Below are 103,980 nucleotides of genomic sequence, written 5' to 3'. Positions count from 1 at the left end.
CCTGCACATCTTGGGCCGCCGCTGATCGGACCAGCTCTCTCTGACCCGTCTGACCGCAACCGGACCATCTACCGCGTGTGGGGAAACGTGACCGGTCGGCGATCCGGTTGTGGCACTCCCGCGTGCCGATCTCCAACCGGCGCAGCCAGACCGTGCAGCTCCAACAGTGTGCACTTCAGCTGCTGGTGCGCCTGTGGAGGAGGCTGGGACTGAACAGGGCGCTCTTCTAGATCCGGAGCTTCACTAGCGGGATGCACTGCGCACGCACTACCCATCTGGATGCTGGTTTAATTGGCTATGGTCTTCAGCGGGTCTGGCAGCATCGACTTTTGGGGTTATCGAACAATGTCGATTAGAGGAAATTGGTTCTTACACTTTCTCCTACTTCGGGTCGACGATGAAGGGCTCTCAATAAAGATTGCCTCGCCTTTCAAATTCCTGTTCGCTATGTGGGGAATCGATCAGGCAAGCATTGAATGGCGCGAGCCCTGGAGCTCAGTGCTCTGCGTCTATATTGGCCGCAATGGCATTGCAGTCGAGAACAAGGACGGGAGGGCCGCCTCATTCCGTCCAGCAACAAGGAGGAGAAACCTCCGCATCATTGCGTCTGAAATTCTGCAGCACGATGTTCCCATCGTGCATGTTCGGCGTGTCACGCGTTGGAGGTTTCGCCCCGCTATCCGACGACATCTGAAACTTGTTGCAGTCGATGGTGTGGAGGGCTAGTTATCCGGTGGCGCGAGAGCTGTCGCGCCGTGCTCAAGCACAATTCACTTGGCCTGAGCAGGCGGTGGCGCAGAAGCCGCGGATGAGGTGGTCGGCGGCAACTCGGTTCAGCGTTGCGAAGCGCTCAGGTTGGGTCTAACTAGCGTCATGGGTGGCCCGAAGACGATCTAGTAGGCGCCGTGTGCCACGACGGGATCGGCCTACGGACTGTCTGTGCCTCGGGACTGATCGAACCAGGTGCTGGGCGGCGGAGCTGGGGGCGTAGGACGTTCGGTGAGATCCGGGGACTGCAACGGCCACAGCTGAGCAATCTGATCAGCGTCTTCAGCCCAGCCACTTGTTGAGATCGTCACGCTTGATTGCGCAATTCCCAGCTCTGGCCACACCACGTAGAACGTCATCGAACCCTCGGCTGGGACCGGTGACAGGAAGTAGTCCTGATCCAGGTGAGTGCTGTCACCGCCGCCTCCGCGGGTGATCAGTGTGACGTCATCCGCGGCGCGGTGATGATCGCGATCTGTCCAGTGCTCGGCGACCGTGCTCGCACGCCGGCCGTCGGACAACTCGACGCCGAAGAACAGGCCACCACCCGTGCTTTCACGTGGCCTCCAGTGACTGTGCAACGCATCTGAGGGTGTGCGCGTCTGGGTCGTCAACTGAAACGACACGCCCGTGCTAAAGATCCGGCCGGCGCTGATGAAGACCACCACATCGTCGGTTCGAGCGAGTACGAGAACAGGTCGCTGTACTCAGCACGGCAACGTACGCACCAACAGCCCTGCTGGCGTTACCTGCCGGGGTATGGCTCGATCGACGACGCCGGCGACCGGTCGTGCTGGCCTGCGACGGTGCGCGCGGACTGGCGTTGGCGTCGATCCCCCTGGCAGCCGCGTTCGGCGCCCTGACCATCGTCCAACTGGTATTCGTCGCTTTAATCGTCGGCGGGTTCAGCGTGTTCTTCGACATCGCCTACCAAAGCTGGTTACCCAGCATCGTGGCCCACGATGACCTTGTCCGGGCCAACGGGCGCCTCGCTGCTACCGACGCCACCGGCCGATTAGCCGGCCCGGGAATCGCCGGCGCCCTGGTCGGTCTCATCGGCGGCGCACGAACCCTGTGGGTGGACGCGCTCAGCTTCGCGGTCGCCGCTGCATCCACGGCCCTGGTGCGCTCCACGGAGCCACCACCCGATACGTCCACACCGCACGAACCGCTACGTCGCGAGCTGACCACTGGTCTGCGGTGGCTGGTGCGCGCACGACCGCTGCGCTACCTAGTTGCGGCCAACAGCTGGATGAACTTCTTCGTTGCCGTCTGGATCCCCGTGGAAACCTTGTTCCTGATCCGCACGCTGCACGCCAGCACCTGGACGGCAGGACTAGTCATCGCCCTCGGCAGCAGCGGCGGCATCATCGGCGGCCTCAGCAGTAACCGGGTCACCATCGCACTGGGAAACGCCCGAACCCTCGTCCTATGCGGAGCAATTGCCGGACCGTTCGCGCTTTTCGCGCCCCTGGCCACCGGTCTCCTGGGCCCCTGGGCGGTTTCACTCGGACTCTTCGGGGTCACCGCCACTAGTGCGATCTCAAGCTCATGCAACGTTGCCTATCGGCAACAGACCACCCCCCCAGCCCTGCTCGCACGGGTCGGTTCCGCTGCCCGACTCATCAGCTTCTCCATGGTCCCGGTCGGCACCTTGACCGGCGGGCTCCTCCTGGGCATCGCCACGCCCCGAGCCGTGCTGACCATCGCCGCCACCGGCTACGGCGCCGCCGTGCTGGTCCTCCGACCTATCTGGACCCACCGCACCCTCACCGAACCCAACCCCCCAGCGCCTCGCCACACCCCAGCTATACCGACAGATCTGCCCGAATAGCCCCCACCAGACCCCAAAACAACACCTTCAGACCGCATAGAGCCTTTCGCACCTGCTTGAAAGGATCGTCGCTGAGCAGGACGGGCCGGGTTGAAGTCGGTCACCTTGTTACGGATCAGGTGCCCACCCACTTCGTCCGCTGCCATGGTGGAGGACTACATCCGGTTTCAGAGCGCGACGCCGAACCGCCACGGGCGGTTTCCTGGGGTCTTCGCGATGGCCAACGGACTAGCTAAGGAACACCTCCTGCGCGCCCACGACGCGCAGTGGCTTCAGTCGGCAAACACGCGAGCCAACGCCGCGTACCCCGACCCTGCACTGACCGGCAGCGAGTGTTACAACCTCGACCGCTTCCCCGGAGCGCGCGCCTGGTTCAAGGCGACGGCCACCCACCTGCTGGAGATGACCGGCGAATACCTCGAGCTACTCGACCGGTACGACGTGCCGTGGATGGAGCTGCGTACCGCCCGCCCTGGCCGCGTCGTGTACGAGGACAACGTTCAGGTCGTCACCACGCCGTTCGGCTACCCAGCGGACTGGCCCTTCAGCCGCTAGCTCGCCGCGCTTCGATCGATGACCGGGACGGGATCGCTCTACAAAGAGCCGTCGGGCTGGGGCCGTGTGGTTGAGCAGGGTCGTTTCGTCTCGTGGGTTCGATCGGGCCGCGAGAGGAGGAGCGCGACGGCACACTGGTCATTCATGGAACCCGACGATCTGCTGTCGCTGATGGGTGCTCGGCGTGGTCATTTCGTTTTCGAGTCTGGCTATCACGGCGGCCTTTGGCTCGATCTGGACGGGATGTTCGCTGCGCCGTCTCAGCTCGCCAGCATGTTCGATGATCTCTCTCGCCGGGTCGCTGCGGTCGGCCCGGATGTGGTGTGCGGGCCGATGACCGGTGGGGCGCTGGTGGCATTCGCTGTTGCCGCCAAACTCAAGGTCGGTTTCCGGTGGACCTATCGCGAGCAGACGCCGAGCGGTCAAGGCCTGTTCCCCTACAGGTATTACCTCGACGCGGCCGGCGCGGAACTGGCCGACCAACGCGTCGTGGTCGTCGATGACGTCATCAACGCTGGATCGGCCACTCGGGAAACGCTACGGGTGTTGCGTGAGAAGAACGCGATCCCGGTCGCTGTCGCGGCGCTGCTGACACTCGGTCAGGCACCGGACGAGCTCGCCCGCGACGAGGGCCTCGAGCTCCTGACCCTCGCTAACGCAGAAAGCCCGCTGTGGGCGCCCGATCACTGCCCCCTTTGTGCAACCGACGAGCCCATCGCTTCTGGCTGACCTGATCGACTTGAGGGCGAATCGGTTCGCGGCGACTCGACCGCACGAGGATCTGCACGCGGGAGTGTCACAACATGATCCGGCTACGGGTAGCACTGCGACGGACCCGCGATGATGGCGGTGCGTGGCAGCTGCAGGATCGATGGGCGCTTCTGTTGGTGTGCATTCGACGATCGTTGGGAGACACCCTGACTGGTGTAGTTGCATCCGTCGTGCTCAGACCGTGGATGCTCTCGGACGCGCCCGCGTTGCGGGCTGCGTGGGCTTCCAACCCTGATTTGAGTACTCAGTTCGGCGAGGCAGTCCTGGACACGGACCTGCAGGCCGAGGAGTACCTACAGTCTTCGCTCGGCTTCGCCGAGTCGGCACGTAACTGGGCGATCGTCGAAGACGGCGTGGCGGTCGGCAACGTGGGTCTGGCCGCGATCGAGTGGCGCCACGCGACAGCGTGGGCCTACTACTGGGTTGCTGCGTCAGCTCGTGGTCGCGGGTACGCCACAGGAGCTCTGTCAGCGGTCGCGGACCATGCCTTCAGCGACGGGCTTGAACGTCTGGAGCTTGGGCACCGCGTCAACAACCCTGCGTCGTGTCGCGTTGCCGTGGGTGCAGGATTTCTCGCCGAGGGCGTCGAACGCCAGAAGCTGCGGTACGGCACGGAACGGTTCGACGTGGAACTCCACGCACGACTGTGCACGGACCCCGCACCACAACATGCACGGCTCAGGCTCCCGATGTTGACCTGACCGTTCGCCGATCGGTCAGTGGGCACCCACCGTTACGGTGAGTCCCGTGGGCCAGTCGTGTTCCCCGGATGTGGTCGTCTGGTTGGCTCCTATCCATCAGAGTGACTCTCGGTGGCGAGCTGTCTTGATGTCGCATCAGCTGCCGGAAGACCAGCAACGGTTCGCGGCGCCCGCAGCGGATTCCCTGCCGTTGAGTGACGGCGACCCGGACCGCACGTCCGTGGCAATCCTCGCCGGGGATGAACCTGTCGGGATGTTCGCGCTGGACCGCGGAGGCTACTTCCGCAAGTTTCAGGACAGTCCTAGCGCAGTGTTGTTACGGGCGTTTTACGTGGCATCGGATCATCAGGGCCACGGGTATGCCCGCGCTGCGGTCGCTGCCGTCCCCGCGTTCGTACGAGAGCACCTACCCGGCGTGGACCGGGTCGTACTGACCGTCAACACGCGCAATCCGACGGCGATCCATACCTACACATCCGGTGGGTTCACTGACACCGGGAAGACCTACCTGGGCGGCACGTCAGGCCCGCAGCACATCCTCGAGCTAACCCTCTGAACCCGGTCCGCATGCCGATCGGTGAACGGCTGCCACCCGGCGAGACGGATCACGTGCTGATGTCACACAGCTGGTGGTAGTAGCCGCGCATCGTGGGATCGACCAGTCGTGCGTCTGCCGGGTGCGCGACGCCCTGTGCCGCAGCGTCCAGGAGGTTGTTGTCTGCTGCCAGTCGGCCGGCGGCGTCGGTCCCGGTGCTGCCGTGGCCAGGGATGACAAATCGTGCTGCTGCCGCGGCCTCGGCGAGGCGCTCCAGGCCATGGCGGTAGGCAGGCAGGTCATCGGGCCAGAACGGCAGCGGCACCTCGGTGTCGCTGAGCATGTCGCCTGCGATGAGCACTCGCTGGCGTGGCAACCACAACGCCGTGTGACCCGGAGCGTGGCCGTCATGGATCAACAGCTCGATGGCGAATCCGTCGGGGACGCCAGACGCCGGCAGGTGCTCGACAGGCTCAACACGGCCCATCAAATCGCTCAACGATGCCGGGAACGTCGCACCCAGAGCCTGCAGCAGACCTGCACGTTCATCCCGTGCGACCGCCGCCGCGCGTGGTGAGGCCCACCGGGGCGCCGTACCGAAGCCCGGGTGCCACAACAGGTGATCGTGGTGGGCATGCGTAGCGAAGCCGCCGATGACCCGCAGTTCGCGGTCGCGCAATTGGGTTGCCAGCGAATCCAGTTCGTCAGCGGACCAATTCGGATCGACGAGCAGGGCGGAGCCGCCGTCCGTCAGCACTGTCGTGTTGGTCGCCATGATGGTGCTGGTGGCGACCAACACACCGGCCGTGACCTCACGCAGTTGCGCGGGAACGACGGGGGTCACTTTCGCCACACTAGACGTGTGCGACCGGCGGGACCGGCGCCAACCTGATGCCGGTCTTGCACCGACGACCGATCACCGACCGCTGACCGGTGAGCGCAGCGAGAAGGATCACATCGCACGCGCGCGGGGTGAATGTGCCGCCAATCAGTGCTGACGTTCGACGGCGAGGCCCAGTTCGTCGGACCGTCAAATTTGTTGAGGTCGGGGGAGGCGGCGGCGGCTTTCAGCAAGTCGAGGTCGGCTCGATGATCGCCAGAGGAACTCCACCTTGTGTGACCTCAACGGATATGTGGCCAGCGCCCTGTCCTACCCCCTACACCCTTCAATGCGATGAGCCACCCAGCCCAGGGCGCGCTCATGCGGGGAGATCTCCAAAGAACTTGGCCACGTCGTAGTTGCCGATTCGTCGCGCAAGCCCGACCGGAGTTCGACCACTAGCGTTGACGGCGAGCGGATCCGCACCCAGGCCCCGCAACAAGAGAATCAGATCGCCCCGCCCCTTCGAGTTGAACTCCGCATCGAAGAGCGGCGTGTTCCCGAAGGTGTCCACTCGATCGACCTCGGCGCCGCCGTCAGTCAATGTGCGCGCGGCGTCTACTGCACCATGTTTCGCAGCGGAGTGCAGGGGGGGTGAGGCCCTTCCGATGCTCGCATCGCAGCGATCAAAGGAAGAGCTAAGAAGAGCATCGACGATCGCCAACTGTTCAGTGCCGCTCGCTGACAGATTTGTTTGGGAATCCCTGGACGCCGCACGTAGCACCGTGACCGTCACTGAAGGGCGCGTAGGTCCCGTTGGTGATGTAGGTCGCGGGCCAGATGGGCTACTGCTGCTCGACCCCGCGGGGATAGGTGTAGCGGCTGTCGGCCACGAAACCGGTGTCCTTGGCCTTGGTCGCCGCGCACCCGACTGCGCCGTTATAAGACACGTGGCAGGGCAGTCCCCCGGAGGTGAACGTCCAATAGTTCGGGATGATCGCCGCGTGGTATCTGCTGTCGATCTTCAGGTGATGTGGAACGGCCCACGCATTGGATTGCTTGGTCGGCAGGACCTGCACGTCGGTGGCGCAGTCCCAGGTCCACGATTTCGTGGACAGCACGATCCCTTCCAGTGCGGCGTTGCCGCAGATGCGCTTGGCTTCCGCGTTCGATACCCCGTAGGGGCCGGAGGTACCGAACATGCAGACCAGCACACCGGTCTGGCGCACCTGACACAACACCCCCTGCTGCCCGGTGATGAAGGTGTCCCCGGCCTTCAAGGCGAGAATCTTCGACCCGGTGGTGGACGTCGTGGTGGCGTGCGCCGGGACCGCCGCGGTGATGACCCCTGCTGTTGCGGCAAGCACGACACCTGCCAGGACCGGCATCTTGTGAACGTTCATGGAACATTTACCTCCCAACAGGTCGCCGTCGACTACCCCCACGGCGTCTTGGTGCGGCGTACCCAAGGTCGACGTTAGAAGCACCCGCACTGGTGCCGCTAGGCAACGCGGAACCTGACGCATTGGAGCCCGGCCCGAACCGGGAAGGCACGCCTATGGTCATCATCTGATGATCTCAAGTGTGTCTGGAGGTGGGTATGAGGACCACCCTTGCCTTGGATGACGCGACAGCGGTTCCGCGTCGACGGGCGTCGCCTGCGTGCTCCTCGTCGACACCTCGATATGGATCGACCACCTCGAGGCAGTGACGCGCAGCTCGCGTCGCTGTTCCAGGTCGGGCAGGTTCTCGCTCATGCCTGGGTGACCGGTGAAGTCGCGCTCAGCGATCTTTCGCGGCGCAGCGAGGTTGTTCATTTGCTCCGCAACCTCCCGAAGGCGGGGTCTGCGACAGACTTCGAGGTGCTCACCCTGATCGAGAGTCGTCAGCTGTTCGGTCTGGGTATCGGGTACGCCGACGTACATCCGCTGGCCGCAACGATGCTCACGGCTGACGCCCGGCTGTGGACGCGCGATAGGCGGCTCGCGGCAGTCGCTACGGAGCATGGGCTCGCGAGCGACAACGGATAGACCGTCCTGACTCGGACCTGTCATCCGGCGCCGGATCGATGTCCGGCCCGAGGCGTGCAGGCGAGCCGCCTGTCAAAGAAATCGGCTGCTGTTGGTGTCCGTCCTGGCCGTGATGGGTCCGACCCGGTCGAGGATGTGTCGGGTGGTGCTGGCGAGGTCGCGGGAGTGGTCGAGGACCACTTCGTCCGGTACGCCGAGCAGGTCGTGGTCGATGTACCAGTTGCGCAGCTTGTCCGGTCCGACCTCGACCCGCATGGGTCGGCCTTCGTGACGACGCAGGGTCTCCGCGAGAGGCACGTCGAGGTAGAAGACGTGAGCAGGTCCGGTATGGGTGTCAATCAATCCGCGCAGCATGTCGCCGTAGTGCCCCGAGAAGAAGATGCCCTCGACGATCACGTGGTAGCCCAACTGAAGGCAGTACCTGACGGTGGTGGCAATCAGCTGGATGTTGTCCCCACCGGGCACGTCGTGCTCGCGAAGGATGACCCGGCGCAGGTGGTCCTGGCCGATGTTCGCGGTACCGCGCCCCATCGCAAGCTGCAACTGCTGCGCCAGCGTCGTCTTGCCGGCGCCCGAGTTGCCTCGCAGGACGATCAAGTGCTGGTCGGTCATGACTCAACTATCTGGCAGGCGCGGACGCGCCAGATGCACGCCCACGCCGGCTGCTGGTCATCACGGGGAACGTCGCCAGTATCGAACGGCGCTGCCCGGTCGATCGCTTGGCGTAGCGGGGTAGCAAGCCCGGGCAGAGCGGCGCACGAGGAAGGGGGCACTCGAACGCCGTAGGCGAAGCAAGGGCAGGTCAGGGCACGACGGTGACCGGCCACTTGGCGTCCCGCACCAAATGGACCGCGAGTGAGCCCACCAGGCGGTGGCCGGCATGCGAGGAGGCCCCGACGACGACCGCATCTGCGCGGCGCTCGGTCGCCACGGCGACGATCTCCTTGTAGGGATTGCCGTGCCGTTCGACCATCTCGAAGTCGAGGTCGTCGACGATGCCGGACTCGGCGACCTGGCGGCGCATGTCGGCCACCACGCCGGCCTGGGTCTCGCGTAGGAGCGGGATGGCAGCGGGTGCTGCGGCGGCGTACACGCCGAGGGTGTGCACGTAGACCGCCACCAGGGTGGCGTCCATCCGGCGGGCCATTCCCACGGCGTACGCGCCCGCGTGGATCGAGGAATCCGAGCCGTCGACCCCGACCACGATCACGACCCTGGGTGGTGCGCCGTCCGCTGTCATCTTCGGACGGTATCGGACCTTCGACCGGCACCGCCGGGCGCGTCGGCCAGATCGGTCACGGCCCGCCGCGCCAGTGGTCGATCCGTCGGTGATCGGGCGAGAAGCCGTTGTCGACGCCCCAGAGCACGGCCTGCGTGCGGCTCTCCACATCGATCTTGCGGTAGATCGTGCGGATGTAGGACTTGACCGTGTTGGGGCTGAGGAAGGTGCGCGAGGACACCTCCGCGTTGCTGTGGCCCTGGGTGATCAGCGCCAGGATCTCCGACTCGCGCTCGGTGAGCCCCTCGCCCCGGCCGGGCCAGTCCAGCCCGGTCACCGGACGGGCACGGCCCGGCGGATCGCTGATGACGATTTCACCCGCGTGCACCGCCTCGATGGCCGCGATGAATTCCCGTGCGGGCAGCGCCTTGGACAGGTAGCCGTGCACACCCTGCCGCCGCGCGCTCTCGACGAGCTCGGGGTGGAAGTTCCAGGTGTAGACGATGACCTTGCGTGCGCAGGGGCTGCGGATGAGCACCCCGATCTCTTCGCGGTCGGACTCCGGCTGGGCGAACGCGTCGTAGAGCACGACGTCGACGGTGTCCTTCAGCGGTTGGTTGGTGTCGATCTCGGCGATGATCACCCGTTCGCGGTATTGATCGATGATCTTGGCGACGCCGAGCAGGACGACGTCGTAGTCGTCCACGAGGGCGACGGTGATGGGGGAGTTGGGCACCCCTCCACGTTAAACCTCCCTAGGGGTGTGTTGCAGCAGCCCTAGGGGTGAAAATCTGCAGGAGTACAGATCCTCGAAGGGAAGGCACAATCATGTTGGGTCTCATCATCTCCATCGTCATCATCGGCCTGATTGCCGGTGCCTTGGCGCGCCTGATCGTCCCGGGCAAGCAGCACATGTCGATCCTCGCGACCATCGTGCTCGGCATCGTCGGCTCGTTCATCGGCGGATTCCTCGGCTACCTCATCTTCCACAAGGACGCTGCGGGCGGATTCCTGCAGCCGTCCGGCATCATCGGGTCGGTCATCGGCGCGATCATCGCGCTGCTGATCTGGACTCGCATGGGTGCCCGTCGCTCGGTGCGTGCCTGACCCACGGCACGTGCCTGCCATCCGGGGGAGGCACGAAAGGCCCCTCACCGTCACTGGTGGGGGGCCTTTTGCAGCTCTACGGGTCCGGCATTCGGACCTCAGCCGGACGGTTGCTCCACCCCGTCCCACCAGCGCAGGACGCGGCTGGCATGGAGGGTGAGCCACTTGGAGGGCTCACCCACCGGCGCGTCGACCTCGATCCAGACCCGCCCCTTGTACCGGGTGCCCTGGAGCCAGGTGCCGTCCTCGCGCCGGGCGTCGCGTACGACGTCGACGGCGTCGGCGAGACGCGGATCGGGTGCGGTGCGGTCGTGCTCGGCCGCCGAGCGGAAGTAGTCGAGCGCGTTCAACGCCGTGTAGACCCAGCGGAACGGGTAGGCGAACTGTGTCGCCCAGGGGCCGACCTGCTCGCCGGAGGTGAGCGTGTACAGCAGACGACGCGAGAGCAGGTACTCCTCGCCGAGGTGCCTGCTCGGGCGCGCGCTCGCGTCGCCGGTGAGCTGCTCGTAGGCCAGCAGTCCTTTGAGCGAGTTGAGCGTGGAGTGGAACGAGGACCGTGTCGATCCCTGCACCCAGTCGCAGTTCCAGCCGCCGTCTGCCAACTGGTGCTCGGGGAACCACGCGTGCAGTTGCGCCACGTCCGCGCCGAGCCAGGCGCCGTTGGCGAGGGTGACCGCGTTGATGCAACAGTCCACCTCGCCACCCCAGTACGGCAGGTCGTCGTACTCCCACCGGCTGCCCGCCGCGAGCCGTTCGGCGGTCCCGTCCAGCGCCCGCCCATCCAGCCCCCACTCGCGCAGCGTGGTGAGGGTCGGCGTGGTCGCGGTCCAGGGCTGACCGCCCTCGTCCTCCGGCGCCGGAGTGAAGTCCCGCCCGGGGAAGAACGCGCCACCTGCCCACTGTCCGTCGTCGTCCTGGCGATCCAGCAGCTGTCTGCCGAACCCGCGGGTGGCGATCTGCGCCCGGGTAGCGGTCCAGACGTGCTCGGGCTGTCCTGCCAGGTCACGCTCGACCTGCCAGCGCAGCGCCGGATCCGAGTCGAGCAGCCACTCCTGCGGCTCTTGGACGGTGCGATCCCTGGGCACCCGGCGAGGCTAGCAACGTCGGACCGGGCCGACATGCACCTTCGCGCCGGACGGCGAAGGGCCCCTCACCGCACTGGTGAGAGGCCCTTCGTACGTTGCGGTGGGGGTCAGCCCTTGGCGGCGGCCTTCAGCTTGCTGCCGGCCGTGACCTTCGCGGCGTGCGACGCGGGGATCTGGATCTCGGCGCCGGTCTGGGGGTTGCGGCCGGTGCGCGCGGCGCGCTCGACACGCTCGACGGTCAGCAGACCGGGCAGCTGCACCTTCTCGCCGCGGCCGATGGCCTCGAGGATGACGTCGTTCAGGCCGGTGATCACCGAGGTGGCGTCCTTGACGCTGACGCCGGTGCGCTGCGCGATGGTGCTCGCAAGGTCAGTGCGGTTCATGGAAGTCCTGTTCTGTGTTCGTTCACTCAAGAGGAATCGGAGCCGACGCTGTCGGATCCGTCCGCCGGCGCGTGACCGGCGGAGCTGACGGTACTGACGGTGCGCGGCATACCCACAATTCGCCGGTATTCCGCGGCACGCGGTCGTTTATCACCGTAGACGCCTGGGGCGCGGTGTCAAAAGGCCGCACCGTCCGGCGCGTCGCGAGATTACGGGCTCAGTCCAGCTTGGACTCGCCGCTGTCGGTGTCGGCATCGACCGGATGTGCCTCTGCGGACTCGGCCGCGGCGCGTCGTGCGCCCGGCTGCGACGCCACCGGCGGCGCGTCCACGGTGTCCGCGTCGACGGCGACGGCTCCGGGTGCGTCGGCCGACGCACCCTCGGCGATCGTCCCCTGCACGACCGGACCCTGCTTCTTGCCGGTGGCCGCGTGCAGAGCGGCGGAGGCGGCGTTCTTGACGGCCTGACCCGCGCCCTGAGCGGCGGCCTGACCGGCTGCGGCGGCGACCTCCGGACCGCGTTCGCGGATCTGATCGCCCGCCTTGGTCACCTGCTCTTGCACCGCCGGGTGCTCCCATGCCTTGGACGCCTGCAGCTTGATCTGCTCGTAACGGCGTTCTCCCGCTTTGGCGCCGAAGACGTACCCGGCGCCGAACCCGGCGAGAAACGACAGCTTGCCCATGTCTGGTCTCCTAGCGTGTGGTGTCGCGCTCGACCCTACCGGCGGCTCGCCGGTGAGCTCCCCCTCGCTCGTGACAGCGCATGAAAGCGCGCTGACACCACCATGAAACCGGGCAGTCGCACGGTGTCCTCATGACCACTCAGATCACCCACCCGTCCCACCCGCCAGCAGAACGCCTCGCCGTCGAGGCGACCGGCCTGGTCAAGCAGTTCGGCGCGGCACGCGCGGTCGACGGCATCGACCTGCAGGTGCGGCCGGGCGAGATCTACGGCGTGCTCGGACCCAACGGCGCCGGCAAGACCACCATGCTCAAGATGCTCGCCACGCTGCTGCCCATCGATGCCGGTACGGCGCGCATCCTCGGGCACGACGTGCAGGGGTCGCCGCACATCATCCGGCAGCTGATCGGCGTCACCGGGCAGTACGCCTCGGTGGACGAGAACCTCACGGCCGCAGAGAATCTGCGCCTGTTCGGCCGGCTGCAGGGACTCTCGCTGCGGGACGCCCGGGCACGGGCCGCCCGGCTCCTCGAGCAGTTCGCGCTGACGGACGCGGCCGACCGGCAGATCGCGCAGTTCTCCGGCGGCATGCGCCGTCGGCTGGACCTCGCGGCAAGCCTGATCACCAGCCCGCCGGTCATCTTCCTCGATGAACCGACCACCGGTCTGGACCCGCGTACCCGCGGCCAGATGTGGGAGACGATCCGCGGTCTGGTCGCCGACGGTTGCACCGTGCTGCTCACCACCCAGTACCTCGACGAGGCCGATCAGCTGGCCGACCGCATCGCCGTGATCGACCACGGCCGGATGGTCGCGGAGGGCACCCCGGACCAGCTCAAGGCCAAGGTGGGCGGATCCAGCCTGCAGCTCGGCGTCCGCGATGCCGGCCAGGTCGAGGAGGCGGCCCGGATCGCCGGTCGCCTCATCGGCGACACCGCCGTCCGCACGCCGGACCGCGCGAGCTTCACGGTCCCGCTGGCCGACGCCGACCGGGCGGGTGAGGTGCTGATCGCGCTGCGCGAAGTCGGTATCGCCGTCGAATCGCTCTCGGTGCAGAAGCCGACCCTCGACGAGGTGTTCCTCGCCCTCACCGGCGAGGACACCCACCAGAACTCACCGGACTCATCCCGCACCACCGGCCAGGAAGTCGCCTGATGACCACTGCACAGATCGAATCCTCAACGACGACAACTCTTCCCGCGGCGTACGACGTGCAGCCACGGCCGCACGTCGGCACCCGCGCCGCAGTCGAGCAGACCTTCAGCATGGCGTGGCGCGCGTTGATGAAGATGCGCCGCAACCCCGAGCAGATGGTCGACGTGATGGTGCTGCCCATCGTCTTCACGGTGATGTTCACGTATGTGTTCGGCGGCGCGGTCTCCGGCAGCGTCGGGCACTATCTGCCGCTGATCATCCCCGGCATCCTGGCGCAGACGGTGCTCACCGCATGCGTGGCGACCGGCACGCAGTTGCGCGAGGACATGGACAAGGGTGTCTTCGACCGCTTCCGGTCGTTGCCGATCGCGCGGATCGCACCCCTCGCCGGTCCGATGGTCGCGGACCTGGTGCGGTACGCGATCGCCACGACCCTCACCGTGCTCGTCGGCCTGGTGATGGGCTACCGCCCCGGCGGCGGCGTGCTCGGGGTCCTCGGCGCGGTCCTGCTGCTCATCGTCACCGGGTGGTCGATGGCGTGGGTCTTCACCTGGGTCGGCACCGTGATGAAGTCCGCGCAGAGCGTGCAGGGCATCTCGATGATGATCATGTTCCCGCTGACGTTCCTGTCCAACGCGTTCGTGCCGGCCGGGTCGATGCCCGGGTGGCTGCGTGCGTTCGTCGACGTCAACCCGGTGTCCCACGTCGTCACCGCCGCGCGCGACCTGATGAACGACGGTGCCGTGACCGGTGAGGTCGGCTGGGCCCTGCTCGGCTGCGCCGCGGTGATCGCCCTCTTCGCGCCGCTGTCGGTGCGGTCCTACCGCCGCAAGCTCTGAGCCGCGCGCAGGTCGTCGACCGACTGCCGCAGCTGCTCGAATCGCGCGGCGGCGTCGGCGCCGATCCCAGGTCGCGCCCGGTCGATGAGGCCGGGCGCGACCTGCTGCACCTCGGCAACCGCCCGCTCCCAGTCCATCGACGGGTAGACCTGGTTGTAGCCGGACGCGTGCGCGAGCACCATCAACCGGGCGCCGGCGTCCGCGCCGTCCGGGTCGTGGGCGACGGCCCAGCGGCCCACGGCGAACGCCAGGGCGCCGGCGGACGGGTGATCCAGGTCGGCCAGCGGAGCCGAGAGCGTCTCGTACAGGGCCGCGAGCCCCTCGGCGTACGCCGTGCGGGTGGCGGCGGACGCACCAGGGGCGTCGCGCAGGACCGTGCTGTGCAGGTACGCCGCGCGGCCGAAGAGCAGCCAAGGCGCGGCCCGGTCGAACGATGCGGCGAGTGGCATCGTCACCCGCTGCATGAGGCACCACCCGTCGTAGTGCAGGCTCGCGGCCAGTACCGAATCACCTTGTGCCGCAGCGAGTTCGGCGCGCAACGGCTCGAGCGATCCCCACCCGGGCAGGGTGCTGGAGCCGCCCTCGTCCTCCAGATGCCGCAACTGGTCCTGTGCTGCGGCGAGGTCGCCCGCGTCGATGGCACCGAAGGCGATGATCATCCGCTGTTGCGCGGCGTCCTCCCCGGCGTGCAGTCGCTCGAGGACGTCGATCGCCCGCTCCGCCTCGCGCGCGGCCTCGATCCGGCGGCCGCCCTGCACCAGCAGACCGGCGCGCTCGGCGCGCAACGCGTGGGACTGCCACGGGCCGTCGGCGTCCCTGCTGTTGGCCAGGGCGAGGTCCACGGCGTGCAATGCGGCGTCCAGGTCGCCGGCGTTCTCCGCGATGTGCATCCACCACCGTGCGGCGAGCCCGGCCAGGTGCCTGTCCGGCGCACCGGACAGGGCGATGAGACGCTCCAAAGCGCCGGCCGAGTCGCGGTCGGCGACCTGCGCGAGGACTGCCGAGATCTGCACCAGGGCGGCGGTGCGGGGGTCGCCGCCGGGGCCCAGCCTGTCGAGGGCGTCGAGGAGGGCCTCGTCGGTGGTGCCTCGGAACAGTCCCTGGAACATCGCGGCCCACGCCAGGAGCACACGGGCCGCATCGGCGTCCTGGGGGTCGGTCGGGTGACGCATGATGACCCGGGCCGCGCTGTCGCTGGCGTCGACAGCGCGCAGGAAGTTGCCGCTGACCTGCCAGAGGGTGATCAGGGTCGCGCCGATCACGGCGGTCGCCGCGGCGTCGTCGGCCGCGATCGCCCGGTCCAGCTCGACACTCAGGTTGCCTTCGTCCCGACTGAGGGCATCGATTGCCTCGATCTGGTCGGGACCGAAGAAGCGGGTCGCGGCCGCGCGACCGACCTGCAGCGCCCACCCGCGTACGGCGGCCCGCACCTGCGCGCCCCGGTCGGTCCGCGCCAGCGCGTCGCGGCCGAACTCCCGCACCGTCTCCAGCATCCGGTAGCGCACCGTGACGTCCTCGACCACCGTGAGCAGCGACTGGGAGACCAGGCTCTCGACGTGCGTGAGGGCTGCGGGCCCGATCACCCATTCGGCGCCCTCGAGGTCGAACCCGTCGTGGAACGCCGACAGCGCGGTGAGCGCGTCGCGGTCCTCGGGGTCGAGCAGGTTCCAGGACCAGTCGATGACGGCCTGCAGGGTCTGGTGGCGCTCCGGCACGCCGCGGGTGCTGCCGCGCAGCAGGCTGAAGCGCTGGTCCAGGCGCTGTGCGATCGCGGCCACCGACATCGCGCGCACCCGCGCGGCGGCGAGCTCGATCGCGAGCGGCAGACCGTCGAGGCGGTCGACGAGCGGCCCGACGATGTCGTCACGCAGCTCGACACCCGGTCGGGCCGCCAGCGCCCGATCGCGGAAGAGCGTCACGGCGTCGTCGTGGCCGAGCTGGGGGAGCGAGTAGACCCGCTCGGCGCGGATACCCAGCGCGGTCCGGGAGGTGGTGAGCACGGTGAGTTCCTGCACCTGGGTGATGAGGGTGGCCACGAGGTCGGCGACCGCGTCGACGACCTGCTCGCAGTTGTCCAGGATGAGCAGCGTCGGCACCGACCCCAGGCGGTCCACCAACCGGGTGCGCAGGTCGGTGGGACGGGCCCGGGCCGGACGGTTCGTCGTACTCTCGCGGACGCCGACGGCGCTCGCGAGGGTGGGCAGCACGCCGTCGCCGGAGACGACCCCGGCGAGTTCCACGAAGTGCACCGCGGGCTGCACCGCGCCGCGACCGACGACGTGCGCCAGCCTGGTCTTGCCCAGACCGCCCGGTCCGAGAATCGTGACCACCCTTGTGGTGCGGGTGAGTTCGCGCAGAGCGGTGATATCGGCGCCGCGTCCGATCAGGTCGGTGTCGTCGTAGCGGACACCACTGCGCCGGGGATCCTCCAGGGCCAGGAACTCCGCGTGCAGCGCTCGCAGGCGCTCACCCGGAGTGGTGCCGAGCTGGTCGGCGAGCGTGCGTCGGTAGGCGTCGTACCGGGCCAGGGCCTCGGCGGTGCCGGCGGTCTCGGACACGCTGCGGAGGTAGGCCTCCAGCAGCGGCTCGGCCGGGGTCGGACTGTCGACGAGCGGCTGCAGGATGGGGATGGCGCGCGCGTGGTCGCCGAGCCTGCTTGCCGCCTCGCCCAGCACCGCGCGGCAGGAGTCGATGTCGTCGCGTGCGCTGGCGCGCAGATCCCCCAGCGCCCCGGGTTCGGCTCCGCCGACCGGGGTGGCGAGCACCTGCTCGGCGAGGTCGCGCGCCTTGGTCCAGTCCTGCGCGGCAGCGGCGCGGCGAGCGGAGCGCACCAGCTGCTGCAGCCGCCAGGCGTCGACAACGGCGGGCGCGAGGCCGCACCGGTAGCGCGCTCCGAGCCGTTCGACCACCTCGGGCGCAGTCTGCTTGCGCGTGCGGGACACGATGACCTGCAACGCTTTTCGTGGATCGCCGGGCGGATCTTCCGGCCAGAGCAACTCCTCGAGGCGGTGCGTGCCGACACCCTCGCTCCCGGCCGCGACGAGGGCGGCCAGCAAGGTCCGCACGCGGTCGCCGGCGATCTCCTGCTCACCCCAGGCCGCTTCGTCGAGCAGCCGCAGCGTGAGGGTCACCCCGTCAGCATAGGAGCGGGCGCGGGCTCGTCACTGGGCGTCGCTGGGGGTGACGGAGGCGGCGTCCGGCCGCCGGCGTGGGGGTTCTGCGTCCGTGGCCAGGGCTGCAGCACTGGCCGCAGACACAAACCGGCCACCTCACCCCTGGAAAGATGATCGGCCGCGACCCCGCGGGCGGCCACTACGATGGCGGCGGCTCGGCGTACGCCGGCCTGGAGGGCTCGCATAGTGGCCTAGTGCGGCGGTCTTGAAAACCGCTATGTCGGCAACGGCATCGTGGGTTCGAATCCCACGCCCTCCGCTCTTGTGCACGCCTCGTCGGGTCGCTTATTCCTCGACGCCGATCATCACCTCGGTGGACTTCACCAGGGCGATCGCCGTGCTCCCGACCGTCAGTCCGAGCTCCTCCACGGCCTCCCTGGTGATGCTGGCGGTGACCTGCTGGCCACCGCCGTCGAGCCGCAGTTTGACGGTCGCCATCACGGCCCCGACGGTGACCTCGGTGACCGTGCCGGCGAGCTGGTTGCGGGTGGACAGGCGCATGGTTGATCTCCTTGAGTTGACGCGGGTGATCGCGCTTCAGGATCCCATCGCAGAGGGGTGGGACAGGCACCCCGATCCGTGCTAGCGTCAGTCGTGGTTGCAGTTGGAGTTTCTCGCAGGACGATGGAGTGCCCGCAGCAGGTAGGCGGGCATTTTGCATGTGGGCCACGGTTCATGACTTGTGGGTTCGGCCGAGGCAGCCGGAGCTTTGCATCCGCGAAGCTCCACGCCGGAAATAGATAGAGAGTTACCCCGAATGGCACAGGGCACCGTCAAGTGGTTCAACGCTGAAAAGGGCTTCGGCTTCATTGCGCAGGACGGTGGGGGCCCGGACGTTTTCGTCCACTACTCCGCCATCCAGACCAATGGATACAAGAGCCTCGACGAAGCGCAGCGCGTGGAGTTCGAGATCACCCAGGGCGACAAGGGCCCGCAGGCGACCAACGTCGTCGCGGTCTGATCTTTCGACAGACTTAAGGAGCTTGCGGCTCGCCGCAGCTGCTCCTGCTAAGCACCCCGCCACCGTTCGGTGGCGGGGTGCTTTGTCGTTCCAGCCGGCCATGGCGAGGTCAGGACGGATGACACCAAGCGTGGTGGCCCGCTGGGGCCGAAAGGTGCGGGTGGTCGGAGCCGGACCGCGCGTTGTGGCCCGCTCGGGCCGAAAGGTGCGCGTGGACGAAGCGGGACCGCGCGTTGTGGCCCGCTCGGCCCGAAACGTGTGAGTGGGGGAAGCGGGACCGCGCGTTGTGGCCCACTCGGCCCGAAACGTGTGAGTGGGGGAAGCGGGACCGCGCGTTGTGGCCCACTCGGCCCGCAACGAATGCGGGCCGAGCCGGACGTCGTCAGCAGGAGCTGGCGGTGTCCGAGATGGGGTTCGCCGGCTTGGTCGTGGTCGACGACGGTGTCGACGTGCTGGGCGTGGACGAGGGCTTGGCCGCCTTCGGCTTCGCCGCAGTGTGCGGACGGTCGATCGCGGCCTTGACCAGTTGCCGGATCTTGGCGAAGTCCGGGTTGCCGCTCGCGATGGTCGGGTAGCTCAGGTTGACGCTGCGCATGTTGCCCTTCTTCATGCGGTTGACCAGCGTCGCGAACGCGTCCAGGTGATCCTGGGGGACGTCCATCGTGATGCTCTGTCGCGCGACGCTCATCACGTCGGTGAACTTGGTGATCATGGTGAACGGGTTCGCCTGGTTGATTAGGCTGTTGACCATGCAGCGCTGGCGACGGGTGCGGTCGTCGTCGCTGTTCTCGACACGGCTGCGGGAGTACCACAGTGCCTGGTAGCCGTTGAGCTTGTGGTACCCGGCGGGGACTCGGCCGGTGATGCTGCCGGGCACGATCTGGCCGTTCGCGATGCGGCCTCCGATGGCGATCCCGCCGGCCGGCACGTTGACGTAGACGCCGCCCATCGCGTCCACCAACTTCTGGAAGCCCGCGAGGTCGATGACCACGGTGTAGTCGATCGGCATACCCACGATGTCGCTGACGACCTCACGGGTCGTGTCCAGGCCGGGGTTCTTCTCGTCCTTGGGGAAGAGCGTCGGGTAGTTCGTCCCGGCCTCGGTCCACAGCGCGTCCATCAGGCAGTCGTGGCCCTGGCCGCGGTTCGGGCAGTAGAACCCGTTGGGGTAGATCTTGTGCAACGGGTTGGTCGCCGGGATCGGCACGTGCTCCAGGTTGCGCGGGATGCTCACCAACGTCGTGTCACCGGTGTGGGTGTCGATGCTCGCCACCATGATCGAGTCGGTACGCACGCCGGTACGGTCCGCGCCCGCGTCCGATCCCAGGAAGAGCATGTTGATGCGGGGGACCGACTTCCACGGGTCCGAGCCGGCGGCCGGAGTGTGCTGTACGGGGTCGCGGCCCTTGTACCGGACCGTGAAGACATGGTCGAGCGTGCCCTTGGTGACCCACACGTAGTTGGTGGCCACGGCGGCGGGAACACCGACGACCATGCAGAGCAGGGCCGTGAAAAGACGGTGCATCCACTTGGTCCGGTTCGGCCAACGACTGCCCGAGGTCTCGGCGTACGTCGCGAGGATCCCGCCCAGCCAGACCAACCCGCCGACGATGCACACGAACAACAGGAAGACCAGGCCGCGCGTGGACAGCAGCCGCGCCGCGCCGTGCATGATGCCGCCGCGAGTGAGGATCCAGAACAGCAGGACGAACAGCACGACGGACAGGCCGAGCAGCACGGCACCCAGGCGCCGCCTGCGGGTGAGGGTCAGGCCCAGACCCGGCAGGATCGCGCTCATCGTGGTGAGCAGCAGCGCGCGACGTACGTCGTGGGACCGCGACTCGCGGGCAGCGGAGCGTGATCGGAGCTGAGAACCAGCACCTGCGACGCTGGCTCCGGATGGGCGGACGCGCCGCGAGCCGGTGTCGTCGCCGGAGGCGGACGACTCCTCTACCTCATCGGTCGTCGACGGACGCGACGCGCGAGGAAGCTGCGCCCGGCGGTCGGGTGCACCGGGTTCGCCGCGTTCAGTCATGTCTGCTCTCGTAGGTTGTGTCGAAATTCAATGAAGCCCACCACATCATCCACCACCGGTACACACTTCAGGTCCAACAGCGGCAGATCAGGATCGGTTTGGCCCTCCGCTGCCGCGCCGGTAACCTTGCCGTCGCTTGCATTGGAGGCGTCGCCTAGTCAGGTCTATGGCGCCCGCCTGCTAAGCGGGTTTGGGGCTACAACCCCATCGAGGGTTCAAATCCCTCCGCCTCCGCCGAACGAGTAAGACCGAACCCCCACCGAGCCGCGGCTCGGTGGGGGTTCGTGCGTCCCACGTCCCGCGCCGGCGTGCGAGTTCGCCAGTCAGCATCTGCACCTTCGCACTCTGCCCCCTCATTACTGTGGGCTGGCTGTGTGAAATGTGAGCACACCCAGCACGTGCGGTGACGCCGACGAACATCCGGCGAACCCCGATGCGCATCATCACTCGCCGCCGGCCGTCAGCGCCCGATGGTAAGCATTGACAGTTGCTTTGGTCTCTTCCTGGGATGTGCCAGGCACCCCCACTACATTCTTCGCTGCGGTTCAGCGTGGATCTGTTGACAGGCTGGTGTGACCCAGATTACTTTAAAGATCACCCGAAAGCAGCACAAGATCACACAATTCTCACACGAACGTGGCTGCGTAGCCCGATCGGCGTGAGGGCGGGCCTCGAACCGGACGTTGATGCAAGGAGCCAGGCATGCGCGCAGTTGTTTTCGCCAGCGAGGGCACGTTGGTGCTCGAAGACCGCCCCGAGCCCACGCCGGGCTTCAAGGAGGTGCTCATCGAGACCGCCGCCGTGGGCATCTGCGGTACCGATGCCCATGTGTTCGACGGTGAGTTCGAGGGCACCGTGTTCCCCCTCGTCCCGGGCCACGAGGCGACGGGGACGGTCGTCGCACTGGGCGAGGGATGTGACACCAGCAGCAACAAGCTCGCCGTCGGCGACCATGTCGCGATCAACCCCAGCACCGTCTGTGGCGAGTGCGAGTTCTGCCTCAACGGCAAGAACAACCTGTGTCGTTCCTGGAACGGGCTGGGCGTCGTGGCCTCGGACGGCGCCTCCCAGGAGCGTTTCGTCGCACCGCTCGCGAACGTCTTCAAGCTCAAGCCCGACACCGACCTGCACCTCGCGGCACTGATCGAGCCGCTGGCCTGCTCGATCCGCGGGTGGGACCAGTTGCCGCGGCGGATGGGTGACCACGTGCTCGTGTACGGCGCCGGCACCATGGGCCTGCTGATGGCGCAGCTCGCGCCGTACGCCGGGGCCGCGTCGGTCACCGTCATCGACGTCAACGAGGGGCGCCTGCAGGTCGCCGCGGATGTGGGTGTCCAGCACCGCTACACCAACGCCGACGACGCGGACCGCGAGCTGTGGGACGTCGTGATCGACTGCACCGGCAACGTTAAGGCGATCGAGGACGGCCTCAAGCGGCTGAAGCCCGGCGCGTCGTTCCAGCACTTCGGCGTGGCCGCGACCGACGCCGTCGCCCAGTACGCGCCGTTCCGGGTCTACCGCGACGAACTGTCGATCGGCGGATCGATGGCGGTGCTGAACTCGTTCGGCCGCGCGGTGGAGATGTTCGAGGCCGGCGCCATCAAGGCGGCGCCGATGGTCAGCCACTCCTTCAGCCTCGACGACTACGCCGACGCGCTGACGATGTTCCGCGCCGGCACCGGTCGCAAGCTGCAGATCCGTCCGAACGACGCCGAGTCCAAGGTGCTCCTCTGATGAGTACCGCCAGCGACACGGCGCCCGCGGGCGGCAGCGGTCGCCGGCTCGGTCGCGGGACCGACTCCGCGGCGATCAAGCGGTTCGCGCCGCTGGCCGTCCTCGTCGTCGTCGTGGTGCTGATGTTCACCGTCGGCACCTCCTACGTCGGCGGCGGCAGCAATGCCGCGGTGGCAGCCAACGGCGGGACGCCGGTCTTCGACCCGACGACGTTCGCGACGAAGAACTTCCCGGTCGTGCAGAGCTACATCAGCAGTAAGGCCGTCCCCGCGACCACGCTGGCGGCCGGTCTGAAGACCGACCCGACCGGTGCGAAGTTCGGGAAGACCCCCGACGGGGCAGCCGGCCCGGAGATCCCCGTCAAGTTCACCGGGGTGGTCGGCAAGAACCAGGGCAACGGCACCTACGCGGTCACCATCTCGGGCCTGCCCAAGACGCACGCGGTCAACCTCGTCGTCGGCCCGGCGATCACCTCCACCGACCTGCGCGACGTCAGCGGCGCCTACACCCAGAACACCCCGGGCATCGCCAACCAGACCGACTTCCTCAACGCCTCGCTCGCGCTCAACAACCAGTTGAAGTCGCAGGTCCTCGCCAAACTCGGCACGAGCTCCCTCACCGGTAAGACGGTGGAGGTCGAGGGCGCCTTCCTGCTGATCAACCCGAACCTGTGGACCGTGACCCCGTCGAAGGTGGCCGTGAAGTGAGCCTGGAAACGGCCGAGGCACTCGCGCCCGCTGCCCGCGACGACGTCGTCGTACGCGCTCGCGACGTGGTCAAGACCTACGGCGGCACCCGCGCGCTCAAGGGCGTCAACTTCGACATCCACCGCGGCACCGTGACGACGTTGTTCGGCGAGAACGGTGCGGGCAAGTCCACGCTGATGAAGATCCTGTCGGGTGTCGAGCAACCCACGTCGGGGTCGATCGAGTTGTACGGCGAGCAGGTCACCTTCGCCTCGACCGTCGACGCCCGCGATCGCGGGATCTCGATCATCCACCAGGAGCTGAGCCTCGCGCCCAATCTCAGCGTCCGCGACAACATCTTCATGGGCCGGGAGATCCACAACGCGACCGGCATCGACTTCGCCGAGGAGACCCGTCAGACCCGTGCCCTCATGGCGGAGCTGGAGGAGCAGATCGACCCCGCCACGCTCGTCGCGGAGCTGCGCCTCGGGCAGCAGCAGATCGTGGAGATCGCCCGCGCCCTCTCGGTCAACGCCCGGATCCTGATCATGGACGAGCCCACCTCGGCGCTCAGCGCGACCGAGGTCGAGGTGCTGTTCAAGGTGATCCACGACCTGACCAGTCGCGGTGTGTCGATCGTCTACATCTCCCACCACCTGGAGGAGGCGCTGCAGATCACCGACTACGCCGTCGTCCTCCGCGACGGTGCGATGACCGCCAGTGCCGAGGTCGAGGACATCGACCTGGAGTGGATCGTGCGCAACATGGTCGGAGAGAACTTCGACCTGGGCAGTCCGCCGAGCGACTACACGTTCGGCGACGTCGCCCTCTCCATCCAGGACGTCAGCGTCGCCGATCCGGACAACGCCGACCGCTTCCTGGTCGATCATCTGAGCCTGGACGTGCGGGCGGGGGAGATCGTCTGCATCTACGGGCTGATGGGCGCCGGGCGCACCGAGCTGCTCGAGGCCGTGGCCGGTCGTGTGCCCCTCTCCGGCGGCCGCGTGCTGCTGAAGGACAAAGATGTCGCGAAGCTGACGATCGCGGGGCGGATAGCCGCCGGAATGGGCCTCGTTCCCGAGGATCGCCAGCGGGACGGCCTCGTGCAGACGATGACGGTCGGACGCAACATGTCGCTGGCCAGCCTCGGGTCGTTCGTCAAGACACTGCTGATGTCGCCCGCCATGGAACGCAAGCTCGTCGACGGCGCGATCCGCGACGTGCACGTCAAGACCTCCGGCGGCGGCGCGATGATCGGCTCGCTGTCGGGGGGCAACCAGCAGAAGGTCGTCATCGGCAAGATGCTGTCGACCGACCCCCAGGTGATCCTGCTCGACGAACCGAGCCGCGGGATCGACGTCGGCGCGAAGGCCGAGGTCTTCGGGCTGCTCGCCGCCCGCGCCCGCGAAGGTCTCGGCGTCCTCTACTCGACATCCGAGGTGGGTGAGTGCCTCAGCATCGCCCACCGCGTCGTGGTGATGCGGCGCGGCCGCATCTCCGCCGAGTTCGGCTCGAACGTGGCCAAGGAACAGATCATGGCCGCCTCCGGTGAATCCCTCGTCTCATGACCCTGGCAGAAACGGACATAACGTCATGACCGCATCGACCGCGAATCGCGCACCCGAGGACTCGGGGCCGAAGCCGCGCACCTCCCGGATTCCCACGAACCTCAGCATCGGGAAGGTCCTGCTGGAGGGGCGCGCGTTCCTCGCGCTGATCGTCATCATCGTGGTGTTCTCGAGCCTCTCGGGCAACTACTTCACGGTCGACAACATCATCTCGATGGCCTCCCACGTCGCGATCTACGCCCTCCTCGCGATGGGCATGCTGCTGGTCATCCTCAACGGCGGCATCGATCTGTCGGTCGGGTCCACTCTGGCGATCTCGGGGATGGTCGCGGGCTTCCTCATGAAGGGGGTGAACCTGCCCCTCAGCGATCACACGGCGTTCCCCGCGGTGTGGGTGGTGGTCGTCATCTGCTGTGCGGTGGGCGGATTCGTGGGCCTGGTCAACGGCATCCTGGTCGGCCGGCTGAAGGTCGCGCCGTTCGTCGCGACGCTGGGCACCCTGTACGTCGTCCGCGGCCTCGCGGAGCTGATGACCAACGGCCAGCCCTACAACAACCTGGCCGGCGACCCCAAGCTGGGCAACACCGGCTTCAACTGGCTCGGTTTCAACAAGCTGCTGGGCATCCCGGTCGGCGTGATCGTCATGGTCGTCGTCGCGATCATCATCGCCGTCACGCTGAACCGCGCGGTCTTCGGCCGGTGGCTCTACGCGTCCGGCGGCAACGAGCGCGCCGCCGAACTGTCCGGAGTGCCCGTCCGCAAGGTGAAGGTCCGCGTCTACGTGGCCTCCGGGGTCTGCGCCGCGATCGCCGGTCTGATCCTGTCCTCGGAACTGACCGCCGCCAGCCCGGTCAACGGCCAGTCGTATGAGCTGACCGCGATAGCCGCGGTCGTCATCGGCGGCGCCGCGCTGACCGGTGGCCGGGGCAACGTCCGCGGCACCCTGCTCGGTGCGTTCGTGATCGGGTTCCTGTCCGACGGCCTGACCATCGTCGGGGTCTCGTCGTACTGGCAGACCGTCTTCACCGGTGCCGTGATCATCCTGGCGGTCCTGCTGAACGCCGTGCAGTACAAGGGCACCCGGCGCAGGAAGACCGGTTCGAGCGCCCCGGGGGCTGACGGTGCGACGGCGGACGCCGCAGGCCCCAGGGCCACCAAGAACTCCGACGTGCCGCAATCGGCTCCGGACATCGGCAAGACCGCCAGCTGATCCTCCCGGTCGGCACCCACCCTCGAAAGGAACGAACGTATGTCTCGAAAGACAGGTCTCGCGCTCGCTACGAGCGCGGCACTCGCCCTCACCATCGCCGCTTGCGGCTCCAGCAGCGGCTCGGGCGGCTCCGGCAGCTCCAGCAAGGCCAGCGGGGGGTCGGGGAGCTCGACGCAGAAGGCCAGCGGCAAGAAGGGCGGGCTCATCTCGATCATCGTCAACGATCCGTCCAACCCGTACTGGAAGACCGAGGGCGATGTGGCCGACGCCGAGGCGATCAAGCTCGGCTACAAGGCGAACGTCTCGGCGTCCAAGGGTGACCTCAACAAGGAGAGCACCCTGATCGACACCGCGATCACGAACAAGTCTGCGGCGATCATCCTCGACCCGGCGAACGCCACCGGATCCGTCGGTGCGGTCCGCAAGGCGACCAGCGCCGGCATCCCGGTCTTCCTGGTCAATGCCGAGATCAACACCCTGGGGATCGCCAAGGCCCAGCTGATCTCCAACAACGCGCAGGGTGCCTCGATCGGCGCTCAGCAGTGGGTCAAGGACATCGGACAGAAGGGCAATTACGTCGAGCTCTTCGGTGCGCCGACCGACAACAACGCCGCCATCCGCTCCAACGGGTACGCGACCGTGCTCGGTCAGTACCCCGGGCTGAAGAAGGTCGGGAAGGAGGTCGCCAACTGGGACCGCACCCAGGGCCACGACAAGATGCAGTCGCTGCTGCAGGCGCACCCCAACATCATCGGCGTCCTGTCCGGGAACGACGAGATGGCGCTCGGAGCGGTCGCCGCGCTGAAGGAGGCCGGCAAGCTCTCCACGATCAAGGTCGGGGGCTTCGACGGGTCGCCGGACGCGGTCAAGGCGGTTCTCAACGGGACACTGCAGTACACGGTGCTGCAGCCGGTGGCCACGTTCGCCGCCAAGGCGGTCGACGAGGCGAACACCTTCATCACCACGGGCAAGACCGGCGTCTCGACCGAGAAGCAGTCCTTCGACTGCATTCTGATCACCAAGGCGAACGCGTCGAAGGTCACCAAGCCCTTCACCATCACCAACTGATCGTCGGGCCGGGGGCGTGCGGCACGCGTCGCGCCCCCGGCCCGATCCCAAGGACGGAAGGCCCATCCGGTGAGTTATCTCCTCAACGACCCCACCTCGTTCGCCGATGAGATGGTCGACGGCTTCGTGCTCGCCAACCATGAGCTGGTGCGCCGCGTCGAGGGTGGCGTGGCCCGGGCGACGGCGACGCCTAACGGCGAGGTCGCGGTCGTCATCGGCGGCGGGTCCGGTCACTACCCGGCGTTCGCGGGTCTGGTCGGCCAGGGTCTGGCGCACGCGGCGGCGCTCGGCAACGTGTTCGCCTCACCGTCGGCGCAGCAGGCGTACTCCGTCGCGAAGTCCGTCGCCACCCCGGCGGGGGTGCTGTTCACCTACGGCAACTACGCGGGTGACGTCCTCAACTTCGACCAGGCGCAGGAGCGGTTGATCGCCGAGGGCATCCCGTGTCGCACCGTCGTCGTCACCGACGACATCTCGAGCGCGTCGGACGCCGAGCGGGGCAAGCGGCGCGGGGTCGCGGGCGACCTCGTGGTCTTCCGCGCCGCGGCGTGGGCCGCCGAGCAGGGTCGCTCACTGGACGAGGTCCACGACCTCGCGCAGGAGACCAACGAGCGCACCCGCACCCTCGGCGTCGCCTTCTCCGGCTGCACCCTGCCCGGGGCGGATGCGCCGCTCTTCTCCGTCCCGGAGGGCCGGATGGCCGTCGGCATGGGCATCCATGGCGAGCCGGGGATCGAGGAGGCAGCGCTGCCCACGGCGGACGAGTTGGGCCGGCTGCTCGTGAGCCGGGTGCTGGAGGCCGCAGGCGAGCACGACGAGAGCCGTGTCGCGGTCATCCTCAACGGCCTGGGCTCGGTCAAGACCGAGGAGCTGTTCGTCACCTACCGGACCGTCGCTGCCCGGCTCGAGACGGCCGGCTTGACGATCGTCGCCCCCGAGGTGGGCGAGATGGTGACCAGCTTCGAGATGGCGGGCGTCTCCCTCACGGTCACCTGGCTCGACGCCGACATCGAGGCGGCATGGACCTCACCCGCGGCAGCCCCGGCGTACCGGCGCGGCAGCGTGCGCGCCGACGGGGATGCCGCTCGCCTGCCGGACGAGGCGGCGGCGAGCGAACGCGGGTATCCGGCGGCCAGCGAGGAGTCCCGCCGCGTCGCGCGCCGGGCCGCGGCCGCGCTGCATGCCGTGCGGGCCACCATCGATGAACACGTCGACGAGCTCGGCAGGCTCGATGCCGTCGCCGGCGACGGCGATCACGGCATCGGCATGCAACGTGGTGCGCGCGCCGCCGTGGACGCGATGGACGCCACCCTCGGATTCGGCGCCGGTGCGCAGTCGGCCCTGGAGGCGGCCGGCGACGCGTGGGCCGACAAGGCCGGCGGCACCTCCGGCGCGTTGTGGGGCGTCGCGCTGCGCACTCTCGCCGCACGCCTCGGCAACGACGCGCGACCGGATGCCGACGCGATCGCCTCCGGTGTGCAGGACGCCGCCGACGCGCTGGGCCGGTTCGGCAAGGCCGAACGAGGTGACAAGACGATGCTCGACTCCCTCTACCCGTTCGCCGAGGCGTTGCGCAGCAACGCCGACGCCGGCCGGTCGCTGGCCGAGAGCTGGTCGGCGGCGGCGGACGTCTGCACCGACGCGGCTGCCGCGACCGCCGATCTGCTGCCGAAGATCGGCCGGGCCCGCCCGCACGCCGAGAAGAGCGTGGGCACTCCCGACCCGGGCGCGTTCTCCCTCGCCCTCGCTGTGACAGCGATCGCTGGCACGCTCACCTCCACGAAAGCCGAGACACCATGAGTTCCAAACTGCGGATCGTCGTCGGCTCCGACGACGCGGGGTTCCAGTACAAGGAGGCCCTCAAAGCCGACTTCGAGGCCAGCGCGGACGTCGAGTCGGTGCAGGACGTGGGCGTCGACGCCGAGAGCCACACGCCGTACCCGACCGTCGCGATCGCCGCCGCCGAACTGATCCGCTCGGGGCAGGCGGACCGCGCCCTGCTGGTGTGCGGCACCGGTCTCGGGGTCGCCATCTCGGCGAACAAGGTGCCCGGTGTCCGCGCCGTCACCGCGCACGACAGCCTGTCGGTCGAGCGCTCGGTGCTCAGCAACAACGCGCAGGTGCTGACCTTCGGCCAGCGCGTGGTGGGACTCGAACTCGCCCGGCGGCTCGCGCGCGAGTGGCTGACCTACGAATTCGACGACGCCTCCTCCTCGGCCGAGAAGGTCGCGGTGCTCGATCGCTACGAGAGCAAGACGGCCCAGCCCCAGGAACCGGCATGAGCCGGTCCGCTGCTCGTGCGCTGCCGATCGCACGCCTCCCGTGACGGGTGGCGCACGTCCGCCGCTCATCGGTATCAGCCTGAAGATGTACTTCGAGCCCTCCAGGGCCGTCGAATGGGCGCAGGACGTGATGCAGCTCGCGGCCGAACATGACAGCACGAGCTCCGGCACGGTGGACCTGTTCGTCCTGCCCTCGATGCCGGTCGTGCCGGCCGTGATCGACATCGCGACCGGCACCCGCGTGCAGGTCGGTGCCCAGGACCTGTTCTGGGAGGACCGAGGCGCGTTCACCGGGGGCATCAGCGGCGCGGACCTGCGCGACATCGGGTGCACGATGGTCGAGATCGGCCACGTCGAACGGCGCCGCGTCTTCGGTGAGGACGACGCGACGGTCGCCCGCAAGTTCGCGGCCGCCGTACGCAACGGGCTGACGCCGGTGCTGTGCCTGGGGGAACGTGCTCCTGGTGAGACCGCCGCCGCGGTGGCGGACTGCGTCGAGCAGCTGACCAGCGCGCTCGCGGACCTGCCGGATGGTCAGCGGGCGGACATCGTCCTGGCCTACGAGCCGGAGTGGGCGATCGGCCGGGCGGAACCAGCCGATGCCCAGCACATCGGCGCGGTGGCCCTCGCCCTGCGTGAGTACGTGCGCGGGCATCCGGTCGTCGGGGGGTCGCGCGTCATCTACGGCGGTAGTGCGGCGCCGGGGTTGTGGACCCTCATCCACGCCACGGTCGACGGCTTGTTCCTCGGCCGCTTCGCCCACGACGTGACCGCGCTGAGGGCCATCCTCGACGAGGTCACCGCGATAGAGTCCAGTGTTCTGTCCTGACCGAACAGGTGAGCAGGTTTGCCACGGATGTCTATCGAACCCGTCGCCGCCGACAGCCGGCAGAGCCGGCAGATGGCGCGCCAGAGGGCGATCACCGAAGCGGTGATGGCGCAGGGCGCGGTGCGGATCGAGGAGCTCGCGGAGCGCTTCGACATCAGTGTGATGACCGTGCATCGGGACCTGGACGAGCTGGAGAGCCGCGGCATCCTGCGCAAGAGTCGTGGCGTGGCGACCGCGACCGCGACCTCCCTGGTGGAGTCCAGCGACATCTACCGCACGGGACGCGAGAAGCGCGAGAAGGAAGCGATCGCCCTCGCGGCGATGGACTTCGTCGAGCCGGGGCAGGCGATCCTGCTGGACGACTCGACGACGGTGGCGCACATGGCACCGCACCTGCAGAGCAAGGTCCCTCTCACCGTCATCACGAACGTGCTCACGCTGATCAACGAGCTGCGTGGCGCGCGGGGGATCACCCTGCTGTCACTCGGCGGTGAGTACTACAACTGGTGCAGCGCCTTCATGGGACGGATGACCACCCAGGCCATCTCCAACCTGCGCGCCGACACCTTCTTGATGTCGACCGCCGCGATCACCGACGACATCGTCTTCCACCAGGCGCTGGAGACCGTCGACATCAAGCGCGCGATGTTCGACTCGGCCAGCCGACGCATTCTGCTGGTCGATCACACCAAGTTCGAGAAGCGTGCGCTGCACGCCCTCGCCCCGCTGTCGGCGTTCGACACGGTGATCGTGGACGCGGGAACGCCGGACCATCACATCGCCCGGATGCGGGACCAGGGGATCCATGTGGTCGTCGCGCCCCTACGGGGAGTGGCCGGGGTGCCGCGCGCTCGCTCGGCGCGTGGCGACTTCGACCACTGACCGCGTTTCGGGAGGTCGCAGGCCCTCAGAGGGCGGTCGGCGCGGACTCGGCGGCGACGACGTCGGGCGCGGACGGGGCGAACCAGCGTCGCAGCAGCACGAACCGGATGATCGTGGCGATCACGTTGCCGGCGGCGACCGTCGCCGTGGACACCAGGCTGTTCGCGTGCGGGTCGGCCCGCCGGAGGATCTCCAGCGCACCGGACGTCATGGCCACGGTGATGGCGAGCAGCACCAGGGACTGCAGTTGCACCCGGGCCGCCCCTCCGGTGCCCCCGGCGTTGAAGGTGAACCGGCGGTTCAGCGACGTGTTGATCACGGTGCAGATGAGCAGTGCGGTGATGTTCGCCCACTGATTGCCCATGGCATGCCGGAAGAGGGCGAAGAGCACCAGGTTCAGCACCGTGCTGCCGACACCGATGATGGCGAACTTCACGACCTGGGCACCGAGCTTGCGGCGTGCGGACATCAGGGAGCCACCGACGGCATCGGGGCCGGCGTCTCCTGGCTCGAGCGCCGCATCCGCATTGTGAAGCAGGTGCTCCCCGGCGCGGACTGCACCGTGAGCTCCCCGCCGTGCGCGGTCACGACCGCGTGCACGATCGAGAGCCCGAGCCCGGTCGAACCCTCCGTGCGGGTACGCGCGGAGTCACCCCGGGTGAACCGCTCGAAGATGTGCGGCAGCAGGTCGGGCTCGATCCCCGGACCGTCGTCGGACACCGACACCACCACGTCACCGCCGTCGGCGGCCACCCGCGTGGTCACCTCGGTGCCCGCAGGAGTGTGCCGGCGGGCGTTGGCGAGCAGGTTGATCAGCACCTGACGGATCCGGGCCTCGTCGCCGACGACCTCCATCGGCTCGTCCGGCAGGTCGAGTTTCCACCGATGATCGGGACCGGCCGCGTGCGCGTCCGACATGGTCTCCATGGCCAGCAGCGTGACATCCACCGGTTCGCGCTCCAGCGGCCGCCCCGAGTCCAGCCGTGCCAGCAGCAGCAGATCCTCCACCAGCGCGGTCATCCGGTCCGACTCGGACTCGATACGGCTCATGGCGTGCTGGACGCCCGTCGGCACCGGTTCGCGCTCGCGCCGGGACAACTCGGCGTACCCACGGATCGAGGCGAGCGGCGTACGCAGCTCATGGCTCGCGTCCGCCACGAACTGCCGCACCCGCGTCTCGCTCTCCTGGCGGGCGGTCAACGCGCCGTCGACGTTGTCGAGCATTTGGTTGAGCGCGAGCCCGACCTGGCCCACCTCGGTGCGCTCGTCGGTGTCCGCGGGATCGACCCGCTCGTGCATGACGACCTCACCGGCGGACAGAGGAAGGTTCGAGACCCTGGTCGCGGTCTCGGCGACCCGGCGAAGAGGCTCGAGGTTGCGGCGCACCAGATAGGCGGTAGCCAGCCCGACCAGGATCAGCCCGGCGCCCGACAGCAGCGCCACCGCGAGCGCCGCCGTCCGCACGGTCGCCTCGGTGTCGCGCAGCGGCAGCCCAATGACGGTCGTGATGGTCTGTTCCGAGGTGATTCCCGTTGCCTGGTTCTGCAGGTGCGCTGAGTGTTGGACTGCGACGACGCGATAGTCGCCTGCCCGAGCGAGGTCGATGGTCGAAGGTTCACGACCGATGCCGGCCGCGCGCACCGCGTTGATCTGGGCGGGGGTCAGCTGAGTCGGAGCCGCGCCGAGGCGGCTGATCAGGGCGCTTGGTCGCGTGCCGCCGTTTTGCCTGTCCGGGACGTAGACGACGGTTCCGGCCAACAGATCGACGTGCAACGAGTCGCCGCCCCCGCCCTGATAACTCAGCGGATCCCCTCGATCAGCCCCAGGGCCAGTCAGCTGTTGTGCGGAGTTGGCCAGTTGCTGGTCGATCTTGCCGGCCAGGGTGTTGTGCAGCTGCCAGACGGTGAGGGCGCCGATCGCCGTGATGATGATGATGAAGAGCAGCAGCACCGAGGAGACCAGCTTGGTGCGCAGTGTCCAGTGGGACGGGCGCAGCGCGGTAGTCATGAAGCTCTACGCCGCTGGCTTGAGGACGTACCCCGCGCCGCGCATGGTGTGGATCATCGGCGACCGGCCGGCGTCGATCTTCTTGCGCAGGTAGGAGATGTAGAGCTCGACGACGTTGGCCTGGCCGCCGAAGTCGTAGTGCCACACCCGGTCCAGGATCTGGGTCTTGGAAAGGACCCGCTTGGGATTGCGCATCATGAAGCGCAGCAGCTCGAACTCGGTGGCGGTCAGCGAGATCTCGGTGCCGTCACGCACCACCTCGTGGCTGTCCTCGTCCAGCGACAGGTCACCGACGACGAGGGTGGAGGACGACTCCTGGGTCAGCTGCACCGAGCGGCGCAGCAGCGCGCGTACCCGGGCGACGACCTCCTCCAGGCTGAACGGCTTGGTGACGTAGTCGTCACCGCCTGCGGTCAGGCCCGCGATGCGGTCCTCGACGGCGTCCCGAGCCGTGAGGAAGAGGACCGGCAGCGTCGGGTCGTCGTCGCGCAGCCGCCGCAGCACCTCCATGCCGTCGAAATCCGGCAGCATCATGTCGAGCACGACGGTGTCCGGCTTGAACTCCTTGGCCACCCGTACGGCGCTGGACCCGGTGCCGGCGGACTTGATGTCCCAGCCCTCGTAGCGCAGCGCCATGCTCAGCAGTTCGGTCAGGTTGGACTCGTCGTCGACGACCAGCACGCGTACGTTGCTGCCGTCGGTGTGCTTCAAAGAGGCCGCGTTCGTAGGCATGGCACTCAGTAGACCGGTCCGCCCTGTACGCCGTCCAGGCCTGACCTGTGTCTTTTCTGTGCGAGACCTTTGCCGCGGACCACCCGTGCTTAGCCGCGGGTCAGACGCGCATCGATCCAGGCGAGGACGTCGGTGGTGACCTCGTCGCGGTTGGTCTCGTTCAGCAGCTCGTGCCGCGCATCGGGGTAGAGCGTGAGCGTGACGTCGCGGACGCCGACCTTCGTGAGTTGTGCCGCGACGGCCTTGACGCCGGCACCGTCCTTTCCGCCGACGGGATCCTTGTCACCGGAGATCAACAGCACCGGCAGACCGGATGGGATGCGCGCGACCTCGTCCTCGCGGTTGATCTCTGCGAGCCCGCCGAGCAGGTCGACGTAGAACCCGGCCGTGAAGACCTCGCCGCACCGGGGATCGGCGATGTACGCGTCGACCTCGGCCGGGTCACGCGACAGCCAGTCGAAATCGGTGCGGGTCGGCTTGAACGCCGCGTTGTACTGGCCGAAGGTCAGCGTGTTCATCACCTTGCTCGTGTGCCGGCGGCCACGGGTCCGGGCCTCCAGGGTCGCGATGCCCTTCCCCACTTTGCCGAGCGCGCCGGGGTCGCCGGCCGTCCCGCACAGCACGAGCGCGGTGAGGTCGCTGCCGTGGGCCATCGCGTACGACCGAGAGAGGAAGGAGCCCATGCTGTGGCCGAAGAGGACCACCGGCAGGCCAGGGTGCTCGGACGAGGCGCGCGCGGTGACGGCGGCCAGGTCCTCCACGACGACGTTCCAGCCGTCGGAGTCCGCCAGGTAACCGGCATCCGCTCCACCGGACGTCCGGCCGTGCCCGCGGTGATCCTCGGCGTAGACGGCGTACCCGGCGCCGGTGAGCGCCTGCGCGAACCGCTCGTAGCGGCCGGAGTGCTCGGCCATCCCGTGGGCCACCTGGACGATGGCCGTCGGGTCACCGTCGGGCAGCCACCGTCGTACGTGCAGGGGCGTGTTGTCGGCGGACTGCAGGATGAACGTGTCGGCGCGCATGGGGTGACCTCGTGATCGGGGATGGGACCGGCTGGGCGTCACGGTAGTGGGCCGCCCAGGTGGTGTTGCGAACTCGCCCGGGGACGTCACCTCCGCCCCGGCGGCAGACTGGACCGGTGAGCACCCCCGCGCCCAAGACCTGCGTCTCCTGTGGACGCCGCATCGAGTGGCGCAGGAAGTGGGCACGGGACTGGGAGCAGGTCCGCTACTGCAGCACGTCGTGTCGCCGGCGCGGCATCTCCGCCGTCGACGCCCGCCTGGAGGCGACGATCCTCGAGCTGCTCGACGCAGGCCCGCGATCGGGCAGCGTCGCACCGTCCGACGCCGCGCGGGTCGTGAGCGCGCAGGATGGGACATCGGATCCCGAGGCAGACCTCGCAGAGCCCGCCCGGCGCGCGGCACGGCGACTCGTGGAGTCCGGCAAGGCGCAGATCGTCCAGGGCGGCCGCGTGGTCGACCCGTCGACCGCCAAGGGCGAGTTCCGGATCCGGCGGACCTGAACCGGCCCGGGTCGGTCCACGACCCGGGCCGGAACGCAGCGCGCTCAGCGGGTGGCGGTCACCTGGCGGAGCCCACCGCGGCTCTCGGCGGCCTCCCGACGAGCAGCGTCGGACTCCTCGTCGGTGGACAGCTCCTGGGACTTGCGCTCGGCGTGCACCCGCTCGACGTACGCGGCCTTCTCGTGCTCGACGGTCGCCTCGTCCCAACCCAGCTCGGTCGCCATGATCGCCGCGGTCTCCTCGACGCAGTCGACACCGCGGTGCTTGGTGTCGATGGAGATGCGGGTACGCCGGGCGAGCACGTCGGTGATGTGCTTGGCACCCTCGTGCGTGACGGCATACTTCAACTCCGCGCGCAGGTACTCCTCGGCACCGGTGACCGGGTCGAGCATCGAGCGGTCGTCGTCGCCGAGCGACAGCAGCTCGTTGAGTTTGGAGCCGTAGCGGCCGAGCAGGTGCTCCACCCGCCAGGTGGAGATGCCGGCCTCTTTGGCCAGCTCGCTCTTGAGGTTGATCATCGCCTGGTAGCCGTCGGCGCCGACGAGCGGCACGTGCTCGGTGACCGACGGCTTGAGCTCACCCAGATCGGCCGCACACGCGTCGATCGCATCGGCCGCCATGACCCGGTACGTCGTGTACTTGCCACCGGCGATCGAGATCAGCCCCGGCTGCGGGCGGGCCACCGCGTGCTCACGGGACAGCTGGCTGGTGTCCTCGCTCTCACCGGCGAGCAGCGGCCGCAGGCCGGAGTAGACCCCGAGGATGTCGTCGCGGCTGACCGGCGTCGTGAGCACGGTGTTGACGTGCTCGAGGATGTAGTCGATGTCCTTGGACGTGGCCGCAGGGTGCGCGAGGTCGTACACCCAGTCGGTGTCGGTGGTGCCGATGATCCACTGCTGGCCGAAGGGAATCACGAAGAGCACGGACTTCTCGGTGCGCAGGATCAGCCCGACCTCGCCCGCGATCCGGTCGCGCGGCACGAGGATGTGCACCCCCTTGGAGGCGCGGACGTGGAAACGACCACGGCCCCCGGCCATCTTCTGCACGTCGTCGGTCCACACACCGGTGGCATTGACGACGACCTTGGCGCGCACCGTGACCTCCGCGCCGCTCTCGACGTCGCGGACGACGGCGCCGACCACCCGGTCGGCCTCCTTCACGATCTTCACGACCTCGGTGGAGTTGCGCACCACCGCTCCGTAGTGAGCTGCGGTCCGCACCACCGTCATCGTGTGGCGGGCGTCGTCCGATTGTGCGTCGAAGTACCGCACCGCCCCGACGAGCGCATTCTTCTTCAGGCTAGGGAACAGCCGCAGCGCACTGGTGCGGGTGAGGTGCTTCTGGCGGGGCACCGACTGCTTGCCGTTGATGTTGTCGTAGAGCATCAGACCGCTCGCGATGTACGGGCGCTCCCAGTAGCGGTGCTTGATCGGGTAGAGGAACGGCACCGGGTGCACCAGGTGCGGGGCGATGGTGGTGAGCATGAGCTCGCGCTCCTTGAGCGCCTCGGCCACCAGGCTGAAGTTGAGCTGCTCCAGGTAGCGCAGGCCCCCGTGGAACAGCTTGCTGCTACGCGACGAGGTGCCGCTTGCGAAGTCGCGCGCCTCGACCATCGCCACCTTCAGCCCGCGCGTGGCAGCGTCGAGCGCCGACCCGGCGCCGGTGACACCACCGCCGATGACCAGCACGTCGAACTCGGTGTTCTGCAAGTCGTTCCACGCCTGCTCGTGCTGTTTCGGCGACAGCGTCGCACTGAAGGGTTGCATCACCATGGGAGCTCCTCTTTGAGTGTCCATCCGAGCTTAGGCCCGTCGCATCCCGCGCTGCGGCCGGTCACTGGAGACCGCCCGTGCAGAGCCGGGATATCTCACCGGCGGCTTGCGAGGGCGACGAATCCGCGTACGGTACGGTGTGACGCCGCTCACACCAGAGCTGTCGTTATCCCGACGTCGGAGGAGAGCCAGTGAGTCTGTGGTCGGTGTTTTTCAGTGAGGTACTCGGCACGGCGACGCTGACCCTTCTGGGCTGTGGTGTCGTGGCCAATGTCGTGCTCCCCAAGGCAGGTGGGTTCGAGGGCGGCACGCTGATGATCAACTTCGGTTGGGGCCTCGGTGTCTTCGCCGGTGTCTACGCCGCGTACAAGTCAGGTGGTCATCTCAATCCGGCCGTCACGATCGCGTTGCTGGTGGACGGGGCCTCGACCTACGCTCCGCACGTCGACGTGACGTTCGGCTCGACCCTGGTGTACTTCGCCGGGGAGTTCCTCGGCGCGTTCCTCGGCGCGGTCGCCATGTGGCTGGCGTACAAGAAGCAGTTCGACGACCGCCTCGACGCCCCCTCGCTCGGTGTCTTCTCGACCGGCCCCGCCATCCGGTCCTACACCTGGAACTTCATCACCGAGGTCATCGCGACGTTCGTGCTGATCTTCTTCGTCCTCGTCAGCGGCAAGACCCCGACGCAGGTCGGACCGCTCGCCGTGGCATTGGTCGTCGTCGGTATCGGTGCGAGCCTGGGTGGCCCGACGGGGTACGCGATCAACCCCGCCCGCGACCTGGGTCCTCGCGTCGCCCACGCCCTGCTGCCGATCCCGAACAAGGACGCCAGCAACTGGTCCTACGCGTGGATCCCGGTGGTCGCGCCGATCGTCGGGTGTGTCATCGCCGCGCTCGCGGCGCGCGCCTACATCTGAGCACCTCCAGCCGTAACGATCTAGGAGATCCGCACCATGGCCAAGTACATCGCTTCCATCGACCAGGGGACGACCAGCACCCGCTGCATCCTCTTCGACCACGACGGCGCCATCGCCGCACAGGCGCAGATGGAACACGAACAGATCTTCCCCAAGTCGGGATGGGTCGAGCACAACCCCGAGGAGATCTGGCACAACACCCGCCAGGTCTGCGCCGACGCTCTCGTGAAGCTGGACGCCGCGACCAGTGACGTCGCCGCCGTCGGCATCACCAACCAGCGCGAGACCGCGGTCGTCTGGGACAAGACCACCGGCAAGTCCGTCTACAACGCGATCGTCTGGCAGGACACCCGCACCCAGCGCATCTGCGACGAGCTCGCCGGCGACAAGGGCGCGGACATCTACAAGGACAAGGTCGGGCTGCCGCTCGCGACCTACTTCTCCGGCCCGAAGGTCCGCTGGATCCTCGACAACGTCGACGGAGCGCGCGAGAAGGCCGAGGCGGGCGATCTGCTCTTCGGCAACATGGACACCTGGGTGCTCTGGAACCTCACCGGCGGCACCGACGGCGGCAAGCACTACACCGACGTCACCAACGCCTCGCGCACGCTGATGATGGACCTGGACACGCTCCAGTGGGACGACGACATCGTCAAGGACATGGGCATCCCCAAGTCGATGCTCCCGGAGATCCACTCCAGCTCCGAGGAGTACGGCAAGGTCCGCGAACGCGGCCCGCTGGCCGGGGTGCCGATCGCCGGGATCCTCGGCGACCAGCAGGCGGCGACGTTCGGGCAGGTGTGCTTCGAGGTCGGCACCGCCAAGAACACCTACGGCACCGGCAACTTCGTGCTCCTCAACACCGGTGAGGAGAAGGTCATGTCCAAGAACGGCCTGCTCACTACCGTCTGCTACAAGATCGGCGACAAGAAGCCGATCTACGCGTTGGAGGGCTCGGTCGCGGTGACCGGTTCGCTGGTGCAGTGGCTGCGCGACAACCTGAAGATGATCGACTCCGCACCGCAGGTCGAGGACTACGCCAAGGAGGTCGACGACAACGGTGACGTCTACATCGTGCCAGCGTTCTCCGGTCTGTTCGCGCCGCACTGGCGCCCCGACGCACGCGGCGTCATCGTCGGTCTGACCCGGTTCAACAACCGCAGCCACATCTGCCGCGCCGCGCTGGAGGCCACCGCCTTCCAGTCGCGCGAGGTCGTCGACGCGATGAACGCCGACTCCGGTGTCGCCCTCACCGAACTCAAGGTCGACGGCGGCATGGTCGTCAACGAGACCCTGATGCAGTTCCAGGCCGACCTGCTCGGAGTGCCCGTCATCCGCCCGGTCGTGAGCGAGACGACTGCCCTCGGTGCGGCGTACGCCGCTGGCCTCGCCGTCGGCTTCTGGAAGGACGAGGACGAGCTGCGCAAGCAGTGGGCCGAGGACAAGCGGTGGGAGCCCAAGATGGACAAGGACAAGGTCAAGTGGCTCTACTCCAAGTGGAACAAGGCCGTGCAGCGCACCCTGGACTGGACCGACAAGGACCCGTCCGAGTTGTATTGAGTTGAGCTGACCTGACCTGACCTGAGCTCACCCTAAGGGCCCGTGGCGTACGCGCCGCGGGCCCTTCGCCGTACCCTCGGCGGGTGTTCGTCCTGATCCTCGGTGGCACCGCCGAGGCACGTGACCTGGCCGCCCGGTTGCACGGTGCCGGCGTGCCGTTCGCCTCCTCACTCGCCGGTCGGGTCGCCCGGCCGAGGCTGCCCGTCGGGCAGGTGCGGATCGGCGGCTTCGGCGGGGTGGTCGGGCTGGCGGCGTACCTGCGCTCGTCGGAGGTCACCCATCTGGTGGACGCCACCCACCCGTTCGCCGCGACGATGACGCGGCACGCGGCGCAGGCGGCTGCGGACGTGGGCATTTCGCTGATCCGGTTGGCGCGTCCTGGGTGGTCCGGTCGGCCGGACGCGCCCGGATGGCACTGGTGCGGCTCGCTGTCCGACGTGTGCCGGGTCGCTGGCGGGATCGGCGCGCGACCGTTCCTGACGAGCGGACGCCAGACGTTGCCGGCATTCGCCGCGTGGAGCGACCGCGACGTGCTGGTGCGGGTGGTCGAACCCGTGCAGCAGGCGCTGCCGGCGAGGTGGACCGTCGTGCAGGATCGCGGGCCGTACGACGTGGACGGCGAGCTGGCGCTGCTGCGCGACCACCGGATCGACGTGCTGGTGACGAAGGACTCCGGTGGTGACTACACGAGCGCCAAGCTCGACGCGGCCGCTGCGCTGGGAGTGCCGGTCGTCGTGCTCTCGCGACCGAGCAGCCCCGCCGGGCTGCGGGAGGTCAGCTCCGTCGACGGATGCCTCGCGCTGCTGCCCGGCTGACCACTCGGGCTCCGACGACGAGGGCCAGGGCGATCGTGGCTGTGCGGTGGTGCAGCCGGATCGCGGCGCCGATGTCGTCGACCCCCACGTCCGGGCCGTCGCCGAGCGTGCCCCGATCCTCGGGCACACCGCGGTAGGTGCTGCGGCCTCCCAGCCGGCGCCCGAGTGCCGCGGCGAACGCCGACTCGACCGGGCCGGCGTTCGGGCTCGGGTGTGCGGGGGCGTCCCGGCGTACGACGTGCACCACCTGGCGTGCCCGGGCGGGTGATCCGGTGGCGAGGGCGATCGACAGCACGGTGAGGCGCGCCGGGGCCCAGTTCGCGACGTCGTCCAGTCGTGCTGCGGCCCAGCCGAATTCGCGGTAGCGCTGGGAACGGTGCCCGATCATCGCGTCGAGGGTGTTGACTGCGCGGTAGCCGACCAGCCCGGGCACCCCGGCGATCGCGCCCCAGAAGAGCGGGCTGACCACGGCGTCCGCACCGTTCTCGGCGACCGACTCGACGCAGGCGCGTGCCAGCTCGGCGGGGGTCAGCTGCGAACTGTCCCGTCCCACGAGGTGCCGGATCTGCACTCTGGCGCCCGCGAGGTCCTCGCGTACGAGCAGGTCGTGCATCGCGGATGCCTCCCGCGTCAGCGAGCGGCCGCCGAGCACGGTCCAGGTGGCGAGCGCGACGACCGGCAGGTGGGGACGCATGCGGGCGGCATACCCGCCGGCCACGGTCACCCCGCCGACCAGGAGGGCCTCGTGCAGGATGCCGCGGGTGCGACGAGGGGCGTACGTGCGCCGCTCCAGGGCGGTGGCCAGGGTGCCGAAACCGGCCACTGGGTGCCACCGGCGTGGATCGCCGAGGACCAGATCGGCGGCGTACCCGACGAGCAGCCCGGCGACGATGGGGTCGGGTCTCACGGCGACTTCACCGTGAGCACCTGCCCTGCGACGACGAGCTGCACGGTGTCGCAGGCATCGGCGACGCGTTGGTTGGTGAGCCCGAGCAGGTCGGCGAAGATGCGGGCCGAGCGATGCTCGGGCACGAGACTGAGGCCGACCTCGTCCGACACGATCACCAGGTCGTGCCGGCAGCCGCGGACCGTTGTCGCCAGGTCGTCGACCAGCTCCAGCGCGGCGGGTTCCCAGTCCTCGCGCGGGGCTTCCCAGGCCCGTAGCCGGTCCAGGTGGGCGGTGATCCAGGTGCCGAGTCCGTCGACGAGAGCCGGACCGGGCAGGTCCGCCAATACGCCTGCGAGGTCGATCGACTCAATGGTCGACCAGTGCGCGGGGCGGCGTTCGCGGTGGGTATGCACGCGGCGCGCCCAGTCATCGTCCAGATCGGGGCCGGGACCCGTCGCGACGTACGAGACCGCCGGCGCGTCCGCCAGCGTGCGCTCGGCGACCGCGGACTTGCCCGAGCGGATGCCGCCGAGGACCAGGGTCTTCACGCGCCACCCCGAGTGGACAGGACGAGCAGGCTGACCGCCAGGGCGATCTCGACGCCGGCGCCCATCACGTCACCGGTCACCCCGCCCAGCACCGTGCGGCAGCGGATCGCGAGCACGGACACCGCCACGAGCCCGAGGGCCACCGCGACCGGCGTGAGGAGGACGTGGCCGGCGACGAACCCGACCGCCGCGGAGAGGGCCAGCACCACCAGCACCGTCGAGGCGAGGGCGGGGACCGGCACGTTATCGGCGACGACGACCCCGAGGCCGTCGGAGCGGGCGGCCGGAAGACCGCGTACGGCGATCAGGGTGCAGGCGGCCCGGGACGCGAGCACGGCCACGCCGACGAGCAGCCAGCCCCATGCGTCCGTGACCACGGCGGCCAGGGATGCGGCGTCGAGCAGCAGGACCACCACGAGCACCCCGACCGCGACAGGGCCGGTGTCGCCCTTGCGCATGACCTCCAGGGCGCGTTCGCGACTCCAACCCGCGGCGAGGCCGTCTGCGGTGTCCGCCAAGCCGTCCCAGTGCATGGCGCGGGTGCCCCAGCCGAGTGCCGCACACACCAGGACGCCGGTCACCAGCGAGGGCAGGTGGACCGTGGGGCCGGCCCAGGCGAGCAGCCCGCCGAGCAAGGCGACGGGCAGCGCGCCCACGGGTGCCAGAGTCATCGCCCACCGCGCACTGGTGCGGTCCACCTCGGGGAGCGTGCCCACGGGAACGATGGACAGGGTGCCGACGGCAAGGCGCAGGCCGGTCAGCAACTGCCTCACGACGTGCCGATGTCCTGTGGGCGCAGTGCGGCGACGGAGTGCCCGATCACTGTGACGGCGGGCGGTCGGATGTCCGCCTGGTCGCCGATCCGCGCGATGTCGCGCAGTGGCCCCCGAGCGACCCGCTGACTCGGCAGGCCCGCGTCGGCCACCGACGCTGCCGGCGTCTCGGGGTCGAGGCCGTGGGAGATGAGCGCATCCGCGATGCTCGCGAGGGTCTTGACCCCCATGAGGACGACCACCGTCATCCGCGTCTCCGCGACGGCGCGCCAGTCCACGGTGCTGCGCGGGTCGTCGGGGGCGACGTGTCCGGAGACGACGACGAAGCCCTGGATGACGTCGCGGTGCGTGAGGGGAATCCCGGCGAGTGCGGGCGCGGCGATAGACGAAGTGACACCGGGAATCACAGTGACTGCTACGCCCGCGTCGACGCACGCGTTCCATTCCTCGCCGCCGCGGCCGAAGACGAAACTGTCGCCACCCTTGAACCGCACGACGTTCCGTCCAGCTTGTGCCTGCTCGACGAGGATGGCGTTGATCTGCTCCTGGGGCGTGAAGGCACCCGAAGGGATCTTGCCGACGTGGATGATCTCCGGACGCGGGTCCAATTCGTCGAGCACGCCGAGCGGAGCCAACCTGTCGCAGACCACCACGTCTGCCTCGCGCAGTGCCTGCATCCCGGCGATGGTCAGCAGGCCGCGGTCGCCTGGACCTCCGCCGACCAGCACGACCCGTCCGCTGCTTCCGGACCGGGAAGGCTCCTGCGCCTCGACCGCCGGGTCGCGCAGCACGACGTCGTACGAGGCGAGATCGGGCGCGGCAACGACCGTGACGAGCCGGCGTGTGGCCAGGTCTCGCACCACCGGGTGCGTTCCGGACTCCTGCACATCGACCACGGCCCCGCCGTCGAGCAGGGTGTGCACGATCTCAGCGACGCGCGGCCCGGGGTCACGCACCAGCACGCGGGCGCCCGTGCCGGGGATGTCGAGCCTCATCGGGCGAGCTCGGGTGCGGTCGAAGGGATGCGGGCGAGCACATCGTCCAGGGCGACCAGGAAGGCATCGGTCGTCGTCGTGTCGCGCACCGCGATGCGGATCCACCGTGCGTCCAGTCCGGGGAAGGTGTCGCCGCGACGTACGGCGAACCCGTTGTCCCGCAGTGCTTCCCGAGTATTCGGAGGCGCCTGGACCAGGACGAACGGCGCGACTCCATCGACCGGCCGCAGCCCGCACGCCCGCAGGCCACGGACGAGATGTGCCCGGTCGGTGGTCGCCTGCCGGGCCAGTCCGTCGGCCTGATCGAGCGCGCTGCGGGTCGCGGTCGCGGTCATCACGACGGCCGCGGGCGTCGACACCGACCACGGCGGCTGGTGGTGCGCCAGGAGCGCGATCAGGTCGGGGTCGCCGACGACGTACCCGGCGCGCAGTCCGGCTAGTCCCCACGTCTTGGTCAGCGAGCGCAGCACCAACAGTCCGGGCATCTGCGCGCCGATCAGCGAGTTCGGCTCTCCAGGAACGGCATCCATGAACGCTTCATCGACGACGACCGTGCGACCGGGGCCCAACAGGGACTCGATGGGGGCGTGCGGGTGCAGCACGCCGGTCGGGTTGGTGGGATTGCCGAGCATGACCAGGTCGGCGTTCGGGTCGACACGGGCGGCGTCGAGCACGAAGCCGGCGTCGGCGTGCAGCACATGCCGCTCGGGCACCCGTCCGACGCGGCGCAGCGCCGCCTCGGGCTCGGTGAACTGCGGGTGCACCACGAGGGGGTGCCGCCCGGGCACGGCGCGCGCGATCAGGGTGAAGGCCTCGGCGGCGCCGCTGGTCGGCAGCACCATCGCCTCGGGGACGCCGTGTCGCTCGGCGATCGCCGTACGAGCCTGCGAGACATCGGGATACGCGGCCAACCGGGTCGTGCAGGCGGCGATGCGGTCGGTGAGCCACACCGGCGGGACAGGGACCCGCACGTTGACGGCGAGGTCGACGAGGGTGCGTCCGGTGCCACGGAGCTCGGCGTCGCCGTGGTGGTCGAGCGGGTCGGTGGGCCCGGCCGTGGCCGCGGGGTACGCAGCCACCGGCGAAGGGGTCACCGGAGGGCGTACCGCCTCCATCGCGGGCTGGTACGTGTGCACCGCGTCGGCGAACGACGTTGCCAAAGAGGGGTTTCCGGCCCAGTGCACGTGCAGGTACGACGCGTGGACGGTGGGGCGCCCGGTGCCGGCCGGGTCGAGCGCGAACCCGGCCGGTGCACCGTCGACCAGCCAGGCGCCGGGCCCCGACGTGGCGGGAGTCGTGCGGGTGCGGTGGAACTCGTGGGCGTGCACCGTCGTGCCGGCAACGCCGAGGACCCCGTCGACCGGAAGAGTCGCGGTGCGGTAGCCCAGGGTCAGCCGCGGGTGCATCGCCGCGGCAGCGGGCAGCGCGCCCACCATCGCGTGGTCGTCGAGTGCCTGCGCCAGGTAGAGCAGGCCGGCGCACTCCGCGACGGTCGGCATGCCGGAGGCGACGGCGTCGCGCAGCTCGGCGAGCAGGGACGCGTTCCGGGCCAGCGCCGGGGCGTGTGCCTCCGGGAAACCGCCGCCCAGGTAGAGGCCACTGGTGCCGGCCGGCAGGGCGGGGTCCGACGCCGGGTCGAAGACGACCGGCTCGCACCCTGCGGCGCGCAGTATCTCGTCGGTCTCGGTGTACCGGAAGGTGAAGGCCTGCCCACCGGCGACCGCGACAACGCGAGCGGGTGCGGCACGGTGCACGGTCGGTGGGGCCCAGGGCTCCTCGTGCAGGTCCGGCGCGGTCCGCGCCAGCTCGAGGACGGCGTCGAGATCGAGGTGCTCGGTGATCTGGCCGGCGAGTCGGTCGAGCCCGGCCGCGGCCTCGTCGCGCTCGGCGGCGGGGACCAGACCGAGGTGGCGGGACGGCACGCTGACGCCGGCGTCGCGGGGCAGGACACCGAGGACGGGCAGGCCGGTGGCCTCGACGGCGCGGCGTACTTCCGTGGCGTGCCGGGCGCTGCCGGCCTTGTTGAGCACGACGCCGGCGACCTGCACGGACGGGTCGTAGCTGGCGAGGCCATGCACGCTGGCGGCGATCGTGCGGGCCGCCGAGGAGATGTCGATGACCAGCAGCACCGGTGAGTGGGTCAGCGTCGCGACATGGGCGGTCGAGGCGAATCCGTCGGTGCCCATCTGCCCGTCGTACAGGCCCATCACGCCCTCGATCACCGACAGGTCCGCGGCGTACGGCGTGCGCGCACCGTGCAGCAGCAGCGGCGCGATCTGCTCGGGCGCGGTCAGCCACGGGTCGAGGTTGCGGCCCGGCCGTCCGGTCGCGAGCGCGTGGTAGCCGGGGTCGATGTAGTCGGGGCCGACCTTGGCGGGGGCGACCGCGAGCCCGCGGCTGCGCAGGGCGGCCATGATGCCGACGGCCACGGTGGTCTTGCCCTGGCCCGACGCCGCGGCGGCGATCACGACGCGGGGCAGCCGGGTCACCACTCGATGCCCTTCTGGCCCTTCTGGCCCTTGTCGAAGGGGTGCGCGATCTTGGTCATCTCGGTCGCGACGTCGGCGATCTCCAACAGGCGGGGGTCCGGATTGCGCCCGGTGATCACGACGTGCTGGTGGCCGGGCCGGTCCCGCAGGGTGGTCACGACGTCGTCCACGTCGACCCAGCCCCACTTCATGAGGTAGGTGAACTCGTCGAGGATGTAGAGCGTGTGGGTCTGCGCGGCGAGGCGCCGCTTGATCTCCGCCCACCCCTCGCGTGCCGCGTCGGCGTGCTCCTGCTCGCTGCCCGCCTTGCGCGACCAGGACCAGCCCGAGCCCATCTTGTGCCACTCGATGGGACCGCCCTGGCCGGTGTCCTGGTGCACCCGGTCGAGCGTCTCGAGGGCGGTCTGCTCGCCGATGCGCCACTTGGCGGACTTCACGAACTGGAAGACACCGATCGACCAGCCCTGGTTCCAGCCGCGCAGCGCGAGCCCGAACGCGGCCGTGGACTTGCCCTTGCCGTCGCCGCCGTGCACGACGACGAGTGGGGAGTTGCGCCGGGCGCGGGTGGTGAGTCCGTCCGCCGCGGCGACGGGGGTCTGTCCTCGGGGCATCAGGCCACACTCCTCTCGCGGATCGCCGTCACCAGGCTGTCGGCGGCGAATTCTGCCAGCGTCACGTGCTCGGCGCCCATCCGCGCGGCGAGGTCGGCGGCCAAGCCCATCCGGAAGCGGCCGGTCTCGGCGTCGACCACCACGGCATCCACTCCGGTGCTCGGCCACCGATCGGCGACCCAGCGGGCGCGCTCGAGGGCGTCCGGGCCGGAGGTGGCCCGGCCGTCGGTCACCAGCACGAGCAGCACCCGCCGGTGCGGGTCGCGGATGCGCTCGACCTCGAGGGTGCGGGCGGCGGTGAGCAGTCCCTCGGCGAGCGGCGTACGGCCGCCGTGCGGCAGGTCGGTCAGGCAGGCCGCGGCGGCCTCGACGGAGTGCGTCGGCGGGAGCGCGAGATCGGCCCCCGCGCCTCGGAAGGTCACCACCCCGACCCGGTCACGGCGCTGGTAGGCGTCGGTCAGCAGGCTGATGACGGCGGTCTTGACCTCGCTCATCCGTTCGCGCGCGCCCATCGAACCGGAGGCGTCGACGGCGATGAGGACGAGGTTGGACTCGCGGCCCTGGGTCACCTTGTGGCGCAGATCCTCACCGGCGACGCGCAGTCGACCGGCACGCGACCGGCCCGCGCCGCGCAGCGCGGCTGCCCGGATCGTGGCGGGCAGGTGCACCGCGCCGGTGCCGGTGCGAGCGGAGCCGATGGTCGCGCCCCAGTTGGTGATCGCCCGGCTGCGCCGCCCGGCCTCGCCACGGCCGACACCTCGGACGGTGAATGACCGCACCCGGTAGGGCTCCTCGGCTTGCGCGACCTGCAGGGGCGCGGTCGGCGCCTCGGGGGCCGCCGTGTCGGTCTCCCGCTCCTGCTCGGAGCGCTCGGCCTCGCCGCCGTCCCGGTGCGGGGTCGGCGTGGTGGCGTCGTTCGGATCCTCCGTGGCGTCGCCGCCCTCTGAGGGTGACTGGTTGTTGGACTCTGCGTCGTCGCCCTCGGTCTCGTTCCCATCGGCCGGCGAATCAGGCTGCGGCTGCGTAGGATCCGGGTCGTCATTCGTCTCAGTCTCGTCCGGCGTGGGGTCCGGCTCGTCGTCGTCGCCGAGCAGACGGTCGAGCAGGTCTTCGTCCAGGCCCGGCGCGTCGAACGGCTTGCGCCGACGGCGGTGCGGCAGAGCGAGCTTCGCGGCCACCCGGATGTCCTCGCGGGCGACGCTGTCGCGGTCCTGCCACGCCGCGTGCGCCCGGGCGGCGCGGGCGGTCACGATGTCCGCGCGCATCCCGTCGACGTCGAATCCGGCACAGACGGTCGCGATCTTGCCCAGCGCCCAGTCCGACAGCTCCACGTCCGCCACACGCTGCTGGGCGGCGGCCAACCGCGCGCCGAGCGTGGCCTGCGCGTCGGCGTACGTCGTGGCGAAACCCTCGGGGTCGGCGTCGAACGCGAGCCGCCGGCGGACGATCTCCACCCGCTCCTGCGGGACGCGGGACGCGCTGATCTCGACGGACAGCCCGAAGCGGTCGAGCAGCTGCGGGCGCAGCTCGCCTTCTTCGGGGTTCATCGTGCCGACGAGCATGATCCGCGCCGCGTGAGTGACCGAGACACCGTCGCGCTCGACGGTGTTGCGGCCCATCGCGGCCGCGTCGAGCAGCAGGTCGACGAGGTGGTCCTGCAGCAGGTTGACCTCGTCGACGTAGAGGAGGCCGCGGTGGGCATCGGCGAGCAGGCCGGGCTCGAACGCCGTCTCGCCGGATCCGAGCGCGCGGCTGAGATCGAGCGATCCGGTGACCCGGTCGTCGCTGGCGCCGATGGGAAGCTCGACCAGCCGGGCGGGCCGCTGCGCGGCGTCCATCCCGGGCGTGTGCGGGCCGTCGGGGCACTGCGGGTCGGGTTCGCGCGGATCACAACCGAAGCGGCATCCGTCGACGACGTCCTGCTCGGGCAGCACCGCCGCAAGGGAGCGCACCATGGTGGACTTCGCGGTGCCCTTCTCGCCGCGGACGAGCACCCCGCCGACATCGGGGGCGACGGTCGTCAGGACGAGTGCGAGGGCCATCTCGTCGGCACCGACGATGGCGGAGAACGGGAACTGCGGCACGGAATCCACGGGCCCTTCTGACGAGTGACCACGCTCGCCGGTCGAGTGGCCCGATCGGGTCGCCGACCGAGCGTGACGCAGGCCGACATCCTGGCTCGTACCGGAGGGACTCCGGCAACTCACAGTGGCGGGACCGCTCCGGATTCGCACCGGATTCCTCGCCCTGCGTCGCAGCGATCATGTCATATCGGCGCCCTCGCCTAGAGTGCCGACGTGATCGACGTCGTGGGTATCGGGGAGGGCGGCGAAGCCGAGCTTTCCCCCCGGAGCCGGGCTCTCGTGATGGGCGCCCGGACGCTGCTCGGTGGCCGCCGGCACCTGAAGCTGGTCCCCGCCGCACCGGGTCAGACCCGCCGCCCGTGGCCGTCACCGCTGCGCGAAGGGCTGGGCCCGCTGCTCGCCGAGCTGGACGCGGCGTCCTCCCCCGCGGGGGAGGTGGTGGCGCTCGCCAGCGGCGATCCACTGCTGTCCGGGATCGGTACCACCCTGATCGAGGTGCTCGGTGCCGATGCGGTGCGTATCCACCCGGTCGTGTCCTCCGAGACCCTCGCGCGGGCCCGGATGGGCTGGTCGGCCGAGCAGGCGACGGTCGTGACGCTCGTCGGCCGGTCACCGGACGGCGTACGCCGTCACCTGGCCTCCGGTGCGCGCCTGGTCGTGCTCTGCAGCGACGGGAGCACGCCCGCGGTGCTCGCCCGGTTGCTGACCGAGCAGGGATGGGGCGCGTCCCGGATGACGGCCTGGTGGCACCTCGACGGCCCTGCCGAGGGGTCGCTCACCGCGTCGGCCGCGCACTGGTCCGTCGAGCGGACCGCCGACCTGGTGCTCGTGTGCGTGCAGGTGTCGGGGACACCCGCGACGCCTGCGGCCATCGGTCCGGCTCCGGGGCGGCCGGAGTCCTCGTTCGACCACGACGGCCAGATCAGCAAGCGGGACGTGCGCGCCTCCGCGCTCGCCCAGCTGCGCCCGACACCTGGTGGGCATCTCTGGGATCTCGGTGCCGGATCGGGTGCCGTGGGCATCGAATGGGCGCTCGCCGCGCCCGGCGCCAGCGTGAGCGCCGTCGAGCACAATGTGGCGCGTGCCGAGCGGATTCGCAGCAATGCCAGGCAGTTCGGTGTCGCGGCCGAGGTCACGGTCGTCGAGTCCGCATCGCTCGACGCCTTGGCCGGCCTCCCCGATCCCGACGCCGTCTTCGTCGGTGGCGGGCTCACTCCTGCTCTCATCGACGCCGTGCGCTCGCGGTTGCGTCCGGGCGGGCGGCTCGTCGCGCATGCGGTGACGCTGAGCACCGAGGCCCTGCTGGTCGGGGCGCACGAGCGCTTCGGGGGTGAGCTGACCCGGATCAGCGTCGAGCACGCGACCTCGCTGGGTGCGCACCTGTCGTGGACACCGGCGCGCGCCGTCGTCCAGTGGAGCTCCACGAAGGGAATGCCGTGACCGTGCACTTCATCGGCGCCGGTCCCGGCGCCGCGGACCTGCTGACGCTGCGCGCGGTGCGGCTGCTCGAGCAGAGTCCTGTCTGTCTCTACGCGGGCACCTACCTGGACGCCGCCGTGCTGGGTCACTGCCCGGCCGGCGCGGAGCTGGTCGACACCCAGCACCTCAATCTGGACGCGATCACCGAGCACCTGGTGGCAGCGACGGCGCGGGGCGCCGACGTGGCCCGGCTGTGCTCCGGCGACCCGTCGGTCTACTCCGCGATCGCCGAGCAGACCCGCCGCCTGGATCGGGCGGGGGTCGCCTGGGACGTGACACCCGGCGTCCCGGCGTACGCCGCGACCGCCGCGCTGGTCGGGCGGGAGCTCACCGTCCCCGAGGTCGCCCAGTCCGTCGTGCTCACGCGGGTGCAGAAGGACTCGACGAAGATGCCCGCCGGCGAATCGCTCGAGGCGTACGCCGCAACGGGAGCGACCCTGGTGCTGCACCTGGCGATCCGGCACATCGACTCCATCGTCCAGCGGTTGACCCCGCACTACGGCGCCGACTGCCCGGTGGTCATCGGATCGCAGGTCAGTCAGCCCGCCGAGCTGGTCCTGCGCGGGACGCTGGCGAACATCGCGGGTCAGGTGCACGAGCACGCGCTGCGGCAGGCGGCGGTCATCCTGGTCGGCCCCGCGCTCGGCACACGCGACTTCGTGGAGTCGCACCTCTACTCCTCGCGCCCACCCGCCTGAGAACCCGGCCGCAGAGCGTCCTCACTCACTGGCCGAACCGGGGTCCTCGATCCGCGCCCAACGCGCCGTACGGCGTGGTATTTTTTCGCGCCGCAGGACGCGGCGGAGTCGGTTCGCCACGGGTCTGACACATCGGCCAGGGCGCGCCCTGGGGGAACGGTCGACTGTGATGCAGCGGATTCTGGGTGTCCTGTTCGTGGTGGTGGCGATGGTCGCCACCTTGACGGGGGTCGACCCTGCGGTGGCCCGCGCAGCGCCTCCGCGAACAGCCGCGACCGGCGTACCCACCGAGCCCGACTACACACCGCTGTCCCCAGCGCGGCTGCTGGACAGCCGTGACGGGCAGGGGGTCGCCAGGGGTCCGGTGCGTGCGGCGTCGACGACGTCGGTGCAGGTTCTGGGCCGTGGCGGCGTGCCGTCCGCAGGGGTATCGGCGGTGGTGTTGAACGTGACGGTCGCCGAACCCACCCGAAGCGGGTTCGCGACCTTATGGCCGGCGGCCGCACCGCGGCCGACGACGTCCAACGTCAACTTCGTGACGCACGAGACCGTCGCCAACCAGGTCATCGTGAAGGTGGGTGCCGGCGGGATCGTGGACCTCTTCTCCTCCGCCGGTACGCAACTGTTCGTGGACGTCAGCGGCTACTACCCGACCGGCGCGGCGTACGACCCGCTGCAGCCTTCCCGACTGCTCGACACGCGCCACGCCTCGTCCCATCCGAGTGGCGATTCGACAACGCAGGTCACCGTGACCGGTCGTGGAGGGGTTCCGGCGACGGGCGTGGGCGCGGTCGTCCTCAACGTCACGGCTATTCCCCGTGCGAGTGCCGGTTGGTTGACGCTCTTCCCCGCCGGTGTCACCCGTCCACCCACGTCGGTCGTGGACTACGTCCCGGGGCAGACCACCGCCGGAATGGGCATCGTCAAGGTGGGTGCCACGGGTGCGGTCGACATCTACTCCGCTTCGGCGGTCGACCTGCTTGTGGACGTCGTGGGCTGGATCCCCACCACGAGCGACTACACGGCGATCACGCCGGTGCGTGTTGCCGACACCAGGGACGGGACCGGCGGGACCAGCGGGAAGGTGTCGGCGGCCACTGCGCTGGACGTGCCGATCGCGGGTCTGCGCGGTGTCCCCATCACGGGGGTGCGCGCCGTCGAAGTCAGTGTCACCGTGACCAGGGCAGCCCATGCGGGGTGGGCGACCGTGTTCGCGGGCGGGGCACCGTCGCCCGGCACCTCGACGCTGAACTTCGGCTCGGCAGCAACGGTCGCGAACTCGGCCACCGTCGCGCTCGGCGCGAATGGTCACCTCGAGGTGGGAGTCTCGACAGCAGCCGATGTGATCGTCGACCTGGTCGGGTACGTCACGACCGGGCCCGTACCGGTCCCTCCTCTGAGCGTCACGACCAGCAGCATGCCGTCCGGTTTCGTCGGGACGCCGTACAACGCGACCTTGACCGCGAGCGGTGGCAAGCCCCCGTACACCTGGGCCGTGTCGGGACTGCCGGCGGGACTCCTGCTGGACAGTCGTTCGGGCACGGTGAGCGGGACGCCGACGGCCAGCGCCTTCGCCACGATCACCGCCAGTGTCACCGACCAGGTCGGTCACAGCATCGGCCGGACCCTGCCGATCGCGGTTCCCGACTCTCACAGTGTGACGAGCTTGGTCCGGACCAACGCGGGGATGTGCGGGATCCTGACGGGTGGAGATGTCCAGTGCTGGGGCGACAACACCTACGGCCAATTGGGCGACGGCGGAACCGAGGCGACCGGGAGTCGACCGGTGCAGGTGGTGGGATTGACCTCCGGGGTGACGGAACTGGCGAATACCGCGGATGGATCCTGTGCTGTGCGTACGGACGGGACCGTGTGGTGCTGGGGCAACAACTGGCTCGGTCAGCTTGGCGATGGTGGCAGCGAGAGGGAGTCGAACCGTCCGGTCCAGGTCACGGGGCTGACCTCGGCGGTGGCGCATCTGGTGCCGGAGACGACCGGGATGTGCGCAGTGCTGAGCGGGGGTGGCGTCATGTGCTGGGGTGACAACGGCGGCGGCGAACTGGGCAACGGTGTCGTCGGCGGATATTCGTCGGTTCCTGTGCCGGTCGAGGGTCTGTCTTCGGGTGTGGTTCAGCTGGCGGGTGGCTTCAGAAGCATGTGTGCGGTCGTAAGTGGTGGCGCCAGGTGTTGGGGCCATAACCGCGAGGGCGAGCTGGGAGATGGCACAGCGGTCGACGAGTCCGGAGTGCCGACTCACGTGGTCGGTATGTCCTCTGGTGTCGTCCAGGTCATCAGCGCGCGTGCCGGCTTCTGCGCGATCCTGGCGGCCGGAGACTTGAAGTGCTGGGGTGATGATTCCGACGGCCAGTTGGGCAACGCGCACACTGGTGGTCACTCGAACGTGCCCGTTCAAGTCGCCGGGCTGACCTCCGGAGTGACCAGTGTGTACGACGGTTTCGACGGGACATGCGCCGTACGGGCGGGTTCGGCCCTCTGCTGGGGAGACAACACCTTCGGGCAGTTGGGGGATGGCCGCAGCGGCGGCCTTTCGAATGTGCCGGTCCAGGTCGTCGGTCTCACCTCGGGGGTGACCCAGATGACGGCTACCACCGCAGCGATCTGCGCGGTACGTGCCGGCCGTGCGTTGTGTTGGGGCGACAACACCTACAAGGCGCTGGGGGACGGGGGGACCGAAGTGCAGGCGAGCTCTCCGCGGCAGGTTTCGGGTCTGACGTCCGGGGTCACCGCATTGGAGCCCGGCTTCGAGGCATTCTGCGCGCTACGCAATCGCGGGGTCTCGTGCTGGGGTGACCGCACTCTCGGCGAGTTGGGTGATGGAACGGAGGGTGGCCAGGCCGCCGTCCCGGTCCAAGTAGGCGGCCTGACCGGCTAGGGGCGGCCCAAGGTTTGGACATGCACGGTGGGTCACATGTGACCCGCCGTGCATGTCCGAAACTCACTTCTGCCGGACGGGCTGCTGCAGCTCTGTCACCCAGTCCTGCTGGTCTTGCGACTCCGCCCGCACGTAGAGCTCGCGGCTGGCACCGGCGTACTCGTAGCCGTTGTCGACGAGCCAGCGGTGCAGTGCCTGCCAGGACTCCCTGATGCGGTCCATCGGGCCGAGATGGACCCCGCAGACCGCGTTCGCGGACGGCAGGTCCACGGCCTCCAGTCCGGTCGGCGGAGTGCCCTCGTGGGCGTATCCGACGACCACGTCCATCCCGTCCTCCGCCTCGGCGTAGGTCGCCATCGGGGTGGCCAGGCTGGCGCCGGCGGACTGCAGCGCGGACTGCACACGGACGAACATGGGCTCCACGTGCTGACCTATTTCGGCCGGATCGACGGTGGCGCTGACGGCGGCGAGCCGTACGGCGGGCACCTGTTTGACGACGTAATCAGTAGGCATGTCGTGCTCCTTCTCGATCATCCGGAGTCGCGACTCGACCGCCGCCAGCCGGATGCCGGCAGCGCGCATCTCGTCCTCGAGCTCGCTGCGCCGCAACCGGAGCATCCCGTTGAGCTCCTGCACGCCGATCCGGTCCGCCAGGACGTGGCCGACCTGTTCCAGCGTGAGGCCGAGATCCTTCAGCGCCACGATGCGATTGAGAACGGACAGCTGCTCGGGGGAGTAGGAGCGGTAGCTGCTGGACGCGTCGACGCTGGCGGGCGTGAGCAGCCCGATCGCGTCGTAGTGGCGCAGCATCCGCACCGACACCTGCCCGAGTCGAGCGAAGTCTCCGATCAACATGACACCGTTCTCCCGCCTGACACCGTGTGAGGGTCAACAGCCCGTTCTGGGCTTTCGAACGTGGATCAGAACGAGCCCCGGTTTCCCGTTCGGGGCATCCGGGCCCCGACCCAGCGTTCGCCACCCCGTTCGCCGATACAACTGTCGCGCAGGGGAATCGATGTCCGTGGTCTGTAACCAGGCGGTGTCGGACGTCGCTGCGTCCACGAGCGCTTCGAGGAGTCGCCGACCCGCACCCATCCCACTGGCGGCAGGAAGAACAGCGAGGAGATTCACGGCGAACGACTCCGCGATCTGCTGCGCTGCATCCTCGCCGAGTCGCTGCCGCAGCTGGGTCGACCACGGGTCGGTCGCCTCGCTCCAGTGCCAGTCGTGGCCGTAGGCGAATCCGACCGGACCGTCCTCGTCTCCCGCGATCGCCATAGTCACACCTGGTTCGGTGCGAGCCCGGGCATACAGACCCGCATACATCGCCGCGACGGACGCCGGCTCGGACAACGGAGCTTGTGCGGAGGCGGCGGCATAGATCTGCTCGACCGTGTCCGCGGGCAACATCCGATTAGGCGACCGAAACTCGTACGTCGACCTGCCCGATGGAGTTCGAGCAGTCGTCGGTCGTCATGGGGACAGGGTAGGAAGGAATGTGGCTCCTCGGCATAGCGCGGAGTCGCCCACCCGCCCCAGATTTGGACATGCAGGGCGGGGCATGGATGACTCGCGGTGCATGTCCAAAAGTTACGGCCGCTCGACGGAGCGCGGCGTCCACACCTGTCCGCCCAGGGTCACGCGGGTGGAGGACGCCCCGATGATCACCAGGCACTTCATGTCGACGGTGTCGGGGTCGAACGCGCCCAGCGTGGTCACGACGGCCGACTCCTGAGCCCGGCCCACGTCGCGCGCGATAACGACCACGGTGTCGGCCGACTTCACGTCGAGCAGCGCCGCGCGTGCGGCGTGCAGCTGGTCGGGTCGGGACCGCGAGCGGGGGTTGTAGAGCGCGATCACGAGGTCGGCGGCGGCCGCCGCGCGGAGACGCTCCTCCAGCATCGACCACGGCTTCAGACGGTCCGAGAGACTGATCACCGCGAAGTCCGCGCCGAGCGGAGCGCCGACGAGCGCCGCGGCGGCCTGGGCCGCGGTGAGCCCGGGGACGACGTGCACCGGCACCTCGGCGTACGCCGCGCCGGCCGTCTCCGCCGCTTCGAATACAGCGGCGGCCATGCCGAAAACCCCTGCGTCGCCACCGGATACGACAGCAACGTCGTCACCCGCAGCCGCCAGGTCCAACGCGTCGCGCGCCCGGTCGACCTCGACCGTGTTGCCGCTCGCATGCCGGGTGAGTCCGACGCGCTGGGGCACCCGCTCGACGTACGGCGCGTACCCCACGACGTGGTCGACCTCGGCCAGGATCGCAGTCGCCTCCGGGGTGAGCCAACGGTCCGGCCCTGGACCGAGGCCGACGACGTGCACGGTGCCGGTGATCGACGCACGAACCGGCTGCACCGGCTCCACGGACGCGCGTCCTGCGGCGTCCGCCCGACGGTCCTGACCCGGCACGATGACGATCGACATATAGGGGACGGTCGCCGGGTCGACGTCTGTCGCGGGCAGCACGCGTTGGCCGTCGCGGGTGGCGCGCTCGACGTAGACGGCGCGGTCGAGCAGGCCGGCCTGTCGCAGTGCCTCGCGCACGTTGGCGAAGGTGCGACCCAGCTTCATCACGACGGCGGCGTCGGTGTCGGCGAGGCGGCGCGCGAGCTCGGCGACGGGGAGTGTGCCGGACAGAACCGTGAGCACGTCCTCGTGTCGGGCCAGGGCGTGCGCGGCGACGGCGGTCGCGCCAGAGACCGCGGTCACTCCGGGGACGACCTCTGTGGGGAAGCTGTCGGCGAGGCGGTCGTGCAGGTACATGAACGACCCGTAGAACATCGGATCGCCTTCTGCCAGAACGACGACCGTGCGACCGGCCTCGAGGTGCGCGCGCAACCGCGCTGCGCACTCGTCGTAGAACTCCGCGAGCCAGCCGTGATAGCCGGCAGGGTGCTCGACCGCACCGGTCGTCACGGGGTAGCGCAGCTCCTCCTCATGCACGCCCACCGGGATCAGGTCGGCGGCGATGGCCCGTGCGATCGAGGACTTGCCGGTGCCCGCGTGATAGGCGATGACGTCGGCGGACTCGATCAGCCGAGCCGCCTTCAGCGTGATCAGGTCGGGATCGCCGGGGCCGAGCCCCACGCCGTACAGGTGCCCGATGTCGTTGCTGCTCATGCCAGTTCGGACTCCGTGGCAAGTGCGTTCACGGCGGCCGATGCCATCGCGGACCCGCCGCGGTGACCGTGCACGGTGATCCAGGGGATCTGCCCGCCATCGGGGAGCACGTGCTCGGCCAGGGCGACCTTGGACTCGGCCGAGCCGATGAACCCGACCGGCATTCCGACGATCGCCGCCGGCCGCGGTCCGCCGTCCATCACGACCTCCAGCAGGTGGAAGAGGGCCGTGGGGGCGTTGCCGATCGCGACGACCGCCCCGTCGAGGCGCTCGTCCCAGAGGGAGACCGCAGCGGCAGCGCGGGTGGTGCGCCACTGCTTCGCGAGGTTGGGCACACGGGCGTCCCGCAGCGTGCAGACGACGTCGTTGTGCGCCGGCATCCGGCGCGCGGTGACACCGGAGGCGAGCATCACCGAATCGGTGAACACCGTTGCGCCTGCTTGCAATGCGTGCCGGGTTGCGGTGACGACGTCGTGTGAGGCGGCGACCGCGGGTACGATTTCGACGTCACCGCAGGCGTGCACGATCCGGGTGACGACCACCCTTAGGTCAGGGGCGACGGCGGATAGGTCGGCCTGCTCGCGGACCATCCCGAACGAGCGCCGGTAGATCTCGGCGCCGTCGGCCACGTAGTCGTAGCGACGGGTGGGAGGGCGCGGGTCGGCATTCATCGATGGTCTCCAGAGGCGGCAACGACCTGGTGTACGTCGGTCGGTGCGACGAGGGTGAGGTGGTCGGATGACGGCTCGCCGCAACGGCGTTCGCACCCGACGACGTGGATACGCGGGCCGGCCCCGGTCATCTGTGCGGTCGCGGCGGTGGCGAGGTCGAGGGTGTGGGTCTGGGTGCGGGCGCAGTACGGCGCACCCACGCAGGCGGTGATCCGCGACCACGGGGAGGTGGAGGTGGTGACCAGGCCGGCGTCCTGCAGTCGGCCCGGGTCCGCGGCGGCTCCGGGCACGACGAACGACTTCCACGGAGTGAGCACCACCTCGTCGGCGAGCTCGCCGAGCGCGTCGAGGTGAGCGGGGCGCAGCATCCCCAGGGGTACGCCGACCACCAGGTCGGCGCCTGCCGGACCGGGCTCGAGCGGCCCGGGAAGGCGCGCGCCGTACGGCAGCATGCCCTCGAAGACCGGGGAGTCGGTGGGGAGGTCGCGGACGTTCCAGACGTCGTCGCCGGCGCGGTGGTCGAGGAAGAGGTGTGCGCGGCGGATGAGCTCGGCGACCGCATCCGCGGGGTGGACCTGGGCCGCGAAACCGCCCGCGAGGAGAACGCCCTCGTGGTCCTCGAGTGCCTGGTAGGCCAGGTCCCATCCCTCGGTGAGGACGGAACCGGACTCGTCGCTGACGGCGAAGAGGAACCGCCCCGGCAATTCCGAAAGAGCGGGATCGCTGGTGATCGCTGCGTCGACTGCTTCGACGAGAGGGCGCAGGGATACGGCCAGCGGCGCGGCGAGGATGTTACGGACCCGCTCGTGGGAGGCGCTGGGCAGCAGTCCGGTGGCCTCGATCCGCTCGATCAGCTCCTCGGTCAGGGGGTCGGGGAGAGCGCGCAGCTGCAGGTTGCCGCGGCTGGTCAGCTGCAGCACCGGTGCGCCGTACTCCGCGGCGATTCCCACGAGGTCGGCGAGCACGTCGACACCAATCAGGCCCCCGGGTACGCGCAGCCGCACGAGGGCGCCGTCGCCCGCGACGAACGGGCGCAGCACACCCGGGCAGCGGTCTCCGCCGTCGGGGCGGGCTCGGGAAGTCACCGGGCGAGCCTAAGTGGGATGGACTGTTCCGCCGCCATCTGCCTGCCCGGGCGGCGTGGGCGTCACGGCAGGCTCAAATGCGGCCCTGCAACCCTCGACCCCGTGCAGGGAGATGTCCGTACGCGGGGCCACTTCCCACGCTTCCCGGGTGAGCCGCCACCGCTGCAGGAGTGCCGGTTCTCCCCTCCGGGTGTCCCAGGTCGTGCCGTTCGGTGAGTACCCGAGGCCTCTCGACACGGCGTTCGAGGCGTCGTTGTCCACGAAGGCATCGCTGCTCACTTCCCTGGCGTCCAGACCCGCGAAGGCCAGGTGGAGCGCGGCAGCACGCATCTCTCCGCCCAGGCCGCGGCCGCGCACGTCGCCGGCGAGCCAGGAGAACGTGACGACCGTCCCGAAGCGATCGAAACGGTCTCCGATGACGTCCTGCATGCCGACGGCGCGCTCATCGACCACGACCGCCAGACACAGCCGCCAGAAATCGGTGCCGACCGTGCCGCGTGCACGCCACACACCGCGCAGCCATTTGTCCACCCGCCGTGCCTGGTCGTCGTCGTAGAGGGACATGGGGTCGTCGTACGGAGCCGGGTGGGCCATCGCTTGACCGTCTCGTACGAGCGGGGCAAGTTCGCTGAGCAGCTCGTCCGTGGCGCCGCGCAACTTGAGTCGGGGCGTCGAAACCCGCACATTCAGCAGCGCGTAGGGATGGGTCACCTTCGGAGGCTATCGACGCAGACTTGTCCGGGCACCCCGATATCGCCGGGTATCCCGACAGCGAGCACGTGGTCGCGATGACGACGATTCAGCCGTGCTGGACGGACGCCGCGGGCATACTCCGGAGATGGGGTGGACGTGGCTTGCGCTGGGTGGAGCGGTCGCGCTCTCGCTGGCATTGGCGTCGTGCGGCCCCGACGAGGCGCGCTACTGCACCGCGATGGGCGCGGACCCGGGTGTGAGCGTGTCGTACACCGGCTTTCCGAACGGGACCGTCCTGACCGCGCAGGTGTGCGTAGCCGCGGTCTGCCGATCGAGTCAGCCGCTGAGACTCGGATCGGGCACGACGGCGTTCGTGGTGACCGGCGAGCTGCGGACGACCGCTGCCCAGCCGATCCAGGTCACGGTGCGTGACGCCGCGCACCGAGTCGTCGCGCAGAACGACGCCCTCATTGTGCGCCCCGAACGCGTCCAGCCCAACGGACCGGACTGTGATCCGACGGTCTACGACGCGGCCGTCACCGTCTCGCCGGGGCACGTCGTCGCGGGTGGGTAGGCTGCGGGCGGTACACGCTCGCGGAACCCGGTGCGAATCCGGGACGGTCCCGCCACTGTGAACCGGGTGATCGCCCGGTGAGTCAGGTACGCGGGCGCGCACCGCCGCCCCGGAACGGGTGCGGCCCTTAGCACGAACTGCCAGCTCGGGGCGCGGACCCCGGCCAAGGAGACTGATGCCTCGCGTCGCCCTCTTGTCCACCTCGGACACCGACCTCCTGAGTGCCCGGGCCAGCGGCGCCGACTACCTCTTCGCCAACCCGGCCCGCTCCGCGCACACCGAGATGGGCGCCGCGATCGCGGGCGCCGACGTGATCGTCGCCCGGATCCTCGGTGGCCCGCAAGACCTGTGCAGCGGCTTCCGCCGGTTCGCCGAGACCGACGTGCCGATGGTGGTCCTGGGCGGCGAGCAGACCCCGAACGCCGCGCTGATGGAGTGCTCGCGGCACGTGCGGGCAGGGATCGTGGCCGAGGCGCACCGCTACCTCGCGCAGGGCGGCCCCGCCAACCTCGCCAACCTGCACGCGTTCCTGTCCGACACCCTCCTGCTGAGCGGTGAGGGCTTCGAACCGCCGCTGGAGCTGCCCGTCTGGGGAGTGCTCGACCGCGCTGAGCCCGTCTCGCTCGACCGCGTACGACCACGCGTCGGGGTGCTCTTCTACCGGGCTCAGCAGGCCGCCGGGAACGTCGCGCACATCCACGCGCTCTGCGACGCGATCGACGCCGCCGGCGGCATCGGCGTACCGATCTTCGCCACTTCCCTGCGGGACGCACCTCAGGACCTGCTGGACCACCTCGCCACCCTCGACACTCTCGTCACCACCGTCCTCGCGGCGGGCGGCACCCGCCCGGCCGGCGCGCAGGCGGGCGGTGAGGACGAGACCTGGGACGTGCAGGCGCTCGCCGCGCTCGACATCCCGATCATCCAGGGGCTCGCGCTGACCTGGAGCCGCGCCGACTGGGCCGCCTCGGACGAGGGCATGTCGCCGCTGGATGTCGCCACGCAGGTCGCGGTGCCCGAGTTCGACGGGCGGTTGATCACCGTGCCGTTCTCGTTCAAGGAGGTCGACGCCGACGGCCTGCCGCACTACGTCGCCGACCCCGAGCGCTGCGACCGGGTCGCCGGGATTGCCGTCAACCACGGCCGCCTGCGCCACACCCCCGTCGGCGAGCGCAAGATCGCGCTGGTCCTCTCGGCGTACCCCACCAAGCACTCCCGCATCGGCAACGCGGTCGGCCTGGACACCCCCGTCTCCACGATCCGGCTGCTGCGTGAGATGCGCGCGGCCGGCTACGACCTCGGCCCACGCGGCGCGATCCCCGGGCTGGACGACGTAGAGCCCATCGAGGGAGAGGCGCTGGACACCACTGCCGGCAACGCCCTCGTGCACGCGCTGATCGCGGCCGGCGGGCAGGACCCCGACTGGCTCACCCAGGAGCAGATCGAGGGCGCGCTCGTGCGGATCCCCGCGAGCCGGTACGCCGAGTGGTTCGGCCGGGTGCCCACCGACCTGCAGGAGGCGATGAAGCAGCACTGGGGCCCCGCACCCGGCACCCTCTACGTGGACAAGACCACCGATCCCGACGGTGAGATCTTCTCTGCCGCAATGGTGTCCGGCAACCTTGTCATCCTGGTCCAACCGCCGCGCGGCTTCGGTGAGAACCCGATCGCGATCTACCACGACCCCGACCTGCCGCCCACCCACCACTACCTCGCGACGTACCGCTGGATCGAGGAGGAGTTCGGCGCGCACGCCGTCGTGCACGTCGGCAAGCACGGCAACCTGGAGTGGCTGTCGGGCAAGAACCTCGCGATGTCGCCCTCCTGCGGCACCGACGCGGCGCTGGGCAACCTGCCGCTGATCTACCCGTTCCTGGTCAACGACCCCGGCGAGGGCACCCAGGCCAAGCGCCGCGCGCACGCCACGATCGTCGACCACCTGATCCCGCCGATGGCCCGCGCCGAGGCGTACGGCGACATCGAGCGCCTGGAGCAACTCCTCGACGACTACGGCAACGCCTCGGTGATGGACCCTCCCAAGGCCGCCGCGCTGCGGGGGGAGATCTGGACGCTGATCCAGGCCGCCAAACTCGACCAGGACCTGCAGCTGACCAACCGCCCGGACGACGAGTCGTTCGACGACTTCGTCATGCACATCGACGGCTGGCTCTGCGAGATCAAGGACGTGCAGATCCGCGACGGGCTGCACGTACTCGGCGAGGCGCCGTCCGGTGAGGGCCTCATCAACCTGGTGCTGGCGGTGCTGCGCGCGAGCCAGGTCTTCGGCGGCCGCGACAACGGCGTGCCGGGGCTACGCGCCTCGCTCGGCCTCGTCGAGGGAGCGTCGTCCGGTGAGACCGACCGCGTCGAAGCCCTCGCGCACGAGCTCGTACGCCGGCTCGCGGACTCCTCATGGGACGCCGGCTCGGTCGACGCGATCGTGAACGACGTGGTGGGAGAATCGAATCCGGGCGCTTCCGCCTCGTTGGAGTTCGCCTGCCGGGAGGTGGTGCCGCGTCTGGCGGAGACCACCCGCGAGTTGCCGATGGTGCTGCATGCCCTCGACGGCGGCTACGTGCCGGCCGGTCCGTCCGGGTCGCCGCTGCGCGGTCTGGTCAACGTGCTGCCGACCGGCCGCAACTTCTACTCCGTCGACCCCAAGGCGATCCCCTCACGCCTCGCGTACGGCACCGGCGCGGCCATGGCCGACTCCCTCCTGGCGCGCTATCAGGAGGAGAGCGGGGAGTACCCGGAGTCGGTGGGGCTCTCGGTGTGGGGCACGTCCGCGATGCGCACCTCGGGCGACGACATCGGCGAGGTGCTGGCGCTGCTCGGTGTGCTGCCCGTGTGGGACGAGGCGTCCCGCCGGGTGGTCGGCCTCGAGCCGCTGTCGCTGGCCGAGCTCGGCCGCCCGCGCATCGATGTCACGGTGCGCATCTCCGGCTTCTTCCGGGACGCGTTCCCGCATGTCATCAGCATGCTGGACGACGCGGTGCAGCTCGTCGCGGGTCTGGACGAGCCGGTCGAGTCCAACTTCGTGCGCAAGCACGCGCTCGCCGACATCGAGGCGCATGGTGACGAACGCCGTTCGCGCACCAGGATCTTCGGCTCCAAGCCCGGCGCGTACGGCGCGGGCATCCTGCAGCTGGTGGAGTCCGGCACCTGGCGCGACGACGCCGACCTCGCCGAGGTCTACACGCAGTGGGGCGGCTTCGCCTACGGCCGCGGGCTCGACGGGGTGCCCGCGCGCGACGACATGGAGCGCAACTACCGGCGCATCCAGGTCGCCGCGAAGAACATCGACAACCGCGAGTCGGACATCCTCGACTCCGACGACTACTTCCAGTACCACGGCGGCATGGTCGCGGTGGTGCGCTCGCTGACCGGCTCGGAACCGAAGGCGTACGTGGGGGATTCGACGTCACCCGACTCGGTGCGCACCCGCACGTTGCAGGAGGAGACCAACCGCATCTTCCGTGCGCGGGTGGTCAACCCGCGGTGGATCAGCGCGATGCAGCGGCACGGCTACAAGGGCGCGTTCGAACTCGCGGCGACGGTGGACTACCTCTTCGGGTTCGACGTGACCGCCGGGGTCGTGCAGGACTGGATGTACGAGACCCTCGCCCAGGAGTACGTGCTCGACAAGACCAACCGCGACTTCATGCAGCACGCCAACCCCTGGGCGCTGCGCGGCATCGTGGAGAAGCTCGGCGAAGCCGCGGACCGGGGTCTGTGGGAGTCGCCCGACCCGGAGCTGGTCGCGGCCATGCAGCAGGTCTACCTCGACGTGGAGGGGCAACTCGAGGAATGACCGGCGACAGGTGGCCCCGTCCCGTGCCGGTCGTGGGGGACACGACCAGCGCGCGGCGTCGCGGCGCCGACCCGACCGGGTGGGCGATGGGCGCCGACGTGGCGGACGCGTTGCGCGACGTCGTCGACGCCCGGCGCGACATCCGCCGCTACCGGCCCGACCCGGTGCCGGAGGACCTGTTGACCGCGGTGCTCGAGGCGGGGCACCACGCGCCGAGCGTGGGGCACTCCCAACCGTGGCGGTTCGTGGTCGTGCGCGATCAGGCGACCCGGGATCGGGCGGCTCACCTGGCCGACCGTGCCCGGCTGGCGCAGGCGTCGGGTCTGACCGAGGACCGCGCCGCCCGGCTGCTCGACCTCAAGCTCGAGGGCCTGCGGGAGGCTCCGGTCGGCATCGTCGTCGCGTGCGACCGCCGTACGCCGGCCGCCGGCGTGCTGGGCCGCGCCACCTTCCCCGACACCGACCTGTGGTCCTGCGCCGCCGCGATCGAGAACATGTGGCTCACTGCCCGCGCGCACGGTCTGGGTATGGGCTGGGTCACTCTCTTCGAGCCCGCGGACCTCGCGGCACTGCTCGACCTGCCGCCCGGGGTGGAGACGCTCGGCTGGCTCTGCCTCGGCTGGCCGGACGAGCGGCCGACGTCGCCGGGGCTGGAGCGCGCGGCGTGGTCACGGCGTACGCCGTTGCAGGACATCGTGATCCACGAACGGTGGCCCTCGTCGAGCTCGCCGGACGCTCCGATCTCGCATCTGCGCGGACCAGCCCAGGACCAGCTCGTCACGGCCAGCGACGCTGCCGACGACCTGCTCTCCCCGCCGGAGTCGCTAGGCCTGCTCGACCGGGTGCTCAACCGGGTGCAGGCACTGGCGCCCGGCGGTATCGCCGGCGGCACCCTGGTGCTCGCCGCGGCCGACCACCCGGTCGCGGCGCTCGGCGTGAGCGCATACCCGGCGCACGTGACCCGCGACGTGGTGTCCGCCGCACTTGCGGGCGGCTCGGTGGGTGCCGCGGCGGCGACCGCCGCCGGGTTGGGGCTGATCGTCGTCGATGCGGGCGTCGACGGACCGGTGCTCGCCGGCGCGGTGCCGGCGCGCCCACTCCACCGTCGTGGTGACCTGTCGACGGCCGACGCGTTGACGGACGACGACGTCTCGCGACTCCTCGAAGCCGGACGCGGGATCGGACGCGCCGCTGCGGTTGACGGCCTTGTCGTGCTCGGCGAGGTAGGTGTTGGAAACACCACGCTCGCAGCGGCATTGGCCTGCGCGCTCGTCGATGTGGAGCCGCGCGACGCCGTCGGGCTGGGCGCTGGGTCGGACGCGGACATCGTGACGCGCAAGGCGGAGGTCGTCGAGGCCGCGCTGCTGCGCGCGCGGCCCGAGCTCGATGAGGCAGCCGACGCGTCGTCGTACGCCCTCACCGCCTTGCGCATGCTCGGCGGCCCGGAACTCGCGGTCCTCACCGGAGTGGTGCTCGGTGCCGCGGACGCCGGTGCGCCCGTCGTGCTCGACGGGCTCTGCGCATCGTTGCCCGGACTGCTGGCTGTGCGCCTCGAACCCTCCGTGCAGGCCTATCTCGTCGCGGGTCAGCAGTCCCGCGAGCGCGCCCACGCGGCGGTGCTGCGCGAGCTCGGACTCGAGCCGCTACTCACCCTGCGGCTGCGCGCCGGCGAGGGAGTCGGCGGCTGCCTGGCGGCCTCGATGCTGTTGCAGGGACTGAAGATCCGCGCTCTGGCAGCGCGCACTAGCGAGGACGTCTAGCGCACCTCGATCTGCACATCATGCCCGCTCGAGCGCTGCAGACCGGCGTTGCGCGTCAATAGCGGGCACTCCAGCGCCTCGGCGAGCACGACGTACGCGGCGTCGTATGCCGACAGGTTGTCACGCAGCTGGAAGACCCGGCGTCGCATGCCGGGGGTCGGCTTCCAACGCTGGATCGGCAGGTCGTCGAAGTCGGTGAGTAGGTCGATGGCCCGGCTCGCACTGAGATGGCCGCCGAGCCTAAGGCCACGCAGCGCGGACACCAGCTCGACATCGATGAGGTGTGGTGCGTGCAGATCCTCGGTCGCCAGATGGGCCCGCAGATCGTCGGTGCCCGCGACGGCCGTCAGCGCATCGACCACGGTCGCGGCGTCCACGACGACCATCAGCCCGACCGCAGGGCAGGCCGGCCAGCACGCTCCGACCGGATGGACTCGACTGCACTGATGTCAGCGCGCTCGGCCCGCTGCGCCGCCCGGTCGAGGACCTCGGCGACGGTGGGACGAGAGACCTCCCGAGAGATGATCCGCAGCAGGTAGGAGTTGAGCGACTCCCCGCGAGCAGCCGCGCGTGCCTTGAGCGCGCGCCGGTCGTCGTCCGGCACATTCCTGATCTGCACGAGTCCGCTCATGTATCCAGAGTAGATCGGATTGCATGCATTGTGCATAGCATCCGTGACCAGTGAGATCGTGAAGCTGTACCTCCACCCGTCGAAGGGACACCACCGCAGTGACTTCGCTCGATCTGTCGCATTGTCAGCAGCTCGACCGCCAGGACCCGTTGGCCGCCGTGCGTGACCGGTTCGTGCTGCCCGAGGGCGTCACCTACCTCGTCGGCAACTCGCTCGGAGCGATGTCCAAGGACGTGCCGGCCCGGGTGCAGGAGGTCGTCGCCACCGAGTGGGGCCAGGGTCTGGTGGGCAGCTGGAACACCGCCGGATGGTTCGACAAACCGCTGACCGTCGGCGACCGGCTCGCGCCGCTCATCGGCGCGGGGGACGGCCAGGTCGTGGTCGGCGACACCACCTCGATCAACCTCTACAAGGCGGTCGGTGCCGCCCTCGGTCTGCGCCCGGATCGTCCCATCGTCCTGTCCGAGGCCGGCAGTTTTCCCACCGATCTCTACATGCTGCAGGGCATGACGGCGTGGACCGGCCGCCACCGGTTGGAGCTGATGGATGCCGACCGCGGCAACCTGCAGCAGATGCTCACCCCGGATGTCGCGGTCGTCGTGCTCAGCCACGTCGACTACCGCACGGGCGAGTTGCTGGACATGAAAACGATCACCAATCAGATCCACGCGGCCGGAGCGCTCGTGGTCTGGGACCTGTGCCACAGCATCGGCGTCGTGCAGATGGATCTGGCCGGCTGCGATGCCGACTTCGCCATCGGCTGCACCTACAAGTACGTCAACGGCGGGCCCGGTGCGCCGGCGTTCGTCTACGTCGCGCCGCGCCTGCAGAGCGAGGCGCAGCAACCGCTCTCGGGCTGGCACGGGCACCGGACGCCGTTCGCCTTCGTCGCCGACTACGAACCGGGGGAGGGGGTTTCGCGTTTCCGCATCAGCACTCCGCCGATCGTGTCGTACGCGCCCCTCGAGGTGAGTCTCGACCTGTTCGCCGAGTTAGACCTGGCGCAGGTGCGCAACAAGAGCGAGGCGCTGACCGGGTTGTTCATCGACCTGGTCGACCAGGAGTGCGGCGACTTCGATCTGGAGGTCGTCACGCCGCGGGACGCCGACCGACGCGGCAGCCAGGTGACGCTGCGACACCCCCGGGCCTATCAGGTGGTGCGGGCGCTCATGGAGCGCGGCGTGCACGGTGACTTCCGCTCACCCGATGTGCTGCGACTGGGATTCGCGCCGCTCTACCTGCGCTTCGAGGACGTCTGGCACAGCGTCTTCGCACTCCGCGAGGTGCTCGCGGGCGAGGAGTGGCGCTCCCACCCCGAGCCGCAGCTCACCGCGGTGACGTGAGCGCGTAGACGTCCATCACCCAGCCGTGCTGCTCGCGCAGGGCGGCACGCACAGCGACGATCTCGTCGATCACATCGGCGAGCCGGCCGGCGCGCAGCTCCTGCTGCGGCATACCGACGTACGCGCCCCAGTGGATCCACGTGTCAGGGGCGATCGGCACCAGATCACGACAGGCGAGGTGGCCGTCGAGCATCACCACCACGGTGCCGAGGTCGGGCGTCCATTCTGTGACAAGGCGACGTCCTGTGGTGATGTGCACTGCCTCGCCGATCTCGTGCAGCACGATGCCATGCGCGGCGGCGAGGGCCTGGAACGCCGAGATGCCGGGAATCACGTTGACGGACAGCGCGGTCCGCTCAGCGATGCTTCGCACGACCCTGATCGTGGAGTCGTAGAACGCCGGGTCCCCCCAGACAAGGAACCCCACCACGGCATCGGCCGGGAGCCCGTCGATCGTCGCGGTGTATCTGTCGGCGCGTGCCGCGTGCCAGTCGCGGACCGCCTCGCCGTACGCCGTGTCCGCCCGGTCCGCGTCCGGACCACGTGCCGGATCGGGCACCGTCACGAACCGGTACGGATGCGCGGGGTCGATGAACCGCTCGCAGATTGCCCTGCGAAGCGCAACGAGTTCGTCGGTGGCAGAGCGCTTCTCGGCGACCAGGAAGACGTCGACCTCGTTCAGCGCGGCGATCGCCTGCTGGGTGAGGTGCTCGGGCGACCCGGCTCCGATGCCGATCACCTGCACCCGGCGCGTGCTCATGCTCCTGCCTCCTGGGCGATCGCCAGCAATCGGTCCAGGTCGAGTGCCTCGGTCACCGCGTCCGCCAGCGCGTCGATCTGCGCCTCACGTCGTGCGGCGAACGACGGAGCGTCCGCAACCGGTGCCCAGGACGAACCCGCCGCCGCCGCCACCTGCGTGAGCCACGCCCGACGGAAGTCGTCGCCCTCCAGCGTGCCGTGCCAGATCGTGCCGTACGTCGACCCCTCCCGGGTGCCGCCCGGGAACGTGTCGTCGGCCGTGACCACGCCGTGATGGATCTCGTAGCCCTCCACGGGAAGCCCCTCCCATGAGCCGCGCGGCCGTGCCAGCACCTTGGACGGCGCGAACCTCGTTGTGGCCGAGAGCAGTCCGAGACCTGGCACGACTCCCGCCGCGGATTCGACCGGGTCGTCGATGGTCTCGCCCAGCATCTCGTAACCGCCGCAGATGCCCAGCACCGGACGACTGGCGGTGACCCGTTCGGCAACGACCTCGGCAAGGCCCCGCGATCGCAGCCATCCCAGGTCCGAGACCGTCGCCCGTGACCCCGGCAGCACCAGCAGGTGCGCGTCGCGGCACACCGCGGGATCGCTGGTCACCCGCACCCTGACCCCCGGCTCGGCCGCCAGCGCGTCGACGTCGGTGGCGTTGGACGTGCGGGGGAATCGGACGACCGCCACGTCCAGCGTCGCGTCCGGATCCGGGGGCATCGAGCGTCCGACGGACAGCGCGTCCTCGGCGTCCAGCCAGACGTCCTCTAACCACGGGATGGTGCCGAGCCACGGCATGCCGGTGCGTTCAGTGACGACGTCGAGGCCGGGCGCGAGCACCGAGGCGTCTCCGCGGAACTTGTTCACGACGTACCCCCGCAGCAGCGCCCGGTCGGCGTCGTCGAGCAACGCCCAGGTGCCGTACGTCGCGGCCAGCGCGCCGCCCCGGTCGATGTCGGTGACCACGACGGTCGGCAGGTCGAAGCGTCGTGCGAGGCCCATGTTCGTGTAGTCGCCAGCGCGCAGGTTGACCTCGGCGGGGGATCCGGCGCCTTCGGACACGACGAGGTCCACCGAGGCGGCCAGCTCGGCGTACGCCGCGAACGCCGCCTCGGCGAGGTGGCCCCGGCCCGTGGCGTACTCACCCGCGGCCAGCTCACCAGCCGGCTGCCCGCGCAGCACCACGAACGCGCGCCGGTCCGAGCCGGGTTTGAGGAGCACCGGATTGTGCAGCGACGACGCCTGGACGCCGGCCGCCTGCGCCTGCAGGTACTGCGCGCGGCCGATCTCCGCGCCGTCGGCGCAGACCATCGAGTTGTTGGACATGTTCTGGCTCTTGAACGGCGCGACGCGCACCCCCGCGCGCGCCCACGCGCGGCACAGCCCCGTCACGACGAGGGACTTGCCGGCGTCCGAGCTCGTTCCCGCCACCAGCAGACCTGCCACGCTCGCCGACCTTACAGTTGCGGCTGTGCCGACGCCGACCGAGACCCTGCGGGTGCATCTGGTGCGACATGGGGAGTCGACCTGGAACCTCGCCCACCGCGTCCAGGGTCAGACCGTCCACCCCGATCTCACCCCCCTGGGCCGCACGCAGGCCGCCGTCGCTGCGCAGACCCTCCTGCGACGGGTCGACGGCCGCGTCGTGCTCTGGAGCAGCGACCTCCTGCGCGCCGCCCGCACCGCCCAACTCATCGGGCACGCGCTGCGGGTGCCGGTGCAGTACGACGAAGCCTTGCGCGAGCAGCACCTCGGCACCATGGAGGGCCGCACGGTCGACGAGCTGCACGCCGAGCCGACGCCCGCCGGGCAGCACGTCAGCGAAGTGCGGTGGGCCGGCGGAGAGAGCACGCAGGACGTCGCTGCACGGTTCCGGCGGTTCGCCGCCCGCGAGCTGCGCGCGACCTCCCCACGGGTGCGCGATCTGGTCATCGTCAGCCACGGCGACACCATCCGGGTGGCCCGCGCCGTCCTGGCCGGGCGCGGCCACCGCGACGTGGAGTGGGATCCGATCGAGAACGGCAGCGTGCACACCGTCGAGGTGCCGCGTCAGTGAAGGGGCTCGCCGCGTTCGAACTGCTCCACGAAGGCGGCGATCCGGCGGGCGCGGGTCTCGGGACGCTTGGCGTCGGTGATCCGGAAGTAGACCGCGAAGTGGTTCGCCCGGTTGAGCGTGGCGAAGAACGCCTCCGCGGTCGGGTTCGCCGCAAGTGACTCGAGGAAGTCGGCCGGCAGCTCGAAGTCGCTCTGCCCGGCGTACGCCGTGTCCCACCGGCCGTTCGCCTTCGCCACCTCGACCGCAGCGAGTCCCGCCGGCGTCATCTTGCCCGCAGCGATCAGAGCCTCGGCCTTGCGTCGGTTGATCTGCGACCAGGGGCTGCGCGCCCGGCGCGGCGAGAACGCCTGCCGGTAGCAGTCGTCGTCCAACCGGCCGACCTGCCCGTCGATCCAGCCGTGGATGAGCGCCAGCTCGACCAGTTCGTCGTACGTCGGCGTGGGCACCGACCCGCCCTTCGTGCCGATCGCGATGAACACGGCGTCGGAGTCGTGCTGGTGCTCGGTGAACCAGCGCAGCGCCTCGGCCCGGTCCCGCAGCCGCACCAGGGGTCGCTCGAGCGCCATGGTGTCAGCCGATCTGGCCGATGGGCTCGCGCTTCTCGGCCTGGAAGCGGTCCTCGGTGCGTCCGAAAGCCCAGTACCCGGACAGGCTGACCGCGTCCCGGGGGAGTGCGCGCTCGCGGAAGAGGACGTCCCGCAAGGATTTCATCGACTCCCGCTCACCGTGTGCGAAGACCTCGACGCCGTCGGCCGGCCAGTCGAGGGCGCGTGCGGCGTCCGGCAGCAACGACCACTCTCCGGGGGTGGCCCCGTCACGGTGCAGCCACTGCACGGCGACCCCGGCCGGGGCCTGCGGCAGCAACTCGTCGGCCGCCGCGTCGACCTCCACGACCACCTGGCCGCGGGCATCGGTCGGCAGCGCTTCGAGCGCCGCGCTGATCGCCGGCAGAGCCGAGTCGTCGCCGACCAGGAGGTACCAGGACGCCGTACCGCTCGGCCGGTAGCCGCTGCCGGGCCCGTTCGCGGCCACCAGATCACCGGGCTGCGCACGCATCGCCCACGGCGCCGCGATGCCCTGGTCGCCGTGCGTGACGAAATCGATGCTGATCGTGCCGTCGGCGTGCCAGGTGCGGATCGTGTAGGTGCGGCGGACGGGCTGGTGCTCGCGCGGCAGCTCGTCCAGGTCGTACGGCGGGACGAGGCCGAGGGCCGGGTCGGGGAAGAGCAGCTTGAGGTAGCTGTCGGTCGCGTCCGGCCGATCGGCGGCCATCGCCCGGACGTCCGCTCCGCCGAACCGCACGCGAACGACATGCGGGGTGACCTGCTCGCGGTCGACGACTTCCAGGACGTGCTGACGACGCGGTTTCTTCGGGCTCATAAGGCAACCCTAAGTCGCGATACCGACATCGAGCGGAGGGGTCCGGCGTCGAGCGGAGGGGCTATGACCCCTCCGCTCGCGCGCGGACCCCTCCGCTCGATGGAAGTTCTACAGGCCGAGGCGGGCCTTCAGTCCGTCCAGCTCGATCTGCAGCTGGGTCGGCAGCGTCTCGCCGAACTTGGCGAACCACTCCTCGATCTGCGGGATCTCGACCTTCCACTCCTCCGGGTCGACCGCGAGCGCGGCCTCCAGCTCGGCGGCGGTCATGTCCAGGCCCTCGACGTCGAGCGACTCCGGCGTCGGCACGTGCCCGATGGGCGTCTCGACCGCGGCGGCCTTGCCCTCCATGCGCTCGATGACCCACTTGAGCACGCGGGAGTTCTCGCCGAAGCCCGGCCAGAGGAAGCCGCCGTCCTGGTCGCGGCGGAACCAGTTGACGTAGAAGATCTTCGGCAGCTTGGTGGCGTCGGCGTCCTTGCCGAGGTTGACCCAGTGCTGGAAGTAGTCACCGGCGTTGTAACCGATGAACGGCAGCATCGCCATCGGGTCGCGGCGTACGACGCCCACCTCGCCCTTGGCAGCTGCGGTCGTCTCGGACGACAGGGTCGCGCCCATGAACGTGCCGTGCAGCCAGTCACGCGACTCGGTCACCAGCGGGACCGTGGTCTTGCGGCGGCCACCGAAGAGGATCGCGGAGATCGGCACACCCTGCGGGTCGTTGTACTCGTCCGCGAGGATGTCGCACTGCTCGATCGGGGTGCAGTAGCGGCTGTTCGGGTGGCTGGACAGCTCACCGGAGTCCGGCGTCCAGTCCTCGCCCTTCCAGGACGTCGCGTGCGCGGGCTCGTTCTCCAGGCCCTCCCACCAGACGTCGCCGTCGTCCGTGAGCGCGACGTTGGTGAAGACCGAGTTGCCCTTGTTGATGGTCGTCATCGCGTGCGGGTTGGTGTGCTCGTTGGTGCCCGGCGCGACGCCGAAGAAGCCGAACTCGGGGTTGACGGCGTAGAGGCGCCCGTCCTTGCCGAACCGCATCCACGCGATGTCGTCACCGAGGGTCTCCACGGTCCAGCCGGGGATGGTCGGCTTGAGCATGGCCAGGTTGGTCTTGCCGCAGGCGCTGGGGAACGCGGCCGCGACGTAGTAGACCTGCTGCTCGGGGGAGATGAGCTTGAGGATCAGCATGTGCTCGGCCAGCCAGCCCTCGTCGCGCGCCATCGCCGAGGCGATCCGCAGCGAGTAGCACTTCTTGCCCAGCAGCGCGTTGCCGCCGTAGCCCGAGCCGTAGGACCAGATCGTGCGCTCCTCGGGGAACTGCACGATGTACTTCTCTTCGTTGCACGGCCACTTCACGTCCTGCTCGCCGTCGGCCAGCGGAGCGCCGAGGGAGTGCAGGGCGGGCACGTACTTGGCGGCGTCGCCCAGCTCTTCGATGCGGTCCAGGATCTTCGTGCCGCAGCGCGCCATCACGCGCATCGAGACCACGACGTACTCACTGTCGGTGATCTCCACGCCGAACATCGGGCTGTCGGCCTCGAGGTGACCCATCACGAAGGGGATGACGTACATCGTGCGGCCCTTCATGCACCCCTGGTAGAGGCCGCGCATGAGGTCCTTCATCTGCTCCGGGTCCATCCAGTTGTTGGTGGGACCCGCGTCCTTCTCCTCTCGGCTGCAGATGAAGGTGCGCTCCTCGACCCGCGCGACGTCCTCGGTGGAGCTGGCCGCGTGGAAGGAGTTGGGTTTGATGTCCTCGTTGAGCCGGGTGAAGGTGCCGGCGGCGACGAGCTTGTCGGTCAGTTCGGTCCACTCGTCGGCGGAGCCGGTCACCCAGCGCACCTCGTCCGGGGTCGTCAGCGCGGCGACCTCGGCGACCCACCTCGCCAGTCCTGCGTGCGTCGTGCCGGACTTTGCGGGTGCGTCGAGCGTCATGTGACCGTCCTTCATAGGGTGTGAGTCGCGGTTCGTACGCCGCATCGCGCGGGGCCGTGGCGCGCCGACCGACCGGTCGGGCTGCGCGGCGTCGTACGCCGGGCGGATGAGGTGCTGTCGAACGTAACCCGGCCCCGAGCGGGCCGCCCAACGGGCGAAGAGCGCGCGGATGTGACCCCCGTCACACCATCGGTGACCTGTGTCGCTTTCCCGCAGAGCCCGTCGCGAAGGCGACGCAATGCACCGTCGACTCAACAAAACCCGACATCTTCGGTCGGGGGAACCGGTCGGTTACAGCCAGTCGCGGCGGCGGAAGACGATGTACATCGTGGTGCAGGTGAGGACCATCAAGCCGATCGCCATCGGGTACCCGTAGTACCAGTGCAGCTCCGGCATCTTGTCGAAGTTCATCCCGTAAATGCCTGCGATCACGGTGGGGGCGAAGAGGATCGCCGCCCAGGACGAGGCCGACTTGACCCGGTCGGACTGCTGGTTGGCCGTCTCGGCCAACCGGGTCATCTTCTCGTTCTGCGTCTGGGCGACGAGGGTGGAGTTGAGCGACAGGATCGACATCAGCGTCTGCCGGAAGCCGTCGATGCGCTCCACGACGCCGGTCGCATGGTCCTCGACGTCGCGCATGTTGCGACGCAGTTCCTCGTCGACGCCGTACTTCTCGTGCCCGCGCTTCAGCGCCCCCAGGATGTCCAGCAGCGGCTTGGTGGCGCGCTGCAGCCCGAGCACCTCACGGGACAGCTCGTAGATTCGCCGCGAGACCGCGGGGTCGGACTCGAAGACCTGCCCCTCGATCTCGTCGATGTCGTTCTCCAGACCGGCGATGACGGGTGCGTACCCGTCGACCACGAAGTCCAGGATCGCGTAGAGCACCGCCTCGGGCCCGAGGGCCATGAGGTGCGGGTCGTTGTCCATCCGTTGGCGAACCGGTGCCAGTCTCGGCTCGTCGGAATGCCGGACGGTGACCACGAAGTCCGGGCCGATGAAGAGGTGCAGCTCGCCGAGATGCACTGTCTCCGTGGCGTCGTCGTAGGTGGCTGGGCGCAGCACGACGAAGAGCGTGTCGTCGTACCGCTCGATCTTGGGCCGCTGGTGCGCCACGATCGCGTCCTCGACCGCCAGCGGGTGCAGGTGGAAGATCTGCGCGACCTGTTGGATCTCCTCGGGCGCGGCGTTCGCCAGTCCCACCCACGCGACGGCCTGGTCGGGTTCGGCGAGGCGGTGTACGACGGCCCGGAAACTGTGCGGATTCTCCTGGCGTACGCCGTGCAGGTAGATGGCGCGCTCGACGACGGTGCCCTCGACGCCCCCGGGGTGCGTCGTGCCGAGGGACTTGCGGTCCGGCTGGAGGAGCCGCTCGGGGGCGTCCTGCGTCGACACCGGCCGCGGGTCGTGCGGGTGGGTGCGGATGCGGGATCGCCAGGTGGACACGGCCTGACTGTAGTGCGCGAGTCTGCTGTGCCGCCGCCTGCCGAGAAGGTGCCGACTCCGCTCGGGTGCTTAGGGTTCGGGTATGACCACCCATGCCCCGGCCGCCGGCAGGACCCGGATCGTGGTGGTCTGCGTGGCGCTCGTCGTCGTGCTGGCCATCGCCGCGGCGCTCGGATGGTGGTTCACCCGTGACGACGGCCCGGCCGCGACCAAGCAGGTGCTGCCCAGCACTCCCACCGGCGTCCGCACGATCCAGGATCCGGTGCGGCTGGTGAAGGACACCTCCGGCATCCCGGGCGTGCTCGCGTACGACCAGGGCGAGTACATGACGCTGGCGACGCAGGGCGGTAAGGCGATCCATGTCTCGCACGTACGCGGACCGGTCACCTACACGATGACGCCGCCCGCCGGCGGACCGCACAACATCGTCTGGATGAACGCCGGTGTCTACACGAGACCCGTGCCGAGCGAGCGTGCGGTGCACAACATGGAGCACGGCGCGATCTGGATCACCTACGACCCGAAGCTGGCCAAGGGCGAGATCGCGAAGTTGGTCGCGTTCGTCGGGCGCCAGAGTCTGATCCCCGAGCCGAAGGGCCAGGGCGGGGTCAAGGTCTCCGGACAGGCGAACCGGTTCATGGATCTGTCGCCGTGGGCCTCGAACTCGCTGCCCGCGCCGATCGTCCTGTCGTCGTGGGGGCACCAGTTGCGGGTGACCGACGCCGGCGACCCGCGGATGCAGCGCTTCGTCGACACCTTCCGGCATCGCAAGCCCTACAGCCCCGAGACGAACGAGCCGGTGGATGGCATCCCCACGGGGACCGGCGGTGTCGCGGCGGAGTACGGCGGGGCGCAGCCCAACCCCTCGGGCACCAAGAAGTGACCGACCTAGGATCGAGGGCATGCCCGACACCTCGTCCTCCGATCGCGCCGCCAAACTGGCGGCACTGAAGAAGCAGCAGAACACCCGCCCTGGATGGCTGATCCCCGTGGTGATCGCCGTCGTGCTGATCGTCGTGATCGGGGGCGTCGCGACGTACCTGGGCACCCGCTCGAGCGGTAGCAGCGGCACGTCGGCCTCCGGTGTCGCCGGTGCACCGAAGTACGGCAAGCAGGTGCTGCCCTCGGTCGTGACCGGACAGACGACGACCCAGCCGAAACCCACTCAGGTCAAGGACGACTCGGGCATCCAGGGCGTCCTCGCGTGGGACACCAGCGGGTACCCCGCGAGCGGCACCGCGAACGCCGGCACCATCGGCCACGACCACGTCCCCGGACCCGTGACGTACGCCGTGACGCCGCCGGTCGGCGGCCCGCACAACGCGACCTGGATGAACGCCGGCATCTACACCAAGCCGGTGTCGACCGAGCGGGCCGTGCACAACCTGGAGCACGGCGCGATCTGGATCACCTACGACCCGAAGCTGTCGGCGGCACAGGTGAATCAGCTGGTCGCGTTCGTGACGAAGCAGTCGTTGATCGCCGAGCCCGCCCTGCAGCAGCAGGGCATCACCGGGCAGGAGAACCGGTACATCGACCTGACCCCCTGGACGTCCAACTCCCTACCGTCACCGATCGTGCTGTCGGCGTGGGGACATCAGCTGCGGGTCACCAGCCCCACCGACCCGCGGATGCAGAAGTTCGTCGACACCTTCCGCAACAGCCAGAAGTACACCCCTGAGTACGGCTCTCCCGTCGACGGAGTGCCGACCGGCACCGGAGGGATCGCCGCCCTGGACGGCGGCACCGTGCCGAACCCGGGCGGCACCGCGAACTGAGGCACGAGGCGGGCGGCGCAGGTCGCCGCCCGCCTTCTCACTCGCTGGTGATGGGCTCCCGACCGGCGGGCTGTGTCGGGCGGGGGGTCATCGGCTGCACGGGGGTGATCGGCCTGGTAACCGGCTCGTCGGTGGTGAGCTTGAACATCTCGCCGTAGTGGGCGAGTTCGGCGTAACCGTGCACGCCGTCCTCGAGCTCGTACACCGCGTGGTCGGGGTGCACCGTCACGCGCACCTTGCACCCGCGCCACCTGATCGCGAAGGCCAGGCGGGACAACCGTTTCGGCAGGGCGGGCCGGAACGACAGCTTGCCGCCGTGGTCGCGCATCCCCCCGAAGCCGCACACCAGCGCCAGCCACGCACCCGCCAGCGATGCGACGTGCACGCCGTCGCCCGTGTTGTGTTCCAGGTCGCGCAGGTCCATCAGGGCGGCCTCGGTCAGGTAGTCGTGCGCCAGCTCCCGGTGGCCCACCTCGGCCGCGATCACGGCCTGGGTGCACGCCGACAGGGAGGAGTCGCGCACGGTGATCGCCTCGTAGTAGGCGAAGGCCTTGGCCTTGTCCTCCAGTGAGAACTTGTCACCGCACCAGTGCATCGCCAGCATCAGGTCGGCCTGCTTGACGACCTGCTTGCGGTAGATGTCGAAGTAGGGGTAGTTGAGCAACAGCGGGTACTCGTTGTCCTTCGCGGTGCCCTTGAAGTCCCAGACCTCGCGCTCGGTGCTACCCCGATCCTGTTGGTGCACACCGCGTTCTTCGTCGTACGGCATCGCCATCGCGTCGTCCGCGGCGCGCCAGACGGCGATCTCGCCCTTCATCACCCCGAGCGCCAGAGCCTCCTGCGGCCAGCGCTCGGCGGTGTCGGCGGCGTACCGGAAGTTCAGTGCCGCCATCAGGTTGGTGTAGGTGTTGTCGCCGACGATGGCGGAGTACTCGTCCGGTCCGGTGACGCCGTCGATGTGGAACTTGCCGTCGTCGCCGTGGTAGCCGAGGTCGGACCAGAGCCGGGCCGTCTCCACGAGCAGCTGCAACGCCACATCGCGGTCGAACTCCTCGTCCTGGGTCCAGAAGACGTAGCGCGCGGCGGCCACGGAGATGTCGGCGTTGATGTGGAACGCGGCCGTCCCCGCCGGCCAGTACGCCGAGCACTCCTGACCGCGGATCGTGCGCCAGGGGAACGCCGCGCCGTGCAGCTTCAAGGTCGTCGCCCGCTCCGATGCGAGGTCGATGATCGACTGGCGCCAGGTGAGCGCGTCGCGGGCCGCGAGGGGAGCGGTGGCGGTCAGCACCGGCAGCACGAACTGCTCGGTGTCCCAGAACGCGTGACCGTCGTAACCCGGGCCGGTGAGGCCCTTGGCGAGGATCGCGCGACCCTCCGCCCGGGCGCCGGCCTGCAGCACGTGCCAGAGCCCGAAGCGCACGGCCTGCTGGACGGTCTCGTCGCCGTCGACCTGCACGTCGGCGCCGTCCCAGAACTCCTGGACGTAGCCCTCCTGCTCCTTGACCAGGTCGTCCCATCCGGTGTTGACGACCGCCGAGAGGGCACCGTCGACCTGGTCGCGCAGTGCCGGCAGGGTGCGCTGGGAGGACCAGCCGTAGGCGACGAACTTGGTCAGTCCGAGGGTCTCGCCCGGGTCGAGGTGCGCGCCGATCGTCATACGGGACCAGTCCGGCTGGATGAAGGTGTTGGGCTCGTAGTCGTGGTCGCCGTGCAGTTCGTGATCGCAGGCGGCCGCCATCCGCAGCCCGCTGCGTCTCGTGCTGTGGATCAGCTGCGCGCGGGTCACCCCGGCGAGGTGCTGCTCGGAGACCAGCGGGTGCTCCAGCGCGGCTGCCACGCGGGGGTCGGCCGAGGTCACCGGGAGTTCCTCGTTGGCGACCATCTCGGACTGGATGACCACGCGCAACGGTTTGTCGACCGCCTCGACCTGGTACCAGATGCCCAGGATGGAGCGCTGGGTGAAGGAGACCAGTCGCTTGGAGCGGACCCGGATGATGCGTCGGGCCGGTGACTCCCAGAGGACGTCGCGGGTGAGGACGCCCGTGCGCAGGTCGAGGACGCGCTCGTGATGGCGGATCGTCCCGTAGCGCATGTCGAACGGCTCGTCATCCACGAGGAGCCGGATCAACTTGCCGTTGGTCACGTTGACGACGGTCTGGCCGGACTCGGGGTAGCCGTAGCCGGCCTCGGCGTACGGGAGGGGACGGGTCTCGTAGAAGGAGTTCAGGTAGGTGCCGGGCAGGCCCGCGGGGTCACCCTCGTCAAGGTTTCCGCGGACGCCGATGTGGCCGTTGGCGAGCGCGAAGATCGACTCGGCCTGCGCGAAGTTGTCGGGTGCGAGTCCGATCTCACGGATCCGCCAGGGTTCGACGACGAAGCCCTCGTAATCGGTGCTCACTCGTGTGCATCTCCATCGGTCGGTTCGGATTCCAGGAGCTCGGACAGGTCCTTGACCACCACGCTCGCGCCGTGTTCGCGCAGTGCCTGGGCGTGGTCGACCCGATCCACGCCCACGACGTACCCGAAGTGTCCGGCCTTGCCGGCGGCGACGCCGGAGGTCGCGTCCTCGAAGACCACGCAGTTGTCCGGCTGCGCACCTGCGAGCTTCGCTCCGGCGAGGAAGGAATCGGGAGCAGGCTTGCCCTTGATGTGTTGCTGCACAAGCGTCTTGCCGTCGACACGCCCCTCGACGTACTGAGCGAGCCCGGTCACGTCGAGCACCATCTCGGTGTTGGCCGAGGAGGAGACCACGTACCGGTGCAGGCCGGCCGCCTGCGCCCGCTGCAGATAGCGCCGCGACCCTTCGTAGACCTTCACTCCGTCGCGTTTGATGGCGACCTGCACGAGGTCGTTCTTGCGGTTGCCGACGCCGTAGACGGTGTTCGCGTCGGGCGGGTCGTCAGGGCTGCCGTCGGGCAGGTGGATGTCGCGGGACTTCAGGAAGTCGCGCACGCCGTCCTCGCGCGGCTTGCCGTCGACGTAGTCGTTGTAGTCGCCGGCGATGTCGAACGGCCGGTAGCCGTCACCGTCGCGCGCCTTCAGCAGCGCGTCGAAGGTCTCCTTCCACGCGGTGCGGTGCACGCTCGCCGTGTCGGTGAGGACGCCGTCCAGATCGAAGAGGCAGGTGGTGATCTTCTCTGGCAAACCCAGCATGGTGGTCCTCCGCTCGCGGGGTCGGCAGATCCCGTCGCAGATTACTGCGGCGAAGCCTCCCGCCGTGGGCGACCCGCAGCAGTCCCCAGAATGGGACTACCCGCGCTGCGAGGGCTCCCGCGGGAAGGCCCCGGAGTGGCCGCAACGCAGATGCGAGAGGTCGGCCCGTCGTCACCTTCGTGACGGCGGACCGACCTGTCATGCGGGCTCAGGCGGCGGGCTCGGCCGCCAGTCGCTCGTGCAGCTGGGCGTGCAGACGGTCCATGTCCGTCATGGCGGAGACCATCGCCCGTGTCGCCGGATCCTGCGAACCCAGGATGGCGAGCACGATGCGCTCGGGTCGGAACATCGCGTGGAACTGGGCGCGGCCGGTACGCCGGTCGTCGTCCTGTGCGGCCGCGCGGACATCCTGAGCCTGTGCCCGCAGGTCGTGGAAGATGCGCACGGTGGCCTCGGCCAACCGAGGCTTCCGGCCGAACCGGCGACTCTGCGGTCCCCGCCGGCCGCGGCCGCGGGGGCCTCCGAAGGGGAAGTCCTCGAAGTCCGGGAACGGGCCGAAGCCGCCGAACCCGGCGAATCCGGGTGCGGGCGGTGGCGGCGGCATACCCGGGCCCGGCCCGCGCCGGCCATCGTCCTCGTCGCGACGGTGTCGCCGCGAGTCGCGCTCGGCGCGTTCGCGACGTCGGCCCCAGGCGCGGGTGATGTCCTCACCGAACGCCTCTCCCACCGCCTCGGTGACCTTGTCCAGATCGATGCCGATGGAGGCGAGCGCGTCGCGGTCGTCGTCCAGATTCGCGGTCTGCGGGCCGTCGTCACTCTCGTTGTCAGGATTACTTGCGTCGTCGCGGCGCTGGGCGACGACGATGTCCCGCGCTGCGGCATAGGTGAGGCCGTGCTCGGCGAGCAACGGCTGCATGCTGCCGCGCAGATTGGTCGTGAACCCGAGCAGGATGTGGTCGGGGCCGACCTCGGAATGCCCGAGCTCCGCGGCCAAGCCGTGCGCCTGCATCATCGCGACGCCTATTTCTGATTCGTGTAGGTGAAACATGTTGTGCTCCTTGGAAGTCCGGTGAAAGCCGCTCAGTCCCGAGCGTGCTTCTGATGGACGGCCTGGCGGCTGACGTGCAGGACGTCGGCGATGGCCTGCCAACTCCAGCCCTGGTCCCGCGCGTTGCGCACCTGCACCTCCTCCAGCCGGTCGGCCAGCGTGCGCAGTGCGCGGATCGCGGCCAGGCCCTGCGCCGGATTGGTGCTCGCAGCGGCGGTGGCCGGGTCTTGAGGCGTGTCCATGTGTCAACTAAACATGACGCCCCAGCACTTTGTCAACAATTATTGACGAAGGGTTGGGGCCGGGGATTGACGGTGGTCGGTTGGAGGTTGTATCCCGTGAGTGCGCCGCGTTCGACGGGCGGCGCGCCACGACACGAGGAGCGATGCGATGAAGGCAGTTCAGTTCTCCGAGTACGGCGGTCCCGAGGTGCTCACGGTCAGTGACGTGGACGAACCCCATGCGGGCCGGGGACAGGTGCGCATCGCCACACGCGCAGCCGGCGTGAACGCCATGGACTGGAAAGTGCGGGAGGGCTACATGAAGGACATGATGCCGCTGCAGCTCCCGGCCGGATCCGGGGCGGACGCCGCCGGCGTGGTCGACGAGGTGGGCGACGGCGTCGAGGGAGTGGCGGTCGGCGATGCCGTGTTCGGCTCCGGTTCGAGCGCGTACGCCGAGCGTGTCGTCCTCGATCACTGGGCGGCCAAGCCGCCGTCTCTGTCCTTCGAGGAGGCCGCGGGCTATCCGGTCCCCGTCGAGACCGCGCTCCGGGTGCTGCGGGAGGTCGGCGTGCAGCGGGGTCAGACGCTGCTGGTCAGCGGCGCGTCCGGCGGCGTCGGCTCGTCGGTCGTGCAGTTCGCGGTCGACCGGGGCATCACCGTCATCGCCACCGCCGGGGAGCAGAACCAGGACTACCTGCGCGGGCTCGGTGCCACGGCGACGACGTACGGCGACGGACTGGTCGAGCGGGTGCGTGCCCTCGCGCCGGACGGTGTGGATGCGGCTCTCGACATCGCCGGCTCCGGAGTCATCGACGAGCTGATCGAGCTCACCGGCGACCCCCAGAAGGTGCTCTCGATCGCCGACTTCGGCGCGGGTGAGAAGGGCGCGAAGGTCTCCACGTCCGGCTCTGCCCAGGAGGAGGCGTACGCCGAGGCGGCGCGGCTGTCCGAGGCGGGCAAGTTCAGCCTGCCCGTGGAGCGGACGTTCACTCTGGAGCGCGCCGCCGACGCGCAGAAGGCCAGCCAGGCCGGGCATGCGAAAGGCCGGTCCGTCATCACGGTGTGACGACGAACCGGCCTCTTCACGCTCGCGGGGCCCTTAGGTGGTGTGTGCCCCTTCGAGCTTGGCCATCTCGGCCTGCACGAACTCCTCGTGTCGGGCGGCGTCCTCGCGCGCCTTGCGCGGGCTCCACCGTCCGACCATGAGGAAGACGAACGGGATGAAGAGCAGATCCGCCAGTGCGCAGATGAGCCACCAGCGCTTCCACTGCCCGGGACTGTCCTTCGCGGCCTTCTGCACCTTCGCGGCGTTCTTGGTGAGGTAGGCCGAGTCGGCGGCCTTGATCGGGTGCGTCCCCAGATACTTCAGCTGGGTCACGGCGTCCGCCGGGGTCTTCGCGGCCCCGGACTTCACCAGGTCGCCCACGGCGGCCGCACCGGCGCTCGCCGACGTCGGATTCTTCTCCAACGCGGCCAGGTTCGCCGGGGTGATGCCCTGCACGGTGGCCAGCTGCGTCTTGTACTCCGCGGCCAGTTCCTGCACCTTGGCGCCCTTGTCCACGAGGACCGAGGTGGCGGGCAGCGCCGCGCCGAAGCCGATCAGCGTCAGGCAGATCACCATGCGGATCGTCCATCCCCAGACCGCGAGGCCGGTCGCCGTCGCCGCAGGGTTGTGCTTCTCGACGGTCTCGGTGAAGGAGGCCATCCACGCGCAGTAGGTCATGCCCTGCGAGGCACTGATGATGATCAGCAGCGTGCGGAAGGTCTCGTACGACGTGCCCGACGAGGTGGCCTTCGTCGCGAAGACGACCAAGGCGATGACGCTGATGATCGACCCGACGATCATCAGCGGCTTGCGCACACCGAGCTTGTCGGAGATGAGTCCGGCCACGACCAGAGCGATGGCGTTGGGCAGCCAGTACCAGTTGGCGAGGGCGTTCGCGCGCTCCGGTGTGTAGCCGAAGATCGTCGCGAAGTAGACGACGAAGAAGCCGACGGCGATGTAGTAGAAGATCAGGAAGATGCTGATCGCGAACGCCGATCCGACGACGTCCAGGCGCATCATCTGACGCCATTGGCCCTGGTGCACCTGCGTCTCGTCGACGTCGGCGGCACGTGCCTCGATGAGCTGCCGGTCGCGCATCGAGACCATCAGCTGGTCGCGCAGGCCGGGCGACAGTTCACGCAGGAAGAGCAGCGCGACCACGGCCACGACCAGCCCGATGATCCCGCACACGTAGAACTGGAACTGCCAGTCCGGGTGAGAGCCGAGCGTGTGGCTGGAGACCTCGGTGACCATCAGCGAACCGAGCACCGGACCGAGGGTCCAGAAGCCCATGGCGGAGGCTCGTCCGAGCTGCGGGGAGAAGTCGCGGATCAGGGCCGGGGTGGCGACCAGAATCATGCCCTCGACGAGGGACAGCACCGCGAACTCCAGCAGGTACACGGTGCCGTTGGGCGCGTGGGGGAGCGCGAAAGTGACGAGCAGCCCCGTGAGGAAGAGCCCGACCACCACTAGGTTGGCGCGCCCCCATCGGTCGGCGAGACCGGCGGCCAGAGAACCGAACGCGCCGACGAGGTTGCCGATGACCGAGATGAAGACGAACTGACTGAAGCTGATGTTGAAGCTGGTGATGATCTGCGTCGCCACGGCGCCCGGGATGTAGAGCTCGTAGTAGAGGACGACCGTCGCGGCCACCGTGATCGCGAGGTAGGCGATCCGCTGTCCGGTGGCGGGATACTTCGCCAACTGGCGGTGCACGAGGGGGTTGCCTGTGCGAGGTGCCGAGCGTGCGGCGGGGGATGCTGCGCTGGACGAGGCCATTGGAGCCCTATCTGTCGAGGTGTGAGCCACCTCACAGTCCGCTCAATACCTTTCAGTGTCAAGCACATCGAGGTCACGGTTCGGTCGTGGCGCCATACGGCGGTGCAGGGAAGTGGCCGCGGGGCCGCTGACCGACCAGGTCGCGGTGCCCGCGTGCAGGAAAGTGACCGTGGGTCCGATGGCCCACGCGCGAAAAGAAACGGCCCCGACCGGCGTTCTCACGCGATCGGGGCCGTCCTACTGTCTCAACACAGCGTGCACCCGGAGAGATTCGAACTCCCAACCTTCTGATCCGTAGTCAGATGCTCTATCCGTTGAGCTACGGGTGCTGGCGAGGGCACGTCGTGACGGCCCGTTCACCGGGAAGGTACGTTACCTGCTCGCTGTCGGCAGCGGAAATCGGCGGCCGTCACGACGCTGCGCGGCGTACGCCGGGTGCCTCAGCCGGCGAACGGCCGCGCGGGGAGTCCGCCGATGCCCGGCTCGCAGCTGAACACCGCTCCGGCCAGTGGTTGTTGGCCATCGGGCACGTTCTCCCGGGTGGTGGTGATGTAGAGCGTGCGCAACCCGTCGCCGCCGAAGGTGCAGGCCGTGACGTTGGTCACCGGCAGCTCGACGATCTGATCGAGCTTGCCCTCCGGGGAGTAGCGGTGCACCGCGGAGCCGCCGTAGAGCGCGACCCAGACCCCGCCCTCCTGGTCCACGCACAACCCGTCCGGGTCGCCGGCGACATCGTCCGGCAGCGTCACGAACGGCCTGCGGTCGGTGATCCCGTCGGGCGACCAGTCGAAGGTGGACACGATCCTGGTCGGGGTGTCGTTGTGAAACCCCTTGTCCCCCAGACCGGTCCAGCCGATGCCGTTGGAGACGGTGAGACCCGTCAGCACCTGGGACGCGAGCCCGTCGGAGGTCAGGAGGTAGAGCGAGGCGGCGCCGGGCGTCTGGTCGTACGCCATCGTGCCGCAGTAGAAGTTGCCCATCGGGTCGCAGCCGCCGTCGTTGAAGCGGATGCCCGGGTCGCTCCACAGCGGCTGCATCTGCTGTACGTCGGACAGATCCGGTTCGCTCGCGAGGGCGAAGCCCCGCTCCGTCGCGATGATGGCGCCGCCGGGTCCGCGGGGTCGCAACGCAGCGGCGACCTTGCCCACGTGCACCCGGTCGACCCCACCGTCCGGGCGCGGCGAGAGGACGTCGCCCGCGAGCATGTCGACGTACTTCAGCCCACCCCAGTCGACGTCCCAGCAGGGCCCTTCGGCATGGAAGGCGTGCGGTTCGGAGATCTCCTCGGCGCGCATGCCCGCACCCTATGCCGCACCGCCCGAACGCTGCTCAGACGTCGTCGGCGTCCTGTTGCTGCGGATCCCACTTGGTGATCCGTGCGGACTCCCATCCGCGGGACTTCACCGCGTCCCGCGCCTGCGTGCGGTAGGTGGGCGTCAGCCGCTCGACGTAGAGCTTGCCGTCCAAGTGGTCGGTCTCGTGCTGCAGGCAGCGTGCCAGCGTGCCGCCCTGCGCCTCGACGATGACCTCGTTGCCGTCCAGGTCTGTGCCGGTCACCCGCGCCCACTCCGAGCGCGCGGTGGGGAAGTGCTCGCCGGGCACCGACAGGCACCCCTCGAGCTCACCGGGATCCGGGTCCCCGGGGGGCACGGTGCCCTTCTCCAGCACCGGGTTGATCACGACGCCGCGCTGGACCACCTCGTCGGCCGCGGCGCACTCGTAGACGAAGATCCGCAGGCGCACCCCGACCTGGTTGGCGGCGAGCCCGGCGCCGTCGGCGGCCTCCAGCGTGTCGAACATGTCGGCCACCAGCTCGCGCACCTCGTCGGTGACCTCCCGGACGCGCCGGGTCGGCTGATGCAGCGCCTTGTGCCCGATGATCGTGATCGGCCGGACCGCCATACCTGGTTCACTCCTGCATGTCGCTGCATCGCTGCACGGATCGTTGCAGCGAGGAGTGTTTCACGGCCGGTCGTCGTCCGTGCGCGGGTCGTGGCGCGGGCGGACGCGCTGCGGCGGGGGAGCGTCCTCGTGGCTGACCGACCAACTCGCCTCGGGATCGTCGGACAGCACGGTCGCCGCGCGGACCACCCGGCGACGGTTGGCGCCGTACTCCCGGGGCGGCCGCTCCTGCGCATCGGCGCGCAGCGGTCGGTGTACCGGCACCGGGATGCCGTACGGGTCGGTCGCATCGACGGGTTCTGCCGACCGGTGGTGGTGCTGGTGCTGCGGCTCGTTGCTGTCCTCGCCGTCGGACTCCTCCTCGCCGAAGATCTCGGCGCAGATGGAGCGGTAGTGCAGGCCGGCGTCGGGGATGTAGTCGATCTGCCGCAGCGCCTGGTCCTGCCCGGCGCTCTCCATCACGAACGTGCCGTAGCCGAGGAAGCGCGCGGCGACGCTCTGGTTGAAGGACATGTCGGTGACCTTCGCCAACGGCATCATCGCGACCTTGTGGGACACCAGGCCGTAGGTCAGCAGCAGGCGCCGGTCGGTGGCCACGAACCAGTCGTGGCGCCACATGAGCAGCTGGAGCAGGCAGTAGACGAGCAGCGCCAGCCACACCCACCACGCGAGGTCGGAGACCAGGCCGGCGCTCGCGGGGGTGATCAGTGCGATCGCCACGACCAGCACCAGTCCGATCACCGTGCCGGCGACGACCCCCGCGACCCGCCACCAGTGCTGGTGGACTGCCACGACCATGCGTTCACCGTCGAGCAGATAGCGCCCCATCGCCCGTTCGGCGCCCGACGCAACCCCGTCCATGCGCGGTCAGGAGTGCAGGATGTCGTGGTAGAAGTCGCCCACGTGCTGCACGCCGGACCGCAGGATGCTCCAGATGTTGTGCACGATGCCGGCGGAGTGGTGCGGGTCGGTGAAGATCGAATAGAGGAGGAAGGCAAAGACCGCCCAAATGACGATCTTCTTCACCCTGTCGGTGGCCATCGTTCCTCCGCAAGCGTGTGAGTGCCGACGGGTCGTGCGGCACGATTCATCTGTCAGTGTGCCAGGAGTGACAGATGTGACGACAGCGTCCGGGATCGCCGGAGTGTCGCGAGATGGGGCCGAGGCTAGACCACGCCGTACAGCCGGTCCCCGGCGTCGCCGAGGCCCGGCACGATGTAGCCCTTCTCGTTGAGCCGTTCGTCGATCGCGCCGGTGACCAGCGTGACCGGCACGTGCAGCCCCTCGAGCTGATCCTCCAGCGCCTCGATGCCCTCGGGCGCGCAGAGCAGGGTGACCGCCGTGATGTCGTCGGCGCCCCGGTTGACCAGGTACTGGATGGACATCGCGAGAGTGCCGCCGGTCGCGAGCATCGGGTCGAGGACGTAGCACTGCCGGCCGGACAGGTCGTCCGGGAGGCGGTTCGCATACGTGATGGCCTCGAGGGTCTCCTCGTTGCGCTGCATCCCGAGGAAGCCGACCTCGGCGCTCGGCAGCAGCCGCACCATCCCCTCCAGCATCCCGAGCCCGGCACGCAGGATCGGCACGACCAGCGGCTTGGGCGTCGACAGCTTGATGCCGGTGGTGGGGGAGACCGGGGTGTTGATGGCGAACGGTTCCACGCGCACCGAGCGGGTCGCCTCGTACGCGAGCAGCGTCACCAGCTCCTCGGTGAGCCGCCGGAACGTCGGGCTGTCGGTGCGCTCGTCGCGCAGATACGTCAGCTTGTGCGCGATGAGCGGGTGATTGGCGACCTGGACACGCATGGCCCAGACTCTACGGCGTGACGGCCGGCTTCCCTGGTGCTCCCGAGCCGCCGTACGACGCGTGGATGGGGTTGGCGCTGCTCCGGGCCCGCGAGGCGCTGCGCACGGAGGACGTGCCTGTCGGCGCCGTCGTGCTCGATCCGCACGGCGAGGTGATCGGATCCGGGCTCAACCTGCGGGTCGGCGGGGCTGACCCCCTCGCGCATGCCGAGATGCTCGCGATCCGTTCTGCCGCAACGCAGCTGGGCCACTATCGGCTCGACGACTGTCTGCTGGTGGTCACGCTCGAGCCATGCCTGATGTGCGCCGGGGCCGTGATGCAGTCCCGGCTGTCGGGCATCATCTTCGGCGCGTACGACGCGAAGGCCGGTGCCTGCGGGAGCGCGTGGGACGTCATCCGCGACAACCCCTCACCGCACCGCGTGACCTGCGTCGGCGGCGTCCGCGAGAAGGAGTGCGCCGGCCTCCTGACCGACTTCTTCCGCGCCCGGCGCCGACGCACCTGATTGGGAAGGGTCCGCCCCGCTCTGTACGGTGCCGGAGTCATAGAACTCCTATCGATATGGCCCCACCGGGTCGGAAGGTGGCCCGTGGCCTCCCCCAGCAAACTCGCCGACGCAGCACCGAACGCCGACGATCGGGGTGATCCGAACCTGCAGCGCCATGTGGGCGTCGTCGGTCTGCTCTTCGCCAGTGTCGGATCGATCATCGGCTCCGGCTGGCTCTTCGGAGCCCTGAACGCCGCGCAGCAGGCCGGACCCGCCGCGGTCATCTCCTGGGGTCTCGGTGGGGTGATGATCCTGCTCATCGGGCTCTGCTACGCCGAGCTCGGCACCATGTTCCCCCTCTCCGGTGGCGTCGTCCGGTTCCCGCACATCGGCTTCGGGTCGTTCGCCAGCTACATGACCGGGTGGATCACCTGGGTGGCGTGCATGGCCGTCGCGCCGATCGAGGTGGAGGGCGCCCTCACCTACGCGACCAAGTACGCGCCGTTCACCGAGAAGCACACGGTCGACGGCGCCATCGTGCACACGCTCACCGGCCTCGGGCTGGGTGTGGCCGTGATCGCGATGGCCGTCTTCGTGGTCATCAACTACTTCGGCGTGCGCTGGTTCGCCCGCGTCAACAACATCCTGGTGTGGTGGAAGCTCGGCATCATCGCAGTGGTCATCGCAGCCTTCCTGATCACCAAGTTCACGCCGCACAACTTCACCTCCCACGGCTTCAAGCCGCAGGGATGGCACGGTGTCTTCACGGCCATCGCGACCTCGGGAATCGTCTTCTCCTTCCTCGGATTCCGCCAGGGCATCGAACTCGCGGGCGAGACCGACAACCCCAAACGCAACGTGCCCATCGCGGTCATCGGGTCGGTCCTGTTGACCACCGTCATCTACGTGCTGCTGCAGGTGGCGTTCGTGGGGTCCCTCTCGCCCTCCGATCTCGCGCACGGCTGGGGGAATGTGTCCTTCGCCGACGACTTCGGTCCACTTGCGGCGATCGCCAGCGTGCTGGGGCTCGGCTGGTTGGCCACCCTGCTCTACATCGACGCGGTGGTCTCACCCGCGGACACCGGTCTGATCTACACGACGGTGACCTCGCGCATCTCCTTCGCCATGGCCCGCAACCGCAACGCCCCTCAGGCGCTGGCGAAGACGACGTCCAACGGCGTCCCGCTCGTCAGCATGGTGCTGGCGTTCGTCGTCGGTCTGATCCTCTTCCTGCCCTTCCCGAGCTGGCAGCAGCTCGTAGGCTTCATCACCTCGGCGACCGTGTTGTCGTTCGGCTCGGGACCGTTGGTACTGCTGGCGTTCCGCAAGCAACTTCCCGATCACCCGCGTCCGTTCCGGCTGCCCGGTGCGCACGTCTTCGCCTTCCTCGCCTTCTGGTCGGCCAACCTGATCGTCTACTGGACCGGTTGGAAGACCAACGAGAAGCTCTTCTTGGCCGTGGTGCTCGGCATCGTGCTGCTCGGCGTGATGTACGCCGTCAACGCCGCGCGCGGCCAGCAGCCGGAGTGGGACTGGGTGTCCGGTCTCTGGTACGTCCCGTGGCTGGGAGGCCTGGCGCTGATGTCCTACCTCGGCAACTACGACGGCGGCCGCAACGTCATCCAGTTCGGCAGCGCGTTCATCGTCACGTTCGTCTTCTCCGCCGCGATCATGGCGCTGGCCTACGCGACCCGGCTGCCCCGCGTATCGGTCGACCGCTACATCGCCGACTCTCGGCGCGAGGCCGCCCTCGAGGAGGACACGCTGGCCTGACCGGCCGGCGAGGCGACACGTCTCGTGCAGCCGCCCACCCCGTCGTACGTCTAGCGGGGTGGGCGTTCTGCGTTTGGGCCAGGGCTGCAGCGCTGGCCACGGACAGAAAACGCCCGCGTCGGACGGGGACCTGCACTACCTCGAACCGGGCGGGCCGGTCACCTGATCATGCGGGCGTGGACGCCTGACTCTCGCGTCGGGTGCCACCGGTCATGTCCTCCAGTTCGGTGCCGGAGGTCTCGGGGATCATCGCGCGCACGAAGAAGTAGGAGATCAACGCGAAGACGGCAAATCCGCCGTACACGAAACCAAGGCCGACCCGGTCCGACAGCCACGGGAACGACACCGTGACGATGAAGTTGAAGATCCAGTTCGCCGCGGTGCAGATCGCGATGGCGTAGGAGCGTTGGCTGTTGGGGAACATCTCCGACAGCAGCGTCCACATCACCGGGCCCCAGGTGGCGGCGAAGAAGATCACGAACAGGTTGGCGCCGATGAGCGCGACGATGCCCCAGGTGTGCGGCAGGGTGATGTTCTTGCCCGAGCCGGAGGCGTTGAAGAACGCCGCGGAGGCAAGAGCGAGTCCGACGAGCATCCCGGCGGAGCCGATCAGCAGCAGCAGTCTGCGGCCGAACCGGTCCACGAACAACAGGGCCACGAACGTGAAGGCGACGTTGATCACCGAGGTGATGACCGAGGTCTTGAACGAGTCGTTGGCGGAGAATCCGACCGACCGCCACAGCGTGGTCGAGTAGTAGAAGATCGCGTTGATCCCGACCAGCTGCTGCAGCGCCGCCAGCACGATGCCCACCCAGACCAACGGCTTCAGTCCGAAGCGGTCGCCGGCGATGTCGGCGAAGCTGGTCCGATCCTCGCTGTGCAGGGATTCCTTGATGGCTTTGATCTTGTGGTCGGGAGCCTCGTCGCCCATGGTGGCCAGCACCGACTGGGCACGCTCGGTCTCGCCCACGCGCACCAGGTAGCGCGGCGACTCCGGCAGCAGGAAGGACAGGACGCCGTACACCAGCGCGGGTACGGCTCCCACCAGGAACATCCAGCGCCACGCGGTGAGTCCGAACCAGGTTGCCTTCGAGGCGCCGCCGGCCGAGCTCTGCACCACGTCGTCGGACAGCAGTGCCGCGAAGATGCCGATGGTGATGCCGAGCTGGTTGATCGAGGTCAGACCGCCGCGCATCCGGGCGGGCGCGATCTCGGAGATGTACGCCGGCGAGATCACCGACGCCAGCCCGATCCCGAGCCCGCCGACGACCCGCCAGAACATCAGTTCCCAGATGTTCCCCACCAAGCCGGAGCCGATGGAACTGGCGAGGAAGAGCACGGCGCCGATCAGCATGACCTTCTTGCGACCGAGGCGGTCGGCCAGCTGGCCGGCATACCAGGCGCCCGCTGCGCAGCCGAGCAGCGCGATGGCGACCGTGAAACCCTTGACGAACGCGCTCAACCCGAAGCCGGTGTTGATGGCGTCGACCGCTCCGTTGATGACCGAGGAGTCGAATCCGAAGAGGAACGCGCCGACGGCGGCCGCGAGGCTGGCGGCGATGACCTTCCCGTGACCCTGGCGTGGTGCTGCGGCGGCCTGGCTCATGTCTGGGTTCCCCTCGTCGGTCACACACTCAGGGGCACCGTATCGCCTTGCGAGGCAAAAGGGTTGAGCTGCGACCGCGGCGCCCGCGGGCCTGGCTCCGAATGAGGGGACGGTACGTCGACGCCGGTGGGGATCAGTCGTAGTGGCGCACGTCCCGCCAGATGGTGGACCAGGGCATGGACACCCGGCACAACAGGACGGGCATTCCCTGTTCCTGGTTCTCCAGACGATCGCCGTTGTCGATCCGGGCCTGGATCGTGCAGTCGGTGAAGAGCGGTGCTGCCTGGCTCTGTTCGTACCCGAGGAGGAGCACAGAGGTATCGCGGTCCGGTGGCGGCCCCCACTCGCTGTAGGCGTTGTGGCCGCTGTAGGCCCGTGGCAGCCCATGGGCGCTCCCGAACAGGTTGACGTCGGATGCCTCGCCGTAGTTGCCCGTGAAGAGCGCGGTGCGGGCTCGGCGTGCTGGATGGATGGACGTCCATGCGGCCGCCACGGCGGTGGTGAACCTCGGCCACCCCACCTCCTCTCCGATGTCGGGGTTGAGCGCCATCGCCGCACTGCCCTGGAGTGAGCGCGGCGGCGTGACCGGCAGTGCGACGCCTGCCGCGATCAGGGCGGACACCGCGATGGCGACGGCCAGCGACCCCCGGCGTAGCCATGACCGGCCACGGCGGATCCACGCGACGATCGACGCCGCGCCGAGGCCGAGGAGCGTGGGATAGAGACTGGCCAGGTAGTACGCCTTGCCGTCGCCGATCAGATAGGCCACGGCGAGCGCGGCGTAGGTGACAGGGATGAACCGGGCCGTCCGCAGATCCGGTCGCCGCCATGGCGCGACGAGCCCGGCGACCCAGACAGGGACCAGCACGGGGCTGACCATGACCAGCTGGAACGGTAAGAATCCCACGCGTCCGCCCTCGGCGGACCCCGCGACGTTGCCGGCCACGGTGAGCTGCGGCCAGCCGTGCGAGGCCTGCCAGAGGACGTAGGGGCCGGCGACGACGCAGGCCGCCAGGACACCCCCTGCGAACCCGCGCGACCTCAGCGCCGTGCGCGGGCCGACCGCGGTCAGGGCGATAACGGCGACCACCGCCACGAGGGCGACCTGTGGCTTGAACTGACAGCCAACGCCGGCCGTCACGCCCGCCAGCACAAGATCCCGGTTGCGAGCGCGGGCGGCCGCGCTCCCGTCATGGCGCGCGGCGCGCAGCAGCAACCAGAGCAGGACGGTCGTGCAGAGCAGATCGAAGGTCGTCGTGGAGACGATGTGACCGACCGCGAGCGCGAACCCCGACACGGCCGTACAGCCGGCGGCGAGGAGCTGGGACCGCCGATCCGCGCCTACTTCTCGGGCGATGAGCGACGCCACGACCGTGGTGGCAGCGCACGCGAGCGCCGACGGCAGCCGCAGGACCACGAGCGACGCGGGATCCAGCCAATTCATCAGCCACGCCAGCAGGGGCACGAGGGGTGGCTGATCCGGGTAACCCCACGCCGGGTGTGCGCCGGACACGATGAAGTACATCTCGTCACGGTGGTAGCCGTAACCTCCGCTGAAGGCCACCAGGACGGCGAGTTGGGCGGCCGCAACCGCCGCCACGGGCCCCCAGGGCCGCGCAGCGCTGGTGCCGCGGGCAGACCAGCTGCTCAGGTGGTCTCGGCGAGCCGGTCGACCCTGGGCGACGGACACGGGGGAGCTCAGATGCGTCCGAAGGTCGCCGGTGTGCTCACTGATGCACCGGCGATCGAAGGGCCAGTCGCGACATCCGAACCTCTCGAGCTGAGACATGGGTGGCGGCGATCCGTCGAGTCCAGTGTGCGTCGAGGCGGTGCCCAGGGGTACCCGAACAGGCGATGTGCCACCACGTGTCCGGCCCCGCGTCGGCCGAACTGTTCGCGGGAACACATGAGCCCGTGTGGAGCGCGACTCGGCCAGGCGTTGGTCACTGACCTCCGTCGGCGCCGATGAGGCGACGGATCAGGACGGGGACCTTGCGAAGATTCAGCTTCACGAAGTCTGACGACGCTCAGACGAGCCGAGGCACAATGCCGCCGGCGATGAAGGAGAAAGATGAGGGCGATGGCCGACAACAATGACGATGACATCCTGGCGAAAGAGGAGCGTGCCGCAGTCGACCTCAAGGTGACGGCGCCCGGTCGCCTGTCGACCGAACACATCAGGTGGGACGCGACAGGGCGGCATCGCGGCGTGCTGATGACCGGCAGCGATGGAGCCGACGGTCCCAAGGCGTTCTACATTCACATCGAAGCGAAACCGGATCGGATCGAGCAGGTCGAGTCGATGCTCGCCGACATCCTGTCGTGCGTAGAGCGGGAACCAGCAACCGGACCGTGGTTCGGCGTTCGCTATTCAGACACCGTATTCGCGATCTTCGAGGCGTTCCCGGACATCGCCGGAAGGAACGCCCACGTGGCCGGAGGCGGCGGCGAGATCTTTCGTGACCTCGAACGCATGAATGATCATCTGGTGCAGCCCGCCCACGTCGCAAAACTCGACATCCTCATGAGCAAGCGCACTTTCGCCTGAGCGTCCACGGACCCACCGGTCCGTCATGGCATAGGCAGTGGTCCGTTCCCGTCTCACGGGAAGTTCGCGACAGTAATTCACAGAAGCATGAGCAAGCAGGTACGCCCCTGCGACATGGTCAACCCCAGGAGTGATCCTGCGGAACAACTCGCGATAGCTTCGCCAGCACGCCCTCTTCCACCGATCGTGACCGCATCGGCGAGCTGGGCGAGTTCCGCGCCTGGGTTGCCGGAGACAACCGCGCTCGCGCCGCTCGCGTCCAAGATTCGGGCCGCCGACCTGGCGTTGATCCATGGGCAGCGAGACGCCACCCAAGTTGTGCTGCGCGAGCTCGCTGCATCCTGCAAACCACCGCAGGCCGACCTCGAGCTCGTGACGCGCGCCGCGCTGAGCGCAGCTGCAGCACCGCGGGTCTGTCTGGGTTCGCTGCGTGCTTGCTCACGTCGAGATGTCACTTCGGGAGGGTCTGCGGCCCGCCGCACCCTCCGTAATCGACATCTCGGCCGAAGCGGACGGCGTACGACGAAGCCCCGGGCAGCTACCCGGGGCTTCGTCCTACGTGCTGGCGGTGGCGGTGGGATTTGAACCCACGGTGGAGTTACCCCCACACACGCTTTCGAGGCGTGCTCCTTAGGCCGCTCGGACACGCCACCGCCGACGAGGGTACCCGAGGCGTCCCGTCGTGACGAAATCCGTTGCCCGGCGCGGACGGTCAGCGGGTCGTCGAGGGCGACGCGGTCGGTACGTCGGCGCGGAACTCCTTGCTGAGCAGGGATCGATGGAGGAGTCGGTGGGTCCTCTGGCGGGCGGGCGCGCGCCGGGCGCGCCCCGGACCGCGCGAGCGGCACGACCTCGTTCCTCCAGCGGTGCCCATGTGCTGCCCCTACCCTCGTAGTGCCCGCACGATCGTCCGCAGCCGTTCTCGGTGGGGTGCGACCGCTCACTGAATCGTCATCCCCACAGTCGGGCCGACATTTCGAGACGAAGGAATTCGCGCGTGATTCCCGCTGACCTCCACGACTTCTTCGTGGCCAGCGCCAGCGTGGCTGGCGCCTTCATCGGACTGCTTTTCGTCGCCATCTCAGTGTCGAAGGACCGCCTCGCCGAGACGGCAGAAAAACAGGTCAACCGCATTCGTGCCCGCGCCGCATTGACCGCCTTCACGAATGCCCTTGCCGTCGCGCTGTTCGCCTTGATACCCGGCACGCCCATCGGCAATACCCTGGTGGCTGTCTCCATCGTCGGGTTGATCTTTGTTGCCGCCTCAGTCGTCTCTCTCATCCGGCTCCACCCACGCGGGTGGCGCGACCTGCGCGACGTGCTGTTCCTGGTCGGGCTCACCGCACTGTTCGTCGTACAGCTCGATCAAGGAATCGTGCTTCAGAGCCATGGTGAAGACACGGGTGCCGCGCACAGCGTCGCTGTCCTCGTGACCGTCTGCCTTCTCATCGGCATCAATCGCTCGTACGAGTTGATCGGCGGGCCGGAGATCGGCTTCGGTCGCGAATTGCGGGCGCTGCTGGATCCAGCTCGACGTCGCTGAGGACAGGCCCGGTGCGGCGCTGTCAGCAGGTCGTCGAGGGCGACGCGGTCGGTACGTCGGCGCGGAAGTCCTTGCCGAGCACCAGGTCGACGGAGGAGTCCGAGCGCCCGTCGCGGGCGAGCGTGGCGCCGGGGACGCGCGGCAGGACGTAGCGCTTGGCGAAGTCCTGGCCGGTCGCGCCGAAGCGGATCTGTGCGACGCCGTCGATCTTCTGCTTGTACGGGTCGTTGCTGATCGAGCCGATGTCGAAACCGCCGGAGGCGAACTTCGTGGCCACGTCGCGGGCGCTCCCACTGCTGTCGGAGGCGTTGTAGATGTTGAGCTTCACCAGCGCCTGGGGGAGGGCGAGGGTGGTGCACGACGGCGTCGACGGCCCTGTCGGGGCGGCACTCGGCGGGCTGATGTTGCGGACGGCGTACACCAGGCCCGCGATCACGAGGACGGCGGCGATCACGAGGACGACGGTGGCGCGGATCCGACGGCGCCGACGTGCGGCCTGCAGGCCGTTGCTGGCGGTGCTCACAGCGCCAGCACCCTGGCGTGCAGGACCGGTCGTTGCTGCAGCGCAGCGCGCAGCGCCCGATGCAGACCGTCCTCCAGGTAGAGATCGTCGCCCCACGCGACGACATGGGCGAAGATGTCGCCGTAGAACGTGGAATCGACCGCGAGGACGAGCGCCAGGTCGAGCGTGCGCTTGGTGGTGATCAGGTGCTCCAGGCGCACGATGCGGGGTGCCACCACGCTCCAGTCGGCAGGCGTCGCCAGCCCGTGTTCGGGATAGGGGCGCCCCTCCCCGACAGCCTTGAAGATCACGGGCTCGATGCTACGGCGGTCAGTGACCGAATCTTCGCAGCCGACCGCTCCCACGCCGCTATCGTCGCTTGCATGACCACCTCGGAAGACGCCCTCGCCCAGATCAAGGCCGGTTACGGCTTCTCCGGCGCCGCACTCGAGCTCGGGGCCGCAGTGGTCGACGGGAAGGCGCATCCCGACGTCCCGGTCCGGTTGCCGCTGTCGATGATGAACCGTCACGGCCTGGTCGCGGGTGCGACCGGCACCGGCAAGACCAAGACCCTGCAGTTGATGGCCGAGCAGCTGAGCGCCCAGGGCGTGCCCGTCTTCCTCGCCGACATCAAAGGGGACCTGTCGGGGGTGGCGACCGCCGGTCAACCTGGTGACCGGGTCACCGCGCGCACGACCGACATCGGCCAGCAGTGGACGCCGTCGGCGTACCCGACGGAGTTCTACGCGCTCGCGGGCCTCGGCAAGGGCGTGCCGATCCGGGCGACCATCACTTCCTTCGGGCCGACCCTGCTGTCGAAGGTGCTGGGGCTGAACGACACCCAGGAGTCCAGCCTCGGGCTGGTCTTCCACTGGGCCGACAGCCAGGGCATGTCGTTGCTGGATCTGAAGGACCTGCAGGCCGTCATCTCCCACCTGACCTCCAAGGACGGCAAGGCGGACCTGGAGGGCCTCGGCGGGCTCTCCTCGGCGACGGCGGGGGTGATCCTGCGCAATCTGGTGGCGTTCAGCGATCAGGGTGCCGACGCGTTCTTCGGTGAGCCGGAGTTCGACACCGCGGACCTGCTGCGCACCTCCTCCGACGGTCGCGGGGTCGTCAGCTGCCTGGAGCTCGCGGCGGTCCAGGACAAGCCCGCCCTCTTCTCGACGTTCCTCATGTGGCTGCTCGCCGACCTCTTCCACGACCTGCCCGAGGTCGGAGACATCGACAAGCCCAAGCTGGTCTTCTTCTTCGACGAGGCGCACCTGCTCTTCGACGACGCCTCCAAGGCGTTCCTGGACGCCATCCAGCAGACGGTCCGGCTCATCCGGTCCAAGGGTGTCGGCATCTTCTTCGTCACCCAGACCCCGAAGGACGTCCCGAACGACGTGCTGGCGCAGCTGGGCAACCGGGTGCAGCACGCGCTGCGCGCCTTCACCCCCGACGACGCCAAGGCGCTCAAGGCGACCGTGCAGACGTTCCCGCACAGCTCCTACGACCTGGAGGAGCTGCTCACCCAGCTCGGCACCGGTGAGGGCGTGGTGACGGTGCTGTCGGAGAACGGCGCGCCGACCCCGGTCGCCTGGACCCGGATGCGCGCGCCTCAGTCTCTGATGGCGCCCAGCCCGGACGCGACGATCGACGCCACGGTCAGCGGATCCTCGATCGTCGGCAAGTACGCGGAGGCGATCGATCGCGAGTCGGCGTACGAGATGCTGAACGCGAAGCTCCAGCAGGCGCCCACCCCGCAGGAGGCACCTGCTCCTGCCCCTTCAGGCGGTGGACAGCCTGCGCAGGCCCCGCAGGAGGCGCCCCGCCCCGCACCGCGCGGCAAGGAGGACAAGGGCATGATCGCGAATGTGGCGAGCTCGCCGGCGTTCAAGTCGATGATGCGGTCGGCGGGGTCGGCTCTGGGCCGGGAGATCACCCGCAGCTTGTTCGGGACCGCCCGCCGGCGCCGCTGAGCGCCAGGGGTCTTCGCCCGGTCAGGAGCAGGTGCGGCTGGGCTTGGGCATCGGCGCGGCCGTCGCCTGCGCGGCGGGCACCAGCCCCGTGAACCGGTAGTCCAGCACCAGGTCGACTGAGGAGTCGGTGCGCCCGTCGAGCACGAGCTTGGCGCCCTTGACCGACAGCGCCACGCGACGGGCCGCGGGCTCGCCCCTGGCGCCGTACCGCACGATCGCGATCAACTCCGGGTTGAAGCTGCCCAGCGGGTCGTTGCCCACCCGGTCGGTCTTGAAGCCGCGGGCGCGCAACTCCTTGCCGACCGTGGTCGCGAGGCCGGACCGGGCAGTCGTGTTGTAGACGTTGACGGTCACGCTCTTGGCGGCCGGCGGGGGCAGCGCGGCGAGCTGGAAGGACGGCCCGAGCACGAGGTCGATCGACGGGTTGTTGCGACCGTCGTTGTAGAGCTTGGCGTGCTGCACCTGGGTCGCCAGCGTCAGCGCCATCTGGTAAGCGCCTGCGCCGTAACGGATCTCGGCGTACGTCGGCGTCGGCCGGTTGTCGTCCTGCGGGTCGCTCGCCGTGCCGATGACCTGGAAGCCGCGCCACGAGAGTGCGGTGCCGACCTGCCCCGCGAGGCCCTGGGTGTCGGATGCGTTGAGCACGTTGACGTGGATGTAGGACGCGGGGATCGGCGCGCTCGGCGTGGGAGTGGTCGTGCAGACGACCTTCTTGGCGGGAGCGGCCTCCTGGTCACCACACCCCGCGAGCAGCATCGAGGCGGCCGCAAGTCCGGCCGTGGTGAGAAGGGCGAGTCGCCCCCTGGTACGCATGATGCCTGTCTGCCCCTTGTGACTGTCTGACCCGGTCCCCAGTGTGACGTCCCGCGCGCCGATCCTGAAGTCGGCGCGCCAACCGTTTCCCTCTTGTGACCCGACCAGCCTAGAGCGGAGAGATGAACGCAGGGTGACGCGGTTTTCCCGGTGCCACGAGGGTGGTGGCCGGTCGAGCGCTCAGGCCTGCGCGGAACCGGCGCGGCCCCCGTGCCGCTCCGAGGACGCGGCGTCCGGACCTGCGACAAGTCGCTCGATCGCGGCGGCCGCCCGCACCACGACGTCGTCGGCGAACCGGGTGCCGACGACCTGCATCCCGACCGGCAGCGCACCGGGCGGGCTGATCGGCACGCTGGCAGCGGGCAGCCCGGCGAGATTCGCGGGCAGCAGCAGCGCGCACCATGCGTCGAATCCGTCCGGGACCGCCCGGCCGCCCACCGTCGCCGGGCCGAGCCGGTCGGCGGCGAAGGCGGTCACGGGGAGGGTCGGGGTGAGCAGCACGTCGTACTCCGACAGGAACCGCAGCCAGGAGGTGGTGAAACGGCTACGGGCGGCCTGCGCGTCCAGGTAGTCGCGTGCGCTGATGCCCGCGCCGGCCTCGATGATGGCGGCGGCGTCGGCGCCGATGAGGTCGGGTCGGTCGGCGAGCAGCTGCCCCTGGGCCGCGTTGCCCTCGGGCAGCCCGGTCGCGTCCCAGAGAGCGCACACGTCGACCGGGTCGGGGTGGGCCAGGTCGATCGTGGCGCCCGACCGGCGCAGGGTGTCCAGGGCCCGCTCGAAGGCCCCCCGCACGTCGTCGTCCAGCTCGGCGAAGCCGAGCGTGGGGGAGGCGGCGATGCGCAGCCCGTCCAGCGAAGCGGTGTGTGCCGCACCGAGGAAGTCCAGGGGACGAGGCGGCGCCACGCTGGTCGGATCCTCCGGTGCCGGCCCCGCCAGCACGGTCATGGCCAGCGCCAGGTCGTGCACGTTCGAGGCGATCGGGCCGACGACCGACAGGCTCGGCCACCCGCGGAACCCCGGCGTGGTCGGTACCAGCCCGTACGTCGGTTTGAGTCCGGCCACCCCGCAGAACGCCGACGGGATGCGGATCGAACCGCCGCCGTCGCTACCGAGGGCCAGGTGCGCCATGCCCGAAGCGATCGACGCTGCGGCTCCACCGCTGGAACCGCCGGTCGTACGGCTCAGATCCCGTGGGTTGCGGGTGGTGCCGAACAGTTCGTTGGTCGTGACGCCGCGGTAGCAGAACTCCGGGTTGTTGGTCTTGCCGAGGACGACGGCGTCCGCCTGCAGCAACCGGTCGACCGCCACGGCGGACGTGCCCGGCCGGAAGTCGGCGAGCACGCGGGAGCCGTTGGTGGCCGGAGCGCCGGCCAGCCAGATCTGGTCCTTGATCGACACCGGTACGCCGGCCAGCGGGCCCAGGCGCTCGCCCGCGGCGATCCGCCGGTCGACGTCCGCGGCTTTCGTCAGCGCCTCGTCGCGGAGCACGACGGTGTACGCGTTGACGTCACCGTCGTACTCCTCGATCGCCGCGAGACACTCCCGCGCCGCGGTCACCGCGCTCAGACTGCCGGCCGCGATCGCGTCGGCGATCTCCCAGGCAGTCCTCACAGGGTGCCCTGCACCGCCGCCCGCTCCAGCTCGTCCTGCTCCTCACGGGCGACCCGGGTCTCGGCCTCGACGTCGATGTTGCGGGCCAGGAACCAGTAGAGGAGTCCGGCGACCGGCAACCCGATGAAGAAGGAGATGTCCACGTCGTGGAGGGACTTGGCGATGAATCCGGTGTAGAGCGTGCCCACCACGAAGAACGGTGTCATCGCGAGGAATCCGACCAGGTAGGACACGATGCCCGGCCAGCCCCACCGGCCGTACATGCCGTTCGGCTTGAAGATCTCCGCGATCGCGTAGTGGCCACGGCGGACGACGTAGTAGTCGACCAGGTTGACCGCCGTCCAGGGGATGAACAGATAGAGCACCAACAACAGGAAGTTGTTGAAGTCGCTGAGGAAGTTCGCCGTCGCGACCAGTGCGCCGAGCAGGGACAGCACTGCGGTGAAGGCGATGGTGGCGATCCGGATGCCGAGGGTGGGCTTGACCTTGGAGAAGGAGTCCACGGCGCTGATCAGGGTGAGCGACCCGCCGTACATGTTGAGCGCGATGACCGAGATCAGTCCCAGCGCCGCGAGGATCAGCACGACGTCGCCGAACCCGTGGAAGAAGTGGTCACCCACCTGCTTGAGCTCGGGAATCGCATTGCCGCTGAAGTCCTTTCCCTTCCACGCTGCGAGCGTGGCGCCGATGACCATCATCCAGGCGCCCCCGATGGCCGATCCGCCGTAGGTCCAGTAGAAGGTCTTGCGCACCGTGACGTCCGGCGGCAGGTAGCGCGAGTAGTCGGAGACGTAGATAGCCCAGCTGATCTGGTACCCGGCGACCACGCCGAACTGACCGAAGAACGGGGCCGCCTGGAAGTGCCCCAGATCGAACGTGCCGGCCGGGTAGTGCAACGTGAAGAGCACGATCGTGACGATGCCGAAGACGATCAGCATCGCGTAGGTCAGGAACTGCTCCGCCCGGTGGATCAGGTCGTAGCCGATGATCGCGATCGCGACGCCGATCACGGTGATGATCACGTGCCACGGCTTGATCCACGACGTGCCGGTGCTCTTGGACATGGACTCGCTGGCGAGCACGGTGTTGAAGACGTTGAACCCGGCGTACTGCACGTAGGCGAACAGCCAGACCAGCAGTGCCCCGAGGTAGCCGAACTGCGGCCGCGACTGGATCATCTGCGGCAGGCCGAGCTGCGGGCCCTGCGCGGAGTGGAACGCCATGAAGAGCGTGCCCAGCAGCGTGCCGACGATGATGGCGATGATCGACCACGCGAGGGTCGCGCCCTCGGTGATGCTGATGAGGCCGACCGCCAGGGTCGCGATCTGCGCGTTCGACATGAACCACAGCGGGCCGAGGTGCCACAGCTTGCCGTGCCGCTCGGTGAGCGGCACGTAGTCGATCGAGCGGGATTCGATCCCGCCGGCCCGCTGCGTGGGTTCGGTGGTCTGCGTCATGGGCATACTCTCCCGCGAAATGCATTGTTACTGCTGGGTATTACATGCGCCGCGCGTCACGGGGTGAAGGGAGCGCCCCAGACGCCGCGCGAACGACGACGAAACCGCTTGCGTCGGCGCGGGTCAGCCTGCTCGGATCGTCCGGTGCCCAATCCGAAGACCGGCAGCGTGAGGCCCGATGCCGGCGGCGCCCGGGTCGTTCGATCGAACGATTCGGAGGCGGTGCGGCGCATCCTGGCATCGCTGCCCGAGTGGTTCGGGATCCCCGCGTCGAACGAGCACTACATCGAGGCAGCGGGATCGATGCCCTCCTATCTCGCGGTGTCCGGCGATCGGACGGTCGGCGTACTGCTCACCACGACGCACTTCGCCGACGCCGCCGAGGTCTACCTGATGGCCGTCGACGCGGCGTACCGGGGCGCCGGCATCGGAACCCGGTTGCTCGATGCCGCTGAGGCGCGACTACGGGTCGACGGCGTGCGTTACCTGCAGGTCAAGACCCTCGGTCCCAGCCGGCCGGACGAGCACTACGAAGCGACCCGCCGGTTCTACCGACGGCGAGGATTCGCCTCGTTGGAGGAACTGCTCGAGCTGTGGGAGGGCAACCCCTGCCTGCTCATGGTGAAGGCGCTCTGACCCCAGACGCAGCGGCATGCCGGCGTAGAATCCGCCCGTCGAATCGGGGCGCCGTGCCCGACGTGCAGCCCCGGAGAGGGTGCTGTCATGGCGGATCGCGTCCCGATGACGAACTTCGGCAGGAGTTGGACCAGGGTCGATCAGACCAGTGATCCATCGTCTACGCGAGCCTCCTTGCAGCGACCCGAGCGCAAGAGCTCGACGAGGCTCGTCGGGACCCGGCCACGGCCTTCGGTGCTCTTGCGCTGCGTCCGGGCCTTCGGTTGCTCGACGTGGGATGCGGGACCGGCGACTACCTGCGGGTCATGGCGCCGTTGGTCGCCCCGGGCGAGGCCACTGGAACCGACCTCAGCACCCAACTGATCGAGCGCGCCAGGCAGCTGTCCTCGGTCGATCAGACCAACCTCTCCTTCCGCGTCGCCGACGTCTACGACCTTCCCTTTCCCGACGCCTCGTTCGATCGCGTGACGGCCACCCAGCTGATGCTTCACCTGAGCGATCCCTGGACGGCCCTCGACGAGATGCGTCGGGTGCTCGCGCCCGAGGGACGCGTGGCCATCGCGGAGTGGGATTGGGACAGCACGTGTCTAGCGGTGACCGACCGAGACCTCGGGCGCCGGTTCACCCACTTGCTGTGCGATCAGATGCACCACGGGCTGATCGTGCGTGAGTTGACCTGGCGACTGGCCGCGCACGGATTCGAGCAGGTCGAGGTCGTTCCGCGGGTGCAGATCTCGCGTGATCTGGGCGCGGCGTTCGAGTGGCTGATACGGCCGGCGACCCGAGAGCTGGTGCGCACGGGGGCACTGAGCGAAGCCGACGGCACTCGGCTCCTCGACGATCTGCGTGAACGAGCCGCGACCGGTCGCTACTTCCTGGACCGCACCTACTACGTCGCCACTGCCGTCACGGGGCTGCCGCTAGGACGGTGAACACCTCGATGAGGTCGTACGCCGCGCCGAAGTCCGCCGCGGTGAAGCCCAGCGTGAGCGGGGCGCGGCGTTCGACACCCGGGATGCCCAGCGCGCGCTCGGTCATCGACGGCCGCAGGACGTCCACCTCGAGGTCCACCGGGCCCTGGAACACCGGGGCATGGACCACCTCGGGGTGGGCGAGAGCGGCCTGCGCGGCGGCCTCGATGCGACGGCACGACTCCCGCGGATGCAACCCTTCGGCGGCCCGGTTCGCCACCGCCCGCTTCACCATGACCGTCGTGATTCCCGGCACGACCGATGCGGCCTCGGCGGCGAGAGTGTCGTCGCCGGTCGCGAGCACCGGGACGGCACCGTGGAACGACGCCAGCGCGGCGTTCAGTCCGAGCTCGCCCAGCTCGCGACCGTCGCATCGGACGTTCGCGATGA

Annotated in this window: 97 protein-coding genes, 4 tRNA genes, 1 pseudogene and 2 riboswitches (1 of these 104 cut by a window edge); of the genes and pseudogenes, 43 read left to right on the top strand and 59 right to left on the bottom strand. The window is 69.3% G+C overall.

What is annotated here, in order from left to right; all coding sequences use genetic code 11:
- Positions 1-926: 926 nt before the first annotated feature.
- Complete coding sequence (locus J4030_RS16985) at positions 927-1,433, bottom strand: hypothetical protein (RefSeq protein ID WP_208050413.1); 507 nt, start codon at positions 1,431-1,433, stop codon at positions 927-929.
- Positions 1,434-1,471: 38 nt separating this feature from the next.
- Between J4030_RS16985 and J4030_RS16980 the strand changes: the two are divergent.
- The 5 genes and pseudogenes from J4030_RS16980 to J4030_RS16960 all read left to right on the top strand — a co-directional run.
- Positions 1,472-2,602, top strand: a pseudogene (locus J4030_RS16980) (MFS transporter); the annotation flags it as partial.
- A gap of 147 nt (positions 2,603-2,749) precedes the next feature.
- The gene (locus J4030_RS16975) at positions 2,750-3,157 is read left to right on the top strand and encodes a hypothetical protein (RefSeq protein WP_208050412.1); all 408 of its coding nucleotides are present in this window, start codon (positions 2,750-2,752) and stop codon (positions 3,155-3,157) included.
- A 144-nt stretch (positions 3,158-3,301) separates the two neighbouring features.
- Complete coding sequence (locus tag J4030_RS16970) at positions 3,302-3,886, top strand: phosphoribosyltransferase family protein (protein WP_208050411.1); 585 nt, start codon at positions 3,302-3,304, stop codon at positions 3,884-3,886.
- 158 nt (positions 3,887-4,044) lie between these two features.
- The gene (locus tag J4030_RS16965) at positions 4,045-4,629 is read left to right on the top strand and encodes a GNAT family N-acetyltransferase (RefSeq protein ID WP_307864759.1); all 585 of its coding nucleotides are present in this window, start codon (positions 4,045-4,047) and stop codon (positions 4,627-4,629) included.
- A gap of 127 nt (positions 4,630-4,756) precedes the next feature.
- Positions 4,757-5,185, top strand: a complete 429-nt coding sequence (locus tag J4030_RS16960; protein WP_208050409.1) for a GNAT family N-acetyltransferase — start codon at positions 4,757-4,759, stop codon at positions 5,183-5,185.
- A 49-nt stretch (positions 5,186-5,234) separates the two neighbouring features.
- Here the strand turns inward: J4030_RS16960 and J4030_RS16955 are convergent, their stop codons facing one another.
- From J4030_RS16955 to J4030_RS16945, 3 genes are all read right to left on the bottom strand, one after another.
- Complete coding sequence (locus J4030_RS16955) at positions 5,235-6,008, bottom strand: MBL fold metallo-hydrolase (RefSeq protein WP_307864756.1); 774 nt, start codon at positions 6,006-6,008, stop codon at positions 5,235-5,237.
- Positions 6,009-6,363: 355 nt separating this feature from the next.
- The gene (locus J4030_RS16950; protein ID WP_243763501.1) at positions 6,364-6,780 is read right to left on the bottom strand and encodes an ankyrin repeat domain-containing protein; all 417 of its coding nucleotides are present in this window, start codon (positions 6,778-6,780) and stop codon (positions 6,364-6,366) included.
- Positions 6,781-6,829: 49 nt separating this feature from the next.
- Positions 6,830-7,387 (bottom strand): hypothetical protein, encoded by a 558-nt coding sequence (locus tag J4030_RS16945; RefSeq protein ID WP_208050408.1) that lies wholly within the window; start codon positions 7,385-7,387, stop codon positions 6,830-6,832.
- Between the two features lie 219 nt (positions 7,388-7,606).
- Here J4030_RS16945 and J4030_RS16940 point away from each other — a divergent pair, with 219 nt between their 5' ends.
- Positions 7,607-8,014 (top strand): hypothetical protein, encoded by a 408-nt coding sequence (locus tag J4030_RS16940; RefSeq protein ID WP_208050407.1) that lies wholly within the window; start codon positions 7,607-7,609, stop codon positions 8,012-8,014.
- 72 nt (positions 8,015-8,086) lie between these two features.
- On the opposite strand, the gene J4030_RS16935 is transcribed toward J4030_RS16940, so the two are convergent.
- The 3 genes from J4030_RS16935 to J4030_RS16925 form a co-directional block, all read right to left on the bottom strand.
- On the bottom strand, positions 8,087-8,626 hold the full coding sequence (locus J4030_RS16935; protein ID WP_208050406.1) for an AAA family ATPase: 540 nt from the start codon (positions 8,624-8,626) through the stop codon (positions 8,087-8,089).
- Between the two features lie 190 nt (positions 8,627-8,816).
- Positions 8,817-9,254 (bottom strand): universal stress protein, encoded by a 438-nt coding sequence (locus tag J4030_RS16930; RefSeq protein WP_208050405.1) that lies wholly within the window; start codon positions 9,252-9,254, stop codon positions 8,817-8,819.
- 55 nt (positions 9,255-9,309) lie between these two features.
- The gene (locus J4030_RS16925) at positions 9,310-9,969 is read right to left on the bottom strand and encodes a response regulator transcription factor (protein ID WP_307864755.1); all 660 of its coding nucleotides are present in this window, start codon (positions 9,967-9,969) and stop codon (positions 9,310-9,312) included.
- A 92-nt stretch (positions 9,970-10,061) separates the two neighbouring features.
- Here J4030_RS16925 and J4030_RS16920 point away from each other — a divergent pair, with 92 nt between their 5' ends.
- Entirely contained in the window at positions 10,062-10,340 is a 279-nt protein-coding gene (locus J4030_RS16920) for a GlsB/YeaQ/YmgE family stress response membrane protein (protein WP_208050404.1), read from the top strand.
- A 98-nt stretch (positions 10,341-10,438) separates the two neighbouring features.
- Here J4030_RS16920 and J4030_RS16915 read toward each other — a convergent pair whose 3' ends face one another.
- The 3 genes from J4030_RS16915 to J4030_RS16905 form a co-directional block, all read right to left on the bottom strand.
- Positions 10,439-11,425, bottom strand: a complete 987-nt coding sequence (locus J4030_RS16915) for a squalene cyclase (RefSeq protein ID WP_208050403.1) — start codon at positions 11,423-11,425, stop codon at positions 10,439-10,441.
- Between the two features lie 107 nt (positions 11,426-11,532).
- Complete coding sequence (locus J4030_RS16910; protein ID WP_179478420.1) at positions 11,533-11,808, bottom strand: HU family DNA-binding protein; 276 nt, start codon at positions 11,806-11,808, stop codon at positions 11,533-11,535.
- A 217-nt stretch (positions 11,809-12,025) separates the two neighbouring features.
- Entirely contained in the window at positions 12,026-12,490 is a 465-nt protein-coding gene (locus J4030_RS16905) for a hypothetical protein (RefSeq protein WP_208050402.1), read from the bottom strand.
- Positions 12,491-12,621: 131 nt separating this feature from the next.
- On the opposite strand from J4030_RS16905, the gene J4030_RS16900 reads away from it, so the two are divergent.
- Positions 12,622-13,644 (top strand): ATP-binding cassette domain-containing protein, encoded by a 1,023-nt coding sequence (locus tag J4030_RS16900; protein ID WP_208050401.1) that lies wholly within the window; start codon positions 12,622-12,624, stop codon positions 13,642-13,644.
- Positions 13,644-14,483, top strand: coding sequence for an ABC transporter permease (locus J4030_RS16895; RefSeq protein WP_208050400.1), 840 nt, complete (start codon positions 13,644-13,646; stop codon positions 14,481-14,483). The genes J4030_RS16900 and J4030_RS16895 overlap by 1 nt, the downstream gene beginning before the upstream one ends.
- Here the strand turns inward: J4030_RS16895 and J4030_RS16890 are convergent.
- On the bottom strand, positions 14,465-17,614 hold the full coding sequence (locus J4030_RS16890; protein WP_208050399.1) for a BTAD domain-containing putative transcriptional regulator: 3,150 nt from the start codon (positions 17,612-17,614) through the stop codon (positions 14,465-14,467). The two genes, J4030_RS16895 and J4030_RS16890, sit on opposite strands and share 19 nt — an antisense overlap.
- Before the next feature lie 214 nt (positions 17,615-17,828).
- Between J4030_RS16890 and J4030_RS16885 the strand changes: the two genes are divergently transcribed.
- A tRNA-Ser gene (locus J4030_RS16885) sits at positions 17,829-17,915 on the top strand.
- Between the two features lie 26 nt (positions 17,916-17,941).
- Here the strand turns inward: J4030_RS16885 and J4030_RS16880 are convergent.
- Positions 17,942-18,157: a molybdopterin-binding protein gene (locus tag J4030_RS16880; protein WP_208050398.1), complete on the bottom strand. Its 216-nt coding sequence runs from the start codon at positions 18,155-18,157 to the stop codon at positions 17,942-17,944.
- A 256-nt stretch (positions 18,158-18,413) separates the two neighbouring features.
- On the opposite strand from J4030_RS16880, the gene J4030_RS16875 reads away from it, so the two are divergent.
- Positions 18,414-18,617, top strand: a complete 204-nt coding sequence (locus J4030_RS16875; RefSeq protein WP_179478439.1) for a cold-shock protein — start codon at positions 18,414-18,416, stop codon at positions 18,615-18,617.
- Positions 18,618-18,999: 382 nt separating this feature from the next.
- On the opposite strand, the gene J4030_RS16870 is transcribed toward J4030_RS16875, so the two are convergent.
- On the bottom strand, positions 19,000-20,652 hold the full coding sequence (locus tag J4030_RS16870) for an LCP family protein (protein ID WP_208050397.1): 1,653 nt from the start codon (positions 20,650-20,652) through the stop codon (positions 19,000-19,002).
- 143 nt (positions 20,653-20,795) lie between these two features.
- Here J4030_RS16870 and J4030_RS16865 point away from each other — a divergent pair.
- The 10 genes from J4030_RS16865 to J4030_RS16820 all read left to right on the top strand — a co-directional run bounded on the left by J4030_RS16865 (position 20,796) and on the right by J4030_RS16820 (position 30,911).
- Positions 20,796-20,886 (top strand) — tRNA-Ser (locus J4030_RS16865).
- A 468-nt stretch (positions 20,887-21,354) separates the two neighbouring features.
- Positions 21,355-22,386, top strand: coding sequence for an alcohol dehydrogenase catalytic domain-containing protein (locus tag J4030_RS16860; protein WP_208050396.1), 1,032 nt, complete (start codon positions 21,355-21,357; stop codon positions 22,384-22,386).
- Complete coding sequence (locus J4030_RS16855) at positions 22,386-23,093, top strand: DUF2291 family protein (RefSeq protein ID WP_208050395.1); 708 nt, start codon at positions 22,386-22,388, stop codon at positions 23,091-23,093. Before J4030_RS16860 ends, J4030_RS16855 begins: the two co-directional genes overlap by 1 nt.
- Complete coding sequence (locus J4030_RS16850; RefSeq protein ID WP_208050394.1) at positions 23,090-24,640, top strand: sugar ABC transporter ATP-binding protein; 1,551 nt, start codon at positions 23,090-23,092, stop codon at positions 24,638-24,640. Before J4030_RS16855 ends, J4030_RS16850 begins: the two co-directional genes overlap by 4 nt.
- A gap of 25 nt (positions 24,641-24,665) precedes the next feature.
- Positions 24,666-25,850, top strand: coding sequence for an ABC transporter permease (locus J4030_RS16845; protein WP_208050393.1), 1,185 nt, complete (start codon positions 24,666-24,668; stop codon positions 25,848-25,850).
- Between the two features lie 39 nt (positions 25,851-25,889).
- Positions 25,890-26,918 (top strand): D-ribose ABC transporter substrate-binding protein, encoded by a 1,029-nt coding sequence (locus J4030_RS16840; protein ID WP_208050392.1) that lies wholly within the window; start codon positions 25,890-25,892, stop codon positions 26,916-26,918.
- Between the two features lie 69 nt (positions 26,919-26,987).
- Entirely contained in the window at positions 26,988-28,718 is a 1,731-nt protein-coding gene (locus J4030_RS16835) for a dihydroxyacetone kinase family protein (RefSeq protein ID WP_208050391.1), read from the top strand.
- The gene (locus tag J4030_RS16830; RefSeq protein ID WP_208050390.1) at positions 28,715-29,200 is read left to right on the top strand and encodes a ribose-5-phosphate isomerase; all 486 of its coding nucleotides are present in this window, start codon (positions 28,715-28,717) and stop codon (positions 29,198-29,200) included. The genes J4030_RS16835 and J4030_RS16830 overlap by 4 nt, the downstream gene beginning before the upstream one ends.
- A gap of 40 nt (positions 29,201-29,240) precedes the next feature.
- Complete coding sequence (locus J4030_RS16825) at positions 29,241-30,029, top strand: triose-phosphate isomerase family protein (protein WP_307864754.1); 789 nt, start codon at positions 29,241-29,243, stop codon at positions 30,027-30,029.
- A 27-nt stretch (positions 30,030-30,056) separates the two neighbouring features.
- Positions 30,057-30,911, top strand: a complete 855-nt coding sequence (locus tag J4030_RS16820; RefSeq protein ID WP_243763500.1) for a DeoR/GlpR family DNA-binding transcription regulator — start codon at positions 30,057-30,059, stop codon at positions 30,909-30,911.
- A 25-nt stretch (positions 30,912-30,936) separates the two neighbouring features.
- Here J4030_RS16820 and J4030_RS16815 read toward each other — a convergent pair whose 3' ends face one another.
- The 4 genes from J4030_RS16815 to J4030_RS16800 all read right to left on the bottom strand — a co-directional run bounded on the left by J4030_RS16815 (position 30,937) and on the right by J4030_RS16800 (position 34,672).
- Complete coding sequence (locus J4030_RS16815) at positions 30,937-31,380, bottom strand: GtrA family protein (RefSeq protein WP_208050388.1); 444 nt, start codon at positions 31,378-31,380, stop codon at positions 30,937-30,939.
- Positions 31,380-32,918, bottom strand: coding sequence for a cell wall metabolism sensor histidine kinase WalK (locus tag J4030_RS16810; protein WP_208050387.1), 1,539 nt, complete (start codon positions 32,916-32,918; stop codon positions 31,380-31,382). The genes J4030_RS16815 and J4030_RS16810 overlap by 1 nt, the downstream gene beginning before the upstream one ends.
- Positions 32,919-32,924: 6 nt before the next feature.
- Positions 32,925-33,650: a response regulator transcription factor gene (locus J4030_RS16805; protein WP_279538209.1), complete on the bottom strand. Its 726-nt coding sequence runs from the start codon at positions 33,648-33,650 to the stop codon at positions 32,925-32,927.
- Between the two features lie 89 nt (positions 33,651-33,739).
- Complete coding sequence (locus J4030_RS16800; RefSeq protein WP_208050386.1) at positions 33,740-34,672, bottom strand: alpha/beta hydrolase; 933 nt, start codon at positions 34,670-34,672, stop codon at positions 33,740-33,742.
- A gap of 116 nt (positions 34,673-34,788) precedes the next feature.
- On the opposite strand from J4030_RS16800, the gene J4030_RS16795 reads away from it, so the two are divergent.
- Positions 34,789-35,172: a DUF2256 and DUF3253 domain-containing protein gene (locus J4030_RS16795; RefSeq protein WP_208050385.1), complete on the top strand. Its 384-nt coding sequence runs from the start codon at positions 34,789-34,791 to the stop codon at positions 35,170-35,172.
- Between the two features lie 44 nt (positions 35,173-35,216).
- Here J4030_RS16795 and glpD read toward each other — a convergent pair whose 3' ends face one another.
- Positions 35,217-36,944 (bottom strand): glycerol-3-phosphate dehydrogenase, encoded by a 1,728-nt coding sequence (glpD, locus tag J4030_RS16790; RefSeq protein ID WP_208050384.1) that lies wholly within the window; start codon positions 36,942-36,944, stop codon positions 35,217-35,219.
- Between the two features lie 191 nt (positions 36,945-37,135).
- Here glpD and J4030_RS16785 point away from each other — a divergent pair, with 191 nt between their 5' ends.
- The 3 genes from J4030_RS16785 to J4030_RS16775 all read left to right on the top strand — a co-directional run bounded on the left by J4030_RS16785 (position 37,136) and on the right by J4030_RS16775 (position 40,236).
- Positions 37,136-37,861 (top strand): MIP/aquaporin family protein, encoded by a 726-nt coding sequence (locus J4030_RS16785; RefSeq protein WP_208050383.1) that lies wholly within the window; start codon positions 37,136-37,138, stop codon positions 37,859-37,861.
- 36 nt (positions 37,862-37,897) lie between these two features.
- Positions 37,898-39,421 carry a glycerol kinase GlpK gene (gene glpK / locus J4030_RS16780; protein ID WP_208050382.1) on the top strand — a complete coding sequence of 508 codons (1,524 nt, stop codon included), beginning with the start codon at positions 37,898-37,900 and terminating at the stop codon, positions 39,419-39,421.
- An 83-nt stretch (positions 39,422-39,504) separates the two neighbouring features.
- On the top strand, positions 39,505-40,236 hold the full coding sequence (locus J4030_RS16775) for a cobalt-precorrin-6A reductase (RefSeq protein ID WP_208050381.1): 732 nt from the start codon (positions 39,505-39,507) through the stop codon (positions 40,234-40,236).
- Here J4030_RS16775 and cbiB read toward each other — a convergent pair.
- Genes cbiB through J4030_RS16740 form a run of 7 tightly spaced genes read right to left on the bottom strand, consistent with a single transcriptional unit; the run spans position 40,196 to position 48,634 of the window.
- Complete coding sequence (cbiB, locus tag J4030_RS16770; RefSeq protein ID WP_307864753.1) at positions 40,196-41,143, bottom strand: adenosylcobinamide-phosphate synthase CbiB; 948 nt, start codon at positions 41,141-41,143, stop codon at positions 40,196-40,198. The genes J4030_RS16775 and cbiB overlap by 41 nt on opposite strands.
- Positions 41,140-41,673 (bottom strand): bifunctional adenosylcobinamide kinase/adenosylcobinamide-phosphate guanylyltransferase, encoded by a 534-nt coding sequence (locus J4030_RS16765; RefSeq protein WP_208050380.1) that lies wholly within the window; start codon positions 41,671-41,673, stop codon positions 41,140-41,142. Before J4030_RS16765 ends, cbiB begins: the two co-directional genes overlap by 4 nt.
- A complete protein-coding gene (locus J4030_RS16760; RefSeq protein ID WP_307864752.1) occupies positions 41,670-42,446 on the bottom strand; it encodes an adenosylcobinamide-GDP ribazoletransferase in 777 nt (258 codons plus the stop codon). The genes J4030_RS16765 and J4030_RS16760 overlap by 4 nt, the downstream gene beginning before the upstream one ends.
- On the bottom strand, positions 42,443-43,441 hold the full coding sequence (cobA, locus tag J4030_RS16755; RefSeq protein WP_208050379.1) for a uroporphyrinogen-III C-methyltransferase: 999 nt from the start codon (positions 43,439-43,441) through the stop codon (positions 42,443-42,445). Before cobA ends, J4030_RS16760 begins: the two co-directional genes overlap by 4 nt.
- On the bottom strand, positions 43,438-45,930 hold the full coding sequence (locus tag J4030_RS16750; RefSeq protein ID WP_208050378.1) for a cobyrinate a,c-diamide synthase: 2,493 nt from the start codon (positions 45,928-45,930) through the stop codon (positions 43,438-43,440). Before J4030_RS16750 ends, cobA begins: the two co-directional genes overlap by 4 nt.
- Complete coding sequence (gene cobO, locus J4030_RS16745; RefSeq protein WP_208050377.1) at positions 45,927-46,541, bottom strand: cob(I)yrinic acid a,c-diamide adenosyltransferase; 615 nt, start codon at positions 46,539-46,541, stop codon at positions 45,927-45,929. Before cobO ends, J4030_RS16750 begins: the two co-directional genes overlap by 4 nt.
- Positions 46,541-48,634, bottom strand: a complete 2,094-nt coding sequence (locus J4030_RS16740) for a magnesium chelatase subunit D family protein (protein WP_307864751.1) — start codon at positions 48,632-48,634, stop codon at positions 46,541-46,543. Before J4030_RS16740 ends, cobO begins: the two co-directional genes overlap by 1 nt.
- Before the next feature lie 53 nt (positions 48,635-48,687).
- Positions 48,688-48,838: riboswitch (cobalamin riboswitch) on the bottom strand.
- Here J4030_RS16740 and cbiE point away from each other — a divergent pair.
- From cbiE to J4030_RS16725, 3 genes are all read left to right on the top strand, one after another.
- Entirely contained in the window at positions 48,839-50,065 is a 1,227-nt protein-coding gene (gene cbiE / locus J4030_RS18615) for a precorrin-6y C5,15-methyltransferase (decarboxylating) subunit CbiE (RefSeq protein WP_208050376.1), read from the top strand.
- On the top strand, positions 50,062-50,802 hold the full coding sequence (locus J4030_RS16730; protein ID WP_208050375.1) for a cobalt-precorrin-4/precorrin-4 C(11)-methyltransferase: 741 nt from the start codon (positions 50,062-50,064) through the stop codon (positions 50,800-50,802). The genes cbiE and J4030_RS16730 overlap by 4 nt, the downstream gene beginning before the upstream one ends.
- Before the next feature lie 169 nt (positions 50,803-50,971).
- Positions 50,972-53,695, top strand: a complete 2,724-nt coding sequence (locus tag J4030_RS16725; protein WP_208050374.1) for a putative Ig domain-containing protein — start codon at positions 50,972-50,974, stop codon at positions 53,693-53,695.
- 63 nt (positions 53,696-53,758) lie between these two features.
- On the opposite strand, the gene J4030_RS16720 is transcribed toward J4030_RS16725, so the two are convergent.
- The 6 genes from J4030_RS16720 to J4030_RS16695 all read right to left on the bottom strand — a co-directional run bounded on the left by J4030_RS16720 (position 53,759) and on the right by J4030_RS16695 (position 59,285).
- The gene (locus J4030_RS16720; protein WP_208050373.1) at positions 53,759-54,550 is read right to left on the bottom strand and encodes a MerR family transcriptional regulator; all 792 of its coding nucleotides are present in this window, start codon (positions 54,548-54,550) and stop codon (positions 53,759-53,761) included.
- A gap of 33 nt (positions 54,551-54,583) precedes the next feature.
- Positions 54,584-55,105 (bottom strand): GNAT family N-acetyltransferase, encoded by a 522-nt coding sequence (locus tag J4030_RS16715; protein WP_208050372.1) that lies wholly within the window; start codon positions 55,103-55,105, stop codon positions 54,584-54,586.
- Positions 55,106-55,285: 180 nt separating this feature from the next.
- Positions 55,286-56,818: a precorrin-2 C(20)-methyltransferase gene (locus J4030_RS16710; RefSeq protein WP_208050371.1), complete on the bottom strand. Its 1,533-nt coding sequence runs from the start codon at positions 56,816-56,818 to the stop codon at positions 55,286-55,288.
- The gene (locus tag J4030_RS16705; protein WP_208050370.1) at positions 56,815-57,489 is read right to left on the bottom strand and encodes a precorrin-8X methylmutase; all 675 of its coding nucleotides are present in this window, start codon (positions 57,487-57,489) and stop codon (positions 56,815-56,817) included. The genes J4030_RS16710 and J4030_RS16705 overlap by 4 nt, the downstream gene beginning before the upstream one ends.
- Positions 57,486-58,574, bottom strand: a complete 1,089-nt coding sequence (locus J4030_RS16700) for a cobalamin biosynthesis protein CobG (protein WP_208050369.1) — start codon at positions 58,572-58,574, stop codon at positions 57,486-57,488. The genes J4030_RS16705 and J4030_RS16700 overlap by 4 nt, the downstream gene beginning before the upstream one ends.
- Positions 58,575-58,583: 9 nt before the next feature.
- On the bottom strand, positions 58,584-59,285 hold the full coding sequence (locus tag J4030_RS16695; RefSeq protein ID WP_208050368.1) for a GNAT family N-acetyltransferase: 702 nt from the start codon (positions 59,283-59,285) through the stop codon (positions 58,584-58,586).
- A 94-nt stretch (positions 59,286-59,379) separates the two neighbouring features.
- Here J4030_RS16695 and J4030_RS16690 point away from each other — a divergent pair, with 94 nt between their 5' ends.
- The 3 genes from J4030_RS16690 (at position 59,380) to bluB (ending at position 65,412) form a co-directional block, all read left to right on the top strand.
- Positions 59,380-59,841 carry a hypothetical protein gene (locus J4030_RS16690; protein ID WP_208050367.1) on the top strand — a complete coding sequence of 154 codons (462 nt, stop codon included), beginning with the start codon at positions 59,380-59,382 and terminating at the stop codon, positions 59,839-59,841.
- 22 nt (positions 59,842-59,863) lie between these two features.
- A riboswitch (cobalamin riboswitch) is annotated at positions 59,864-59,931 on the top strand.
- An 85-nt stretch (positions 59,932-60,016) separates the two neighbouring features.
- Complete coding sequence (gene cobN / locus J4030_RS16685; RefSeq protein WP_208050366.1) at positions 60,017-63,652, top strand: cobaltochelatase subunit CobN; 3,636 nt, start codon at positions 60,017-60,019, stop codon at positions 63,650-63,652.
- A 23-nt stretch (positions 63,653-63,675) separates the two neighbouring features.
- The gene (gene bluB, locus J4030_RS16680) at positions 63,676-65,412 is read left to right on the top strand and encodes a 5,6-dimethylbenzimidazole synthase (protein WP_307864750.1); all 1,737 of its coding nucleotides are present in this window, start codon (positions 63,676-63,678) and stop codon (positions 65,410-65,412) included.
- On the opposite strand, the gene J4030_RS16675 is transcribed toward bluB, so the two are convergent.
- Entirely contained in the window at positions 65,409-65,798 is a 390-nt protein-coding gene (locus tag J4030_RS16675) for a type II toxin-antitoxin system VapC family toxin (protein WP_208050364.1), read from the bottom strand. The genes bluB and J4030_RS16675 overlap by 4 nt on opposite strands.
- The gene (locus J4030_RS16670; RefSeq protein ID WP_208050363.1) at positions 65,798-66,043 is read right to left on the bottom strand and encodes an antitoxin; all 246 of its coding nucleotides are present in this window, start codon (positions 66,041-66,043) and stop codon (positions 65,798-65,800) included. Before J4030_RS16670 ends, J4030_RS16675 begins: the two co-directional genes overlap by 1 nt.
- Positions 66,044-66,141: 98 nt before the next feature.
- Here J4030_RS16670 and kynU point away from each other — a divergent pair, with 98 nt between their 5' ends.
- Positions 66,142-67,386 carry a kynureninase gene (gene kynU / locus J4030_RS16665; protein ID WP_208050362.1) on the top strand — a complete coding sequence of 415 codons (1,245 nt, stop codon included), beginning with the start codon at positions 66,142-66,144 and terminating at the stop codon, positions 67,384-67,386.
- Here kynU and cobF read toward each other — a convergent pair.
- The gene (gene cobF / locus J4030_RS16660; RefSeq protein ID WP_208050361.1) at positions 67,370-68,146 is read right to left on the bottom strand and encodes a precorrin-6A synthase (deacetylating); all 777 of its coding nucleotides are present in this window, start codon (positions 68,144-68,146) and stop codon (positions 67,370-67,372) included. The two genes, kynU and cobF, sit on opposite strands and share 17 nt — an antisense overlap.
- Positions 68,143-69,582, bottom strand: coding sequence for a cobyric acid synthase (locus J4030_RS16655; RefSeq protein ID WP_208050360.1), 1,440 nt, complete (start codon positions 69,580-69,582; stop codon positions 68,143-68,145). Before J4030_RS16655 ends, cobF begins: the two co-directional genes overlap by 4 nt.
- Positions 69,583-69,607: 25 nt before the next feature.
- Between J4030_RS16655 and J4030_RS16650 the strand changes: the two genes are divergently transcribed.
- Positions 69,608-70,192, top strand: coding sequence for a histidine phosphatase family protein (locus J4030_RS16650; protein ID WP_307864749.1), 585 nt, complete (start codon positions 69,608-69,610; stop codon positions 70,190-70,192).
- Here the strand turns inward: J4030_RS16650 and J4030_RS16645 are convergent.
- The 4 genes from J4030_RS16645 to corA form a co-directional block, all read right to left on the bottom strand.
- On the bottom strand, positions 70,186-70,758 hold the full coding sequence (locus J4030_RS16645; RefSeq protein WP_208050359.1) for a YdeI family protein: 573 nt from the start codon (positions 70,756-70,758) through the stop codon (positions 70,186-70,188). The two genes, J4030_RS16650 and J4030_RS16645, sit on opposite strands and share 7 nt — an antisense overlap.
- Positions 70,759-70,762: 4 nt before the next feature.
- Positions 70,763-71,572, bottom strand: a complete 810-nt coding sequence (locus J4030_RS16640; protein WP_208050358.1) for a siderophore-interacting protein — start codon at positions 71,570-71,572, stop codon at positions 70,763-70,765.
- Between the two features lie 108 nt (positions 71,573-71,680).
- The gene (locus J4030_RS16635; RefSeq protein ID WP_208050357.1) at positions 71,681-73,501 is read right to left on the bottom strand and encodes a phosphoenolpyruvate carboxykinase (GTP); all 1,821 of its coding nucleotides are present in this window, start codon (positions 73,499-73,501) and stop codon (positions 71,681-71,683) included.
- A gap of 291 nt (positions 73,502-73,792) precedes the next feature.
- Entirely contained in the window at positions 73,793-74,791 is a 999-nt protein-coding gene (corA, locus tag J4030_RS16630) for a magnesium/cobalt transporter CorA (RefSeq protein ID WP_307864758.1), read from the bottom strand.
- A gap of 235 nt (positions 74,792-75,026) precedes the next feature.
- Between corA and J4030_RS16625 the strand changes: the two genes are divergently transcribed.
- Both J4030_RS16625 and J4030_RS16620 read left to right on the top strand, forming a co-directional pair.
- Positions 75,027-75,827: a DUF3105 domain-containing protein gene (locus J4030_RS16625; protein WP_208050356.1), complete on the top strand. Its 801-nt coding sequence runs from the start codon at positions 75,027-75,029 to the stop codon at positions 75,825-75,827.
- Positions 75,828-75,846: 19 nt separating this feature from the next.
- Entirely contained in the window at positions 75,847-76,722 is an 876-nt protein-coding gene (locus J4030_RS16620) for a DUF3105 domain-containing protein (protein WP_208050355.1), read from the top strand.
- Positions 76,723-76,759: 37 nt separating this feature from the next.
- Here J4030_RS16620 and J4030_RS16615 read toward each other — a convergent pair whose 3' ends face one another.
- The 4 genes from J4030_RS16615 to J4030_RS16600 form a co-directional block, all read right to left on the bottom strand.
- Entirely contained in the window at positions 76,760-79,120 is a 2,361-nt protein-coding gene (locus tag J4030_RS16615) for a glycoside hydrolase family 65 protein (protein ID WP_208050354.1), read from the bottom strand.
- Positions 79,117-79,875: a beta-phosphoglucomutase family hydrolase gene (locus J4030_RS16610; RefSeq protein WP_208050353.1), complete on the bottom strand. Its 759-nt coding sequence runs from the start codon at positions 79,873-79,875 to the stop codon at positions 79,117-79,119. The genes J4030_RS16615 and J4030_RS16610 overlap by 4 nt, the downstream gene beginning before the upstream one ends.
- 208 nt (positions 79,876-80,083) lie before the next feature.
- On the bottom strand, positions 80,084-80,923 hold the full coding sequence (locus tag J4030_RS16605) for a Clp protease N-terminal domain-containing protein (protein ID WP_208050352.1): 840 nt from the start codon (positions 80,921-80,923) through the stop codon (positions 80,084-80,086).
- A 32-nt stretch (positions 80,924-80,955) separates the two neighbouring features.
- The gene (locus tag J4030_RS16600) at positions 80,956-81,165 is read right to left on the bottom strand and encodes an RNA polymerase subunit sigma-70 (RefSeq protein ID WP_208050351.1); all 210 of its coding nucleotides are present in this window, start codon (positions 81,163-81,165) and stop codon (positions 80,956-80,958) included.
- Positions 81,166-81,313: 148 nt separating this feature from the next.
- On the opposite strand from J4030_RS16600, the gene J4030_RS16595 reads away from it, so the two are divergent.
- Positions 81,314-82,213 (top strand): NADP-dependent oxidoreductase, encoded by a 900-nt coding sequence (locus J4030_RS16595; RefSeq protein WP_208050350.1) that lies wholly within the window; start codon positions 81,314-81,316, stop codon positions 82,211-82,213.
- A gap of 33 nt (positions 82,214-82,246) precedes the next feature.
- On the opposite strand, the gene J4030_RS16590 is transcribed toward J4030_RS16595, so the two are convergent.
- The 7 genes from J4030_RS16590 to upp all read right to left on the bottom strand — a co-directional run bounded on the left by J4030_RS16590 (position 82,247) and on the right by upp (position 87,678).
- Positions 82,247-83,896 carry an MFS transporter gene (locus J4030_RS16590; protein WP_208050349.1) on the bottom strand — a complete coding sequence of 550 codons (1,650 nt, stop codon included), beginning with the start codon at positions 83,894-83,896 and terminating at the stop codon, positions 82,247-82,249.
- Between the two features lie 331 nt (positions 83,897-84,227).
- Positions 84,228-84,300: transfer RNA gene (locus J4030_RS16585), tRNA-Arg, on the bottom strand.
- Positions 84,301-84,411: 111 nt separating this feature from the next.
- On the bottom strand, positions 84,412-85,266 hold the full coding sequence (locus J4030_RS16580; RefSeq protein ID WP_208050348.1) for an SMP-30/gluconolactonase/LRE family protein: 855 nt from the start codon (positions 85,264-85,266) through the stop codon (positions 84,412-84,414).
- Between the two features lie 34 nt (positions 85,267-85,300).
- Entirely contained in the window at positions 85,301-85,873 is a 573-nt protein-coding gene (gene def, locus J4030_RS16575; RefSeq protein ID WP_208050347.1) for a peptide deformylase, read from the bottom strand.
- A 60-nt stretch (positions 85,874-85,933) separates the two neighbouring features.
- On the bottom strand, positions 85,934-86,734 hold the full coding sequence (locus J4030_RS16570) for a PH domain-containing protein (RefSeq protein ID WP_208050346.1): 801 nt from the start codon (positions 86,732-86,734) through the stop codon (positions 85,934-85,936).
- 6 nt (positions 86,735-86,740) lie between these two features.
- Complete coding sequence (locus J4030_RS16565; RefSeq protein WP_208050345.1) at positions 86,741-86,914, bottom strand: hypothetical protein; 174 nt, start codon at positions 86,912-86,914, stop codon at positions 86,741-86,743.
- 125 nt (positions 86,915-87,039) lie between these two features.
- Entirely contained in the window at positions 87,040-87,678 is a 639-nt protein-coding gene (gene upp / locus J4030_RS16560; protein ID WP_208050344.1) for a uracil phosphoribosyltransferase, read from the bottom strand.
- A gap of 17 nt (positions 87,679-87,695) precedes the next feature.
- Between upp and tadA the strand changes: the two genes are divergently transcribed.
- Together tadA and J4030_RS16550 are read left to right on the top strand one after the other, a co-directional pair.
- Positions 87,696-88,184, top strand: a complete 489-nt coding sequence (gene tadA, locus J4030_RS16555; protein WP_307864748.1) for a tRNA adenosine(34) deaminase TadA — start codon at positions 87,696-87,698, stop codon at positions 88,182-88,184.
- Between the two features lie 84 nt (positions 88,185-88,268).
- On the top strand, positions 88,269-89,939 hold the full coding sequence (locus J4030_RS16550; RefSeq protein ID WP_208050343.1) for an APC family permease: 1,671 nt from the start codon (positions 88,269-88,271) through the stop codon (positions 89,937-89,939).
- Positions 89,940-90,105: 166 nt separating this feature from the next.
- On the opposite strand, the gene J4030_RS16545 is transcribed toward J4030_RS16550, so the two are convergent.
- Together J4030_RS16545 and J4030_RS16540 are read right to left on the bottom strand one after the other, a co-directional pair.
- Positions 90,106-91,545, bottom strand: coding sequence for a sugar porter family MFS transporter (locus J4030_RS16545; protein ID WP_208050342.1), 1,440 nt, complete (start codon positions 91,543-91,545; stop codon positions 90,106-90,108).
- Positions 91,546-91,678: 133 nt separating this feature from the next.
- The gene (locus J4030_RS16540) at positions 91,679-93,145 is read right to left on the bottom strand and encodes a glycosyltransferase family 39 protein (RefSeq protein ID WP_208050341.1); all 1,467 of its coding nucleotides are present in this window, start codon (positions 93,143-93,145) and stop codon (positions 91,679-91,681) included.
- 480 nt (positions 93,146-93,625) lie between these two features.
- Here J4030_RS16540 and J4030_RS16535 point away from each other — a divergent pair, with 480 nt between their 5' ends.
- Complete coding sequence (locus J4030_RS16535; RefSeq protein ID WP_208050340.1) at positions 93,626-94,093, top strand: putative quinol monooxygenase; 468 nt, start codon at positions 93,626-93,628, stop codon at positions 94,091-94,093.
- A gap of 563 nt (positions 94,094-94,656) precedes the next feature.
- Here J4030_RS16535 and J4030_RS16530 read toward each other — a convergent pair.
- Positions 94,657-94,746: transfer RNA gene (locus J4030_RS16530), tRNA-Ser, on the bottom strand.
- Positions 94,747-95,090: 344 nt separating this feature from the next.
- Between J4030_RS16530 and J4030_RS16525 the strand changes: the two genes are divergently transcribed.
- Positions 95,091-95,636: a hypothetical protein gene (locus J4030_RS16525; protein WP_208050339.1), complete on the top strand. Its 546-nt coding sequence runs from the start codon at positions 95,091-95,093 to the stop codon at positions 95,634-95,636.
- A 22-nt stretch (positions 95,637-95,658) separates the two neighbouring features.
- On the opposite strand, the gene J4030_RS18610 is transcribed toward J4030_RS16525, so the two are convergent.
- Positions 95,659-96,159 carry a LytR C-terminal domain-containing protein gene (locus tag J4030_RS18610; protein WP_208050338.1) on the bottom strand — a complete coding sequence of 167 codons (501 nt, stop codon included), beginning with the start codon at positions 96,157-96,159 and terminating at the stop codon, positions 95,659-95,661.
- A complete protein-coding gene (locus J4030_RS16515) occupies positions 96,156-96,449 on the bottom strand; it encodes a type II toxin-antitoxin system VapB family antitoxin (protein ID WP_208050337.1) in 294 nt (97 codons plus the stop codon). The genes J4030_RS18610 and J4030_RS16515 overlap by 4 nt, the downstream gene beginning before the upstream one ends.
- 72 nt (positions 96,450-96,521) lie before the next feature.
- On the opposite strand from J4030_RS16515, the gene J4030_RS16510 reads away from it, so the two are divergent.
- Entirely contained in the window at positions 96,522-98,102 is a 1,581-nt protein-coding gene (locus J4030_RS16510) for a helicase HerA-like domain-containing protein (protein WP_208050336.1), read from the top strand.
- A gap of 21 nt (positions 98,103-98,123) precedes the next feature.
- Here the strand turns inward: J4030_RS16510 and J4030_RS16505 are convergent, their stop codons facing one another.
- The 3 genes from J4030_RS16505 to J4030_RS16495 form a co-directional block, all read right to left on the bottom strand.
- Positions 98,124-98,915, bottom strand: coding sequence for a LytR C-terminal domain-containing protein (locus J4030_RS16505; protein WP_208050335.1), 792 nt, complete (start codon positions 98,913-98,915; stop codon positions 98,124-98,126).
- A gap of 180 nt (positions 98,916-99,095) precedes the next feature.
- The gene (locus tag J4030_RS16500) at positions 99,096-100,526 is read right to left on the bottom strand and encodes an amidase (RefSeq protein ID WP_208050334.1); all 1,431 of its coding nucleotides are present in this window, start codon (positions 100,524-100,526) and stop codon (positions 99,096-99,098) included.
- Positions 100,523-101,983, bottom strand: a complete 1,461-nt coding sequence (locus J4030_RS16495) for a cytosine permease (protein ID WP_208050333.1) — start codon at positions 101,981-101,983, stop codon at positions 100,523-100,525. The genes J4030_RS16500 and J4030_RS16495 overlap by 4 nt, the downstream gene beginning before the upstream one ends.
- 144 nt (positions 101,984-102,127) lie before the next feature.
- On the opposite strand from J4030_RS16495, the gene J4030_RS18370 reads away from it, so the two are divergent.
- Together J4030_RS18370 and J4030_RS16485 are read left to right on the top strand one after the other, a co-directional pair.
- Positions 102,128-102,619, top strand: a complete 492-nt coding sequence (locus J4030_RS18370; protein ID WP_307864747.1) for a GNAT family N-acetyltransferase — start codon at positions 102,128-102,130, stop codon at positions 102,617-102,619.
- Positions 102,620-102,774: 155 nt separating this feature from the next.
- Positions 102,775-103,551, top strand: coding sequence for a methyltransferase domain-containing protein (locus tag J4030_RS16485; protein ID WP_307864757.1), 777 nt, complete (start codon positions 102,775-102,777; stop codon positions 103,549-103,551).
- On the opposite strand, the gene J4030_RS16480 is transcribed toward J4030_RS16485, so the two are convergent.
- Positions 103,526-103,980, bottom strand: partial view of a M55 family metallopeptidase gene (locus J4030_RS16480; RefSeq protein WP_208050331.1) — the 3' portion only. The gene runs 367 nt beyond the window's last position; only the last 455 of its 822 coding nucleotides appear in the window; the start codon falls outside the window, past its right edge; it ends in the stop codon at positions 103,526-103,528. The two genes, J4030_RS16485 and J4030_RS16480, sit on opposite strands and share 26 nt — an antisense overlap.

Origin of the sequence: Allobranchiibius sp. CTAmp26 (assembly GCF_017565405.1) — a bacterium.
Lineage (GTDB): Bacteria > Actinomycetota > Actinomycetes > Actinomycetales > Dermatophilaceae > Allobranchiibius.
Note: the sequence above shows the minus strand (reverse complement) of the source record. Positions and strands in the feature narration are given on the sequence as shown.

Coding starts and splice junctions, on each gene's coding strand:
- J4030_RS16970 (WP_208050411.1), top strand. CDS start 3,302: ATGGAACCCGACGATCTGCTGTCGCTGATGGGTGCTCGGCGTGGTCAT.
- J4030_RS16960 (WP_208050409.1), top strand. CDS start 4,757: ATGTCGCATCAGCTGCCGGAAGACCAGCAACGGTTCGCGGCGCCCGCA.
- J4030_RS16945 (WP_208050408.1), bottom strand. CDS start 7,387: ATGAACGTTCACAAGATGCCGGTCCTGGCAGGTGTCGTGCTTGCCGCA.
- J4030_RS16940 (WP_208050407.1), top strand. CDS start 7,607: ATGACGCGACAGCGGTTCCGCGTCGACGGGCGTCGCCTGCGTGCTCCT.
- J4030_RS16935 (WP_208050406.1), bottom strand. CDS start 8,626: ATGACCGACCAGCACTTGATCGTCCTGCGAGGCAACTCGGGCGCCGGC.
- J4030_RS16930 (WP_208050405.1), bottom strand. CDS start 9,254: ATGACAGCGGACGGCGCACCACCCAGGGTCGTGATCGTGGTCGGGGTC.
- J4030_RS16920 (WP_208050404.1), top strand. CDS start 10,062: ATGTTGGGTCTCATCATCTCCATCGTCATCATCGGCCTGATTGCCGGT.
- J4030_RS16910 (WP_179478420.1), bottom strand. CDS start 11,808: ATGAACCGCACTGACCTTGCGAGCACCATCGCGCAGCGCACCGGCGTC.
- J4030_RS16905 (WP_208050402.1), bottom strand. CDS start 12,490: ATGGGCAAGCTGTCGTTTCTCGCCGGGTTCGGCGCCGGGTACGTCTTC.
- J4030_RS16900 (WP_208050401.1), top strand. CDS start 12,622: ATGACCACTCAGATCACCCACCCGTCCCACCCGCCAGCAGAACGCCTC.
- J4030_RS16895 (WP_208050400.1), top strand. CDS start 13,644: ATGACCACTGCACAGATCGAATCCTCAACGACGACAACTCTTCCCGCG.
- J4030_RS16880 (WP_208050398.1), bottom strand. CDS start 18,157: ATGCGCCTGTCCACCCGCAACCAGCTCGCCGGCACGGTCACCGAGGTC.
- J4030_RS16875 (WP_179478439.1), top strand. CDS start 18,414: ATGGCACAGGGCACCGTCAAGTGGTTCAACGCTGAAAAGGGCTTCGGC.
- J4030_RS16870 (WP_208050397.1), bottom strand. CDS start 20,652: ATGACTGAACGCGGCGAACCCGGTGCACCCGACCGCCGGGCGCAGCTT.
- J4030_RS16860 (WP_208050396.1), top strand. CDS start 21,355: ATGCGCGCAGTTGTTTTCGCCAGCGAGGGCACGTTGGTGCTCGAAGAC.
- J4030_RS16855 (WP_208050395.1), top strand. CDS start 22,386: ATGAGTACCGCCAGCGACACGGCGCCCGCGGGCGGCAGCGGTCGCCGG.
- J4030_RS16845 (WP_208050393.1), top strand. CDS start 24,666: ATGACCGCATCGACCGCGAATCGCGCACCCGAGGACTCGGGGCCGAAG.
- J4030_RS16840 (WP_208050392.1), top strand. CDS start 25,890: ATGTCTCGAAAGACAGGTCTCGCGCTCGCTACGAGCGCGGCACTCGCC.
- J4030_RS16830 (WP_208050390.1), top strand. CDS start 28,715: ATGAGTTCCAAACTGCGGATCGTCGTCGGCTCCGACGACGCGGGGTTC.
- J4030_RS16820 (WP_243763500.1), top strand. CDS start 30,057: ATGTCTATCGAACCCGTCGCCGCCGACAGCCGGCAGAGCCGGCAGATG.
- J4030_RS16815 (WP_208050388.1), bottom strand. CDS start 31,380: ATGTCCGCACGCCGCAAGCTCGGTGCCCAGGTCGTGAAGTTCGCCATC.
- J4030_RS16810 (WP_208050387.1), bottom strand. CDS start 32,918: ATGACTACCGCGCTGCGCCCGTCCCACTGGACACTGCGCACCAAGCTG.
- J4030_RS16805 (WP_279538209.1), bottom strand. CDS start 33,650: ATGCCTACGAACGCGGCCTCTTTGAAGCACACCGACGGCAGCAACGTA.
- J4030_RS16800 (WP_208050386.1), bottom strand. CDS start 34,672: ATGCGCGCCGACACGTTCATCCTGCAGTCCGCCGACAACACGCCCCTG.
- glpD (WP_208050384.1), bottom strand. CDS start 36,944: ATGGTGATGCAACCCTTCAGTGCGACGCTGTCGCCGAAACAGCACGAG.
- glpK (WP_208050382.1), top strand. CDS start 37,898: ATGGCCAAGTACATCGCTTCCATCGACCAGGGGACGACCAGCACCCGC.
- cobA (WP_208050379.1), bottom strand. CDS start 43,441: ATGAGGCTCGACATCCCCGGCACGGGCGCCCGCGTGCTGGTGCGTGAC.
- cobO (WP_208050377.1), bottom strand. CDS start 46,541: ATGCCCCGAGGACAGACCCCCGTCGCCGCGGCGGACGGACTCACCACC.
- J4030_RS16725 (WP_208050374.1), top strand. CDS start 50,972: ATGCAGCGGATTCTGGGTGTCCTGTTCGTGGTGGTGGCGATGGTCGCC.
- J4030_RS16720 (WP_208050373.1), bottom strand. CDS start 54,550: ATGTTGATCGGAGACTTCGCTCGACTCGGGCAGGTGTCGGTGCGGATG.
- J4030_RS16715 (WP_208050372.1), bottom strand. CDS start 55,105: ATGTTGCCCGCGGACACGGTCGAGCAGATCTATGCCGCCGCCTCCGCA.
- J4030_RS16710 (WP_208050371.1), bottom strand. CDS start 56,818: ATGAGCAGCAACGACATCGGGCACCTGTACGGCGTGGGGCTCGGCCCC.
- J4030_RS16705 (WP_208050370.1), bottom strand. CDS start 57,489: ATGAATGCCGACCCGCGCCCTCCCACCCGTCGCTACGACTACGTGGCC.
- cobN (WP_208050366.1), top strand. CDS start 60,017: ATGCCTCGCGTCGCCCTCTTGTCCACCTCGGACACCGACCTCCTGAGT.
- J4030_RS16675 (WP_208050364.1), bottom strand. CDS start 65,798: ATGGTCGTCGTGGACGCCGCGACCGTGGTCGATGCGCTGACGGCCGTC.
- J4030_RS16670 (WP_208050363.1), bottom strand. CDS start 66,043: ATGAGCGGACTCGTGCAGATCAGGAATGTGCCGGACGACGACCGGCGC.
- cobF (WP_208050361.1), bottom strand. CDS start 68,146: ATGAGCACGCGCCGGGTGCAGGTGATCGGCATCGGAGCCGGGTCGCCC.
- J4030_RS16645 (WP_208050359.1), bottom strand. CDS start 70,758: ATGGCGCTCGAGCGACCCCTGGTGCGGCTGCGGGACCGGGCCGAGGCG.
- J4030_RS16640 (WP_208050358.1), bottom strand. CDS start 71,572: ATGAGCCCGAAGAAACCGCGTCGTCAGCACGTCCTGGAAGTCGTCGAC.
- J4030_RS16635 (WP_208050357.1), bottom strand. CDS start 73,501: ATGACGCTCGACGCACCCGCAAAGTCCGGCACGACGCACGCAGGACTG.
- J4030_RS16625 (WP_208050356.1), top strand. CDS start 75,027: ATGACCACCCATGCCCCGGCCGCCGGCAGGACCCGGATCGTGGTGGTC.
- J4030_RS16620 (WP_208050355.1), top strand. CDS start 75,847: ATGCCCGACACCTCGTCCTCCGATCGCGCCGCCAAACTGGCGGCACTG.
- J4030_RS16610 (WP_208050353.1), bottom strand. CDS start 79,875: ATGCTGGGTTTGCCAGAGAAGATCACCACCTGCCTCTTCGATCTGGAC.
- J4030_RS16605 (WP_208050352.1), bottom strand. CDS start 80,923: ATGTTTCACCTACACGAATCAGAAATAGGCGTCGCGATGATGCAGGCG.
- J4030_RS16600 (WP_208050351.1), bottom strand. CDS start 81,165: ATGGACACGCCTCAAGACCCGGCCACCGCCGCTGCGAGCACCAATCCG.
- J4030_RS16595 (WP_208050350.1), top strand. CDS start 81,314: ATGAAGGCAGTTCAGTTCTCCGAGTACGGCGGTCCCGAGGTGCTCACG.
- J4030_RS16580 (WP_208050348.1), bottom strand. CDS start 85,266: ATGCGCGCCGAGGAGATCTCCGAACCGCACGCCTTCCATGCCGAAGGG.
- def (WP_208050347.1), bottom strand. CDS start 85,873: ATGGCGGTCCGGCCGATCACGATCATCGGGCACAAGGCGCTGCATCAG.
- J4030_RS16570 (WP_208050346.1), bottom strand. CDS start 86,734: ATGGACGGGGTTGCGTCGGGCGCCGAACGGGCGATGGGGCGCTATCTG.
- J4030_RS16565 (WP_208050345.1), bottom strand. CDS start 86,914: ATGGCCACCGACAGGGTGAAGAAGATCGTCATTTGGGCGGTCTTTGCC.
- upp (WP_208050344.1), bottom strand. CDS start 87,678: ATGCGTGTCCAGGTCGCCAATCACCCGCTCATCGCGCACAAGCTGACG.
- J4030_RS16545 (WP_208050342.1), bottom strand. CDS start 91,545: ATGAGCCAGGCCGCCGCAGCACCACGCCAGGGTCACGGGAAGGTCATC.
- J4030_RS16535 (WP_208050340.1), top strand. CDS start 93,626: ATGGCCGACAACAATGACGATGACATCCTGGCGAAAGAGGAGCGTGCC.
- J4030_RS16510 (WP_208050336.1), top strand. CDS start 96,522: ATGACCACCTCGGAAGACGCCCTCGCCCAGATCAAGGCCGGTTACGGC.
- J4030_RS16505 (WP_208050335.1), bottom strand. CDS start 98,915: ATGCGTACCAGGGGGCGACTCGCCCTTCTCACCACGGCCGGACTTGCG.
- J4030_RS16495 (WP_208050333.1), bottom strand. CDS start 101,983: ATGACGCAGACCACCGAACCCACGCAGCGGGCCGGCGGGATCGAATCC.